This window comes from Paenibacillus sp. FSL R7-0340 (assembly GCF_038002205.1).
Lineage (GTDB): Bacteria > Bacillota > Bacilli > Paenibacillales > Paenibacillaceae > Paenibacillus > Paenibacillus polymyxa_B.
The window spans coordinates 4793259-4908601 of the sequence record NZ_JBBOBY010000001.1 but is presented as its reverse complement, the minus strand read 5'-3'; the positions used below and the strand labels follow the sequence as shown (position 1 = coordinate 4908601).

General features: G+C 47.8%; 93 protein-coding genes and 1 riboswitch (2 of these 94 cut by a window edge). Of the genes, 80 read left to right on the top strand and 13 right to left on the bottom strand.

Annotated elements, in window-relative coordinates:
• From MKX59_RS21915 to MKX59_RS21870, 10 genes are all read left to right on the top strand, one after another.
• Window positions 1-2484, top strand: the 3' portion of a protein-coding gene (locus MKX59_RS21915) for an amino acid adenylation domain-containing protein (protein ID WP_340858930.1). It extends 4650 nt beyond the left edge of the window; only the last 2484 of its 7134 coding nucleotides appear in the window; the start codon falls outside the window, past its left edge; it ends in the stop codon at window positions 2482-2484.
• A gap of 13 nt (window positions 2485-2497) precedes the next feature.
• Window positions 2498-3745, top strand: coding sequence for an ACP S-malonyltransferase (gene fabD, locus MKX59_RS21910; protein ID WP_340858929.1), 1248 nt, complete (start codon window positions 2498-2500; stop codon window positions 3743-3745).
• Window positions 3746-3778: 33 nt separating this feature from the next.
• The gene (locus tag MKX59_RS21905; RefSeq protein ID WP_340858928.1) at window positions 3779-15094 is read left to right on the top strand and encodes an amino acid adenylation domain-containing protein; all 11316 of its coding nucleotides are present in this window, start codon (window positions 3779-3781) and stop codon (window positions 15092-15094) included.
• 4 nt (window positions 15095-15098) lie between these two features.
• A complete protein-coding gene (locus MKX59_RS21900; protein ID WP_023987404.1) occupies window positions 15099-18968 on the top strand; it encodes a non-ribosomal peptide synthetase in 3870 nt (1289 codons plus the stop codon).
• A gap of 452 nt (window positions 18969-19420) precedes the next feature.
• Window positions 19421-21076, top strand: coding sequence for an ABC transporter substrate-binding protein (locus MKX59_RS21895; RefSeq protein ID WP_023987405.1), 1656 nt, complete (start codon window positions 19421-19423; stop codon window positions 21074-21076).
• Between the two features lie 29 nt (window positions 21077-21105).
• Window positions 21106-22110, top strand: coding sequence for an ABC transporter permease (locus MKX59_RS21890; RefSeq protein WP_023987406.1), 1005 nt, complete (start codon window positions 21106-21108; stop codon window positions 22108-22110).
• A gap of 35 nt (window positions 22111-22145) precedes the next feature.
• Window positions 22146-23057, top strand: a complete 912-nt coding sequence (nikC, locus tag MKX59_RS21885) for a nickel transporter permease (RefSeq protein WP_023987407.1) — start codon at window positions 22146-22148, stop codon at window positions 23055-23057.
• A 242-nt stretch (window positions 23058-23299) separates the two neighbouring features.
• On the top strand, window positions 23300-24715 hold the full coding sequence (locus MKX59_RS21880) for a deoxyguanosinetriphosphate triphosphohydrolase family protein (RefSeq protein ID WP_023987408.1): 1416 nt from the start codon (window positions 23300-23302) through the stop codon (window positions 24713-24715).
• A 69-nt stretch (window positions 24716-24784) separates the two neighbouring features.
• On the top strand, window positions 24785-25729 hold the full coding sequence (locus MKX59_RS21875; protein ID WP_023987409.1) for an MsnO8 family LLM class oxidoreductase: 945 nt from the start codon (window positions 24785-24787) through the stop codon (window positions 25727-25729).
• Between the two features lie 13 nt (window positions 25730-25742).
• Complete coding sequence (locus MKX59_RS21870) at window positions 25743-26729, top strand: TRM11 family SAM-dependent methyltransferase (protein ID WP_023987410.1); 987 nt, start codon at window positions 25743-25745, stop codon at window positions 26727-26729.
• A 4-nt stretch (window positions 26730-26733) separates the two neighbouring features.
• On the opposite strand, the gene MKX59_RS21865 is transcribed toward MKX59_RS21870, so the two are convergent.
• On the bottom strand, window positions 26734-27690 hold the full coding sequence (locus MKX59_RS21865; protein WP_076157882.1) for a D-2-hydroxyacid dehydrogenase: 957 nt from the start codon (window positions 27688-27690) through the stop codon (window positions 26734-26736).
• 227 nt (window positions 27691-27917) lie between these two features.
• On the opposite strand from MKX59_RS21865, the gene thpR reads away from it, so the two are divergent.
• The 25 genes from thpR (at window position 27918) to MKX59_RS21740 (ending at window position 59536) form a co-directional block, all read left to right on the top strand.
• Window positions 27918-28484 (top strand): RNA 2',3'-cyclic phosphodiesterase, encoded by a 567-nt coding sequence (gene thpR / locus MKX59_RS21860; protein ID WP_340858927.1) that lies wholly within the window; start codon window positions 27918-27920, stop codon window positions 28482-28484.
• Between the two features lie 111 nt (window positions 28485-28595).
• A complete protein-coding gene (locus tag MKX59_RS21855) occupies window positions 28596-29408 on the top strand; it encodes a cell wall hydrolase (RefSeq protein WP_023987413.1) in 813 nt (270 codons plus the stop codon).
• Between the two features lie 135 nt (window positions 29409-29543).
• Window positions 29544-30227, top strand: coding sequence for a metal-dependent hydrolase (locus tag MKX59_RS21850; protein ID WP_340858926.1), 684 nt, complete (start codon window positions 29544-29546; stop codon window positions 30225-30227).
• 463 nt (window positions 30228-30690) lie between these two features.
• A complete protein-coding gene (gene gltB / locus MKX59_RS21845; RefSeq protein WP_076264390.1) occupies window positions 30691-35289 on the top strand; it encodes a glutamate synthase large subunit in 4599 nt (1532 codons plus the stop codon).
• Window positions 35290-35610: 321 nt separating this feature from the next.
• Complete coding sequence (locus MKX59_RS21840; protein WP_028543112.1) at window positions 35611-37248, top strand: sensor histidine kinase; 1638 nt, start codon at window positions 35611-35613, stop codon at window positions 37246-37248.
• 116 nt (window positions 37249-37364) lie between these two features.
• Entirely contained in the window at window positions 37365-38003 is a 639-nt protein-coding gene (locus MKX59_RS21835) for a response regulator (protein ID WP_013309148.1), read from the top strand.
• A 281-nt stretch (window positions 38004-38284) separates the two neighbouring features.
• A complete protein-coding gene (locus tag MKX59_RS21830) occupies window positions 38285-39028 on the top strand; it encodes a YveK family protein (protein WP_023987416.1) in 744 nt (247 codons plus the stop codon).
• Complete coding sequence (locus tag MKX59_RS21825; RefSeq protein WP_028543111.1) at window positions 39012-39650, top strand: CpsD/CapB family tyrosine-protein kinase; 639 nt, start codon at window positions 39012-39014, stop codon at window positions 39648-39650. The genes MKX59_RS21830 and MKX59_RS21825 overlap by 17 nt, the downstream gene beginning before the upstream one ends.
• A gap of 39 nt (window positions 39651-39689) precedes the next feature.
• The gene (gene galU / locus MKX59_RS21820) at window positions 39690-40583 is read left to right on the top strand and encodes a UTP--glucose-1-phosphate uridylyltransferase GalU (RefSeq protein WP_013309151.1); all 894 of its coding nucleotides are present in this window, start codon (window positions 39690-39692) and stop codon (window positions 40581-40583) included.
• 16 nt (window positions 40584-40599) lie between these two features.
• Window positions 40600-41298 (top strand): sugar transferase, encoded by a 699-nt coding sequence (locus MKX59_RS21815; protein ID WP_013309152.1) that lies wholly within the window; start codon window positions 40600-40602, stop codon window positions 41296-41298.
• A complete protein-coding gene (locus MKX59_RS21810; protein WP_013309153.1) occupies window positions 41298-42233 on the top strand; it encodes a glycosyltransferase in 936 nt (311 codons plus the stop codon). The genes MKX59_RS21815 and MKX59_RS21810 overlap by 1 nt, the downstream gene beginning before the upstream one ends.
• A 10-nt stretch (window positions 42234-42243) precedes the next feature.
• The gene (locus MKX59_RS21805) at window positions 42244-43581 is read left to right on the top strand and encodes an O-antigen ligase family protein (protein ID WP_068938670.1); all 1338 of its coding nucleotides are present in this window, start codon (window positions 42244-42246) and stop codon (window positions 43579-43581) included.
• Between the two features lie 4 nt (window positions 43582-43585).
• Window positions 43586-44356 (top strand): WecB/TagA/CpsF family glycosyltransferase, encoded by a 771-nt coding sequence (locus MKX59_RS21800; RefSeq protein WP_028543109.1) that lies wholly within the window; start codon window positions 43586-43588, stop codon window positions 44354-44356.
• 5 nt (window positions 44357-44361) lie between these two features.
• Window positions 44362-45804: an O-antigen ligase family protein gene (locus MKX59_RS21795; protein WP_071559047.1), complete on the top strand. Its 1443-nt coding sequence runs from the start codon at window positions 44362-44364 to the stop codon at window positions 45802-45804.
• 5 nt (window positions 45805-45809) lie between these two features.
• Window positions 45810-47189 (top strand): lipopolysaccharide biosynthesis protein, encoded by a 1380-nt coding sequence (locus tag MKX59_RS21790; RefSeq protein ID WP_013309157.1) that lies wholly within the window; start codon window positions 45810-45812, stop codon window positions 47187-47189.
• A gap of 22 nt (window positions 47190-47211) precedes the next feature.
• Window positions 47212-48051: a glycosyltransferase family 2 protein gene (locus MKX59_RS21785; protein ID WP_023987421.1), complete on the top strand. Its 840-nt coding sequence runs from the start codon at window positions 47212-47214 to the stop codon at window positions 48049-48051.
• Entirely contained in the window at window positions 48038-49225 is a 1188-nt protein-coding gene (locus MKX59_RS21780) for a glycosyltransferase family 4 protein (RefSeq protein WP_340858925.1), read from the top strand. The genes MKX59_RS21785 and MKX59_RS21780 overlap by 14 nt, the downstream gene beginning before the upstream one ends.
• Window positions 49222-50370, top strand: a complete 1149-nt coding sequence (locus MKX59_RS21775) for a glycosyltransferase family 4 protein (protein WP_028543108.1) — start codon at window positions 49222-49224, stop codon at window positions 50368-50370. The genes MKX59_RS21780 and MKX59_RS21775 overlap by 4 nt, the downstream gene beginning before the upstream one ends.
• Before the next feature lie 28 nt (window positions 50371-50398).
• Window positions 50399-51499 carry a glycosyltransferase gene (locus MKX59_RS21770; protein ID WP_023987424.1) on the top strand — a complete coding sequence of 367 codons (1101 nt, stop codon included), beginning with the start codon at window positions 50399-50401 and terminating at the stop codon, window positions 51497-51499.
• A gap of 5 nt (window positions 51500-51504) precedes the next feature.
• A complete protein-coding gene (locus tag MKX59_RS21765; protein ID WP_028543107.1) occupies window positions 51505-52833 on the top strand; it encodes a UDP-glucose dehydrogenase family protein in 1329 nt (442 codons plus the stop codon).
• A 263-nt stretch (window positions 52834-53096) separates the two neighbouring features.
• On the top strand, window positions 53097-53243 hold the full coding sequence (locus tag MKX59_RS21760) for a hypothetical protein (protein ID WP_155613653.1): 147 nt from the start codon (window positions 53097-53099) through the stop codon (window positions 53241-53243).
• A gap of 255 nt (window positions 53244-53498) precedes the next feature.
• Window positions 53499-54875: a sugar phosphate nucleotidyltransferase gene (locus MKX59_RS21755; protein WP_013309163.1), complete on the top strand. Its 1377-nt coding sequence runs from the start codon at window positions 53499-53501 to the stop codon at window positions 54873-54875.
• Window positions 54876-55030: 155 nt separating this feature from the next.
• Window positions 55031-55111, top strand: a riboswitch (cyclic di-GMP riboswitch).
• A gap of 13 nt (window positions 55112-55124) precedes the next feature.
• Window positions 55125-56699, top strand: coding sequence for a glycosyl hydrolase (locus MKX59_RS21750; RefSeq protein ID WP_071559045.1), 1575 nt, complete (start codon window positions 55125-55127; stop codon window positions 56697-56699).
• 48 nt (window positions 56700-56747) lie between these two features.
• A complete protein-coding gene (locus MKX59_RS21745) occupies window positions 56748-59042 on the top strand; it encodes a hypothetical protein (RefSeq protein ID WP_209941260.1) in 2295 nt (764 codons plus the stop codon).
• 311 nt (window positions 59043-59353) lie between these two features.
• The gene (locus tag MKX59_RS21740) at window positions 59354-59536 is read left to right on the top strand and encodes a hypothetical protein (RefSeq protein WP_025720481.1); all 183 of its coding nucleotides are present in this window, start codon (window positions 59354-59356) and stop codon (window positions 59534-59536) included.
• A gap of 53 nt (window positions 59537-59589) precedes the next feature.
• Here MKX59_RS21740 and MKX59_RS21735 read toward each other — a convergent pair whose 3' ends face one another.
• Window positions 59590-59958 carry a helix-turn-helix domain-containing protein gene (locus MKX59_RS21735; RefSeq protein WP_023987431.1) on the bottom strand — a complete coding sequence of 123 codons (369 nt, stop codon included), beginning with the start codon at window positions 59956-59958 and terminating at the stop codon, window positions 59590-59592.
• A 327-nt stretch (window positions 59959-60285) separates the two neighbouring features.
• Here MKX59_RS21735 and MKX59_RS21730 point away from each other — a divergent pair, with 327 nt between their 5' ends.
• The 16 genes from MKX59_RS21730 (at window position 60286) to MKX59_RS21655 (ending at window position 77290) form a co-directional block, all read left to right on the top strand.
• The gene (locus MKX59_RS21730; protein ID WP_023987432.1) at window positions 60286-61035 is read left to right on the top strand and encodes a YveK family protein; all 750 of its coding nucleotides are present in this window, start codon (window positions 60286-60288) and stop codon (window positions 61033-61035) included.
• A complete protein-coding gene (locus tag MKX59_RS21725; RefSeq protein WP_023987433.1) occupies window positions 61016-61702 on the top strand; it encodes a CpsD/CapB family tyrosine-protein kinase in 687 nt (228 codons plus the stop codon). The genes MKX59_RS21730 and MKX59_RS21725 overlap by 20 nt, the downstream gene beginning before the upstream one ends.
• 85 nt (window positions 61703-61787) lie before the next feature.
• Window positions 61788-62486: a sugar transferase gene (locus MKX59_RS21720; protein ID WP_023987434.1), complete on the top strand. Its 699-nt coding sequence runs from the start codon at window positions 61788-61790 to the stop codon at window positions 62484-62486.
• A 36-nt stretch (window positions 62487-62522) separates the two neighbouring features.
• Window positions 62523-63461 carry a GDP-L-fucose synthase gene (fcl, locus tag MKX59_RS21715; protein WP_023987435.1) on the top strand — a complete coding sequence of 313 codons (939 nt, stop codon included), beginning with the start codon at window positions 62523-62525 and terminating at the stop codon, window positions 63459-63461.
• A gap of 21 nt (window positions 63462-63482) precedes the next feature.
• On the top strand, window positions 63483-64472 hold the full coding sequence (gmd, locus tag MKX59_RS21710) for a GDP-mannose 4,6-dehydratase (protein WP_023987436.1): 990 nt from the start codon (window positions 63483-63485) through the stop codon (window positions 64470-64472).
• A gap of 77 nt (window positions 64473-64549) precedes the next feature.
• The gene (locus MKX59_RS21705) at window positions 64550-65893 is read left to right on the top strand and encodes a flippase (RefSeq protein WP_028543103.1); all 1344 of its coding nucleotides are present in this window, start codon (window positions 64550-64552) and stop codon (window positions 65891-65893) included.
• Window positions 65880-67142, top strand: a complete 1263-nt coding sequence (locus tag MKX59_RS21700; protein WP_340858924.1) for a hypothetical protein — start codon at window positions 65880-65882, stop codon at window positions 67140-67142. Before MKX59_RS21705 ends, MKX59_RS21700 begins: the two co-directional genes overlap by 14 nt.
• Before the next feature lie 748 nt (window positions 67143-67890).
• Window positions 67891-69123, top strand: coding sequence for a glycosyltransferase family 4 protein (locus tag MKX59_RS21695; protein WP_053324856.1), 1233 nt, complete (start codon window positions 67891-67893; stop codon window positions 69121-69123).
• Entirely contained in the window at window positions 69120-70361 is a 1242-nt protein-coding gene (locus tag MKX59_RS21690; RefSeq protein WP_071559038.1) for a glycosyltransferase family 4 protein, read from the top strand. Before MKX59_RS21695 ends, MKX59_RS21690 begins: the two co-directional genes overlap by 4 nt.
• Window positions 70339-71148: a WecB/TagA/CpsF family glycosyltransferase gene (locus tag MKX59_RS21685; RefSeq protein ID WP_340858923.1), complete on the top strand. Its 810-nt coding sequence runs from the start codon at window positions 70339-70341 to the stop codon at window positions 71146-71148. The genes MKX59_RS21690 and MKX59_RS21685 overlap by 23 nt, the downstream gene beginning before the upstream one ends.
• A 51-nt stretch (window positions 71149-71199) precedes the next feature.
• The gene (locus MKX59_RS21680; protein WP_340858922.1) at window positions 71200-72540 is read left to right on the top strand and encodes a UDP-glucose dehydrogenase family protein; all 1341 of its coding nucleotides are present in this window, start codon (window positions 71200-71202) and stop codon (window positions 72538-72540) included.
• Window positions 72541-72554: 14 nt separating this feature from the next.
• Window positions 72555-73532 (top strand): LCP family glycopolymer transferase, encoded by a 978-nt coding sequence (locus MKX59_RS21675; protein ID WP_340858921.1) that lies wholly within the window; start codon window positions 72555-72557, stop codon window positions 73530-73532.
• A gap of 131 nt (window positions 73533-73663) precedes the next feature.
• On the top strand, window positions 73664-74155 hold the full coding sequence (locus MKX59_RS21670) for a hypothetical protein (protein ID WP_023987444.1): 492 nt from the start codon (window positions 73664-73666) through the stop codon (window positions 74153-74155).
• Window positions 74156-74264: 109 nt separating this feature from the next.
• Window positions 74265-75185, top strand: coding sequence for an ABC transporter ATP-binding protein (locus tag MKX59_RS21665; RefSeq protein WP_023987445.1), 921 nt, complete (start codon window positions 74265-74267; stop codon window positions 75183-75185).
• On the top strand, window positions 75178-75960 hold the full coding sequence (locus MKX59_RS21660) for an ABC transporter permease (RefSeq protein ID WP_340858920.1): 783 nt from the start codon (window positions 75178-75180) through the stop codon (window positions 75958-75960). The genes MKX59_RS21665 and MKX59_RS21660 overlap by 8 nt, the downstream gene beginning before the upstream one ends.
• A 244-nt stretch (window positions 75961-76204) precedes the next feature.
• Window positions 76205-77290, top strand: coding sequence for an AI-2E family transporter (locus MKX59_RS21655; RefSeq protein ID WP_209941272.1), 1086 nt, complete (start codon window positions 76205-76207; stop codon window positions 77288-77290).
• 39 nt (window positions 77291-77329) lie between these two features.
• Here MKX59_RS21655 and MKX59_RS21650 read toward each other — a convergent pair whose 3' ends face one another.
• Together MKX59_RS21650 and MKX59_RS21645 are read right to left on the bottom strand one after the other, a co-directional pair.
• Window positions 77330-77791: a bactofilin family protein gene (locus MKX59_RS21650; RefSeq protein ID WP_340858919.1), complete on the bottom strand. Its 462-nt coding sequence runs from the start codon at window positions 77789-77791 to the stop codon at window positions 77330-77332.
• A gap of 45 nt (window positions 77792-77836) precedes the next feature.
• Window positions 77837-78868, bottom strand: coding sequence for a M23 family metallopeptidase (locus tag MKX59_RS21645; RefSeq protein ID WP_023987449.1), 1032 nt, complete (start codon window positions 78866-78868; stop codon window positions 77837-77839).
• 146 nt (window positions 78869-79014) lie between these two features.
• Between MKX59_RS21645 and cls the strand changes: the two genes are divergently transcribed.
• Together cls and MKX59_RS21635 are read left to right on the top strand one after the other, a co-directional pair.
• Window positions 79015-80445 (top strand): cardiolipin synthase, encoded by a 1431-nt coding sequence (gene cls, locus MKX59_RS21640; protein ID WP_053324864.1) that lies wholly within the window; start codon window positions 79015-79017, stop codon window positions 80443-80445.
• 195 nt (window positions 80446-80640) lie between these two features.
• On the top strand, window positions 80641-81585 hold the full coding sequence (locus tag MKX59_RS21635) for a YitT family protein (RefSeq protein WP_013309188.1): 945 nt from the start codon (window positions 80641-80643) through the stop codon (window positions 81583-81585).
• Between the two features lie 69 nt (window positions 81586-81654).
• Here MKX59_RS21635 and ligD read toward each other — a convergent pair whose 3' ends face one another.
• Window positions 81655-82557, bottom strand: coding sequence for a non-homologous end-joining DNA ligase (gene ligD / locus MKX59_RS21630; RefSeq protein ID WP_013309189.1), 903 nt, complete (start codon window positions 82555-82557; stop codon window positions 81655-81657).
• A 214-nt stretch (window positions 82558-82771) separates the two neighbouring features.
• On the opposite strand from ligD, the gene MKX59_RS21625 reads away from it, so the two are divergent.
• The 8 genes from MKX59_RS21625 to MKX59_RS21590 all read left to right on the top strand — a co-directional run bounded on the left by MKX59_RS21625 (window position 82772) and on the right by MKX59_RS21590 (window position 91506).
• The gene (locus MKX59_RS21625) at window positions 82772-84040 is read left to right on the top strand and encodes a sulfotransferase family protein (RefSeq protein WP_141697513.1); all 1269 of its coding nucleotides are present in this window, start codon (window positions 82772-82774) and stop codon (window positions 84038-84040) included.
• The gene (locus MKX59_RS21620; RefSeq protein WP_069080882.1) at window positions 84037-85962 is read left to right on the top strand and encodes an asparagine synthase-related protein; all 1926 of its coding nucleotides are present in this window, start codon (window positions 84037-84039) and stop codon (window positions 85960-85962) included. The genes MKX59_RS21625 and MKX59_RS21620 overlap by 4 nt, the downstream gene beginning before the upstream one ends.
• 52 nt (window positions 85963-86014) lie before the next feature.
• The gene (locus MKX59_RS21615) at window positions 86015-86143 is read left to right on the top strand and encodes a paeninodin family lasso peptide (RefSeq protein WP_023987454.1); all 129 of its coding nucleotides are present in this window, start codon (window positions 86015-86017) and stop codon (window positions 86141-86143) included.
• A 189-nt stretch (window positions 86144-86332) separates the two neighbouring features.
• A complete protein-coding gene (locus MKX59_RS21610; protein WP_076264377.1) occupies window positions 86333-87376 on the top strand; it encodes a dephospho-CoA kinase in 1044 nt (347 codons plus the stop codon).
• Entirely contained in the window at window positions 87363-87665 is a 303-nt protein-coding gene (locus MKX59_RS21605; protein ID WP_025720436.1) for a lasso peptide biosynthesis PqqD family chaperone, read from the top strand. Before MKX59_RS21610 ends, MKX59_RS21605 begins: the two co-directional genes overlap by 14 nt.
• 1 nt (window position 87666) lies before the next feature.
• On the top strand, window positions 87667-88134 hold the full coding sequence (locus tag MKX59_RS21600; protein WP_076264376.1) for a lasso peptide biosynthesis B2 protein: 468 nt from the start codon (window positions 87667-87669) through the stop codon (window positions 88132-88134).
• Window positions 88135-88181: 47 nt separating this feature from the next.
• Window positions 88182-89678, top strand: coding sequence for a nucleotidyltransferase domain-containing protein (locus MKX59_RS21595; protein ID WP_340858918.1), 1497 nt, complete (start codon window positions 88182-88184; stop codon window positions 89676-89678).
• A gap of 22 nt (window positions 89679-89700) precedes the next feature.
• Window positions 89701-91506 (top strand): ABC transporter ATP-binding protein, encoded by a 1806-nt coding sequence (locus MKX59_RS21590; RefSeq protein WP_069081005.1) that lies wholly within the window; start codon window positions 89701-89703, stop codon window positions 91504-91506.
• Window positions 91507-91528: 22 nt separating this feature from the next.
• On the opposite strand, the gene ku is transcribed toward MKX59_RS21590, so the two are convergent.
• Window positions 91529-92443: a non-homologous end joining protein Ku gene (gene ku, locus MKX59_RS21585; RefSeq protein ID WP_013309197.1), complete on the bottom strand. Its 915-nt coding sequence runs from the start codon at window positions 92441-92443 to the stop codon at window positions 91529-91531.
• Between the two features lie 828 nt (window positions 92444-93271).
• Between ku and MKX59_RS21580 the strand changes: the two genes are divergently transcribed.
• Window positions 93272-93511 (top strand): hypothetical protein, encoded by a 240-nt coding sequence (locus MKX59_RS21580; RefSeq protein ID WP_023987461.1) that lies wholly within the window; start codon window positions 93272-93274, stop codon window positions 93509-93511.
• A gap of 56 nt (window positions 93512-93567) precedes the next feature.
• Window positions 93568-93747, top strand: coding sequence for an H-type small acid-soluble spore protein (locus tag MKX59_RS21575; RefSeq protein ID WP_023987462.1), 180 nt, complete (start codon window positions 93568-93570; stop codon window positions 93745-93747).
• 240 nt (window positions 93748-93987) lie between these two features.
• Here the strand turns inward: MKX59_RS21575 and MKX59_RS21570 are convergent, their stop codons facing one another.
• The 5 genes from MKX59_RS21570 to MKX59_RS21550 form a co-directional block, all read right to left on the bottom strand.
• Window positions 93988-94644: a 3-oxoacid CoA-transferase subunit B gene (locus tag MKX59_RS21570; protein ID WP_023987463.1), complete on the bottom strand. Its 657-nt coding sequence runs from the start codon at window positions 94642-94644 to the stop codon at window positions 93988-93990.
• Entirely contained in the window at window positions 94641-95306 is a 666-nt protein-coding gene (locus MKX59_RS21565) for a CoA transferase subunit A (RefSeq protein WP_023987464.1), read from the bottom strand. The genes MKX59_RS21570 and MKX59_RS21565 overlap by 4 nt, the downstream gene beginning before the upstream one ends.
• 40 nt (window positions 95307-95346) lie before the next feature.
• A complete protein-coding gene (locus MKX59_RS21560) occupies window positions 95347-96087 on the bottom strand; it encodes an acetoacetate decarboxylase (protein WP_023987465.1) in 741 nt (246 codons plus the stop codon).
• A 55-nt stretch (window positions 96088-96142) separates the two neighbouring features.
• Complete coding sequence (locus MKX59_RS21555) at window positions 96143-97327, bottom strand: acetyl-CoA C-acetyltransferase (protein ID WP_028543085.1); 1185 nt, start codon at window positions 97325-97327, stop codon at window positions 96143-96145.
• Window positions 97328-97939: 612 nt separating this feature from the next.
• Window positions 97940-98470 (bottom strand): cysteine hydrolase family protein, encoded by a 531-nt coding sequence (locus tag MKX59_RS21550; protein WP_076264374.1) that lies wholly within the window; start codon window positions 98468-98470, stop codon window positions 97940-97942.
• 134 nt (window positions 98471-98604) lie between these two features.
• On the opposite strand from MKX59_RS21550, the gene tsaE reads away from it, so the two are divergent.
• Genes tsaE through tsaD form a run of 4 tightly spaced genes read left to right on the top strand, consistent with a single transcriptional unit; the run spans window position 98605 to window position 101518 of the window.
• The gene (gene tsaE / locus MKX59_RS21545) at window positions 98605-99084 is read left to right on the top strand and encodes a tRNA (adenosine(37)-N6)-threonylcarbamoyltransferase complex ATPase subunit type 1 TsaE (protein WP_023987468.1); all 480 of its coding nucleotides are present in this window, start codon (window positions 98605-98607) and stop codon (window positions 99082-99084) included.
• Window positions 99085-99087: 3 nt separating this feature from the next.
• Window positions 99088-99924: a tRNA (adenosine(37)-N6)-threonylcarbamoyltransferase complex dimerization subunit type 1 TsaB gene (gene tsaB / locus MKX59_RS21540; RefSeq protein ID WP_076264373.1), complete on the top strand. Its 837-nt coding sequence runs from the start codon at window positions 99088-99090 to the stop codon at window positions 99922-99924.
• 17 nt (window positions 99925-99941) lie between these two features.
• A complete protein-coding gene (gene rimI / locus MKX59_RS21535) occupies window positions 99942-100457 on the top strand; it encodes a ribosomal protein S18-alanine N-acetyltransferase (RefSeq protein ID WP_023987470.1) in 516 nt (171 codons plus the stop codon).
• Window positions 100454-101518, top strand: coding sequence for a tRNA (adenosine(37)-N6)-threonylcarbamoyltransferase complex transferase subunit TsaD (gene tsaD / locus MKX59_RS21530; RefSeq protein WP_076264372.1), 1065 nt, complete (start codon window positions 100454-100456; stop codon window positions 101516-101518). The genes rimI and tsaD overlap by 4 nt, the downstream gene beginning before the upstream one ends.
• A 547-nt stretch (window positions 101519-102065) precedes the next feature.
• On the opposite strand, the gene MKX59_RS21525 is transcribed toward tsaD, so the two are convergent.
• Window positions 102066-104030, bottom strand: a complete 1965-nt coding sequence (locus MKX59_RS21525) for an ABC-F family ATP-binding cassette domain-containing protein (protein ID WP_069081003.1) — start codon at window positions 104028-104030, stop codon at window positions 102066-102068.
• Window positions 104031-104300: 270 nt separating this feature from the next.
• Here MKX59_RS21525 and MKX59_RS21520 point away from each other — a divergent pair, with 270 nt between their 5' ends.
• From MKX59_RS21520 to groL, 7 genes are all read left to right on the top strand, one after another.
• Window positions 104301-104954 carry a 5-formyltetrahydrofolate cyclo-ligase gene (locus tag MKX59_RS21520; RefSeq protein ID WP_076264371.1) on the top strand — a complete coding sequence of 218 codons (654 nt, stop codon included), beginning with the start codon at window positions 104301-104303 and terminating at the stop codon, window positions 104952-104954.
• A 38-nt stretch (window positions 104955-104992) separates the two neighbouring features.
• Window positions 104993-105481 (top strand): cyclic pyranopterin monophosphate synthase MoaC, encoded by a 489-nt coding sequence (gene moaC, locus MKX59_RS21515; protein WP_013309211.1) that lies wholly within the window; start codon window positions 104993-104995, stop codon window positions 105479-105481.
• 113 nt (window positions 105482-105594) lie between these two features.
• Window positions 105595-106077, top strand: a complete 483-nt coding sequence (locus MKX59_RS21510; protein WP_013309212.1) for a MogA/MoaB family molybdenum cofactor biosynthesis protein — start codon at window positions 105595-105597, stop codon at window positions 106075-106077.
• 103 nt (window positions 106078-106180) lie between these two features.
• Window positions 106181-106432, top strand: a complete 252-nt coding sequence (locus tag MKX59_RS21505) for a twin-arginine translocase TatA/TatE family subunit (protein ID WP_013309213.1) — start codon at window positions 106181-106183, stop codon at window positions 106430-106432.
• Window positions 106433-106543: 111 nt separating this feature from the next.
• Window positions 106544-107311: a twin-arginine translocase subunit TatC gene (gene tatC, locus MKX59_RS21500; RefSeq protein WP_023987474.1), complete on the top strand. Its 768-nt coding sequence runs from the start codon at window positions 106544-106546 to the stop codon at window positions 107309-107311.
• 360 nt (window positions 107312-107671) lie between these two features.
• Complete coding sequence (groES, locus tag MKX59_RS21495) at window positions 107672-107953, top strand: co-chaperone GroES (protein ID WP_007429271.1); 282 nt, start codon at window positions 107672-107674, stop codon at window positions 107951-107953.
• Between the two features lie 73 nt (window positions 107954-108026).
• Window positions 108027-109655 carry a chaperonin GroEL gene (gene groL / locus MKX59_RS21490; protein WP_013309215.1) on the top strand — a complete coding sequence of 543 codons (1629 nt, stop codon included), beginning with the start codon at window positions 108027-108029 and terminating at the stop codon, window positions 109653-109655.
• Between the two features lie 99 nt (window positions 109656-109754).
• Here the strand turns inward: groL and MKX59_RS21485 are convergent, their stop codons facing one another.
• A complete protein-coding gene (locus tag MKX59_RS21485) occupies window positions 109755-110477 on the bottom strand; it encodes a site-specific integrase (RefSeq protein ID WP_049828514.1) in 723 nt (240 codons plus the stop codon).
• Window positions 110478-111135: 658 nt separating this feature from the next.
• On the opposite strand from MKX59_RS21485, the gene MKX59_RS21480 reads away from it, so the two are divergent.
• From MKX59_RS21480 to MKX59_RS21455, 6 genes are all read left to right on the top strand, one after another.
• Entirely contained in the window at window positions 111136-111903 is a 768-nt protein-coding gene (locus tag MKX59_RS21480; protein ID WP_340858909.1) for a phage tail protein, read from the top strand.
• Window positions 111904-111917: 14 nt separating this feature from the next.
• Window positions 111918-112565, top strand: a complete 648-nt coding sequence (locus MKX59_RS21475; RefSeq protein WP_069080999.1) for a CD1375 family protein — start codon at window positions 111918-111920, stop codon at window positions 112563-112565.
• Between the two features lie 77 nt (window positions 112566-112642).
• Window positions 112643-113134, top strand: a complete 492-nt coding sequence (locus tag MKX59_RS21470; RefSeq protein ID WP_254347724.1) for a phage holin family protein — start codon at window positions 112643-112645, stop codon at window positions 113132-113134.
• Complete coding sequence (locus tag MKX59_RS21465) at window positions 113088-113867, top strand: M15 family metallopeptidase (protein WP_069080998.1); 780 nt, start codon at window positions 113088-113090, stop codon at window positions 113865-113867. Before MKX59_RS21470 ends, MKX59_RS21465 begins: the two co-directional genes overlap by 47 nt.
• Window positions 113867-114058 (top strand): hypothetical protein, encoded by a 192-nt coding sequence (locus tag MKX59_RS21460; protein ID WP_226887785.1) that lies wholly within the window; start codon window positions 113867-113869, stop codon window positions 114056-114058. The genes MKX59_RS21465 and MKX59_RS21460 overlap by 1 nt, the downstream gene beginning before the upstream one ends.
• A 218-nt stretch (window positions 114059-114276) precedes the next feature.
• Window positions 114277-115343, top strand: partial view of a helix-turn-helix transcriptional regulator gene (locus MKX59_RS21455; RefSeq protein ID WP_068939830.1) — the 5' portion only. It continues 349 nt past the right edge of the window; 1067 of the gene's 1416 nt are visible here — the first part of the coding sequence; it begins with the start codon at window positions 114277-114279; its stop codon lies off the right edge, out of view.

The window sequence follows — 115343 nt, the reverse complement described above, 5'->3', positions numbered from 1 at the left end:
GCGTTTCCGGCTGACAAGCTGATGCACCACCTGTTCGAAGAACAGGCTGCACGGATGCCGGACGCCATAGCGGTAGAATGTGGGAGCCAGTGTTTGACCTATGGCGAGCTGGATGTCCTGTCCAATCGGGTGGCGAGAACATTGCGCAGCAAAGGAGCGGACGTGAATACGGTGGTTGCCTTGCTGCTGGAACGGTCGGTAGATTTGCTGACGGCGATGCTCGGCATTTTAAAGGCAGGTGCTGCCTATTTGCCGATCGACCCCGACTATCCTGCGGCGCGTATTTCCTACATGCTGGAAGAGAGTGAAGCGCAATGGCTGATTAGTCGGGACACACTGCTGGATGGACTGGATTTTAGAGGCGAAGTCATTTCGTTGAATGACGAGAGTATATACCTTCAGGATGGAAAAAGGCTGGAGATCACACAGCCGGGACCCCATGATTTGGCGTATATGATTTTCACCTCAGGCTCGACCGGACGTCCGAAAGGCGTGATGATCCGTCAGGAAGCCATCGTTAACCTGATCTACGGGATTACCGAGCGAATACCGTTTCCTGAAGGTCAAACCTTCTTCTCAGTAACTACTGCCGCATTTGATATTTTTGTATTGGAAACGCTACTGCCTTTGGCGAAGGGGCTACGGGTAGTGTTATCTACGGGAGAAGAGCAGGCGAATGCTGAACTGCTGTTGGAAGCCATTCGCCGAACAGGTCCGCACTTGCTGCAAATAACTCCTTCGCGGCTTCAGCTTTTGCTTATGCACCCGGAAGCAAAAGAGAGTATGCGCACGTTGCAGGTCGTAATGGTGGGAGGCGAGGCTTTACCAGAGTCATTGCTTCGTCAGACGCAGGACGTGACCACTGCGCGCATTTTTAACATGTACGGCCCAACCGAAACTACAGTCTGGTCAACTGTGCAGGAGCTTACCCAGCATGAGCGGGTGAGAGTGGGTACGCCGATAGCGAATACACAAGTATATATTCTGGATGGGCAGCTCCAGCCTGTACCGGATCTTGTAGCGGGTGATCTCTGGATTGGAGGCAAGGGACTTGCATCCGGTTATGACAAGCGCCCTGAGCTAACAGCGGAGAAGTTCAAAGCCAATCCGTTCCGGTCCGGTGAGCGAATGTTTAAGACCGGAGATTTGGCACGGTGGCTGCATAACGGCGAGATTGAAGTGTTGGGCCGGATGGATGATCAGATCAAGGTCCGTGGCTATCGGGTGGAGCTGGGGGAAATTGAACAGGCGCTGCTGGCTCATCCTGCCATTCGGGAAGCTGTGGTGGTACAGGATCGACCAGCTGAACAGGAGAACCACTCCCTTTGTGCCTATTGGGTAGGCCAGCAGACTTTATCGGTGAGTGAGCTACGTAATCATTTGCTTGCCCGACTGCCAGAATATATGATTCCGTCGCATTTTATTACCTTGTCGGAGATGCCCTTAACGCCGAACGGAAAAATAAACCGTCGAATGCTGCCCAAGCCGGATCATAGCCGTCCTCTTCTTGGAGTGGAGTATACAGCACCTGCTACAGAGGTGGAAATGCAGGTCAGCCAAATTTGGGAAGAGGTATTGCACAGAAGTGAGCTTGGCATTCACGATAATTTCTTTGAGCTGGGGGGCAATTCGGTTCTGCTCATTCAAATGAATGTTCGTCTTCAGCAAATCTATCCAGGGAAAATCAGCGTTGCAGACTGCTTTGCCTATCCGACGATTGCGAGACTTTCCGGTTTTCTGGAGCAGCAGCAAGGAGAACAAGCATGGACGGATGCGGAACAGGAACGATATGAGCGTCAGGAGCAATACTGGCGTCTTTACTTGGCTGAATCGTTATCTTTTATTCCGTGGAATGAGGCGATGCGGACAGGTGGAGGAGCCGAAGGGCAGGCTACGTTCACCTTTACCTTACCTGCGGACCTGCTGACCACGTTACAGAAAGCAGTTTGGAGTCAGGATTTTGCCCTAACAGACTTGTTACTAGCCGTTTATACGTATGTTTTGTCACAAATGACAGGTCAGTCCGAACTGGTATTGCTCATCGGTGAAGGACACCTATTACCATATAAACAGTTCATACACCATGGACAGTCCTCTTTCCTCGCATCACAACTGACAGGGGAGAGCTTGTATCCGCTGCGTGTACGATTGACGGAAAATGATGATTTTAGCGCCCTGTGCATAGAGGTTGCTGGTCATCGTCAAAAAGCGAAAGAGACCGACCTTTACCCGATCCCAGTTATGTTGCCAAATGGGACAGGAAACGCCAATCCGTCTGCTTTTCTCCCTTGTGTGTTTCTGAATCATACGCCGGCGGGACATGAGGTGACCCGACAATTTGACTGGGTGCTTCATATGGATGTGCGCGCGGAGCAGGTACGGTTCCTATGCGAATATCAAGCTGGAAAACTGAAGAAGACTTGGGCGGAACAGATGATGAAGGCCTATGTCCACGTACTGCACAAGATTGCAGACCTACTATAAGGAGGATGGAACGATGAAAAAATTAGGATTTTTATTCCCGGGGCAAGGCTCTCAATATGTAGGCATGGGTCAAAGCTTATACGATGAATATTCAGTAGCAAGAGAAACCTTTGAAGAGGCCGAGGATGCGCTAGGGTTTGATCTAAAGACGCTTTGTTTCACAGGTTCCATGGATGAGCTGACTCTGACCGCTAATGCCCAGCCTGCCATTTTGACCGTGAGCATCGCAGCTTTTCGTGTACTGATGCAGGAATTGAAGCTTGCTCCATCTCTGGTAGCGGGTCACAGTCTGGGAGAATTCTCGGCATTGGTCAGTACAGGGGCGCTTGCTTTTTCGGATGCGGTGAAAATAGTACGTCAGCGGGGCATTCTGATGCAGGAAGCTGTTGCTCCCGGTACAGGAGCGATGCTGGCGGTAGTCGGGAGTCATGAGCGTGAGGTGGATGAGGTGTGCCAGAAAGCCTCGACAGCCGGTGTATCGGTCGGCATTGCGAATTATAATTCCTCTGAGCAGCTCGTCATTTCGGGTCATACTCCTGCACTGGAGAAGGCAGAAGAGGAACTGAACCGTAGAGGAATCAAAACGATTCGCCTCAAGGTGGGCTTTCCGTTCCATACGAATTTAATGCGGAGCGCTGCGGGCAAATTTCGGGAGGAGCTGGAGAGATATGATTATGGCTGTTTTCAATGGCCTGTGCTCTCTAATGTTACAGCGACACCCTATGCGGATCGTCGTTATATCCTATCTAACCTGACGTCCCAGATGGCACGGCCTGTGCAATGGCACAGAAGCGTTCAATACATGCTGAATCAGGGTGTGAATCATTTTATAGAAATCGGCCCCAAAACCGTATTGAGAAATTTAATGGCTGGTATCACCTCTACGGCTCATTCCTTTGCTTTTGAGCATCCCTCCACTCTGGAATTGCTGCGGAATGCTGATATCGAGAGCAAACCAGATGGTTTGGGTCTGGTGACCTCCTGTATTGCGATTGCGGTTTCAACCCAGAACCGGAACTGGAATAACGATGAGTATGAGCAGGGTGTAGTCGTTCCATACAAAGAATTGCAAAACCTGCGCGAACAATTGATCACAACCGGAACAGAACCAACGTTGGAACAAATGCAGCAAGCTCTGGACAAGCTAAAGTCCATTTTTGCAACCAAATTAACACCAACGGAACTACGGGCTGAACGGTTTGAGCAGATTTTCAGCAATACGCATACACGCGAATTATTTCCCGCGTTTCAGGTCAGCTAATCGCAGCGAACACGAGGAACGGAAGGGAGTACGATGATGACAAAAACAGGATTCAATCTGGCGGCTCTTCAATTCAATGAACAGGATTTTCAGGACGCGGGTCCGATCGCGGTTAATGAGCTGCGAGATTCGGATATTGCAGTCATCGGGATTAGCTGTGAAATTGCCGAAAGTGAAAATGCGGCTCAGTTTTGGGATCTTCTGCGGGCGGGGCAGGACGCTATACGCCCTTTTCCTGCCCGACGAAAAAGGGAGCTGGAGAGCCTCTTCCAAGCCGGGCTGTTGAATGAACAAACGGCATTAAATGAAGGTGGATTTCTAGAAGAAATTGATAAGTTCGACTATCCCTTTTTTCAACTTTCTCCGGCTGAAGCGCGATTGATGGACCCAAACCAGCGACTGTTTTTGGAGTCTGCCTGGGCGGCAGTTGAGGATGCGGGGTACGGTGGTAAAAAGCTTTCCGGTAGTCGGACAGGAGTCTATGTCGGCTACAGCAGTGATTTTGGTGAGGAGTACAAGCGGTTTATAGCAGAAATGGCTCCTTCATCAGCTTCTTCGGCGATTCCAGGTAATATTCATTCCATGATTGCCAGTCGGATCGCCTATCTGCTGGATTTAAAAGGGCCCAGTCTGTTGGTGGATACCGCATGTTCTTCATCTTTGGTGGCCATTCACCTGGCCTGCCGGGATTTGCGGCACGGCGATTGCGATACGGCGATTGCCGGCGGGGTAAAGGTCACACTCGTACCTATAAAAGAGGGAAAGGGCGGGGGGCTGGGTGTAGGCTCCTCGGATGACCGGACGAGAACGTTCGATAGCGTTTCAGATGGCACAGGTGGAGGAGAAGGTGTAGCCGCTGTTCTGCTCAAACCCTTGAAGCGGGCCATTCAGGATCAGGACCATATTTATGCTGTCATTAAAGGCAGTGCTGTGAACAATGACGGGACTTCAGCCGGGATTACGGCTCCCAATTCGCTGGCAGGAGAGGATGTCATTGTACGGGCCTGGAAGGATGCTGGGATTGACCCGGATACCATTACATATATTGAAGCTCATGGGACAGGCACCAAGCTGGGTGATCCAGTGGAGATTGATGGTATACGGAGAGCCTTTCGGCAGTATACCGACCGGAATCAATTTTGTGCCATAGGCTCGGTCAAAACCAATGTAGGTCACCTGGATAACAGTGCGGGAATCACGGGCTTTTTAAAGGCAGTGCTCGCTTTGGAGCATGCAGAAATTCCGGCGAGCCTACATTTTACCTGCCCAAACCCGGATATTAGCTTTATTGATTCGCCTGTATATGTGAATGACAAGCTGCAGCCTTGGCCCAAGGAGGATTTTCCGCGACGCTGCGGAGTCAGTTCCTTCGGGCTCAGCGGTACGAACTGCCATGTCGTTCTGGAAGAGGCCCCGGTGTGGGCTGAAATGCAGGATGGTGGCCAGTTGGAGCAGGAAACACCGGAAACGGTTCAGCTTTTTACGTTATCTGCTAAAAATGAAACAGTGCTTGCAGCCTATGTGAAGCAATATCAGCAATATGTCATGGAACCCAAAACCTATCCGTTACGCGATCTTTGTTATACCGCCAATACCGGACGAGGGCAGTACGGCTTTCGTCTAGCGATTCTGTGCCGGGATTGGGATGATCTAGGAGCAAAGCTGACTCAAATTCAGACCTCAGGCTTCAGCGGACAAGCGAAACAAGAAGAGTTCATACCGGGTGTGTATTTTGGACGTCATAAGGTTGTATCTGCACAGAAGGAAAAAGAAGCAGGGGAGCTTACGCTGGAGGAATCCAGAAGACTGACAGCATCAGCCAAAGAGAAACTGACCCAGTCTTCATTCGAGTTCGATACGCTGGATTCTCTGTGCCGTATGTATGTTGAGGGAGCAGATGTGGAATGGGAGAGCTTGTATGAAGGCAAAGCGTGCCGCAGACGAAGCCTTCCCACCTATCCTTTTGAGCCTAAGCGATGCTGGGTGGAGGTAGAGGAGAAGGCAGTCGTTTCTCAGGCTTCCCATGTTCGAAAATTCACAGAGATGGAAACAACACATCCGCTTTTGGACTATTGTTTGGCAGAAACCGAGGATCAGGATATTTACCTGACCCGTTTCTCTGTTGGGCGTCATTGGGTACTAAACGAGCATAAGATTATGGAAAACTGTATTGTACCAGGAACCACTTATCTGGAAATGGTTAGGGCAGGATTGGAAAAATACAAGCGTCCAGGCAAGGTGCTGGAGCTATATGATATCCAGTTTATTTCTCCGCTCATCGTGGATGCAGAGGAAGAAAGAGAAGTACACACCGTTTTGCAACGGGAGGGTGAGACGTTTTCGTTTAAGGTATTAAGCCGGACGGGACCCTCAGTTCAGCCGTGGGAGCAGAATTGGGTAAGGCATGCACAGGGGCGCGCCGTATTTGTAAAGGCAGCCCATCCTGTTATGAGTCTGGGCGATATTCGGACTGAGTGCAACGATCAGGAAGTAGTAGTCGGTGAGAATCATGCCGAAGCTGCTCCTGCATTTTCATTCGGGCCGCGGTGGGAGACGCTGCGGACGATTGCAATTGGAACAGATCAAGTGTTGGCTAAGCTGGAGCTGCCCGTAGCCTATCAAATGGATGTAAGTCAATACGTGCTGCATCCCGCTTTGTTGGATGTGGCCGTCGGGGTAGCAAGCCAGAGTTTGGGAAATGGCCTGTTCCTGCCATTTTCATATCACAAGCTGCGCATTTACGACTCCCTCCCACGGCTTTGCTACAGCTATCTGCGCAAAAAAAACAAGGTCAGGGAAAGTGGAGAAATTTTAACGGTAGATGTGCTCATTCTGGGTGCCGAAGGTCAGGTACTGGTAGAAATTGAAGATTATGCAGTCAAACGTGTACACGAGGCGGATCTTAAACGAACCCGCTATACAGAACATCATAAATATCATCAGATTGTATGGAAAAAGCAAGAACAAGCACCCTCCGAGTATGAAGAAGATACAGTAACCCGGACCGCAAATGATTCAGTGTTATCCACACCGCTGGAAACAGTTTTATTATTCACAGATAACCGTCCGATCGGTGTAACGCTGCGTGGATTGTTAGCGCACGAAGGGTATGATGTGGTTGAAGTGAAGCGGGGAGTCACCTTTACTAAAATGTCAGACCATGCTTACTTCTCTACGGGTTCCGAGGAAGATCATATACGCTTGTTAACAGAGATGCGATGTCAGAATGCTAAGAAACTGATATACCTCTGGAACGGGCAGTCTATGGTTCAGCTATTTCATCTGGCTAAGGCAATCGCAGAGACCAAGTCAGCTGTTAAGGAACTGACGGTGATCGCTGAGCAGGCTTATAAAGTGAATGAATTGGAAAATGAATTAAAACCAGAACATGCGGGCTTGTTTGGGCTGGCCCGTGTCATCGGTCAGGAATACCCTGATCTGAGCTGCCGTTGCCTCGATATAGATACAAGCACCCAGCCTTCAGAACTCATTCATTCCCTACGGCACGATGATGATACATTTCTGGTCGCTTGGCGTAACGGCGAACGTTATGTAGAGCAGATTGAACCTGTGGATCTGACGGAAAGCGAAGTTGACCCGATTACGATCAGACCGCAGGGAACCTATGTCATAACTGGGGGTACTGGCGGGCTGGGATTGGCAATCGGTAAATGGCTTGCTTCTAAAGGTCAGGTCACACTGGGATTGATAGGTCGCAAGCCTTTGCCACCCAAGGAGCAATGGGAGGCCATTGCAAACGCCGATTCCAACGGGAGCCCAAAAAACATAAGACAGAACTCAAATCCAGACATGAATACAAGGATGCAGAATACGGTTACCGCCTTACTGGAATTGGAGCAGCAGGGAGCGCAGGTAGAATATTATGCTGTCGATGTAGCTGACGAGACCGCTATGAAGCAAGCCTTGAATGAACTTCGCCACAAGTATGGGGCTATTCACGGTATCATCCATGCTGCGGGTGTGGCTGGAGACGGTTTTATGGCTCTCAAGAGCCAGGACCGCTTTACCGAGGTACTGGCTCCGAAGGTAACAGGCGCACATGTGCTTGACCGAATCACCACTGCGGATACACTGGACTTTTTTATTCTTTTTTCATCTGTGACTTCACTGATGGGTGGACCAGGCCAAAGCGACTACACGGCAGCCAACGCCTATCTGGATGCCTTTGCCGAGTGGCGGAATCACTCCGGCCGACGTACGCTTGCCATCAACTGGGCTCCTTGGCAGGAAGTTGGGATGGCTTTTGAGCATGAGGTTGATTTCCAAGAGAGCTTATTTCAGGCTCTGTCCACACAAGAGGGACTGGCCGCTCTTGAACAATTATTGCTTCATCCCGTTCCGCGTGTCATTGTGGGTGGCTTGAATTACGCTCAGGTGGCCGCGCTGGATTCCGCTGCCATTCCTTTCGGATTTTCTCATGAAATGCGGGCTATTCTGGACCGTCATCGTCGGCTTCTGCATGACCATGCGGTCACGTCATCTGCTGCCGTGCGCCGTCCTGTGCAGTTGCGTGGTCGGGCAACAGAACAATATAGCTCATCTGAAAAGGTGATCGCAAGCATATGGGCGGAAGTGCTGGGGCTTGATGAGCTGAACATCTATGACAGTTTTTATGAGCTGGGAGGAGACTCCCTGATTGCTAGTAAAATGGTGGGGCAGATGAATCAAAGCTTGTCCAAAAAAGTAGATATGAGCGATATCTTCAACTATATGACGGTCAGCGAATTAGCCCTGTATACGGATGGAGAAGCGAAGCAACCTCTTCTGACGGAAACGGAGCTGCCTGCACCCCAATCAGCTGACAAAAATCTGATCATTCATCCGGTGGAACAACGTGAGGTGTACCCAGCTTCCTCGACGCAGCGTCGATTTTATATGATGCGTCAAATGGCAGGATATAGCACCTTGAACAATCTATGCAGTGCGATGACCATCACTGGTAATCTGGATCATCATCGGTTGGAGAAAGCCATATATGCGGTAATTCGTCGTCATAGCTCGCTGCGCACCGCTTTTGAGTTGCGGGATAACGAACTGGTACAGAGAGTGTACCCGGAGGTAGATTTTTCGCTGGAATATAGCGAAGGGGACGGGCGCGAGCTGGAAGCGTATGTGGATGAATTTATCCGTCCTTTTGACCTGAATTGTGCGCCGCTGTTAAAGGCGAAGCTGATCCGGCTGAAGGACGATTCCCACCTCTTTCTGTGCGATGTTGACCATATTGCAGCCGATGGAGCCTCGATTGGTATTTTATTAAGTGAAATGATACAGGGCTATTCTGGACAGGATCTACCGCAACTGCGTATGCAATATACCGATTTTACATTGTGGCAAAATCAGCGTTTGGACAGTGCCGAAATGAAAAAGCAGGAGGCATACTGGCTGGACGTATTTAAGGGGACGCTGCCTGTACTTGATTTGCCTACAGATGAGCCGCGGGCAGCGCAAATGAGCAATGCCGGGGATGTCTATACATTTGATCTGAATGAGGAATTAACAGCTTTGGCTAAAAAAACAGCGGTACAGCATGGGGTTACGCTCTTTATGCTTCTGTACGCTGTCTATAGTACTTTATTGGCCAAATATGCGAATCAGGAAGAGATCATTATTGGCATTCCAAGCGCAGGTCGCCAGTCGGAAGAGGTCCAGCACATGATTGGACTGTTCATCAATACGCTGGCCCTACGAACTGGGCCAGCTGAAGATAAGCCTTTCGCAGCATATTTGCAGGAGGTTAAGAAGCACGCGCTTGAAGCCTATAAGCATGAGGATTATCCCTTTGAAATGCTGCTGAATCAGCTTGACGTACCGAGAGACCGGAGCCGGAACCCACTTTTTGATGTTCAGTTTATTTCCCAGAACTTTAGGGGGGAGACGATGAGCCTCAACGGGCTTCGCTTTACTCCGTTGGAAGCTAAGATGGAGGCTGTCCAAGTCGATCTGACAGTCATATGGGTTGAAAATGAAGGCAAGCTGCGTTTTCACTTTGAGTATGCGACCCAACTGTTCAAGGGAGAGACCATACGTCGGCTTGCGAGCTATTACAAGAATCTTTTACAAGAAGTTTGTGCTGATGCTTCGCGGCCGATTGGCCTCATTTCCATGAATCAGGCGGAAGAACAGCAGCGAACCCTGTACGAGTGGAATGAAACCCGGGTGAATTACCCACAGGAAAAGCTGGTTCACCAGTGGTTTGAAGAGCAGGCCGAACAGCATCCTGAACGGATTGCTGCCGTCTACGGAGAGCATTCGCTGACTTACAGCCAATTGAATATCAGAGCTAATCAGCTTGCCCGGCACTTGCTAACTTATCATTTGGTACCGGACCAAGCTGTCGGCATCCTGGTCCCCCGTTCGCTAGATATGCTGACCAGCATGCTTGCCGTACTCAAAGTAGGAGCAGCCTATGTCCCTATGGACCCGGAACATCCGACGGAGCGGGTGGCCTACATGCTGGAGGACAGCGGCGTGTCTCTGCTCCTAACTTCTACGGACACCGTCAGCATCGACACGCTTCGTTTTACAGGGTCCGTCATGGATGTAAGTGATCCGGCCTTGTACAGCGTAGATGCTGATAATCTAGCTTTTGCATTTGCAGGCAAGGAGTCTCTGGCATCTCACCATTTGGCTTATATTTTGTACACGTCAGGATCATCCGGTAAGCCCAAAGGAGTCATGGTTGAGCATAGAAATGTAACGAATTACATCACGGCTTTCCAGCATAAATTCCACTTAACGGCTGAGGACGTAGTGCTCCAGCAGGCAGCCATTACCTTTGATGCATCCGTGGAGGAAATATACCCTACATTGGCAGCAGGGGGAACGCTGGCTATGGTTTCACGGGATGAACTGAAGGACATCCAATGGCTGAACCAATTCATTCGCCAGCAGCAAGTGACCGTGGTCAGCGCCTCGCCGTTTATTTTAAATGAGCTAAATCAACTGCCCCCTTTCCCGCATATTCGCACTTACATTAGCGGGGGGGATGTGCTGAAAAGCGAATATGTCACCCAGTTGTTGCGTTCCGCAAAGGTCTACAATACGTACGGACCGACAGAAGCGACTGTCTGTGCTACCTATTATTGTGTGCCGGATATTCCAGCTGTCCATCCATTGCCTGTCGGACGGCCTGTAGCCAATGCTGAGGTATACATCATGAATCGCAGGGGTACGGATGTTATGCCTATCGGGGTACCCGGTGAAATATGCATTTCAGGCTGGGGTGTTGCACGCGGCTATATGAACCGCCCCGAACTGACGCAGCAGCAGTTTGTAGCAAATCCGTGGATACCGGGCGAGCGGATGTACAAAACGGGTGATCTGGGCAGATATCTTGAAGATGGGCAAATTCAATTTTTAGGAAGAGTCGATCAGCAGGTTAAAGTGCGGGGTTACCGCATTGAGCCGGGCGAGGTTGAAAAATCGTTGCTCCAGCACCCGCGTATACAGGATGGAGTGGTGTTGGTTCAGGAAGTCCAGCCTGGTATGCATGAGCTATGCGCCTATATCGTTACAGATCAGGAATTGTCGGTGGCAGAACTGAAGACCCATCTGTCGGTAACCTTGCCTGAATATATGATTCCGTCTTACTTTGTTCGAGTCGATGAGATCCCGTTAACACATCACGGAAAAATTGACCGTCATGCTTTACCGCAGGTTAATGAAAGTATCAAGGTCGGTACGGCCTATGTACATCCAGCTTCACCCATGGAAGAACGCCTGGTTGAGCTTTGGTCGGAAATCCTGCACCGGGAGCAGATTGGCACACAGGATGACTTCTTCCTGCTGGGCGGGCAATCCTTGCTGGCAACCAAGCTGGTCTACCTTATTAACAAGGAATGGAATGTAAATCTGACACTGCGCGACTTCTTCCGGGCAGGTACGGTTCAGGGGTTAGCGACATGGATAGAAGAAATTCAATCGGGCCGTGAACGTGGAATATTAGTGGAACAGGATGGATTAATCAAGCCCTTTAATCTCCGGCAAAATCCATTGTTCCGCGTTCAGGTTATTCATCAGCCTGCCAACCGTCATTTGCTGTTCATTGATATGCATCATATTATTACGGACGGTCTTTCCCAAGAGATAATCGTCGAGGAATTTGCTCGTTTATACGGGGGCATGAACTTACCGGAATTGACGATCCAGTATAAAGACTATGCCGTGTGGCAACGTGAGTTTTTGAACAGTGTGGAATTCCGTCAGCAGGAGCAGTTTTGGCTGGAGCTTTTTCAAGGGGAAATTACAGAGCTGGAATTGCCTACGGATTATGCACGTCCCGATGTGAGAAGAGGTGAAGGGCAAGCCGTTCATTTTGAGCTGGATCAGGAATGGACGTGGAAGTTAAAACGCTTTGCCCTGCAACAAAATGTCACGGTATTTATGGTTCTACTGGCGGCCTATAACCTATTGCTGGCCAAAGCCAGTGGGCAGGAAGATATTATCGTCGGCATTCCGGTATCCGGCAGAACTCATGCGAGCCTGAGTCCTCTTGTCGGCATGTTCGTCAATACGTTGGCCCTTCGCAACACGCCGAAGAAGGACATGACAGTGCACGAATTTTTAATGCAGGTAAAGGAACGCTCTCTCCAGGCTTTTGAGCATCAGGACTATCCGTTTGAGCAACTGATTGAGAAGTTGAATTTGGCTGGCAAAACAAGCCGCAATCCGCTGTTCGATACCATGTTTGCATTATTGAACGAGTCTTCCCGTACCATCGTAGAATTACCCGGCCTGAAACTGACTCCATGTGATGAAGCGGAGTATACAGGAGCACAATTCGATTTAACATTTACTGCAGCCATGACCGACGAGCATATCGAATGTATCCTTCAATACGATGTAGATCTCTTTACCGGGGAGACGGTGGAACGCTTGGGCCGGGAATACCTTCAAATCTTACACACTGTCCTTGTCAATTCACAGCAAAAGATTGGAGAGCTTCGGATAGAAAAGGTGGCAGTTGACCCGAATCAGCGGGACAGAGAGGAAGTACTTGAGTCAGCAAGCGTCCACAAGGAAGAGGACTGGGTGAGTGAGCTTGCTATAGCAGCTTCGGAATCGGTGAACGAGGCGGAATGGAAGACACTCGTTCATGATTTCAATCAAACAGACATGAACCCGGGGTCCGTAAAGCTGTTACATCAATATTTCGAGGATCAAGCAAGCCGAAACCCTGAGCAGATTGCTCTCATTTCCGGTCAACAGGAGATCAGCTACGGAGAAGTGAATCGACGGGCGAATCTGGTCGCACATAGCCTATTGGACTCCGGTACCCGGCTGGAGCAAATAGTAGCTATTGTCATGGAGCGCTCACCGGAAATGATTGTTGCTTTATTGGGCGTGTTAAAAGCAGGGGCGGCGTACCTCCCCATTCATCCAGCCGATCCAAAGGAACGGATTCGCTACATCCTGACAGACGCTGGTGCCGAATGGATTCTGACCCATCAGCAATGCCATGCCAACTGGATAGATGAAGGAATCCAGCAGGTCATCGACGTTGACTTACTGTGTCAGGATCAGCAAGAACGAGGTAATCCAGAGCTTGTCATCCAGCCTGATCATCTAGCTTATGTCATCTTCACCTCCGGCTCAACGGGGCAGCCCAAAGGGGTGATGGTGGAGCATCACGCCTTTAGTGCGCGAGTGGTATGGCTGGCACAACAGCTTGGTTTAAGGGAGCAGGACACGGTGCTGCAAAAAGCATCCTATACCTTTGATGGTTCCATCGTCGAGCTTTTCAGCTGGTTCATGGGCGGAGGACGATTGGTGTTATTGGAGGCAGGTGCAGAAACGGATACCCGTCAAATGCTGGATACCATTCACAGGCATCAGGTTACAGTGGCTTTCTTCATTCCTACTGTGCTGCAAATGTTTTTGTCAGAGCTTTCAGTCGAGGATACAATCCAAGCAGCCACTTTGCGTTGGGTCATGTCGGGTGGCGAACAGATAGGCCAGGAGCAGGTGCGAAGTTTTAATCTGAAGTTCCCGGAAGCGAGATTACTTAATCTGTATGGGCCTACGGAAGCCAGTGTGTTTGCAACAGCCTATACGTGTACGTCTGTATCTTCCGAAGGTCCGATTCCGATCGGACGGCCTGTGGGCAACACCCGGGCGTATATTTTAAATCAGGAGCTGGCGTTGGTTGGTTTGGGGCAGGTAGGAGAGCTTTGTCTGGGAGGGTGCCATCTGGCACGCGGGTATGTACATCTGGATGGACTTACGGCAGAGCGTTTTATCCCCAATCCTTTTGTACCAGGTGAGCGAATCTATCGGACAGGCGATCTTGCCCGGATGCTGCCTAGCGGCGAGATTGTTTACATGGGACGGTCGGATCAAATGGTGAAAATCGGAGGCTACCGGATTGAGACAGGTGAAATTGAAACAGCCCTCTTGCAAAATAACGACATTCAGCAGGCGGCTGTACTTGATTTGACAGATGAGCAGGGCAACAAGTATTTGTGTGCTTATCTGGTTGTGCAAATCGACTGTACAGTTCGAGAACTGCGGGCATTTTTGCTGGAACGATTGCCGGAATATATGATTCCTTTACGTTTTATGAAGGTGGAAACGATGCCTCTTGGTTCAAGCGGAAAGCTGGACCGTAAGGCGTTAAATACCTTGGGGGTAGAGTTGCCTTCCGGCAAAGAGCATACACAGCCCCGCAACGAAATGGAACAGCAACTGCTCCTGTTGTGGGCGGACATTTTCAAAACAGGCGCAGTAGGTATAGATGATCATTTCTTTGAGTTTGGCGGAGATTCGTTGCTCGCTTACCAGTTCATTTTGCGTGTGCGTCAAATGTTGGCCATCGAGATTACTTTAAAGGAACTTTTTGCAGCTCCGACTATTCGACAACTTTCAGATCACATAAGCTCCAGAAGAGTTGAGTGTCATCACGAGGATGAAGCGACAGTCCGTTCCTTGATCCCTGCTGCGACTCCAAGCGCCCATTATCCGGCCTCGTCTGCTCAAATGCGTCTTTTTATGATGCACGAGCTGAATCCAGAGGATCTAAGCTATAATCTACCGGGCGCCATGATGCTGGAAGGAGAACTGGACCTGGCCAGACTTGAGGGAGCCTTCCAAGCGCTTATTCAGCGTCACGAAGCTTTTAGGACCACATTTGATGTGATCAACGGCGAGATTGTTCAGCTTATTCATGAATCTGTTCCGTTTGCCATTGAGTTTTTCAGAACAGAGGAAACCGAGATTAGCAACATACTTCGGGGCGATGGAAAGCTTATGAGAGAAGTCATCCCAGTTCAGCAGCATGCACTGTCATCAGTAAAAGTAGAGAAAAAAGAACGCCGACGGAGGGAGATTTAGCATCATGCATTATGAAGGATATGAAACATCTTCGGCGCAAAAACGGCTATATCTGATTCATGATCTTCTCGGACCTAACATCATCTATAATATGCCCAGCATTCGAATCATCAAAGGAGCGCTGGAGCCAGAGCGGCTGTACAGAGCATGGTGTAGGCTGACAGAACGTCATGAGGGCTTGCGAACGTCCTTTATTCAAAAGGACGGCGAGGTTTTACAACTCGTCCATGAATCCATCGATGTATCGATTCCCTATAGAGAACGTTCGGATCAGAGTACGGATAAGCTTGTTAACGAGTTTATCCGTCCGTTCAATCTGAACGAGGCCCCTCTATGGCGGGCTGAGCTTGTACCTTTGGTTGATGGGGAGATTCTGTTCCTGTTTGATATCCACCATATCATCGCGGATGCGGTAACCATCAACATTATATTTGAAGAGCTGATGGCTCTATATCAGGGACAGGAGCTTGCTCCATTAGAGTTTCAGTATGTCGATTATACGATCTGGCAAAACGATCAATTAAGCGATATTCATATTCAGAAACAGGGTGAATTTTGGCTGAACCAATTTACAGAGGATGTTCCTCTGCTGTCGTTGCCTACGGATGAAAAAGGCTTAAGGTCTGATTACAGCGGTGGGATCGTATCGTACTCGATTGAAGCTAACACGGCTCACTCCTTGCGTGCATTATGCTTGCAGCACAATGTTACGTTGTATATGGTTCTACTCGCCGCGTACAGCATCCTTCTGTCCAAATATGCCGGACAGGAGGATCTGGTCATCGGAACACCTGTCGCCGGAAGGACTCATTCCGAGTTTGAAGGGATTGTGGGCATGTTCGTGAACACGCTCGCCTTGCGTCAGAAACCGCAGAGAACCAAGCGGTTCTCTGATTTTCTGGAAGAAGTGGCAGACCGAACTTTTGCTGCGTTTGAGCATCAGGACTACCCCTTTGATATGCTGGTGGAGCAGGTCAATCCTGAACGAATCAGTGGTCGTAATCCCTTATTTGATGCTTGCTTTGTATTGGAAAATGTACCGCAGCCTGTCGTGCAGGCAACAGAGGTCACGTTTTCTCCTTATACTTTTGAACATAAAATCGCTAAATTTGATATCACCTTGTATGCATACGAAATGCAGGAGGGTATCGGGCTGGAACTGGAATATCGCAAAGCGTTGTTTACGGAGGAAAGCGCCCGCCGGATGCTACGACATTTTGCCAGAATTGTCGAAATCATTGGCGAACAACCCGATATTCGGATTGAAGACATTGATATGGTTACAGAAGAAGAGCGCACCGTTTTACTTCATACTTTTAATCAGACCCACAGCAAAAATGCATACGAAAAAAATTCGCATGGGGTAACCATCCATCGACTGTTCGAACAGCAAGTGATACGGACGCCTGACCATCCAGCCGTGAGGTGGAAAGAAAAGCAACTAACGTATGATGAATTAAATGAACGTGCCAATCAATTGGCGCGGGTTTTACGGCAAAAGGGAGTTCAGGCAGAAGATGTCGTCGGTATTTTAGCTACGCCTGCGTTGGAGATGATTGTTGGTATTTTAGCTATTTTGAAGGCCGGGGCCGCTTATTTACCGATTGATCCGCTCTACCCAGATGAACGGATTCAATATCTATTACAGGATAGTCAGGCGAAAATATGCCTTCTACCGACTGCCAGCACTAGACGCTTTCCTGGGGTGGACATGTTACTGCTCACAGACCATAGTCTCTATACGGGAGAACCCCGTAATCTGGAGGACAGCAATCAGGCGCACAATGTGATGTACATTATTTATACTTCAGGGTCTACAGGACAACCAAAGGGTGTAATGATTGAGCATCAATCCTTTGCTCGCCTAGTGTTAGAGCCAGGGCCGTTGGCTATTACGCAAGAGGATCGAATATTGCAGACGTGTTCCCTGGCCTTTGATGTGTCGGTTTTTGAACTGTGGGGAACACTGCTGAGCGGGGCAACCTTGTATCTCATTGAAAAAGAAGAGCTTTTATCTGCCGACATACTCGGCAAGAGGATGGCACAGTATGGAATCACGATGGCATGGTTCACGGCTCCTTTGCTAAATCAGCTGATTGATGAGAAACCTTCCATCTTTACTGGACTTCGATTGATCATGACCGGGGGAGACGCCTTGTCTCCGCAGCATATGAAGCTCCTTCGCGCCGCCCAGCCGGATTTAACGATTGTCAATGCCTACGGTCCTTCGGAAAATACAATTTTTACGTCGTTCCATACGATTCAGGAGGACTATGACCATAACGTGCCGATTGGCAAGCCTGTCGCCAACACACAGCTTTATATCCTGAGTGCGTCCAATCAACTTCAGCCCATTGGAGTGCCGGGTGAGCTGTGCATTGGAGGTGAAGGATTGGCGCGTGGCTATTTGGCTCGGGAGGAATTAACGGCAGCCAAATTTGTTTCTCATCCCTGGCTCCCAGAAGAGCGTATGTACCGTTCTGGAGATTGTGCCCGATGGCTGGCTGACGGAACGCTTGAATTTTTGGGTCGCATGGATCACCAGGTCAAAATTCGGGGCTTTCGTATTGAAACCGGCGAAGTTGAGGCACGGCTTGCACATATAGAGGGGATTCAGGAAGCAGTCGTGCTTGTTCGTCAGCACAGCGACGGGATCAAATACCTCTGTGCTTACTTTGTTTCCGACGTAGAAATGTCACAGGCAGAAGTCCGGCTGGAGCTGGCTACATATTTACCGGATTATATGATTCCTGCCTGTCTGATCCGACTTCCGCGTTTGCCACTGAATGTGAATGGCAAAATTGATCGGAACGCGTTGCCAGAGCCTGATCTTGAAGCACTGCGGGAAAATGAATATGTCCCTCCTTGCAATGAACTGGAACAGGAACTGGTTCGCATCTGGTCGATGGTTCTGCCCACGAACCTGCCGACGGATCGCATTGGCGTAACGGACAATTTTTTCACCCTGGGAGGAAGCTCGCTCAAGGCTACCAAGCTGGTTTCGCTAGTTTTGCGTGAGTTAGGGATAGACCTACCGCTCACCAAATTATTTACTTTTCCTACCATCCGCCAACTGGCAAGTGCATTGCAGGGAAAGGAAAGAAGTGTGTTTCCAGCCAGAGCAGACACGCTTGTTCTCTTAAAGCCCGGCACAGCGCAGGATAAGCACCTTTTTTTCATCCATGATGGAAGCTTGGATGTCAGTTGCTACATGGAATTGGTCAACGGACTTACAGCTACTTGGAATTATTGGGGCATAAAAATGGATGCTTCGATTCTTGCTGAAAATAAAACAGCCGGGATGAAGGAAGCGGCACACCGATATGTGAATCAATTGAAAAGTATTCAGAAAACAGGCCCGTATTATGTTGCGGGGTGGAGTATGGGGGGAACGCTTGCTTTCGAAATGACCCGACAATTGGAAGAACAAGAAGAACGTGTCGAACTTTTGGCCATTCTGGACACACTGCCACCTTTGAAGTATGGCAAGGAAGATCACTGGGACCACCATATTCAGGAACTGGAGAGGATGGAAGAAACGTTGGATTTTTCGCAGTGGAAGCGAGCATTTCCAGCCAGTGTACTCCCCTTGCTACCGGAATTTAATGAGTTGGGACGGAGTGAATTACTAGAACGCTTTAAAAGTGTGAATCATTGGGTGAAAATGCAGCATGTCTACCAGCCCGATCGAGCTGTAAAGGCCCCTGTATGTTTGTTTATTTCAGAACATACCTGGGAATTAGGATATAAAGGATGGGAATTGTATTGTAAGGGGGAAATGTTCACGCATAAAGTGCCTGGCGATCATTTCTCTATCGTAAAAGGAGCCCAAGCCGTGTCTGTAGGTTTGGTGCTGAATACATTTTTGAGGTAAGATTATGCTCCTGCTTGGAGGTTGAAGACCCCAAGCAGGAGTATTTATTTGATATGATCGTGTAAGTTGGTTTGTAATATTAATTGACATGATGTATAAAAACATATCGTAATGTATGAAAAACCCCCTTGTATGCTTCCAGATTTTATAGTAAAGTATCCAATAATCAACTTTGTTTGAACATAATATTCACTGTTTGTGAGTATATATCACACTTTCACCACGACCTCACATACTCCTCTTTCTATTTATTACATCACATCTATTCATTACCCTACAGCATCTCTTACACCACTAGATTATGAACACTTCTGTCCTACTACACCTATTTGATGAACTCGGAATTTGGGACCACAGCTTGAGGACAAGCTTGTCATGTCAATCCAAAGGAATTGGCATTCATCCGGTATCAACGAATTAACAATATATAAGGTGTGAAAGGGGTTTGCTGCATGAGCAAAAAGTATGCAAAACACAAAATCTGGACCGTTCTGCTGGTGCTTGCGCTAGGAGCTGTTTTGGCGCTTTCCGGTTGTGGGGGATCAGGTGAAGGAGCAAAGCCAGAGGCAGGGAAAACACCAAGCGGAGCAGGAGAGGGCGTGCAGGACACACTCATTTATGGACGCGGCGGAGATTCCGTGGCGCTAGATCCTGCCATTGTGACTGAAAGCGAGTCGCTAAAAATCGGAATGCAAGTGTTCGACACACTGCTGGAATATAAGCAAAACACAACGGAGATCCAACCGGGGCTTGCAGAGAGCTGGGAAGTATCACCAGATGGACTGGTCTATACGTTCAAGCTGCGTCAGGGTGTAAAATTCCATGACGGAAGTGATTTTAACGCAGAAGCGGTTGTGTTTAACTTTGACCGCTGGGCTGATCCGAAAAGTCCATACAAATTTGAAGGTGACTCGTTTGACTATTATGATTCTATGTTCGGTCCTGAAGGAAGTAGGGTGATTAAGGAGGTTAAAGCGGTAGATGCGAACAGCGTCCAGTTTACACTAAACAAGCCGCAGGCGCCGTTTTTACAAAATATCGCTATGCCATCCTTTAGTATTTCAAGTCCCAAGGCTATTCAGGAGAAAAAGGCTGATTTCAAGAGTAATCCGGTCGGCACGGGTCCTTTTGTATTTAAGGAATGGAAACGGAACGATACCATCACGCTGGAGAAGAATCCAAACTATTGGAAAGAGGGGCAGCCGAAGCTGGCTAAGATCATTGTTCGTTCCATACCCGACAATACCGCGAGATTTAATGCTCTGCAAAACGGGGAAATTGACCTGATGGAGGATTTGAACCCGGATGATGCAAAGCAGTTAGACGGTAATAGCGAGTTGGTGAAAATTGAACGTCCCTCCTTTAATGTGGCGTACATTGGCTTTAATTTAAAGAAAAAAACCTTCAATAATCCCAAGGTGCGGCAGGCACTGAATCACGCAGTGAACAAGCAGGCCATTATTGATGCATTGTTTGCAGGGCAGGCTAAGCCTGCGGTCAATCCGATGCCACCTACGTTATGGGGGTACAACGATAGTATTCAGGACTACGCCTATGATCTGGATAAGGCTAAATCTTTGCTAGCGGAAGCGGGCTTTCCTAACGGGCTTCCCGAGCCGTTAACCTTCTATGCAATGCCCGTATCTCGTCCTTATATGCCTGACGGCAAAAAGGTGGCAGAGGCCATTCAAGCCGATTTTGAAAAAATAGGCGTCAAAGTAAACATCCAATCCCCGGAATGGGCTACGTATCTGGATGATGTTAAGGCGGGGGAAAAGGATGATCTGTATATGCTGGGATGGAACGGGGACAATGGTGACCCGGATAATTTTCTTTATACATTGCTGGACAAGGATACGATTCCAGGCAATAACCGCAGTTTTTATGTGAATGAGGAACTTCATAAAATATTGGTGAAGGCTCAGGTTGAGGTCGACCAGAACAAGCGTGGGGAACTGTATAAACAAGCACAAGTGATTATTAAACAGGATGCGCCGTGGATTCCATTGGTTCATAGCACACCGCTGATGGCAGGTAAAGCGAACCTCAAGGGTTTTGTACCTTCTCCGGCAGGTATTGAAGCGTACGGAAATATTTATTTTGAATAGCCCAAACGCAAGCAGGCGGTGAATAGGATATGAACTCATATATTGTAAAAAGACTGGCTATATTGATTCCTGTATTACTGGGCATGACGCTCATCGTTTTTTCCATTATTCATGCCATTCCGGGAGATCCGGCGGAAACCATACTGGGAGATAAGGCTACGGAACAGTCCAAGCAGGCGCTACGTGAGCAATTGGGGCTGGATAAGCCGTGGTTACAGCAATATGGGACCTATTTAGGTGAGCTGGCACAAGGGGACTTGGGCGATTCCATTCGCACCAGGCAGCCGATTGCCCGGGAAATGCTTCCTTATCTGGCGGCTACGCTGGAGTTGACAGTAGCAAGCATGTTTTTTGCTGTAGTAGTCGGAATGAACGCCGGCATCGTGAGTGCCTGGAAGCGAAATTCCTGGTTTGACTATGTCAGTATGGTCATTGCCCTGGTCGGAGTATCGATGCCGATTTTTTGGCTGGGCTTGATGGAGCAATGGATCTTTGCAAATAAACTGCATTGGCTTCCTTCCATCGGACGCATGAATTCTCGTGATCCGGTGGAAGCTGTGACACATTTAGCCGTGATTGATGCGATCATAGGTGGACGTATGGATCAGGTGTGGACCGTCATCAAGCATTTGATCCTGCCCAGTATCGCACTGGGAACGATTCCAATGGCGGTCATTGCGCGCATTACCCGTTCCAGCATGCTGGAGGTTATGGATGCGGACTATATCCGTACAGCTCGGGCGAAGGGGCTGGCATCTTTTCAAGTCGTATACAAACATGCGCTTAAAAATGCTGCGATCCCCGTACTTACTGTCATCGGTCTTCAGACTGGCTCACTACTGGGAGGCGCGGTACTGACAGAAACCATTTTTGCCTGGCCTGGCATCGGACGGTACATTTTTGAAGCGATCAGCTCGCGTGACTATCCGGTTATTCAAAGCGGAATTCTGATCATTGCGTTCCTGTTCGTCATCATTAATCTGATTGTCGATTTGCTGTACGCGGTGCTCGACCGGCGTATCCGTTATCAGTAATCAAGTCGCCAATTGTTCAAGGGGGAGCTTGTCCGATGTCACAATTTTCAATGGAACCCAACAACATACCGACGACACGCAGCACATTGGCTCATTTGCCTGTCGTGACTGGCCCTTGGAGAGACGCATGGAGGGCTTTTCGTCACAATAAAATGGCGTTCGTCGGCCTGAGCATTATTATCTTCTTTGTCATCATTGCTTTGATCGCGCCGTGGATTGCTCCTTTTGACTATAAAGAGCAAAATTTGGTGAGCCGTTTGCAGCCTCCTTCTGCGGAGCATTGGTTCGGTACGGATGATCTCGGTCGAGATTTACTGACTCGCACGCTGTATGGAGCCAGAATCTCGTTGTGGGTCGGTTTCTTGTCTGTAATTGGTTCAATGATTGTAGGAACAGCCTTAGGTTTAATCGCAGGATTTTACGGAAAATGGGCAGATATGGTCATCTCGCGGCTATTCGACATTTTACTGGCATTTCCGGGGATTTTGCTGGCCATTGCCATTGTGGCCATTCTAGGACCTTCATTGGAAAATGCGTTGTATGCCATTGCCATTGTCAATGTGCCAACATATGGACGGTTGGTTCGATCTAAGGTGCTGAGTGTCAAAACGGAGGAGTATATCACTTCTGCCAGAGCGCTTGGAGCCAATAATACACGAATCATCCTCCGTTATATTTTGCCTAACAGCCTGACACCGATCATCGTACAGGGAACGTTGGGGATCGGAACGGCCATTATTGAAGCGGCAGCGCTTGGATTTCTGGGCTTGGGTGCACAACCTCCTGAGCCAGAGTGGGGTAAAATGTTGTCCGATTCGCGGCAATATATCCAGAACGCGCCGTGGACAGTTATTTTTCCGGGGGTATCTATCATGCTGACCGTATTGGGCTTTAACCTAATGGGGGACGGCCTGCGGGATGTGCTTGACCCGAGGGCGAAGCGTTAGAGCAAAAGTGGTGAGGTATATAAAGTTGAGTAAAGGGGTGTTCTCTGGCCTGAATCAAATGGCTGGGGAACACCTTTTTTATATGACATTAAGAGCTTTCCGTAGGATACTCGCTTCGAAAGCACAATCCGACTGCGCAGTGACGCTAAAAGTAACTTTTACAGCTGAAAGTCATGTGAACTTTCCTGAGGCGCAAAAAAAATGTATAATCACTCCAATTGAGTACGTAGGGAGTGGGCTTTATGACATGGCAGGACAAGAGAGAGCATCGGCAATTTGCGGAACAGACACGAAGCGACGCTTCACGGGCCGCATATGAACGGGACTACTCCCGTTTAATCCATTCACCGACTTTCCGTCGGTTGCAGGGTAAATCACAGGTGTTTGGCGCAGGCACGGGCGATTATTACCGCACACGACTGACGCATTCTTTGGAGGTAGCGCAAATTGCGCGTGAAGCATCACGAAGCTTGCTGCGCCGCCATCCCGAAGTAGAGCTGGAACAAGCAGATAACGCAGGACTGATCATTGACCCTGAGGTGGTAGAATGTGCTTCCATTGCACATGACTTTGGGCATCCCCCGTTCGGACACAAGGGAGAAGAGGTGCTGGACGGGATTTTGGATCAACTGATTGAAACAAAGGTAGAAAAGATATCCTCTGCCGGAGGCTTCACACCGGAGTCCAAGCGTGGACAGGAGGCCTATGCGCGTGAGCGACAAATTTATGAGCATTTTGAAGGGAACGCGCACAATTTCCGGCTGATTATGTTTTTGGAGAAGCGTGAGAACGTGGATGGTTTGAATTTGTCGGACGCTGTGTTACTGGGGATCAACAAATACCCGTACCCGGGGATTCTGAACAAAAAAGGGTTGTACCTGCATGAGTGGGAATACATACGTTCCATCCGCGAGGATTGGGGTATCCCTGATGGTAAAAAAACGTTGGAAGCCCAGCTTATGGACCTGTGCGACGATATCGCTTATTCTGCGCATGATCTGGAGGACGGGATTAAGGCTGGGAAAATCGAGGTACATGAGCACTTCTTATATGATCCGTATTTAATTCGTCTGATTACGGAGAAAATCACCACGTTGGAGGATAGCTTCTGGCAAGGCTGGCAACTGGCTCATATTGAGCAGAAGGTAGCGGCTGTGCTGAGCGAATTTTTGAAGGTGTGGAACGGCAAGATGCCGATGTGTGAACACGATTATTCCCGTACCCGCCGTGAAGTGAAGGCATACTGGGTCAGCCTGTTTGTCAGCAGCTTGGGTGTAATTGAGGATGGAAATTGGAAAAAGGTGACCTTCGTACGGGATGGAAGCGAAGATTTGGATATGCTGCGCACTGTGAGTGTGTTGAAAAGCTTTGCTTGGGTTACGATGATCCGCGATCTGCGCGTACAGCGACTGCAAAAACGGAGTGAGTGGATGCTCAGACGGCTGTGGTTAGCTTTTCTAGACCCGGAAACGTCCAAATCTATTATTCCAAGCGACTGGCTCCAGCGCTATGAGCGCGACCAAGCCAAGGCGAAACCGATCTGGACATGGGAGCATATGGTCATAGACTATATTGCAGGCATGACCGATGCTTTTGCTGAAAAAATCTATAATGAGTTATACGGCCTGAAGGTGGGTTCGATTTATGATCTGGATTGACCTTTAAATTACCCCTATATAGTAGAAGGAACTGGTTTGTAATGGATAGCAGGAGGGAGGAATGTGTCTATGCAATCTCAGTCTTTATCTACGAAAAGGTTGAATCTCGGTGTGCTCGATATGGTGCCGTTGCTGCCCGGTAACCGTCCGGAGCAGGCGGTTCAACGAGCTGGTGAACTAGCGAGACAGGCAGAAGCATGGGGATATACACGCTACTGGACCTCGGAGCACCATGATATGGAGGGGCTGGCTTCCTCCAGCCCGGAAGTTCTGCTGTCTCATATCGGGGCGGTGACGAAGACAATCAAACTGGGTGCGGGTGCTATTTTGCTCCCGCATTATAGTCCAGTCAAGGTCGCGGAATGGTTTCATTTGCTGGCTGCTCTATATCCTGGCAGAGTCGAATTGGGCCTGGGGAGAGCACCTGGTGGTGGACCTCATGCTTCAATGGCACTGAGCGGTAATTTTCTTCAACATGTGACGGAGCTGCCACAGACGATGGAAGCTCTATTGGCTTTGCTGGAAGGTACTTACGAATATGAACAGGTGCCTGTGTTTGCCCGGCCGATGCCTGAACAGCCGCCAGCAGTGTGGATGCTGGGTACAAACCGAAAAAGTGCCGAATATGCCGCCCAGTATTCAACAGGCTATGTATTCGGTCAGTTTATGAGTGAACAGCAAACGGAAGAAATGCTAAGCATTTACCGCTCCAGCTTTCAGCCATCCAACCGGATGGACAAGCCACGTACCATGGTTGCTGTAGGAGCAGTATGTGCCTTGACGAATGAACTGGCGCAGCAATGGGCTGGTCAGATTTCATTGGGCGACCCGGCAATGCGAGCCAGCTGGCTGGTGGGAACGCCGTCGGATATTGCCGAACGGTTACGCGGCTTGCAGATTAAATATGATAATGATGAGTTTCTGTTGGTCACACCGATTCCCGATTATGAGCAGCGGCTTCACTCCTACCGTCTAATAGCGGAGGCTGTAAATTCTAACCTTGATTCCAAATGAAAAGAGATATGACATGAATAAACAGAAAACGAATATCGAAGAAATGAAACCAAGCTACATATATACCTATGCGTGTCATGAAACAGAGCGTGAGTTGTGTTTTTTGGAATTAAAATGCTTGTTCGGTCAGCCGCCCGTGCAGGACTCCATCCTATTGTCCCATCGGCGTCTGGAGCCGGGGACGAGCCCGTTTATTCATCTTAGGCTGGATGTAATGACAGATGCGGGAACGCTGGAAGAGCTATGCGAAGCAGCTTCTATGTTACAACTTGAGGAAGGAAAGACTTTCAAGGTGTTGTGCCTTAAAGAAGGTGACCATGAGGCTGACTATGACGAGCGGCGCGGGATCGAACGCCGAATGGGTGCACGCATTCATGGGCAGGCGCAAATGAAGACACCGGATATCACCCTTGGTGTTATTCGGATAGGAGAACGGTGGCTACTGGGCACGTGTCAGTATAGCGACAGATCGTGGCAGGAGCGTCGTCAGAAGCCGCAAAATTATTCTACTGGACTACCCGTTCTGGTAGCTAGGGCACTTGTGAATTTGGCAGCAACTGATCTAACAGCAGCAAAGGGAGAGCCAGGCTCATTGAAACTGCTAGACCCGTGTTGTGGTATGGGCAATGTAATGATTGAGGCATTGAGTATGGGAAAGGATATTCGCGGTTGTGATATCAACCCGTTGGCGGTGCGTGGGGCACGAGTGAATTTGCGTCATTTTGGATATGAAGAAGATCTAGTGAAGCTGGGGGATATGAATATGCTCGAAGGCACATACGATGCGGCCATATTGGATATGCCCTATAACCTGTGCTCCGTGCTCCCGGCTGATGAACAAAAGAAGATGCTGCGCAGTCTGAGACGCTTGGCCGCGCGGGCAGTGGTCGTGAGCACGGAGCCGATGGAAACATTGTTATCCGACTCAGGTTGGACCCTTACGGAGCAATGCCGCATACATAAGACAGGTATGAGTCGGGAAATCTGGATCTGTAAGTAGTGTGTTAATACTGAGTTTTGTAGTTAACCACATTCAGCGGCAGTTCCTGATCAGCGGCATAGGCATTCAAATTAGTAAGAAAAATATCTACCGCCCGTTCGGCATATCGGTCCGTATCGCCTGCAATATGCGGTGTGATCAAGACATGGTCCAGACTCCATAGCGGATGTGAAGCAGGTAGCGGTTCTTCCTCGAATACATCCAGTCCGGCAAAGGCAATATGCTTTTGCTCCAAAGAGCGTACAAGCGCATCCGTATGAACGGTGCCACCGCGGCCTACATTAATGAAGAAGGCTCCCTTACGCATAGCTGCAAATGCTTTTTCGTCAAAGAAGTGATGGGTTTCCTTGGTGAATGGCAATATATTTACCACGATATCCGCTGCTCCCAATGCTTCGTGTAGTTGTTCGTTAGTATACATATGCTCTACATGGGGAGCTTCCTTGCCAGAACGACGGACTCCGATCACCCGCATGCCAAAGGCTTCTGCAATCCGCGCTGTTTCACGGCCAATTTCGCCAACGCCTGTAATCAATAGCGTTTTGCCACGTAATTCCGTCAGTTGGCCTTTCGGTGGCTGCCATGTTTTCTGACGTTGCAAGAGAGCTGCTTGCTGTAAATAACGTGTATGCGATAGCAGCATGCCAAAGATCTGCTCTGTAATTGGAATTGCATGCACACCACTTGTATTCGTTAGTAAAATGTTACGCTTCTCCAATTCGGTAAGCGGTAGCTTGTCAATTCCAGCCGACCAGGTTTGTATCCACTTCAGTTTGCTGTCTGGGTGTAACGCCTCTTCGGCAATATGCTTTGACCAGCCTAGAATAACCTCGGCCTCCCGGATTTGTTTAGACTCCAATTCTTGAGCTTTGCCAATAATCAACTCGTAGCCCGGAGCTGTTGCACGAACTTGTTTTTTTTGCTCTTCCGTAAGTTGATGTAAGCTTAAAATGTTTCCCATAGTTCATAGCCTCCTCGATTTTTGATTCCTTGGAGTTTCCAATATATTCTGGCGAACCATCCTTTCAAGAATAACAGATTGCCGAAAAAATTGCATAATTAGGGTAAAAACGAGCTCGCGGTGTCACTATATATAACAACAAATGGCTTTACCCTGATTAGGGACAATCCAAACAGCTACTTTTTGAGATATCCACAAATATCTATTAGGAAAGGAGGTATAGATTGATGAAAAATGAATCGCAAAGACTTTTTACAGCTATTGCTCTCCCAAATGAGCATAAGAAGAAATTACATGATTGGGTGGAGCAGGATTTAAAAGACCTGACTTTTCGCAAATGGAGTGATTTCAGAGATTACCACGTGACACTTCAGTTTTTGGGTGATGTGGAGACCTCGGTTATACCGAAACTTGAGCAGGTTTTAGTTCAAGCTGCAGCTGAGCATGGCCCGTTCACACTCGGCATTGGAGAAGCAGGTTTTTTTGGCCGTGAAGAATTTCCGCGTGTACTGTGGAGGGGAGTGACCGGGCAGCGTGAGTCACTGGATCAATTGTACCAGTCCATACTCCAGGCTACGGAACCGCTGGGTTTTAAACCCGAGGAACGACCTTATCGACCTCATATCACCCTAGCACGCTCGTACACAGGAGAACAGCCTATTCCACCGTCTATTTGGCAGCCAAATGACCGATGCAGCGAGCCGTGGGAAGTGGGAGAATTTGTTTTATATGCAACCAGAATGGGTCAAAAACCAATGTACCAAATAATTCGAAAATTACCATTAATGAGGTGAAACCCTTGATCTATCAGCGAATTTAGTGATATAGTGTTTCAGCGTTATTCAAAAGGCGCATTTTGGGTTACATATCTGAGGAATGTGCTTAAAGTTAACGGGAGGAACATTATGGAAATCGTTAAAGAACATCGTTGGTTTGCACCTCTTTTGAGTGTGCTGCTTGTTTGTATATTGGGGATAGGCCTCTACGCTGAGGTTCAGCAAACACAGAAAAATCATAAAAATACACCTATGCAATCTCTGAGCTGGTCAGGGAACTCTTCGGCTCCTTCATATGGCGACAGGATGGGGACCCATAACGGGTCAAACAGGACAAGCCCCATCTTTGTCGCTGCTCATGGGCAGCCAAGCTGGAAAGAAATCATGCCGACACCGTTACCCGCTTCCCAGATGAAGCAGGCGGAACAAGCTCGGAATAACGTTGCTACAGGCAAGAAAAAGCTTGAGGTCCAGCATAGCAAGTCCGCAATCCTAACCCCTCCTACAACCATCTACTTTACGAAGACAAAAATGCTCACTCAGGATGACAAGGCGTTGTCTACCTGGAGCTATCCTGTCTCCGCTAAAGAACTGCTCCTGCTGCAAAAAATAGTGATGGCAGAAGCAGAAGGCGAACCGTACGAAGGCAAAGTGGCAGTTGCCAACGTTGTCTTAAACCGGCTGCGGTCAGCCCCATTTCCCGATACGATTCAGGCAGTGATTTATCAAAAAGCGCAATTTAGTCCGGTCGCGAACGGGCGTCTTCGTCGTGTTCAGCCCAACCAGGACAGCATCCGTGCGGTTACTGCTGCTTTGAACGGCCATAAAGCCGTGCCTGATAACACCTGTTTTTTCCTGTCGCTTACGTTAGCCCAGGACCTTACGGTTCATCATTCGCGTACCAAGGTGAAAACTATCGGTCATCATACTTTCTACAAATAACAGCCCTTTCTAAACAATAGGGTTCAGCTTTGTGAACGGATTTTGTGGTACAGGTGAAGCCAGTATGCAAAAGAGTTATAATAGGTAAAGGAAAGTAACCAAAATAATGAAAGTGACAAAGGAGGCGTAGATGATATGAAAATCACATATTATGGACATTCAGTTGTACTGGTAGAGGCAGAGGGGAAACGGATTATTATTGATCCTTTTTTGACGGGAAATCCTAAAGCAACCGTACAAGCCGAGGATATTCAGGTGGATGCCGTACTGTTGACACACGGTCATGCCGATCATTTTGGAGATGCTGTTGAAATTGCCAAGCGCAATGATTGTCCAGTGATCGCGGTCGCGGAACTGGCCGAATATTGTTCATCCTTGGGGGCCAAAGCTCACGGTATGAATCTGGGTGGGGGGCACCACTTTGACGGTTTCCATGTGAAATTCACGCTTGCGTTCCACAGCTCATCTTTGACGGTGGACGGACAAACCGTTTACATGGGAGAGCCGGCGGGGATTTTATTGACCATGGGAGGCCAAACCTTTTTCCATGCAGGGGATACTGGCCTGTTTGGCGACATGCGTCTCATTGGGGAAACTAACTCCATCGATGCTGCGGTATTGCCGATCGGAGATGGTTATACGATGGGACCGGAGGATGCACTGCTGGCAGCAAAATGGCTGCGTGCAAGCCGCGTAATACCGGTGCATTACAATACGTTCCCGGGTATTGAGCAGGACGGAGACGGCTTCTGTGATCGTCTACACAAAGAAGGCATTGAAGGGAAAGCATTGAAGCCCGGCGAAAGTCTCGAATTTTAATACGGATATCTGATTTGCGGGAATACACTTGATGGTCTATAAACTCATCAAATCTCCTTTGTCAGCCTTTTCTGTTCCTTAGAGGAATAGGAAAGGCTGTTTTTTAAAAGTGAATATTTATACATAAAAATGAGATATTTTTGCATTGATACGTTGAAGCTGTAATGTAAAAGATTTATTATCACAATCATAAAAACTTTGAATTGCTAACATGATAGGTCAATGATAAAATGATAGAACTAATTAGATTCATCAGTGGAATCGACGTATTTTTCAAGTCAAGCCATTGCATAATTATTGAAAAACATACGCATTCAGCGGACCGTACCGCCTTGAATACGTCACATGTTTTGTCCCCCATTCCTCGTAGTTGTTCTTTGAGTTACCTCTTGTTGCCACTGTCTTCTATTCGGCCGCCTGTATTTCAGGCCAGCATGACTTTATAACAGAAAGGTTGCGTTCCATGAGACAGACAGGTTTACCACCCAAACAGGGACTATATGATCCCCAATTCGAAAAAGACGCCTGCGGCATGGGCTTTGTTGCCCACATCAAGGGAAAACCATCGCACGATATTGTAAGTCAGGCTTTGACCATGCTCGTGAATATGGAGCATCGGGGCGGTCAGGGAAGTGAACCAAACTCCGGTGACGGAGCAGGGATTATGATTCAGGTCCCTCATCTGTTTTTTCAAGAGGAAGCGGAGCGATTGGGTTTCAAATTGCCAAAGGCCGGACATTATGGCGTTGGTATGCTTTTTGTATCCAATGATCCCAAAGTTCGTGAGGTACATGAGCAGAAGCTAAGAGATATCATCGTGGACGAAGGTCAAAATTGTTTGGGTTTTCGCGATGTTCCAACTTATGACGAAATGCTGGGGAAATCGGCAAAAGCAGCTAAACCGGGCGTGCGTCAGGTATTCATCGGTCGCAGTAGCGATCTGAAGGAAGAGCTGGACTTCGAACGGAAACTGTATGTCATTCGCAAACGTGCAGAGCTTGCTATTCGCTATAACCAAGAGGATGAGAACGGTGAGTCGTTCTATATTCCAAGTTTGTCATGTCGCAAGGTTGTATACAAAGGAATGCTGACAACCGAGCAGGTAGGCAAATTTTATCTGGATTTGCAGGATGAGCGGGTGACATCGGCGATCGCGCTGGTCCATTCCCGTTTTAGCACAAATACGTTCCCGAGCTGGGACCGTGCGCATCCTTATCGTTTTATGATTCACAACGGTGAAATCAATACTATGCGCGGCAACGTGAACTGGATGCATGCTCGCCAGGCGCAGTTTGAAAGCGAAGCGTTTGGTGGAGATATCAAGAAGGTAAAACCAGTCATTAACCCAGATGGCTCCGATACAGCCATGTTTGATAATACGCTGGAGTTTCTGTATCTGAGCGGACGTTCCCTTCCTCATGTAGCCATGATGATGGTGCCGGAGCCTTGGAACAAGCATGAAACCATGGACCCGAAGAAGCGAGCATTTTATGAATATCACAGCACCATGATGGAACCGTGGGACGGACCTGCTGCGATGGCGTTTACAGACGGTATCCAAATCGGAGCCATTCTCGACCGCAACGGTCTGCGTCCTGCACGTTACTATGTGACCAAGGACGATCTGATCGCACTGTCTTCAGAGGCGGGTGTATTGGATATTGCTCCTGAAAATGTGCTCTATAAGGATCGTCTCCGTCCGGGTCGTATGCTGTTGGTTGATACCCAAGAAGGCCGTATCGTTTCTGACGAAGAGTTAAAGGAACGTATCGCTTCCGAGGAACCTTATCAGCAATGGCTGGATGAGCACTTGGTTGATCTGGATGAGCTGCCGGAAGCACTAGAACAGCCGGAGCCTAAACATGAAAATGTAAATCAGCTTCAGCTCGCTTTTGGATATACGTTTGAAGAACTGCGCAAAATTCTGGAGCCGATGGCACTTACAGGTGCAGAACCGATTGGCTCAATGGGGTACGACGCACCATTGGCGGTGCTGTCTGATCGTCCGCAACGTTTGTACAATTACTTTAAACAAATGTTTGCCCAAGTCACGAACCCGCCGATTGACGCCATTCGTGAAGAGATTGTAACGTCAACCGCAACTACGATTGGGCCAGAGCGCAATTTACTGCATCCAGAACCGGAAAGCTGTCGTCAGATTCGTTTGGATTCGCCGGTGTTGTCGAATGAGGAGTTTGCCAAAATTCGCCACGTACACCGTCCGGGCTTCAAATCAATGACAATTCCGATCTTCTTTGAAGCGAAGGAAGGTGCTGAGGGCTTACGCAAGGCGCTGGAAGGATTGTTTGAGGCGGCTGACCGTGTCATTGACAAAGGTCATAACATCCTGATTTTGTCCGACCGTGGAGTGGATGCGGAAAATGCGGCCATTCCGGCGTTGCTAGCTGTTTCCAGCCTGCATCACCATCTGATTAAGCAGGGTACACGTACACGTGTGAGCATTTTGCTGGAGTCCGGGGAGCCAAGGGATATTCACCATTATGCGGTGCTGCTTGGATACGGTGTGAGCGCGGTTAATCCTTATCTGGCTTTTGAAACGCTGGATGTCATGATTCAGCAGGGCTTGCTGCGCGGCATCTCGCACGAAAAGGCAGTTAAAAATTATATTAAAGCGACAACAAAGGGTGTCGTTAAAATATTGTCCAAAATGGGTATTTCCACGATTCAGTCGTACCGTGGAGCACAAATTTTTGAGGCTGTAGGTCTGAAACAGGACTTTGTTGACCGTTATTTCACCTGGACACCTTCCCGCATTGGCGGTATCGGTCTGGAGGAAGTGACTACGGAAGCGCTCGTTCATCATAACCGTGCTTTCACCGACAAGGACGGCAACGACAAAGTGCTGGATTCGGGCGGCGACTATCAATGGCGTAACGACGGGGAAGAGCATTTGTTTAACCCGCAAACGGTGCATTTGCTCCAGCAGTCGGTTCGCTCTGGAGACTACAAGTTATACAAGAAATACGCCAAGCTGGTGCAGGGCGAAACGGAACAGCATTTAACGATCCGCTCGATGCTTCAGTTGAAGCCTACGGGTGAGCCTGTGCCGCTGGAAGAAGTGGAATCCGCTGCATCCATTATGCGTCGCTTCAAGACAGGAGCCATGTCCTTTGGCTCGATCAGTCAGGAAGCGCATGAAGATATGGCGATTGCGATGAATCGGATCGGTGGCAAGAGCAATACGGGTGAAGGTGGGGAGAACCCTGCACGTTTCATTCCGGATGCCAATGGCGATTCTCGTCGCAGTTCGATTAAACAGGTAGCGTCAGGCCGATTCGGTGTAACATCGAATTACTTGGTGAATGCCGACGAAATTCAGATCAAAATGGCGCAAGGCGCGAAGCCGGGTGAAGGTGGACAACTGCCAGGACGTAAGGTATACCCTTGGGTTGCTGAGGTACGTGGTTCTACGCCAGGAGTAGGTTTGATTTCACCACCGCCGCATCACGATATTTATTCTATCGAGGATTTGGCAGAGCTCATCTATGATCTCAAAAACGCCAATCCGCGTGCTGACATTAACGTGAAACTGGTGTCAGAAGTAGGCGTAGGCACGATTGCTACAGGGGTAGCAAAAGGCCGTGCTGACATTATTCTGGTCAGCGGTTACGACGGTGGTACAGGCGCTTCCCCGCAAGGCTCCATTCGCCATGCAGGTATGCCTTGGGAGCTGGGTCTGGCGGAGACGCATCAGACGCTGATGTTGAACAACCTGCGCGACCGCGTGGTATTGGAGACAGACGGCAAGATGCTGTCTGGCCGCGATTTGGTAGTAGCTGCCCTGTTGGGCGCGGAAGAATACGGCTTCTCTACAGCGCCGCTCGTGGCGTTGGGCTGTATTATGATGCGGGTATGCCAAATGGATACATGTCCGGTTGGTGTGGCTACGCAGAATCCGGAGCTGCGCAAAAATTATATGGGCGATCCTGCCCATGTGGTGAATTTTATGCGTTTCATCGCAGAAGATGTCCGTGAAATTATGGCGGAATTGGGCTTCCGTACAATTCAGGAAATGATTGGACGTACGGATTGTCTGGATACCGTGAACGCCGATTCGCATTGGAAGAAGAAGGGCGTAGACCTGAGCTTGCTGTTGCATGTTCCTGAGTTGGAAGAAGGTAGTGTACGTTACCGCGTACAACGCCAAAATCACGGTCTGGAAGAAACACTCGACATGCAGCAGCTCGTACCGATGGCTGCGGAAGCGCTGGAGAACGGAACGCCTGTTGAGGGTACCTTACCTATTACAAACGTGAATCGGGCGGTAGGAACGATTCTGGGCAGCGAGGTCACCCGTAAGTATGGAGCGGCGGGTCTGCCAGAGGATACGATTCGCTTTAACTTTATTGGATCGGCAGGTCAGAGCTTCGGGGCATTTATTCCGAAAGGCATCACGCTGAGCGTGGAAGGCGATAGCAATGACTATGTCGGTAAAGGGCTATCTGGCGGTAAGGTTATAGTGAAAAAGTCTCACAAAGCAACCTTTAAGGCAGAAGAGAACATTATTATCGGAAATACAGCCTTGTATGGAGCGACCAGCGGTGAAGCTTACATTAGCGGAATCGCAGGCGAGCGCTTTGCCGTTCGGAACTCCGGCGCACGTATTGTAGTTGAGGGCGTTGGGGATCATGGTTGCGAATATATGACGGGCGGACGTGTAGCGGTATTGGGTGGAACCGGACGGAATTTTGGAGCCGGAATGTCCGGAGGTATTGCATATGTCTATGACCCTGAGGGGACGTTCCTGAGCCGTTGTAATCTGGAAATGGTGTTGCTGGAAGGTGTGGAAGAACCTGCAGAAGCAGCAGATTTGCGCGGCTTGATTCAACGCCATGTCACTTACACGGGTAGTGAAGCGGGACAACGTATTTTGGATGATTGGCAGACTGCGATTCAGCAGTTTGTACGGGTGATTCCAAAGGATTACAAGCGTATGGTTGAACAGATCCAAAAAGAAGAGGCAACTGGTTTGAGCGGAGATGAAGCTCTGTTGGCAGCATTTGAAGCCAATATGCGTGAATTGGCGCGTGCCGGGGGCTAAAATGTAGACTACCAAATTTACTAAAAAAGGACTCGCTGAATACCGCTGTTATAATCACGGTGGTACCAGCAAGTCTTTTTTAGGTTGCTAAAAATGTGATTCATTTCCTTGACAAACGTCATAAATTCTGACATTACCCCCAAAATGTTTTCCTGAAACGGTAAATATGTTATAAAAAGTACCAAATTTTTTGGAATGTAACCGTTTACGTAAGAGTTTATGTCTTGTTATTTATTTTTGGATTGGTTATGATTTTTTTAGAGTACACAAACAAACCTAATATGCCCATCGTCCCTTCAAAACACAGAATAGGGTGACAGGATGAAGTTGAGGAAGTCAGCAGAAGACAAAATGATTTTTTTATACCGTTATGTATCACTATCTCTAACGTCACTTGTTTTTCTGTTCGAATCATCTAGGTTAATCGTGTGGCAGAAGCTATTACTGATTGGTTTTCTATTTTTATCCGTTACAGCATTTACTTGGATTTACCGTAAATACAGACTTCATGATATGGTATTGAAATGCAGCATTGCACTAGAAACAGCAGGGATCATTTTGTTGTTATTCCCAACCGGAGGGATGGATAGCCCGTTCAAATGGTATGTGATTACCCCCATGCTGGTGGCTTGTGCTCATCTGTCTATGAGATACAGTTGGACACTCCTCCTTTCTTATATCGGCTTGGTGCTTACATTTTGTTATATCTTTTTTACACCAGGTCAATATTTTTTGTGGGATCTTATATTGCAGAATATCAATTTGTTTCTGGTACTGATCGTAACTACGATGGCAATGCAGGTTATCGGCGTCATGAAGGACGAACTGAAGGTGGCTAAAGAACAAGCCAATGAGACGATGGATCATATCAAGTCGATTTACCACATCATGGAGACGACCAGCCACAATGAGGCTTTAAATCTCGGCCAGGTCATCTCAGACTATACTGTCAAGCTAACAAAGCAGAGCCGTGCATTTTTCTGGCTGGATAGTCAGGAGGAGGATGCACCGGAAAGTAGCCAGACAGGCTGGACGGTAGAGGAGGAGGAGCAGCTATTTGAGGAGCTGGGGAATTATCGGGAGGAATTCAGGGAAGAGCGTGAACCATTTTTCAGACATCTGCCAGAATGGGGCGATTTCCTCATGATCACAGTACCGATGACGACCCGTTTTGTAGCGACGATTGGCCTCAAGCTGGGCCCGGATCAAAGTCTGACAGGAAGACGCTGGCTCGTGCAACAACTGATATTCTTGGCTGAGCTGAGCGCTGTGTTCTTGGAGCGCTATGAGCTGGAGCGTATTGAAAATCAGCTGATTGTGACGAATGAGCAGAACCGAATTGCAAATGAAATGCATGACAATGTTTCTCAAAGTCTTTTTGGTATTGTGTACGCAACGCATTCTCTCCGGCAAACCTGGTGTCATCAGCCAAAGGAGCAGGTGGAGGAGCAAATTGATCTAATTCAGCAATCTGCTAACCAAGCGGTTAGAGAGCTGAAAGGGGCGATTCATAGTCTAAGCTCGAAAAAAAGCGGAGGCTCAACTTGGTTAGGGACGGTGAAAAGTCATCTCCATACACTCTCCAAGCTGAACCATGTACAAATTGATTTTGACATTCATGGTGATCATTATTCACTTCCGTATTTGTACCAAAAAGCTTTGTTCCGCATCATTTCCGAAGCGGCGGGGAACGCAATCCGTCATGGATTGGCCAAGCGAATTGATGTGAAGTTAAAATTGACGCCCCAAGTGATTAGACTGTCTATTCATGACGACGGAGTAGGGTTTGAGACGGCGAGAATGGTAGCAGGAGGTGAGGCGGTCAGTGCAGGCGGGGGCCTGGGCATGATGAATATGGAATATTTAGCTCAATCGATGGGAGGCGAATTTGATATTTCAAGTCGAATCGGAGAGGGAACACAGATCCGATTGTCCATTCCGGTAAATGCTTATGAATGAGGATTTTGCAAAATCCTCGAATAAAATGCGTGAACATTCTGCAATACAAAATCTGCGGTAACAATCGGATACATAGGGATTATGCAAATCCTGAACTGTAGACAGGAGGCCGAATCATGAAAATTGTCATTGTCGATGATCATCCTTTAGTACGGAAAGGACTCGCTGCGGTTATATCCATGCAGCCCAATGTTCAGTTTGCGGGAGAGGCCCAGAATCAACAGGAAGCACTTGTGGTGATCGAGGAAACAGATCCGGATCTGGTGCTGCTGGATTTGAAACTAGCTGATGAATCGGGGCTGGATATTATCAAGATAGCGCGCGGACGTGGTTTCAGAAGCAAATTTATTTTGCTGACCTCTTCCGCAACACGTGAAGATTTTCTGAAAGCAGAGGAAGCTTCCGTGGATGGTTATGTGCTTAAGGAAGCATTGCCTGAGGAATTAATTTACGCGATTCATCTTGTCAACAAAGGACGCAAATATTATGATCCGGCTATTCTCGAAAACAAGCTGCGTGAAGATGCGGGCAATCTGTCGGACGACCTGACGCCAAAGGAAAAGGAAGTGCTGGTCGAGCTGGGACAAGGAGCCTGCAATCGTGAAATTGCATCGCGGTTATTTATCAGTGAGTTCACAGTCAAAAAGCATGTCAGTCAGATCTTGGCCAAGCTGCGGCTGGCGGATCGTACGCAGGCAGCATTGTATGCCAATGCCATTGGTCTGGCGAAGTACGAGCCAACAAACATGGTATGATGCGCTGACTCTATAAGCTGCGCTGCACTTTTATATGCGAGTGGAAAGAAAAGCCTCAAAATCACCAAGCTTTGTGATTTTGAGGCTTTTTTCGATTTCTTTTTCCATAATCGACAAAGCATGGTACAAAAGTATACCATGCCGTATCCGAAAGTATACATTTCCCTCCCCCCATAGTGAGGGAGAAAGTGCCATTCGGTTCCATGTCGTTCACAGAGCCAATTGTTACAATAAAGTCATACTTAAATATGAAGAGAAATTGTATAGGAGGGAGGATTTTTGTGGAGAAAACCATTTTGGATTATCTAGTCCTGATCAAAAGAAGATTGTGGCTGATCGCAATTTTTGTCATTCTCTCATGTGTAACAACATACTTTGTGAGCGACAATGTTGTGAAGCCAGTCTATTCCGCTTCAAGCCAACTGCTGGTTAATCATATTTCCGCCAAGCAGGGGAGTAACAATCTGAACGACGTCAACACAAGTCTTAATTTGGTGGAAAGCTACAAGCAAATTCTCACTTCACCTAAAATTATGGACGCTGTTGTAGCGGCTCATCCCGAGTTCGGTTTGACGCAGCAGAAGTTGGCAGAGAAGCTGCAGATTAAATCCTCGGATAAAAGTCAGGTTATCGGTTTGACGTTTGAGGCAGGGAGCTATCCACAGGCCGCAGCGGTAGTAAACGCGGTAACCCAGAAATTCGTACAGACAGTTCCGGGATTGATGGAATTGAATAATGTGAAAATTTTAAATGAAGCGGACCCTCAGGCCAATCCTGACCCGATTAATGGGAACCCGCTCATGAATATTGCGATTAGTTTTCTCGTATCGCTGATGATTGCATTGGGCACGATTGTGTTCCTGGAAAGCATTAACGGCACGCTGCGCTCGGAGAAAGAAGCGGACGCGGACATCGGTATTCCGGTAATCGCATCGATTCCAGTCATTCGCAAGAAAGACGTCGATGGAGCAGCCGGAAATTCCAAAGAACGGGTAGGGGAGCGTAAATATGCTGCGATTGAATGACATGTTGATTACAGAAAGTAATCCATCATCGTATATCTCGGAATCATTTCGATCCCTCCGTACATACATCCGGCAGCAGGTGATTGGGCAAAAGGACCGTGGCACGGTTCTATTGTTGACCTCGCCGGAAAGCGGAGCGGGTAAAACTACACTGCTCGCCAACATCGGAGTTTCCTTTGCACAAGAAGGCAAGAAGGTGGCTCTGGTGGATTGCAATCTGCATAAACCAGCGCTGCACGAAATATTCGGAATGGAGAATACCGCAGGTCTATCGGCTTATTTGCGCGGTGGGGCTTCTTCCAAGTCTATCGTTAGGCATGGTGGGCTGGAGCTATCGGTTGTTCCCGGTGGAGACACCCTGTACAACGCAGCAGATCTGCTCGGTAGCGAACGTATGGCTGAGCTGCTGGAAGAGCTCAAACGTGAATATGACATCATCTTGCTTGATTCGGCTCCGGCGTTGAATTATACGGATGCTCGCTTGATTGCAGGCTTGACGGATGGTGTGATTCTCGTTGCTAGACATGGTCGTACCAAACGGGAAGATCTACGCAAAACAAAGCAACTCATGGAGCAGGCCAGTGCGACGCTGGTTGGAATTGTGATGAATCAGGTGAAGTAAGCAACACCAAAATTCGATGAAGCAAGGAGAATGAGTGCGATGACGAAAAGAGTGAAAAAGGCCATTATTCCAGCAGCAGGGTTAGGTACGCGCTTCCTCCCTGCCACAAAAGCGATGCCTAAGGAAATGCTTCCAATTATCAATAAGCCTACGATTCAATATATCGTGGAAGAAGCGATTGCTTCGGGTATTGAGGACATTATTATCGTTACGGGTAAAGGCAAACGTGCCATTGAGGACCACTTTGACAACGCATTTGAGCTGGAATCCAAACTGCTCGAGGACGGTAAGCTGAAACTTCTGGAGGAAGTACAGCGTTCTTCGGGAGTGGAAATTCACTACATTCGCCAAAAAGAACCCAAAGGTCTTGGACATGCGGTATGGTGCGCAAGACGCTTTATCGGGGACGAGCCGTTTGGTGTGCTGCTGGGCGATGATATCGTAACAGGTCAAAAACCTTGCCTGCGCCAGCTGATGGATCAGTATGAGGAAACTCAAAATTCGGTTATCGGTGTGCAGCGGGTACCGCAGGAATTTACGAACCGGTACGGCATCATTGAACCGGATCAGCAGGACGGACGCTTGTACCGAGTGAATAATTTTATAGAAAAACCGGCTCCAGGCACAGCGCCATCTGATTTGGCTATTATGGGTCGCTACGTGTTCTCGCCGAAAATTTTCAAATATCTTGATCTTCAGGAAAAAGGAGCTGGCGGCGAAATTCAGTTGACGGATGCGATCCAAAAGCTGAATCAGAGTGAGCGTGTGTACGCCTATGATTTTGAAGGCACTCGTTATGACGTGGGTGAGCGTCTTGGATATATTTTAACCACACTTGAATTTGCACTTGCCAGCGATGATTTGAAGTATCCGGTTATGGAGGCCATGAATGAATGGTTGAAAAAGACCGAGAAAGCAACCACGGCAGGTTGAGAGGGGGTACGTCAGCATGAGCATGGAAAATTTACCGGAGGACGGCGAGGCTGTCATGTCAGGTAAAGCGTTTTACATGCCATACGGAAATACACAAATTCAGGATAAAACGTCCTACCTGGTCACAAAACGCCTCCTTGATATGCTGCTGTCGTTCGTGGGCTTGATCGTCTTGCTTCCGCTTTTTGTAGTGGTAGGCGTTTTGATTAAGCTCGAAGACCCAAAGGGAAGCGTGTTTTTCAAGCAAACTCGGGTGGGCAAGAATGAGAAGTTATTCGATATGTATAAATTCCGTTCAATGGTGTCCAATGCAGAGGAACTGAAAAAGGACTTGATGGAGCTGAATGAAGTGAGCGGCGCCATGTTTAAAATTAAAAACGATCCTCGGATCACGAAAATTGGCAGTTTTCTGCGCAAGACGAGTATTGATGAGATTCCGCAGCTGTGGAACGTGTTGGTCGGCGACATGACTTTAGTCGGTCCGCGTCCGCCGTTGCCCAGCGAGGTCGAGCAATATTCTGATTATGATAAGCAACGCCTGATTGTAACACCGGGATGTACGGGTTACTGGCAGGTGAGCGCACGTAACAGTGTAGGCTTCGAAGAAATGGTGCAAATGGATTTGAAGTATATTCATGTTCGCAATACGTGGCTCGATTTGAAAATCATCATGAAAACAGGCGTTAAAATGCTGTTCTCCAAGGATGCTTACTGATGGATGCATTCAAGCGATGTCCCGCAGTGTCCGTCGTTATTTGCACCTATAACCGGGCGGACCTGCTGGAGAAAACGTTAATGTCCCTGCTGGAGCTGGAAGACCTTGCACTGGCTGAGATCATTGTGGTCGATAACCGATCCACCGATCATACAGCAGCGACGATCAAAAGGTTCACCGTCGCCCATGGTCAGAATATCCATCTCCGATATCATTATGAGCGCGAACAAGGACTGTCTGCTGCTCGCAATGCAGGCATTACGTTATCAAGAGCGGAAGTCATTGCTTTTCTCGATGATGATGCAATTCCGTGTGTTACATGGTTGCAAACGATTATGTCAGCATTCGGGAACAATCCTGAGCTGACGGCTATGGGTGGGAAAATTGACCCTATGTTTGAGACGGAACGACCGGGTTGGCTAACAGGCCCGCTTGAACTGCCTTACACGATTATTGATCTGGGCAAAGCCGTTCGTGAATATCCGTCTGGACTGAATCCATTTGGAGCGAATATGGCGATGCGCAAAACGGCTTTTGCCGCCGTTATGTTCCCGCTTCATCTAGGCAGAAAGGGAGATATCCTTCTATCAGGTGAAGAATCGTGGGTATTCGAGCAAATCCGTAAAAATGGTGGAACGATTATGTATCATCCACACATGTCTGTGGAACATTTTGTGCCGGCTTCACGGTTAACGAAAGAATGGATCATGAACCGCTACTATTGTCAGGGCATGTCTAACGCTGCTCAGGCCGTAGGTCTGCGCGGCAACGCGATGCTGATGGCGAAGACGGCAGCCAAAGTGTTATACATCACTTTGGATTCCCTGCTGGCACGTAGTGAGGGCAGGAAGCTGTTGAACCGGTGCAGGCTTGAAAGTATCCGTGGGACACTGGATACACTGCGCAACCGGAAAAGCGAGTCAGCTGCGGGGTGAAAGATGGAACATGAGTAACTATCCTTGGACTACTAGAATAAACACCATACAGCATGTTTTTATTTTTCTACTGGGCGCTCTTGCTGTAGGAATTGCGGCTACCTATCAGCCGGTGGTCAGTATTGCGGCGGTATGTTTACTGCTCTTGCTGGCTGTTTCTATCCATCATCCAGAGCGCATCAGCTACGCTGTTTTGCTAAGTACAGCAGTCTCAGTCGATTCTCTGTATCAGGGTGGCGTGTTCGGTATTGAGATTTTGTCATTGTACAAATTGGGCATTTTGGCTCTGCTGGTGCCGTGCATGCTCGTGTATGGCATACGTCTCAAGTTCAGCTATCCGGTCTGGGCATTGGTGATCATGCTGGGGATCACATTTGGATTTTCAGCATGGCTGCCTTTGTTAACGACCTCGATTGCCGTTAAGGCGTTCGTCGGTTTATCACTCCCTTTCTTTTTTTTACTGATCCAGTGGAAAAAGGATGTAGCAGAAAAGCATATCCGACTGATCAGTCTGTTGCCAATTATTAGTGTGGTCATTGGATTGGGTTTGCAGGTTCTAGGGCTGCATTCGTTTACGGATGTAGAATTTACGGGCGCAGTCAGAGTACAAGGAGCGAATATACCGCCGCATCTGGCAATGCTCTCCTTTCTCGGAATTGCCGTCTCTCTAATTGAGGTCAAGCGCAGACCCAAGCAAGCCGCTTTTTATTACACTGTGTTGGCACTGAACTTTCTGATTCTGATCGCTACCGGTACACGTGGACCGATTCTGGCTTTGTTATTAATGTTTGCTGTATATCTGTTTGATATTGCCCGTCAGTACCTCAAGGGGAAAGTCAATTATTTGCTACCGCTGGCCGGATCGTTTTTGGTTGCTCTGGGGGCGGTGGCCCTGCAATGGAACAATTTAAAAAAACGCTCCTTCGAACGGGAGACCGATACAGGCATTGACCTGTCGGGACGCTCGGAGGCATGGGAATATTTTTTGAACAGAGTACATGATTACCCTTGGTCAGGGAGAGGTCTTGGCGCGGTAACGGTCGCGAACGATGGGACATTATTCAATGGCTTTGTTGTACCGCATAACGAGTATATACGCTTTTATTTTGACACGGGATATATCGGTTGCGGGCTATTAATGCTTTCATTGCTGATCGTGTTCGCTCTCATTTACCGGTCGCTTGCCAAGTCTATCAAACCTTATTTTGTAAGCTTAATTGCAGGCTTTCTGATCTACTCGTTTTCAGATAATACGTTGTCGACGGTTCAGATGATTATTCCATTTTGCTGGTATTTGAACGCGTTATACCAGACATCTACTCAAACCGATTTTCGCAAAGAGAAGTGATACGATGAGCAGAGTGAACATGTTCGATGTCAACTTTGATAATTACGATTTTAATGATCTACTCGAATTTATAGATACTTCTATTGAACATCAGCGTCATTCCTACATTTTGACCTGTAATGTCGATCATGTGATCAAGCTTCGCAAGGATGATGAATTCCGCAAGGTGTATTCGGATGCCGGAGCTGTAGTGGCCGATGGGATGCCTATCATATGGGCGTCCAAGTTACTGAAAAAACCCCTCAAACAAAAGGTGTCCGGGTCAGATTTGTTCACTCGGCTGGGAGAGGCTTTTGAGGATCGAGGCTATCGTTTATTTTTTCTGGGTGCAGCTGACGGTATTCCTGAGAAGGCTATGCTCAATCTCCAGGAATCTTATCCGAACATGAATGTGGTGGGCTGTTACTCTCCTTCTTATGGTTTTGAGAAAAACGAGGAGGAGAATAGGCACATTATCCAACTGCTTCAAGAGGCTCGCCCGGACATCGTTTTTGTAGGTGTAGGCGCCCCTAAACAGGAAAAATGGATCTACAGATATTACGAGACTTACCGCGCTCCGATTTCGATTGGGGTGGGAGCGACCTTTGATTTCCTGTCGGGAAATGTGAAAAGAGCACCGGAGCTGATGCAGAAGACGGGATTTGAATGGTTCTGGAGGTTGTCTCAGGAGCCTAAACGATTGTGGAAAAGATATTTGATTGAGGATTCCCAATTTCTCGTTCTGCTGTTTAAGGAGATGTTCAAGCGGAAGCGGATGAAGGGAGGTCAGGGGTGAGAAACATGAGTCGGTTGGCAGATCAGCAGATTTCCGTTTGGCTAGGAAATCGGCGTGGAATCAGCATGATCGGCATGGGGTTGATGGCTTGTATGTTGCCACTCGCCATCGGATTTGTCAGCGCCAAGATGAATCCCACCATGAGCCAGCAGGGAGCCATATTGCTGGCGCTCGTTTTTCCGGCCTTCCTGCTGGCGATCTTGCAATCGCGGCTACTGATTCCTTACACACTGGCAGTGTGGGCAGTAGGCCCGGAAATCCGCCGCATTGCGGATTGGATGGAGGGAACATATCACTCGGTTTCCTTGTTGAGCGTGGCACCGCTGCTGGTAAGCAGTATGTTGATTATTCCTGTGTTGCGGGGCATTCATCAGGCCGAAAAACCCTTGACCCGAATTGCTGTATTTTTCGGCATAGAATTGGCCTACGGAAGTGTGGTCGGGTTATTCAAAAATGGTATTGTTTTTGCTTATGATTTAGCCAATTATGTGGTTCCTTTGATCCTGTTGCCTTATCTTGCGATTAAGCCCATGAAGGCGAAGGAGCTGGACCGACTGCTGTATTCATATGCCAACATTGCTGTTCTTGTGGCAATTTACGGCATTATCCAGTACTTGACGGTGCCTCCGTGGGATGCATTTTGGATGAATCATGTAGAAATGAATTCCATTGGTGTTCCAGAACCACTTCAAATCAGAGTATTTTCTTCCATGAACTCGCCTGGTCCCTGCGCTATTTTCCTGGCGATGGCACTTGTACCCATGCTAATGGAAAAACGTTGGCGTGGCACTTTGGGATGGATCGGAATCCTGCTGACGGTCGTTTGTCTCTTAATCACGCTGGTACGTTCAGCCTGGCTAATTGCATTCGTCATGTTACTGGCTTACATTCTCAGTTCATCTTCCAAGGGAAAGTGGAAAACCTTGTTTCAACTAGCTATAGTTGGCCTTCTTCTCTACATCATTGTTCCAAAACTTCCAGGGGCAGAAGGTTTGGTGGCTCGCATGCAGACGCTGACGGATATTCAGCAGGATCATTCGTACAATGAACGTTTGGATTTACTGCATACGATGCTTCCGGCGATTGCTGGCAATCCGGTCGGGCAGGGGATTGGGAGTGTAGGAATCGGAACCAAGCTTGATAACGGCGGCGATCTCGGCGAACTTGGGATTATGGATAATGGATATATCGCCATTTTCCTCACCTTCGGTATTTTCGGGGCATTCTTTTTCTTCGGTGGTCTCTTCGTTATCATCAAGCGCCTTCTCGCCCGTATTGCCGCACGAGATGCCAGTCAGCCTTATATCAGACTGGCGTTGGCTACGTGGGCCGGAGCTGTAGCCAGTCTCATATCAGATAATGGTTTCCCCGGTATGCGCGGCTATCTGATCTGGATGATGATCGGGATAGGACTATGGGCAAAAGATGTCATCGCGGAAAGAAGGTAAAGGCTGTGCAAAACTTACAAGCATTATCCGCACCTGTCCGGACACTATGGTCCACGGTGATTCGGTTTGCCAAAAGCAAGGATAACAGCTCTGCAGCAGTAAAAACGATGATATTCAGTATGCTGATTCTCGTCGTGAATATGCTGACTGGTGTGCTAACGGCACGATTCCTGGGTCCTACTGGACGCGGGGAACAGACAGCGATGGTGAACTGGTCCCAATTTCTCGCCTTCTGCATGAGCTTCGGTGTCCCATCTGCATTAATTTACAATGCGAAAAGGAAACCGGAGGAAACGGGCAAGCTGTATGGTCTGGCCTTGCTGCTGGCTACCATGTTCGGGGGCTTGGCGACACTCGTCGGAGTTTTTCTAATTCCTTATTGGCTGCGCTCTTTTTCTTCATCGGTCATACTTTTCGCGCAGTGCTCCATGATGATGTGTCCGCTCATAGCGATTTCACAGATCAATAATGCATTGCTTCAAGTTCGCTCGGAATATAAGCAGTACAATTTATTCCGGTATCTGGTACCGCTAAGTACACTGCTGGGTCTGGCGATTCTGATCTTAACCGGAAATATGAATCCGTACACCTCGGCATTGGCCTATTTACTGCCGGGCTTGCCGATTTATATTGGTGTCACGATACGAATGATTCGGCTGTACAAACCAAAGGTAAAGAACAGCTGGACGCAATTTAAAAATCTCTTTACCTACGGTATGGGTTCATACGGAAATGATCTCATGGGGCAGGTTTCCACTTATATTGATCAGATTTTGATTGCGGGTCTGCTCAGACCCGCTGATCTCGGTTTATATGCAGTAGCGGTCAGCTTGGCCAGGATGGTGAATGTATTTTCTACCTCGATCATTGTCGTGCTGTTTCCCAAAGCCTCCGGTCTGAATAAGGAAGAGGCGGTGGCCATAACATTTCGGGCATTTCGAGTGACATCAACGGCAACCTTTCTGGCTGCGGTGATGCTGATGCTGATTGCTCCGTTCGTATTTACATTGTTATATGGTCAAGAGTTTAAACAAGCGCTTACGGTATTCCGGTTCCTGGTGCTTGAGGTTGCTATCAGTGGGGGAACCATGGTGCTGGCACAACAATTTATGGCGTTGGGTAAGCCCAAACTGGTTACCATTCTACAGGGTGTCGGATTGGCGCTCGTCATTCCATTGCTGTCCATACTCGTACCGAAATATGGATTGACGGGTGCAGGGATAGCAATGCTGTCTTCGGGGATTCTACGGTTCATTTTCATTTTATGTAATGTTAAATTCGTTCTAAAAATGAAGATTCCAAGACTGCTTATTTCCAAACAAGATTTTCAATGGCTCCGATCAACGATGTCACACTACATCCGGAAAAAGCCAGTTAACGGTTAGATAAAGAAGGAGGCACCCGCTAATGAACCACATGTCTAGCGTTCCCGCGGACAACCGGATATCCGTAGTTATTATCGCTCAGGATGATGGCACTCGAATCACAGCCGCCATTAAATCCTGCAAGCCCTTTGCGGACGATATCGTCGTCATTGACGGAGGGAGCAAGGACAATACGATTCAGGTAGCTGAATCCTTGGGCTGTCGGGTGTTTTCCAACCCGTGGCCCGGTTATGCCAAACAGCGCATGTTTGGTGTTGAAAAAGCGGAATTTGATTGGATATTCCTGATTGATACGGACGAAGTAGTGGATGCAGAGTTGCTTGGAGACTTGTTGAAAGTAAAGGAAACGCTCCACGATCCGGCCAAAGCATATTCCGTATTCCGGATTGGAGATTTTCTCGGCAAATGGATGAACAAAGGCGAATACCTGGTTCGTTTGTACAATCGGCGTATTTATGGCATTACGAATAGTCTTGTTCATGAAATGCCGGATGTAGCCTCTTCCCAGATTGTCAATCTGGAGGGCGTGTTATGGCACTACGGCTTCCGCAGCATCAGTGATCATATGACCCGTTTTAACAAATATACAGATCTGGAAGCAGAGACGGCATTTAACAAAGGAAGATCCTTTCGGATTACCAGACTGTTGTGGCGGCCTCCTGCCCGCTTTGTGCAGAAGTATTTTGTCCAAGGCTTATACCGCAAGGGATTGGCGGGTTTTGCCGTAGCAGTATTCTGGGTGATGTATGAGTTTCTCGTCTGCTTCAAGCATTATGAGCTAACCAAGCGGCGAAAAAAGATAGAAATCGTGGATGACGGACATACCGAGCAGAAAGGAGAAACCAGCTATGTCGTACAATAACGGATTTCGTATTGCGGCAACGGGGCTTAGCTGGCCGTCCTTGCAGCCAGGAGGCCTCAACACATATTTCAAATCCATCTGTGAGCAGCTTACGTTAGAGCGCAATACGCTGGATGCTCTAATCTGTAGTGACGAGCAGCCGCAGGCGCCCGACCGTATTCGGATTCATTCGATTGGCAGCAAGCAGCAATCCATGTGGAAGCGTCGAGAGCTAATGCAAAAATATGCAGCAGAGCTGTTTGACAAGCAACCGACGGATGTACTGTATTCCCATTTTGCTCCCTATGGTGTCGGACCGGCGCTGGAGGCGAAAAAAAGAGGAATTCCGGTAGTTACCACCTTTCACGGACCGTGGACGGAGGAAATGAAGATTGAAGGACAGGGCATCAAGCATTTGCTAAAAACGACGTTGGCTAAATCCATTGAAATGAAGGCCTACGGATTGGCGGATAAATTTATAGTGCTAAGCGAAACCTTTCGGGATATTTTGCATGAGCACTATAAGGTTCCACTCAGCAAAATTCATGTTATTCCTGGTGCGGCGAATGTAGAAAGGTTCCACCCGGCAGAGGATCAAGAAGCGGTGCGGAAGTGCCTGAATTTGCCGCAAAATGCGACGATTGTGCTCACCGTTCGTCGTCTTGTTAATCGAATGGGACTGCTACAGCTACTGGAAGCATGGCGACGAGTAACCGAGCGTCATCCTGATCATGTGTTGCTGATTGGAGGGAAGGGCCCCTTGATGGAGGAATTGGCTTCCAAGGTGGCGGAATACAATCTTCATAACCATGTAAGGCTGCTCGGTTATGTGTCAGATGAGGAGCTTCCACTGTACCACCAAGCATCGAATTTGTTCGTTGTACCTACACAGGCACTGGAAGGTTTCGGTCTGATCACAGTGGAGGCGATGGCCTCGGGACTGCCGGTGCTGGCGACTCCTGTGGGTGGCAATAAGGAGATTTTAAGAGGATTCCGTCCCGAGCTTTTGTTCAAGGGAACGGATAGTGAAGCCATTGCTGAAGGGTTGCTGCGTGTGCTGGATCATCGTGAACTTCTACCGAATGCAAGGGAATGCCGGGACCATGTCCTGAGCAGATATACATGGGGACATGTAGCGGAGCAGGTGGAAGAGGTGTTCCGACAGGTCCTTGATAGAAAGGCGGCGGCGAAATGATGAGAGTAGCTTATATTGACCATACGGCAAGATGGAGCGGCGGCGAAGTCGCTTTGTATAACATACTGACGAATATCGGGGAACATATCGACCCGCTCGTTATTTTGGCAGAGGAGGGCGATTTAGCAGATCGGCTTCGGCAGCGTGATATTGATGTGCGCATCGTTCCATTGGACGATTCGATTCGCAATCGGGGACGGAATGCCGTGAATCTAGGTGCGCCTGCAGCAGCTTTTCGTTTGCTGGCTTACGGTAGAAAACTTGCGCCCTTGCTGCGTGAGGAAAAGGTCGTGTGCGTTCACACGAACTCGCTCAAGTCTGCACTGTATGGTACAGTAGCCGCCAAATCGGCGAAGCTGCCCTTGATCTGGCATATCCGTGACCACATCGGTCCGCCGTATCTGAAGCCGATTGTGGCCAAAGGGATTCGGCTGATGTCCCGCTTTTTGCCCAACGGAGTGATTGCAAATTCCAAATCCACGCTGAGTGCGTTGGAGTTACCCCCGGACAAAAAGACGCTCGTCGTTTACTCTGCTTTTGCCAAAGCAATTACAGCACGTGACACGGCTGCGGATTCACGTGGTGATGACTCGTTTAACGTCGTATTGGTCGGCAGATTGGCGGAATGGAAGGGACAGCATATTTTACTGGAAGCGGCACGCTCCTTTTTACCGGATCAGCGCGTGAAATTCTGGCTGGCTGGAGATGCGTTGTTCGGAGAAGAGGAATACAAGCAACGATTAGAGTCCACGATGCGCGAATACGGGTTGGCTAACGTCAATCTGCTGGGACACGTCGATGACATTCAAGGCCTGATGCAGCGTTGTGATTTGCTGATTCATACCTCTATTACACCAGAACCATTCGGTCAGGTCATTATTGAAGGCATGGCTGCGGGTCTCCCAGTGATTGCTTCCAATGAGGGTGGACCCAAGGAAACGGTGGTACCCCATGAAACCGGGCTGCTTATTGAACCGGGTGATCCGGCTAAGCTGGAAGAAGCCATCCGCTGGATGTTGGAGCATCCACAAGAACGTCAGCAGATGGGTGAGAGAGGGATGGAACGGGTCAAAAAGCATTTTGTCATCGAGAACACAGTTAAGGATATAGTTCATTACTATAAGGGTTTGTTGGCAGGAGTCTGACCGACATTCGCGTTAAAGGATGATTCAGATGAAAATAGCGATAGCACACGATTACTTAATCCAAATGGGCGGAGCGGAAAGGGTAGTAGAGGTATTCCACGATATGTATCCGGAGGCTCCTATCTTCACAACGGTGTTCAGCGACGACCGCCTGTCGCGTAACTTGAAGGATGCGGATATTAGAGCCACTTGGCTACAAAAAGTCCCAGGGGTGAAGGACAACTTCAAAGGAGTGCTGCCGCTGTATCCCATTGCTATCCGTGATTTTGATTTTAGGGATTTCGACATTGTTTTAAGCTCCAGTAGTGCATTTATGAAAAGCATCCAGGTACCCAAACATACGTTTCACATTTGTTATTGTCACACACCGATGCGGTTTGCCTGGGATTACGATACATATATGGCCCGGCAGTCCAAATCCAACCTGCTCAAAAACATGCTCAAGCTGTACATGAACCGGTTGAAAACATGGGATGCCAAAACTTCTCGCAACGTAGACCAGTTTGTTGCCAACTCTTCGGTTGTTAAACGAAGAATTTTGCACTATTACCAAAGGGATTCGGATGTGATTTTCCCACCTATTAATACATCCCGTTTTAAACGCGCTACAAACATCGGTGACTATTACCTGATCGTATCCCGATTGGTGTCCTACAAGCGCATCGATCTCGCGATCGAAGCATTCAAACGTAACGGTCTCAAGCTGCGCATTGTGGGTGAAGGACCGGACCGTAAACGACTCGAAGGTATGGCTGCTCCGAACATTGAGTTCCTCGGCAGGCTTGAGGATGAAGAGGTTAACAAGCTGATGGCAGAATGCCGAGCGCTCGTTTTTCCTGGTGAAGAGGACTTCGGTATTACGCCTTTGGAGGCGAATGCGGCCGGACGGCCTGTCATCGCTTTTCAGGGTGGGGGAGCGCTGGATACGATTGTTCCTCATGTGAACGGCGTATTTTTCCGCAAGCATCAAGTAGAGGATGTGCTGGAGGCCGTCGAAAAGGTTGAGCAACATGCATGGAATGTGGACGATATCATTACCCATGCCCGCAAATTTGATGAAGAAAACTTCAAGGATCAATTAAAAAAGTATGTAGAACAAGCCTATGTGAACTTTCTAAAAGGAGGATGAACGGAATGAAGCTGGCTGTAATCGGTACTGGATACGTTGGGCTCGTCTCGGGTGTATGTTTTGCGCAAAAAGGTAATGAGGTGATTTGTGTCGATCTGGAGCAGCACAAAATCGACATGTTGAACCGGGCAGAATCTCCGATTTATGAACCGGGTATTGAGGAATTGATCGCGTTGAATCTGGAAGCGGGCCGGTTGGAGTTCACCTCGGATTTGGCCGATGCGGTACGCCGCTCGGATATCGTAATTTTGGCGGTAGGTACGCCTTCTCTGGCTAACGGCGAGGCGAATTTGTCGTACATTGAACAGGCGGCCGCTGATGTTGGGAAAGCCATGAACGGGTATAAGATTATTATGACCAAGAGTACTGTACCTGTCGGAACGAACGAAAAGATTAAGGACGTATTGGCTCGCCACACGAGCTTGTCTTTCGATATCGTCTCCGCGCCGGAGTTTCTGAGAGAAGGCTCAGCCATCAATGATACGCTTCATCCGGATCGCATCATTATTGGTTTGGACAATACAGGATTGCGTGAAACCATGGTCACTCTGCATCAGGTCTTCACGGATAAAATCTATGTGACGGATATCCGTAGTGCTGAAATGATCAAATACGCGTCCAATGCGTTTCTGGCAACTAAAATTTCGTTCATTAACGAAATCGCTAATATTTGCGAAAAGGTTGGCGCCGATGTAACCTGTGTGGCTGACGGTATGGGTATGGACAAACGGATTGGCTCCTCTTTCCTACAAGCAGGGATCGGGTATGGTGGCTCTTGCTTTCCAAAAGACACAAATGCGCTTATCCAAATTGCAGGTAATGTAGACTATGAATTTAAGTTGTTGAAATCGGTGGTCGAGGTGAATACCGACCAGCGCTTTATGATTGTATCCAAGCTGCGCGAATCGCTGGGTCAACTGAACGGTGTGTCCATTGGCATTTGGGGCCTCGCCTTCAAGCCCAATACAGATGACATCCGCGAAGCTCCAGCACTGGAAATCGTAGAAACGCTCATTCAGGCAGGCGCTATTGTCAAGCTGTATGATCCTATTGCGATGGATAAATTCAAGGAGCGCGTGGATCACCCGAATATTGTATGGTGCTTGTCCCCACAGCAAGCCGCTGAAGGTAGCGACGCTGTGTGCCTGTTGACCGATTGGGAAGAGTTCAAAAAAGTTGATCTCGTACAACTGGCCTCCATTCTGCACAAACCGGTTCTCATTGACGGTCGTAACGTATTCGGTGAGGAACAGATCCAAGGCTCCGGGCTGGAATACTACTCCGTGGGTCGTCCGCGGATGAGTGGGTGGAATCGGGATAAGGTAGAGGTTTAAAAGTGACAGATTAAAAAGTGACTGTGGCGGTGTTGGAGGCGCTGAAGGCGCTGCGCGTGCAGATTGTTCTTCCGATTGCTGTTACCCCCGGATTTTCTGGATTATATAAAACATTCAAAGGTTAAAATCCGGGGATAAAGGCAAACGCTGACGCTTCTTCAGAACAATTCTGCCCGCTCCGCTGCTTTTCGCCGTGGAGTCACAATTTTTAAACTCCCACCTTATGGGGGGAGTAGAAGGGCAGATCAGAAGGAGCGGCGCGGTTGATGCCGCTCCTTCCGATCAAGCGGCGCTGCGCCGCCCCTGTGGAGCAAGCACTACCATGCGGATACGCTATGCTGCTCCTGCGACGCAAAGACGCCATTGCTGTTGCCGAAGGCGTGAGATTTTTACAGGCTGACCGGACTTAATAATGTCCGGTCGTGCCTTTTGCACCACAAGGTATGATCGATATGATGCATTTTTTGAGTAGCGAAGGGTTGGATTTGAATCTGGAGAAGCGATAGTGTTCGCCTTTGGACCGGGATTCAAACCTTTATACGATTTTATACAATCGAATGAATCCCGGTCCAACAGCGATCGTAAGATCAAATCCAGCCTGTAGCGGACTACTCAACCCTGCCCCATCCGATCATCCAACCAATATAGAGAGGAAGTGGAGAGTTATGAAGCTCGTACTTTTGTCTGGTGGTTCCGGTAAAAGATTATGGCCTTTGTCCAACGATTCCCGTTCCAAACAATTTTTGAAGGTACTGGAGAGCCCGGAGGGGATTTCGGAATCCATGGTACAGCGGGTATGGAGACAATTGGGAGACAACGGATTATCAGAATCTTCGTTTATTGCGACAGGGAGAGCACAGGTCGAAATGATCCAGAGTCAGGTCGGGCCGAATACGCGCATTATTGTTGAGCCGGAACGCAGAGACACCTTTCCTGCGATTGCGCTGACAGCGACTTATCTATATTCCATTGCAGGTGTTTCACCTGATGAAATTATAGCAATATTGCCTGTAGATCCTTATGTTGAGGATGCTTTCTTCGCTTCCGTAGCCCAGCTGGAACATACGCTTCAGGAGAGTGAAGGCAAGCTTGCTTTAATCGGGGTTGTCCCTTCCTATCCTTCAGAGAAATATGGTTACATTATTCCGAAAAACGATGCCACTCAAGGTAGCACAGGCTACCGTGAAGTGAGCCATTTTCAAGAGAAACCCGACCGGGAGCAGGCGGAGCGTCTGATTGAACGCAATGCTCTATGGAACTGCGGGGTTTTTGCATTCAAATTAAGTTATTTGCTGGATATCTTGGCATCCAAGGGGTTGCCGCTTAATTATGAAGAAATGCAAAAGCAATACGCATCTCTGGAAAAAATCAGCTTTGACTATGAAGTAGTCGAGAAGGAAAAGGACATCGTAGTTCTTCCGTATGATGGTTTTTGGAAGGATTTGGGTACCTGGAATACGCTCACAGAAGAAATGTCTAATCAACAAGTGGGCAGAGGTGTAGTAACGGAGGATTGCGTCAATACGAGCCTTATTAACGAGTTAGACATTCCTGTGGCGATCATTGGAACGAATGATCTGATCGTAGCCGCTAGCCCGGATGGCATTCTTGTGACCAATAAGGCAGAAAGTCCTCGTATTAAGGAAGTGCTCAAGGCTCATGATCAGCGTCCAATGTATGAAGAACGTCGTTGGGGACAGTATCGGGTTGTGGATTATGTCAAGTATGACGAGGGTAACGAGGTATTGACCAAACGAATCCGCGTACGGAAAGGCAAAAATATCAGCTACCAGCTTCATTTCAAACGAAGTGAAATCTGGACCATTATTAGCGGTGAAGCGGAAATTATTTTGAATGAGAAGCTGCACAAAGTGAAGGCTGGTGACGTAGTACGTATCCCTGAAGGGACGAAGCATAGCATTTTGGCAGTGACCGATGTGGATTTTATTGAGGTGCAGACTGGCTCTGAGTTGGTTGAAGAGGATATTGTCCGCTTTTGTATGGATTGGAATGAAATTTCCCGTCACCAATTTATCTCCTAATTATTTTCGTAAAAACGAAAAAAAGACGAATTCATGAAAATTCATAGCCTAAACTGTCGAAATTGGGCGAAAACCTGTAAATTCATGAACATGACCTATTAAATTTTGGTAAAAAAAAGTCGATACTTAGGGTAAGAAGGAATCCAAACTCCTTCCAACGATAAACGCAGCCCTGTCGAAAGGCAGGTACGCAAAGCTAAAGGGCCTTCCACAAGGATGGCAGCCTGGCTACCGAAAGGAAGAGCGAAAGTGAGATTCAATTTTATTCCTCTGTATCGACTGATACGTCATGTACTCCCCGTTGTTATGCTTTTTTCATTGTTGCCCGTCGGTTTTGGAGATTCTCTGTCGGTGGCGAATGCCGCTTCATTACAACCTGTTAATTCGGACGCTTCTACTCAGGCCCGTGAACTATACAATTATTTACTCAACATCTCAGGGAAAAAAATAGTCACCGGTCAGCATGATTATTTGGAAAGTCCAGATGAATTAAGTAACAAGGTCCAAAAAATCAGTCAGGCATATGTTGGTGTACACGGCTATGAGATGGGAGCTATCTCTGGTCAATCTGACGCTACGGAAGCAGCACAACGTAAAAATGTCGTCGATAGTGCTATCCGTTGGGACAGATCCGGTGGTATTGTGACGATGACTTTTCATGAAGCGCTACCAGGTAGGCCACTGACTTGGGCCAATGTACAGGCGAAAGTAAGTCAGGCAGAGTTCAACAAATACGTGACTCCAGGTACTGCGCAGTATAACCTCCTCATTGCCGATCTGGATAAGGTCGCTGTATCGTTAAAGCAGCTTCGTGATGCAGGGGTTCCGGTTTTGTGGAGACCTTACCACGAAATGAATGGTGACTGGTTCTGGTGGGGAAACAAAAATAATTTCAATCAGCTATGGAATATCATGTACGACCGTTTTACAAACACACATCAATTGAACAATCTGCTGTGGGTATGGAGTCCGAATGCTCCCAATTCGTATACCGTCCCATATACCCCGAAATACCCGGGGGATGACAAAGTGGACATTTTGGCAGTAGACATTTACAACAATGATTTTAAGCAAAGTCATTACGAAGGTCTGCTCGGGTTGGCACGGAATAAGCCGATTGCCATTGGGGAGCACGGTGAGATGCCTAGTTCTGAGGTATTGCAGGCTCAACCTAAATGGGTATATTCCATGACTTGGGGCAAGATGCTGACTGAGAATAACACAACAAATCAAATTCAGGATTATATGAATGATTCGAAGAGTTTGACGCGGGATGATGTGAAAAATGGGCTGGCAGCAATCGAACAACCTGGGACAGACGTACCGACCTTACCGGACGAGGGACAAAGTGAGCCTATCCCGGCTCCGACTCCTCCTTCCGTTCCTGATGTGGTATATGTGAACGGGCTGCAGGGCGAATATTTTAACAATATGAATTTGAGCGGAAGTCCTGCTTTGATCCGTACAGATAGCAAGCTGGACTACAACTGGCGTGCCAATGCAGCTGATCCAAAGGTGAATGCCGATCAGTTCTCGGTTCGCTGGACGGGTAAAATCAAACCGCAATATAGCGAGACCTATACGTTCACAACGATATCTGATGACGGTATCCGTGTATGGGTAGATGGCAAGTTGGTTATTGACAGCTGGTTCAAACAAAGCTGGACAGAGCGTAAAGGCAGTATTACTTTGGAAGCAGGCAAAATGGTAGATTTAAAAGTGGAATACTATGATGAAAAAGGCGACGCGATGGCACGTCTAATGTGGGAAAGTCAGCATGAAGCGAAAGCGGTGATTCCCGGAAACGCTTTGTTTCTTCCTTGATTGATACTCTTTCCCGGTCAAAAAATTTGAGGAGAGAGGGTGGATCATATGATAAAAAAATGGTTATCCCATAGGTATTCAGTAGTTTTATCTGGACTACTAGCGGTCGTAGCTATAGCGATGATCGCTTGGTTTATATACACGCCTTCAAGAAGCGCAGAATTGCAGACGGATAAAGTAGCGGCTGCCAGTCCAGTATGGAAGCTGGGTCAGAGGGATGACTCTTCAGCGGAATTCAAAGGTGTGGTCGGTAGGGATAATATCGATATTTCTACAGCAGCTGCCTCTACCGAATCGTCTGCTAAAGGATCATTGTCAGCATTGTCGGAAGCAGAGAGTACAACAGTTCCGGTATTGCTCAGCAGTGGAGATATTCCTCCCGGTTTGAATGCGTCCACGAACCCTGAACTGACACTCCAGTATAAGCTGAATCAGATTCCTCCCAATGGTATGATATTCCGTGTTCGGATTTTGGATGCGGGCAAAGCAGTCCCGCAAATGGCTGTATTTTCAAATCATCAGCTGTCCGGTATTATTCAGATTGCCGGGGTTTCCGGTACTGGGAGTGCTTATAATTTCAAAAACAACTACGAGCTGTATATACCCAAAGAGCAATTGCAAAGCGGTGTTAACGTACTCAAGCTAAAGACAGCGCGCTGCCTATACTGCTCCTCTGCAGAAGATAAAAATGTGTGGTGGACTTGGGATGACTTGAGCTTGGAGACGTTAGCTTCACCTGCGACCGAACCGGTACACGGTAAATATATACTGACCGGAACAAATGTGAACAATAAAGAATTTTATTATGATCAGGGTGCAGTTAAGCATTTACCATACGTTCTCAAGTGGCTGGGCATTGCTTATAGTGGCAACGTCATGAGGGTCACCTGTGCCAGTAATGTGGGCAAGGCCTGTACAGACGTGGATGATTACTATCAAACGTTAAAGCAGTATAATATGCAATCGTCTGCTTTGTATTTATATACAGGTGATATTAAGCTGCAAAAAGATGGTTCTCTACCAGAGACGGCCAAGCAAAAGTTGCGCGATTATGTAAAAAAATACGGTTCTTATCTTCAATATTATGAAGTAGATAATGAACCTGGATTATTTAATCGCTCCAAGGCGGTAAACCTGGCTGTGGCCAAGTGGTTGAATACAGAAGGCAAGCAATTGGCACCGCATCTCAAAACCGTAGCACCGGGCTGGGCCTACTGGCCAACGTACTCTACCAAAGCATGCAAAAATCAAACCAGTGGTACGCAAAAATGCGGTGACCCAGATGGATGGGAACGGGACCCGGCGCAACGTAAACAGCTGGAGGAAGTCACCGACCTGACCAATGGACACGCCTATGGTGAATCGTATAATGAAGAGGGCGGGGGCAGCTTCGTCCAAAATTTGAAAACCTTCGGCGGTTCGAGCAATGGACTGGCGAAAAAGATGCTGAACACAGAGTTCGGTACCAATGATACGCATCGAGACAATCCAGATTACGGGGCTAGTCAGCCACAAGCAGCTGCATTCGACCGGATTATGCGTTCGCAAATTGGGTTTGCCGATATGTTTATCCAGCACGCTGCTTTTTATAAAGATTATACGCTGTTTAAAACAGGCTTCGATCTGCAAAGTCATAACCCGGCCAACACAGAAATTTATCCGTTCGGGCAAGGACAGGACACCCGCGTTAAGATCATGAGACGCTTGAGCTTAGCCTATGCCACCCATGGAAAACCTCTGACTTATACAGTGCTGAATCCAGAGGATACCAAGGATAAGATGGTGTATGTTCGTGCGGTGGATACGTCCAAGCTTAAACCGCTGGCAGGTAGCGGCGCTACTTCAGACAAATTGCTGGTGAATCTAGTGAATTTCGAAGCTACCACGCAGACAGTTCGTGTACGCGTAACGATGCCGAAAGCCGGTTTGTACACGGGTGAACGTTTTGGAGCGGGTTCTACTTACAGTCAGGCACAACGTTCCATATCAGGGCTCAAGGCTTCTCCTGCTCTTGATTTTGAAGAAAAGCTGGGTCCTGGCGAAGCGGTACAATATATTTTGGAATTAAAAAGTACAGATCAAACCGCAGCTTCAGCTCCAACAGGGGTGAAGGCTGCCTCTGTTCAGGATGGGGCAGTAAAGATTAATTGGCTTCAGGCAGAAGGCGTATCTTCCTATGATGTGCTGCGTGCTGACGGGACCGACGGGGCCTATCAGGTGATCGCCTCGCAAGTAGCGGGAAGCACGTATACAGACCGCACAGTAAAAGCCGGAGGCCATTATGTCTACAAAGTTCGGGCGACCGGAGGCACTCAGGTTTCCCAGGCAGCCGAGGTCGCTTAATATTAGATCGGAATGTATATAGGACCTTAGATAACGAATACCTAACATCATTTCGAATTAAAACAAAAAAGAACCTATCAGGAGAAAATAGGACCTGACAGGTTCTTTTTTGTTGGAAAATCGTTCTGATTTGCCAATACTTTACGTATAATGAAGAAAAAAATAAGAAAATCCTTTTATATTCTCGTCATAAGACGACAACATTGCAGGTATGTATTCATATATAATAGTTTTGTTCATGACTATACATACATGGTTTGTGGGAAATCTCTTTCCGGTGACCAAGAATAATAAAGCGAGGTTAGTGCTGAATGAACAAGGAGACAGAATTAGGGGTGAACAACCCTCTTTTTCGAAACAACGTACAGAAAGCAGACAAAGCTGCCATCCACTTGGACATCCGGGACATCTTGCTCCAATGTGGTATCACGATACCAGAATGGCTAGAAAGCGACGCTGATGGAACCACATACCGGAAGGACAAGCGCGTGTAAATTCCAACGGCTGGTCTTACTTGAGCGAGACGTAAGGCAGTCGGCCGCGTTCTTTATTCCATCATTCGTTCCATTCGGACAAATGCAATAAAACGTTTGGCTTCTTCCTCAGACAAGGTGCGTCCGTCAATGGTCAGGTTGAAACGTCGCAGAATATCCTCGTCGGACAGTTCAAGCTGGTCCACAAATTCCCTCACATCTGAATCCAATATTGCCGCCGGATGGCTCGTACGTCCCACCAAGTAGTCAATCGTTACCCCAAAAATATCAGCGAGCTTGGTCAGGATCTCAAAATCTGGCTTGCGCCTATTTTTTTCATAGTGAGAAAGAGCTGCCCGCGTAATTCCGAGGGATTGCGCTAGTTCCTCTTGTTTTAATCCCTTATGTTCTCGTAATTCAGCGATGCGGGTGCCATAATTCATCTGTTTTTCCTCCTGAAGGCAAGGTTAAGAAAGGTAAAAAAGCAATTTTACGCTTGACAAGATACGTTTTGTATCATAAATTAGTTATGTAAGTTACATAACGTATCTTTATTTCATAGTTTTCACTTATGTCTTCGTTTATATACCCTAAGAGGCCACCGATGATTGAGCATTTTGTGCTTATTCGCTGGCTGGACCTTCTATGCGCTATTATACAACATTTTACTATAGATTAGAGGGTCATGCATCGTTCTTTTCCCCGTTATGCAGAGGATCAGTACAAGCGTTATTGCATCGAAAACAAGTCAATCAGGGAGGACTGGTCTTGTGCAGTTGAAAGAGTACATCCGTTTGATCCGTAAAAGAATGTGGTTGATTGGTAGCATCGTATTGCTGGTATGTACTGTAGTGGGCATAAAAAATGTATATTTTACCCCGCAGATTTACGAAGCTACCGCAAAGCTCATTATCAACCAGACGCCACGACCGGATCGTGCAGGTGTCGTTGATTACAGTGTAGTTCAAACGAATATAGCCTTAACGAACTCCTATAAGCAAATTATGATCTCCTCGGCGATTATGGATCAGGTGGTCGCCAGCTTCCCCGACCTTAAGGTCACTCCGTCAGCTTTGGCGTCAAAATTAAGAGTGAACACCGCAGGTGATTCACAGGTCATGGATGTAACAATCCGCGATTTATCGTATACGAAGGCTGTGAAAACCGTCAATGCGGTAGCCAAAGTATTCAAACGGCAAATCCCCTCTATCATGAAAATGGACAATGTCACCATCCTAAGCGAAGCCAGTCTGAATGATCCAGCAGTTCCCGTGAACAGTAATCCCGCTATACAGATATTTATTGCTTTTGCCACCTCTTTATTGTTGGGAATAGGCTTGGCGTTTTTGCTGGAGGTACTGGATGATACATTTAAGAATGAAGAGGATATTGAAAAAGAACTCGGTCTGCCCACCCTATCCCTGATTACGAAAATGAAAAAAGAAGATAAACGCTCCGACAGCTCCACTACAACTCCTAAACAGGTAGGTGAAGGGCAATATGCCGCGATTAATCAATAATCAGCTCGTTACATCCCTACATGCTCAGTCTTCCGTTTCGGAGGAGTACCGCATGCTTCGTACTAACATCCAGTTTTCTTCTATAGACGAGCCGATTGAGGTTATGATGGTGGCGTCCGCTCAGGCGGGTGAAGGTAGAACGGTCACGATTAGCAATTTGGCTGTAACCTATGCGCAAGAGGGGAAAAAGGTGCTGATTATGGATATGGATCTGCGTCGTTCCTCTTTGCACCATATGTTTGGTTTGCGTAATCACACGGGGCTGACACGGGTGCTTGCCAATCAACAGGCATGGCAGGATGTGGTTCAGGAAACCGGGATTGACCATCTGCATGCAATTACAGCCGGACCGAACCCGCCCAATCCGTCCGAGATGCTCAGTTCCCGCAGAATGAATGCTCTGCTGGTTGACCTAAAAGAACATTATGACGTGATCTTAATGGATACGCCGCCGTTGCTGTCCTTTCCGGATGGCTTAATTATAAGCGCTATGTGTGACGGAGTCATTCTGGTGGTGCAGGCAGGGAAAGTCAAAAAGGATATCGTCAAGAAAGCAAAAGCGAATTTGGAAAGAGTAAAGGCGCGCATTCTGGGTGTAGTACTTAATAATGTGAAGCGTTCGAATACCCGCGCCGAGCGGGGGATGGAGGAACGCAATCTGACATGAATAAAAAGGAGGAAAATGATAGTACATAAAATTCTTTTAACAATGTATAAATAATACTTATCAATAAGGAGCGAGGTGATGAGACGTGTCTTCTTCCCGCTCGAACGAGGCCGAAGTGCTGGGCGCGTCAGTGGATGTTTATTCGGTTGCTCATGGGCTTGAACGGCGGCAAGGATGGAACGTATACCCGTTCGTGAAGCGAAGCATGGATATTATATTGTCTTTCATTGGAATCATCGTGCTATGCCCAGTATTTCTGCTTGTCATTTTGCTGATTAAGCTGGAGGACCCAAAAGGCAGTGCAATATTTTATCAAGTACGTATTGGAAAAAACGAGCGGCCGTTTCGCATGATCAAATTTCGTTCTATGGTGTCTGATGCCGAAGCCAGATTGTCTGCACTGCTGGTGGAAAATGAAATTGAGGGTGCGATGTTTAAAATGCGGGACGATCCCCGAATTACCCGTGTGGGTCGCTTTCTTCGCAGAACGAGCATCGACGAGCTGCCACAACTGTTCAATGTACTACGTGGGCAGATGAGTCTGGTAGGACCCAGACCCCCATTGCCAAGAGAAGTCCATGATTACACAGTGAGAGATAAGCTGCGTCTGACGGTTACACCGGGCTGCACTGGTCTATGGCAGATCAGCGGTCGTAATCATCTAAGCTTTAACCAGATGGTAGAACTGGATTTGGAGTACATATCCAGACGCAGTTTCCGCACAGATATGATCATTATGCTGAAAACATTTCGTGTGCTGCTAGGCTCCAAGGATGCGTATTAAAGTCTTTCATTTTCACGAAGAAGGTAGGGGGTAAGTATGGATCTTCATTCCAACATATATGTAGCAGGGCATAACGGACTGGTGGGTTCCGCTATTGTCCGAGCGCTTCAGGATGCGGGTTACCGTCATATTATTACTCGCACAAGCCGTGAGCTGGATCTACGCAATAAAGAGGCAGTAGATCATTTTTTTGAAACAGAGCCTGTGGATTATGTATTTCTGGCAGCGGCCAAGGTTGGTGGGATTTTGGCGAATAACGAATATCCGGCTGATTTTATCCGTGACAATCTGCTTATACAAACGAATGTGATTGATGCGGCATACCGGGCGAATGTAGGCAAGCTGTTATTCCTCGGCTCTACTTGTATCTATCCTAAATTTGCTCCGCAGCCGTTGCGGGAAGAATATCTGCTTACAGGTGAACTGGAGCCTACTAATGAGGCCTATGCAATTGCTAAAATTGCCGGGATTAAAATGTGTCAGTCTTACAACCGTCAGTATGGAACCCGGTTTATTTCTGTGATGCCGACGAATTTATACGGTCCGGGCGACAACTTTGATCTCCAGACCTCTCATGTGCTGCCTGCGCTCATCCGCAAGTTTCATGAAGCCAAGCTGAATCAATCTCCGACTGTCGAAGTATGGGGCTCAGGTACGCCGCGGCGAGAATTTCTTCATTCTGATGATTTGGCTGAAGCCTGTCTGTTCCTGATGAACAATTATGAGGGAAATGAAATTGTAAATATCGGCGTAGGTGAGGATATCTCTATTCGTGAGCTGGCTGAACGAGTGAAGAATGTAGTCGACTATGAGGGAGAAATTACCTTTAACACCTCCGCTCCTGATGGAACGCCGCGTAAGTTGGTAGATGTATCCCGAATTTCCGAGCTGGGTTGGTCGGCGCGTATTTCACTAGAAGAGGGATTAAAGTCTGTGTATCAGGCATTTCAAGGTCTGGATCTGGTTGAACAATAAAAAAACGGTGGGGGAATGGGAATGAAAAAAGCGCTGATCACAGGGATTACCGGACAAGACGGGTCCTATCTGGCTGAGTTGCTGCTGTCCAAGGATTATGAGGTGTACGGGGTGCGCAGACGAACCAGCACACCGAACTTTGAAAATGTAGCGCATATCCAGAATGACATCCACTGGCTTTCCGGTGATATGACCGATCTGGCTTCATTGATCGAAGCCGTCCGTCAGTCCGACCCGGATGAGGTCTACAACTTGGCTGCTCAATCCTTCGTAGCGGCCTCATGGCCGCAGCCGTTGGCTACAGGTCAGATTACAGCGCTGTCTGTCACCAATATGCTGGAGGCGGTTCGAATTGCCAAACCGGAAGCGCGCTTTTATCAGGCGTCAAGCAGCGAGATGTTCGGTAAGGTGCTGGAGACACCGCAGACAGAAACGACTCCGTTTTACCCACGTAGTCCCTACGGTGTCGCCAAAGTATACGGCCATTGGATTACAGTGAACTATCGCGAAAGCTTTAATATGTTTGCTTGCTCTGGCATTTTGTTCAATCACGAATCCCCACGCCGAGGACTGGAATTTGTAACGCGTAAGGTGTCGGATGCGGTAGCTCGCATCAAGTTGGGGTTGCAGCAGGAGCTGCGCATGGGAAATTTGGATTCACTGCGAGACTGGGGTTTTGCAGGGGATTATGTAAAGGCGATGTGGCTGATGCTTCAGCAGGATCAACCGGATGATTACGTCATTTCCACGGGAGAAATGCATTCTGTGCGTGAACTGCTGCAAATTGCCTTTTCCCATGTAGGCCTAAATTATGAGGATTACGTCGTGATCGATCCTCAATTTGTCCGTCCGGCAGAGGTAGATCTATTGCTCGGCGATTGTGCCAAGGCGAAAGAAAAGCTGGGCTGGCGATTGGAAGTAGGCTTCGAGCAGCTCATTCATATGATGGTGGATACAGACTTGGAGCGGGTAAAAAGGCAGGCTGCAGTTGAAGCTTCTGTCGTCGTGTAAGAGATGGAGAGGCCATCCGCCTGGGCGGGGGTCTCTTCGCTGTACGCAAGGTCATTTTTCAAGATGGAGTAAAACCTATGACATTAGTCGAAAAACGCGCCAAACCGCGCAGAAGTTTGCTGGTGAATACATCATGGCTGTTCGGTGACAAAATGATTCGCATGGTGTTCGGCCTGGCAGTCAGCATCATCATGGCGAGAGTGTTGGGACCAGAGGAACTGGGAAAGTGGAATTATGCGGAATCCTTTTTCGGGATGTTTCTGATTTTCACGACCCTTGGCTTTGATTCTATATTAGTACGCGATCTTGTCAAAGACCCTAAGGATGAGCATGAGCTATTGGGTACGGCGGTTCTGCTGAAATTGGTAGGTACTTTGATGGCCATTGTACTGTCCTATTCTTTCATTTCACTGCTCAGACCGGAAGACAGTTCGGTGCGGTTGATCAATCTGATCTTGGCTACGGCCTCGGTATTTCAATTGTTTGATATCATCGACTACTGGTTTCGTGCGCAGATGCTGTCCAAATACACGGTCGTTGCCAAGAATACCGCCTTTGTTCTCGGCTCCACCATCAAAATCATTCTGTTGTTGTCCGGTGTTCCGATATGGGTGGTGGCGTTGTGTGCTCATGGAGAGTTTCTATTGGGGAGCCTGCTGCTGCTGTATTTCTTCCGTAAGGAAGGACGACGTGTGAAGCGATGGACGTTCCGCTTAGCCACAGCTCGGCGAATCATGAATCACAGCTGGCCGCTTATACTGTCATCTTCCGCTGTATATGTACAGGCACGGATCGATCAAGTCATTATCGGTGAACTGCTGGGGAACGCTGCGGTTGGGCAATACTCCGTTGCACTCCGACTCATCGAAGTGCTGGGCTTCATTCCGGTTGTTCTGACAACGGCCTATGCTCCAGTAGTAACCCGCTCCAAGCAGAAAGGAAGCGACGAATACAGACAGACATTGTCTACGGTGTATCGCCTGATGTTTATATGCTTTCTTGTGACCTCGGTACCTTTATTTTTTCTATCCCAATGGGTAGTGGTTGTGCTGTATGGGAAAGAATTTACCGAAGCAGGTTCGCTGTTGTCTCTGTTTGCGATTCGTCTGTTTTTCACTAACTTCAGTGTTGCTAAAAGCTTGTTTATTACCAATGAAAATTTGTTCAGATACACGCTGCTGACCTCGGTGGTGGGTGCGGTTACGAATATCGCTTTCAATTACGCGCTAATCCCGTTGCTTGGTGTCCGAGGGTCGTTAGTGGCGACGATCTTGTCCTTTACGATATCTGTATTTCTATTAGATTTGCTATTTAAGGAAGTTAAATCTAATTTGGGTTGGATGATGAAGTCCATCCTGACCTTCTGGCGTGTTCATATTACAGTACCGAAAGTTGGAGAGAACAATCATGATACCCATTAAACCGTTTGTTCGGCATGAGGAACAGTGCCCGCATTGTGGAAGTAAGGTACGTGGTGGAGAGGTGCTGTGGCAGGGAATCCATGTATGTGTCAGCACTGCGTGTGAGGGGTGCGGACGCGAATATCTCGAGGACATGAGGGTCGGTCATGCCACGTATTCACCTTATCGTGTAGAAATGCCTGACTATATTCTGACAGGTGATGCGAAGTCGAGAAAATGGCTCGGAGAGCCTTTGCGGCAATCGTTGATGAATCCTTCCTATGACTTAGCAGTCGGCATGACTGTGCATAAAATGAAAGCTTCTACACGTGTGATTATCATCAACACAATGGATTATTTGTATGGCCATGCTTTGCTCAAGCTGCTCAATGTGCAACGCGAATACGAGCAATCGCCGGACCTGGGCATCATCGTCATTGTGCAAAAGTCGCTGGAATGGATGGTGCCAGCATATGTGTCTGAAATTTGGACGGTTGATGTGCCGTTCAGCAGGGCACGAAACTTTTATCCTGTGCTACATCATCGGATGATTGAGGAACTGATGCGTTTTGATGAGGTGTATGTCAGCCCGGCATATTCACATCCCAATCAGTTTGATATTGAGCAGTTTACAGGTGTCTCCCGCTATGACGAGAGGCGTGAGTCGGAGCCACGCATTACCTTCGTATGGAGGGAAGATCGCTTGTGGAGCGGCAGCCATCATATCGCAAGAGCGGTACAGAAATTTCCGCAGCTCAAACGTGGGCTAAAACCGCTAATTTATCATCAGCGCAGTAAAATCATACGACTGTTCCGCAGGCTGAGAGAAAGCTTCCCAGATCATCGTTTTACAGTCGCTGGACTTGGGCGTACCGGGAGCTTCCCGGCATGGATTTCTGATGAGCGTGTCACACGCTTTGACCGGGAAAGTGAGCTGCGGGTCTGCGAGGTATACGCAGCCAGCCGATTAGTGATCGGCATCCACGGCTCTAATATGCTGCTGCCCTCTGCGCATGCTGGCATGACCATTGATTTGATGCCCAAGGACCGATGGGGGAATTACGCTCAGGATATTTTATTTCACGAAACTGATCATCGGCTTACGGCCTACAAATACCGCTTTGTGCCGATGGAATCGAGTGTGACTTTAGTGGCGGATATGGCAGCTGCTCAGCTCAAAGGGGCAGACCATTTTAATATGCAGATGATGGAGGAAAGGCAGCGTGAACATTCAAGTTGGAGGGGAAAGGCCGCTTCGGGGCGGGTTTGATCCTGGAGCAACTATTGTGGATGGAAGGCCGCTTCGGGACGGGTTTGATCTTCCGATCGCTGTTGACGTGGGATTCCTTTGTTTGAATAAAGCCCTACAGAGGGCGGAATCCCTCGTCAAAGGCGACCGCTTCGCTTCTTCAGATTCAAACCCTTACCCTCCGCTACCCACCGCAGCCAAAAAGAATTTCCCCCAGCCCATAAGGTGGGGAAGGTAAAAGCCGCCTGGCGATAGCTTCGCCCTATCGCCTCGAACATCACGCCGGGCATGCATGCCGGCGAAATTAATGCTCTGTACCGTTCTCTGTCAGGGTGACAGTGTTTGGTGGATAACACTCACGGCAAGCAACAATCAAGCCTAGCTAAGGTCTCGTGGTCAGCCCTGCGGTAGTAGCTCTATGCTGTTCAATCGTTTATCGCTAATGTGATCGGTATACAAGGTAGCGCGCGGTCAACGGCTGCATGCATTCGCTCGCGTATATCTGCGCAGCGGGGGCACTTCATGCCAGCATTCCCTTTTTTTAAAATGGGGTGACTTTATGGACCCGGCGGTCAGCAGCGGAGCGGTCCATTTGAATCTGAAGAAGCGCTAGCGTTCGCCTTTGCAGTGGGATTCTTACCTCGGAATGTTTTATATATCCAGGAATCCCACTGCAACAGCGATCGGAAGATCAAATGGAACGCGCAGCGTTCTCTGAACCCTCCGTGCTCCATAACTCACCCAATATGAAATGGCAGGAGCCCTGATGATGATTCAAAAAATATTGTATCTCCGCAATTTTGCTAGCAAGGTGAACGGGGACTCATACAATTTACAGGAAGTCGGTTTGGGCAAAGCACTCGTTCGAAAAGGCTATGATTGCGATATTGTTTACTACAACGATCGTAAAGAAACCCATCTGGAACAGGTCTACCGTCACGAAGGATGCACCTTGCGTATTATCTGGCTCCACGGGTTTAAGTTCTTAAGCAACAGCATCTACAGAGATGTTCTCAAAGATTCTTTTCTGGATGCTTATGGTCTGGTCATTACTACAGAATACAACCAGATCATGACCTATCTGCTTTCTCGCAAATGTCCTGATAAGCTGGCGTTGTATCACGGCCCATACCGAGATAACACGCACGCGCTGATCCGCAAACTGTACGATATTATGCTGCTGCCGAAGGTAGCAAAATCTCTACGCCGTACCTATGTCAAATCCGATCTTGCCAAGTGCTATTTGGAGAATAAAGGTTTTGACAACGTGGTTACGATTGGAGTCGGACTGGATCGCAGTAAAGTAGAGAGAGCATTCAACAGTGAAACCAGTAACAACAGTGAAGACATAAGCGGAGAACGTGAGGAAAACCGTGAGGTCGCGAATGAGCTGCGTCGAATCGGAGATCGTCCGGTGCTACTGTATGTTGGTGTACTGGAGGAACGGAGAAATATACGTTTTATGCTGAGTACGTTCAAAAGGGTACTCCAAAAGCATCCTAGCTGCCTTTTGTTAATGGTCGGGAATGGACGGAAGACGGACACAGACCGCTATTGGACATATGCTCATGAGCTGGGAATAACGGACAGTATTATACATTTTTCAAGAGTGGAGCAACGTCATCTGTGGCAGGTTTATGGAGCGGCGGATGTGATGCTGTTTCCGACCCAATACGATATTTTTGGTATGGTGCTGCTGGAAAGCATGCTGTTTCGCGTCCCGATTATCTCTTCGGTAAACGGGGGCTCGGTTACCTTGATTGAGGACGGAGTGAGCGGAGTGATGCTGAGAAGCTTTTCAGAAGAGGAATGGTCTGGTCGGATAGGCGCTTTGCTGGATAATGCTGAGCTGAGACGAAGTATGGCGGAGAAGGCCTTCCTTACGGTCGAGCGTATGTCGTGGGATCGCATTGCGGATGAAATAGTAAGCCATCAAGGGATCAAGCCCGGGAATTCTAACCACGTTATGCAATCAACGCAGGAAAGAGGGGCAGCAACGTGAGCCAACAGGTCAGCAGACAGATGAACCCTCCTGTAAGCAAGGTGCTGATCATCCATAACTTTTATCAGCAAAGCGGGGGAGAAGACAAGGTTGTCGAGCAAGAATCGGCTATGCTGCGTTCCAGAGGAATAGAGACAGAGCATTACTATGTGCACAACGACAGTATTCAAAGCAGAGGGCTAGCGAACATGGCAAAGCTGGCAGTAGAGGCGGCATGGTCCCTGCCGGAATTCAAAAGAATCAAGAAGCTGCTTTTACAGGTGAAGCCGGATGTGGTGCATGTGCATAATTTTTTCCCGGTTATATCCCCTTCGGTCTATCATGCTTGTGAACGGCTGGGGATTCCGGTTGTCCAGACACTGCATAATTACAGGCTGATTTGTCCGGCGGCAACCTTTATGCGAGGGAATAAGGTTTGTGAAAAATGCCTGCACGGCACGCTGCTGCACTCCATCCGTCATGGATGCTATCGAGGTTCACAGCTTCAGACGATTCCGGTGGCGGCGATGATTAAGTTCAACGATCTGATCGGCACATGGCAGCACAAGGTAAGTCGCTATATTGCGCTGACGGAGTTTGCACGGGACAAATTTGCCGAAAGCGGTATTCCGCTGGATCGTATCGCGGTAAAGCCGAATTTTATCCATCATAAAACAGTGAAAACCCAGTATGACCCGAATGATCGTTATTTGTTGTTCGTGGGGCGGATTTCTGCTGAAAAAGGGGTTCGCAATCTGCTGCAAGCCTGGTCACAGTTGGAAGATCGGGGGGGATTTAGACTGGTCATCATTGGGGATGGTCCGGAAAAGGCTGAATTGGCCGCTGCTTATCCGCAGGAAGATGTTCGGTTTCTCGGTAAGCAGGATGGAGACACGGTACTGGATTGCATGAGCCGGGCCATGTATGTCATGGTGCCTTCCATTTGGTATGAAGGATTTCCCATGACCATTGTAGAGTCTTTTTCTGTTGGAACTCCGGTATTATGCAGCCGGCTCGGTGCACTGGAGGAAGTCGTGGAGGACGGGGTGACGGGTTTCCATTTTCAACATGATGATTTGGAAAATATAAAGACTGTGATTCGCTGTGCAGTAGCCTATGAAAACTATGCAGCTATGAGACAGAAGGTGTCGGAAAATTATGCTGCACGCTATACGGAAGAAGTGAATGTAAAGCAGCTGATGGCGATATATAGCGAGGCGATGGAGGAGCGTGATTATGAAACAGCTGCCCCAATATAGAGTCGGAAGGATTGCGGATGCAGATATTGCAGCACTTACGTTTCAGGAGACGGTACACATGCTGGAACAATGGGCAGTCGAACGAAAGGACGGCTATGTATGTATTTGCAACACGCATTCCATTGTCACAGCCGGGAATCATTCCGAGTTCCACAAAGCGCTCACTCAAGCCGATTTGTGTACTCCGGACGGTATGCCGTTGGTATGGGCGCTTAAGCTGTACGGATTTGAGCGTCAGGATCGGGTAGATGGTCCCAGTCTGATGCTCAAGTTGTGCGAACGTGCGCCACAGACGAAGGTGAGTATATATTTTTACGGCAGTACGCCGGATACGCTGGATAGCTTAAAAGAAAGAGTAGAACAGGATTACCCCGGAATCCGCATCGCGGGCAGCTTTTCACCACCATTTCGTGAGCTTCACCCAGATGAGGAGGAGCGGATCATTGATGAAATCAATGCGTCCGGCGCGCATATCATATTCGTCAGCTTAGGCTGCCCGAAGCAGGAAATATGGATGCATCGAAACAAAGACCGCATTCATGGCGTGATGATTGGAGTAGGGGCGGCCTTTGACTATATCACTGGAAAGGTTCGTAGACCGCCGCTAGCGATACAAAAGCTGGGGCTGGAGTGGCTGTATCGTCTGGTCTGCGAACCGAAGCGATTATGGAAGAGGTATGCCTATAACAATCCGATGTATGTATACCGTTTTCTAAAATCTTATCGGCAAAACAAACGGCTTACGCTTTATCATAATCGGCTTGCAGGAAGAGATATAGAGAAGTGAAGTCGGTAAAAGCAGGATGCAATGAGACAGCATGTAAGAGGGGGAGTTGCTTTGAAGCTATGTGTAATGGGTGCAGGGTATGTCGGGCTGGTGTCGGGGGTCTGTTTTGCCGCACTCGGGAATACCGTCGTCTGTGTAGATCAGAATGAGGACAAAATTCATCAGCTGCGTGCAGGTGGGGTGCCGATTTATGAACCGGGATTAAAGGCTCTAATTAAAGATAATGTAGAACAAGGCCGACTAAGCTTTACAACAGATACGGCTGCTTCGGTGGAGGCAGCCGAAATTGTTATTTTGGCGGTCGGTACGCCTTCGCTGCCAGGCGGAGAAGCGAACCTGTCCTATATTGAAGAAGCCGCCTGCGAGGTGGCAGACGCCATGAATGGCTACAAAATAATTGTCACCAAAAGCACGGTGCCTGTCGGAACGAACGAACGTATTCAAAATTGGATTGCGAGCCGCACAAATTATCCGTTTGGTGTGGCTTCGGTTCCCGAATTTTTACGTGAAGGTTCAGCAGTCATAGACACCCTACAGCCAGATCGAATCATCATCGGAGCTTCCGATCCGCATGTGTCCACTGTGCTGACTACACTGCACGAACCGTTGACGACAAATATCGTAACCACGGATATCCGTTCGGCGGAGATGATCAAGTACGCGTCGAATGCTTTTTTGGCGACCAAAATTTCGTTTATTAATGAGATTGCAAATATTTGTGAAAAGGTGGGCGCAGACGTTACACGCGTGGCACACGGTATGGGGCTGGATCAGCGGATCGGTTCCTCCTTTTTGTCTGCTGGTATCGGCTATGGGGGTTCCTGTTTTCCCAAGGATACACAAGCTCTGATCCAAATTGCTGGCAACGTGGACTATGAATTCAAGCTGCTGAAATCTGTGGTGGAAGTGAATCAGGGGCAACGTTTTAACGTGATTCGTAAGCTAAAAGAGGCGCTGGGTGATCTGGAAGGAGCCACGATTGGCATATGGGGGCTGGCCTTTAAACCGAATACAGATGATGTAAGAGATGCCCCGGCGCTGGATATTATGCAGTCGCTGCTGGAGGCAGGGGCGCAAATTCGTGCATATGACCCGATCGCTACCGCTAACTTCCGCCGACTGCTGGACAGCTCGGAAGTAACGTGGGCAGATAGCGCACGAGAAGCGGCAGAGGGATGTGACGCACTGTGTCTATTGACGGAATGGGAAGAGTTTGGTGATATCGGGCTGGGTGAGCTGAATGAGCTTATGAAATATCCTATTATGATCGACGGACGCAATGTGTACAGCGAGGAGCAAATCAGACAATCCCCCTTTGCATACTATTCTGTCGGTAGGCCACAGATGAACAATCTGGATGTAGATCGTTATCAGTCTGTAGTAAATCCGTAAAGGGGAGGCTGCATATGAAACGATGGCTGAAGATGACATTGGGGGCTGCGGCGTTATTGGTCGTAGGGGCTACTGCCTACACCGCTTATGTGTATCATTCCTTTAAAACAGCGGCGAATGCGATGTATCATCCGCGCAGCATCGTGCAGCCTGGGTCGGTTTCTACCCTTGCAACGGGCGGAGCAGGGCGATCCGTAGATACAGACTCTGGATCAAGTACACCCAATCCGGCAGCCATCTCCCAGTTCAAGCCGTTCACCGTGCTGGTACTGGGCGTAGATCGGCGGTCTCACGATCCAGGACGATCGGATACGATGATCGTCTTGTCTGTTAACCCTGCCGAAGGCTCTATGTTGATGTTCAACATCCCACGTGATACGCGAACAGAGTTGATCGGCAGGGGGCGTGAGGACAAAATCAATCACGCTTTTGCTTTTGGGGGCGTGGATATGTCGATCCGTACGGTAGAGCATTTTTTGAACCATCCGATAGATTACTATGTACAGATGAACATGGAAGGGTTTGCGAAAATGGTGGACCTTGTGGGGGGAGTCGAGGTTCATAACCCACTTGATTTTCAATATGAGGGCCATCATTTTGCGCAGGGTAATTTGAACTTGAACGGGGCTGAGGCGTTGGCCTACGCCCGTATGCGTTTTGATGATCCACGTGGGGATCTCGGAAGAAATGCTCGCCAGCGGGAGCTACTCAAGCAAATTCTTGCCCAGTCCATCAGCAAGGAAGGGCTGTTGAGGGTAAAACCGATACTGGAGGCAGCGGGGGAGCAGATTCGCACAGACATTACCTTTGACGATATGACCACCTTCCTGACCCGGATCGGTCCGTCCCTCAAGCAGACGGATACCGTTGAGCTGAAGGGACATGGGCGTAAAATCAACGGCGTGTATTATTACATTGTGGATGAGCAGGAACGCCAGCGTATCCATGGAGTGCTGGAGAAGCACATGCTTACCGAGGCCATATCGCCTTAGGTAAGCCTTATGTAGACGGGTGCCCTATTGGGAGGTCACCCGTTATTTTCTTATAAAGTCTTCTAAAAAAGGCATGTCCCACATACATCTGTAGAGAATTCGGTATAGTCCAACAGAGGGAGGGGCAATGTGTGCTGTTTAGAAGGAGAGCGGCTTCGGCGTTCGTCCGTAAGCTATTATATTTTGCAATCATATGTGGATTGTTATGGTTGCTGTGGCTGGGTCTGCATGGGGTGATGTCTACAGGCGAGGGCGATCAAGCGGTAGAAGCACTGAACGAGTTCTACACTATGGAGCAATCGGGAAATTTCGGAGGCTCATGGGAGCTTTTTCATTCGCAAATGAAAAAGAAATTCGAGAAGTCCACGTATGTACAGCAGCGTGCGCACGTTTTTATGCAGGATATGGGGACGGATACGTTCACGTTTGAACTGGGGGAGCCGCAGGCTGAATATGACATTCGTACCGATCAGAATGGAGAAGAGTTAGGGAAAGTTTACCGTATTACGGTCACTCAGCATTACAAGACCCGATTCGGCAACTTTGATATCGTACAGCCTTGTTATGTGACGCAGGAAGATGAGAAATGGCGGGTGCTTTGGATATATAAGGACAAGGAATAGAGGTTGCGTGGTGTTTCTAAAAGGTTAAATATGGTACAATACTTCCAAAACCGGAAATGTACAGTAAAATGGATCACAGCTTCACTCCGGATGGAAGGAGTTTCAAAGCATGCAGCAAGCGACAGGACAGGTTCCCGTCATACGTATGGAGGGTGTGAGTAAAATCATTTCCTCAAAAGCGATCGTGGATGATCTGACGCTGGAGGTTCCGGCGGGGCAGGTATTTGGTTTCCTTGGACCCAATGGTGCGGGAAAAACGACCACCATCCGTATGATGGTTGGCCTGATTTCGATCAGCAAGGGCGATATTCATATTTGTGGAGACAGCATTAATACCGATTTTGAAAAGGCCGTTGCCCATGTCGGCGCGATTGTTGAGAACCCGGAGATGTACAAGTTTTTGACAGGCTATCAAAATTTGCAGCATTTTGCGCGAATGTCTCCTGGCGTGACCCAAGAGCGCGTGGAAGAAGCGATTCGTCTGGTGGGACTCGGAAATCGGATTCACGATAAAGTAAAAACCTACTCGCTCGGGATGCGGCAGCGACTTGGGGTAGCTCAGGCGATTTTGCATCGACCGAAGCTGCTTGTGCTGGACGAGCCGACCAATGGCTTGGACCCGCAGGGTATTCGTGAACTGCGGGATTATTTGCGTCAATTGACCCGTACGGAAGGAATTACTGTATTCGTATCAAGCCATTTGTTGTCCGAGATGGAGCTGATGTGCGACCGTGTAGCTATTATTCAGAGCGGACGGCTGGTTGATATCAAGCAACTGAAGAATACAGGGGAGGAAGTGCAGAAGGCGGAAATTGCTTTTGAGGTAAATGATGCCGAACAAGCTTATGCGCTTGCTGGAGCAGGGCGCGTCGAAGGTAATCAACTGCTGCTTCACCTGGAGCGGGAACAGATTGCAGAGATGAACAGCCTGCTGGCTGCAAATGGCATTAAAGTATATGCGATTCGCCCGGTTGCCCGTACGCTGGAAGATCAATTTTTGGAAGTGACGGGAGGCGGGGTCATTGGGTGATTTCTTCAAGCTGGTACATAACGAAAATCTGAAAATTTACCTGCGTATGCGCACATGGATTATGCTGGGATTGCTGGCGGTCATCACTGCTGTGATTCCGATGCTGATTTCCCTGGTTTCCGATCAGGTCAGTGTGTGGGATGGGATTGCGTTGACGACGTTGTTTACATTTTTCCTCAATACGACGTTTACGGTCATTGTAGCCGCTGATTCGGTGGCTGGTGAATTTACTTGGGGAACGATTAAGCTGCTGCTCATCCGACCTTGGACTCGCAGCAAAATATTGTTGTCCAAGTATTTATCCGTGATTTTGTTCAGTTTGCTCGGAACGATCATTTTGATCTTGATGGTTACGCTGTCCTCATGGCTGATGTTGTCCAAGGATGCACCAGCGGGTTCTGTTCCACTGTTCAGTGATCCGATATCTTATGTAACGCTGAACTTTTTGTATAGCTATATCGCCTTATTCGTGACGATGGCCTTTGCTTTTATGCTGTCCGCTGTTTTCCGTTCCAGTGCCTTGGCGATTGGGCTGTCACTGTTCATGATGTTCACCAAAACAGTTTATAACACGATTGGCTTGTTCAGCACAGATCGTTTTGAATGGACCAAATACGTTCTATTTACGCATATGGATCTGAAAAAATATTTAGATATGCCGCCGGGTACGGTAAGTTCCAGTCTAACCTTTTCGCTCACCGTGCTGGCCGCCTATTATGTGATTTTTATCGCCATTGCCTGGGTGGTTTTCGTAAAACGGGATGTTTCGACCTAAATCGAAGTGCCATAGAGTAACACAAAGGACGTTCAAATGCCTAGCATTTGGACGTCCTTTTGTTATTTCAGGAATTTTACAAAATCCTCATTTAAGACTATTTTATGCTGTATCTATGTCATTTTTTACTACACATTCTGCGTGCAGGGGTATATTGTAATCTATTTTCAGCAAGAATCAATCAATAGGGTCATTTTGCGTTTAAAGAGGTAGAGAGAAACAGAATAGAGGGGGGCCGCATGATATGCTGCAAAATAATCGTTTTTTTCGTCTGACTACGGGTATTGTCATGCTATTACTCATCATTTACTTGGGCACCAAAGTAAGCTTTATATTCAGTCCTCTCGTATCTTTGGTCAGCTTGCTGGTTGTACCGTTGATGCTATCTTTTTTCCTCTATTATTTATTGAGGCCGATTGTAGATGTAATGGAACGGAGAAAAATCAAACGATCTATCTCCATCTTGCTGATTTATTTGGTCATTGGAGTGTTATTGTTTGTTTTCTCATGGGGTGTGTGGCCTACGCTGCGTGATCAAGTTACCAATTTATTTGAAAATGCGCCGAAGCTCATTAAAAGTCTGGTTGATCAATTGAGCCAATGGCGGCATAATCAATCCTTGAGACAAGTGCTGCCTCCGGGTGAAGACCCGCTGTCACAACTGTCAGATACGTTGAACGAAGCTTTTTCGACACTGTCTGATTATTCGGTAAAGCTGGTATCGTTCGTGTCCTACTTTTTTATTGTATTGGCTACCTTTCCAATATTGCTCTATTACATGCTGAAGGAAGGGAGCAAGTTTGGCCCTAAAATGCTAAACTTCTTTCCAAAAAAATATCACAAGGACGCATTGGAGGTTATGGATGATATCGATAGTGCACTCAGCAGCTTTATCGTGAGTCGGGTGCTGATTAATGTCGCGTTGGGTGTGATGATGTTTCTTGGATTTTTAATTATTGGTTTGCCTTATGCCTTGCTGCTTGCCGTTATTTCGATTTTTCTTAATTTTATTCCCTATGTGGGGGCAGTGGCTGCTTCTATACCTGTGGTTATTATTGGATTACTCGAATCACCTTCGATGGCACTCTGGTCCCTGGTCGTGGTGATCGCTGCACAGCAAATTCAGGATAATTGGCTGTCACCTATAGTTTTTGGCAAGCAGCTGGATATTCATCCGTTGACTGTCGTTATTTTACTGTTAGTTGGTGGCGACCTGCTCGGGATTCTGGGTATCATTTTGGTGATTCCATTGTATATGTGCGGAAAAATCGTCATACGCAAGGTGTACCAATTATTTTTGGAACGCAGAGTGGAGGATATTATGGAATGAATGGAGAATGCACTGGATTTAAAGGAGTATATACTGACTTTATCCTGCTTCGGATTGCAGAGCGGCTTGGCTATCCTCCTTGTTTTTGCTGAAACTAGATTGGGTTTCGTCGTTTGACTCATCCGTAGAAGATGACAACTCTACATCCTTTGTTCGGTTCATTTGAATTGTGCCGTCCAGTATACCGCCTTCAGAAATGACCAATGCAGTGGTCGCGGTATTTCCGTACAGTTCACCTGTCGGCGTAATGGTCAGTCGTCCTTCTGTAGTAATGCTGCCGAACACCTTACCGGCAAGAATGACGTCTTGTGCGATGATATCCGAACGTACAACAGCAGATTCTCCAATGACGACAGTACGAGTGCTGCGGATATCGCCCTGAAAATGACCGTCAATCCGAATATTGGCCTCTGCCTCAACTGTACCTTCAAAGCTGGTGCCATTAGCGAGCAGTGTATCCATAGCTGGGGCGGAAAGCTTTTTTTTGGATTCCTTGAACATGATGGTTTTCCTCCAATCTTTTATTGTGAATATTTTCAAAAATCCTCATTGTACATACAGTAATGGATCGACAGGTTGGTTATGCTTGACGATCTGAAAATGAAGATGAGGTCCTGTGCTCCTTCCGGTACTTCCCAGCAGACCGATGGTCTGTCCTTTGTGGACACGATCCCCCGGAGCCACCTGCATGCCGCTCAGGTGCATATACCAGCTCTGGAGTCCGTCAGGATGCTGGATGATGATGCACTTGCCGCGGGCTCCGCTAGAAGCAGCCTCCAAGACGGTGCCAGCTCCTGCTGCATAGACAGGATCACCGGTTTGTCCGGCAATGTCCACGCCTGAATGGAAGGCAGATCTGCCCGTAAAAGGGTCGCTGCGATAGCCGAAGCTGGAGGTCATTCGCCGTGAACCTACAGGCCAAACGGAGGGATTCCCTTGCTCGGCAAGAGCCAGTCTACGAGTCTGGAGTAGCTGTGCGGCTTGTTTGCGCTCCAGATTCTGCTGTACGGCATTTGCTTGCTGAATAGAGCGGGGAACCGTACGTTCCACCGTGTCCAACAGAGATTCGATCTCCTGAAAATCATCCATTGCCTGGCGAGTTAGGAGGGCAGTATTTTCATGCACTGCGATCAGCTCGCCCCCGATATGGCCGGAAGCATCCCAGGAGAGCGGCGTCATGGTCTTTTTATGGTTACTTGTGGCAGATGAGTTTCCGTGTTTTCGAATGAATTGCTGCATTTGCTGTTCCAGCTCCGTTACACGCTGGAGGCGTTCACGAATATTGGTGGCTTGATTCGTCAGCTCCATGACTTCCTGCCGTAGTCGCCCAATGGCTGCATCCTTGTCCGCTACCGTGACCTCCATCTGCAAACTCTGGACAGCAAGATTCGTTTCCATTTGGGAGATAATATGGGAAGAACGGATTTGCAGCCCGATCACGAGTGTAGAGATAGACGCGATCACAAGAGTTGGGACGAGAATGACAGCGGCTGTAGAGCATTGTAGCTGCTTGGGCGGTTGCTGTGCATCCCGAATAACAAGCAGGGTCATCCGGCGATTTAGGCTTCCTTTTTTCATAATCGCTCCTTTCCGGACATCGCTCCTATAGTGCTTGGTTACTATCTATTCAGCTTAAGAGGCAAACATGTCAAAAAAATTGGAGCTTAGTATAAAACGTAGATGAGGATTTTGCAAAATCCTGAGATATATAAGGAGGCTTAGACATGCTGTGGTTGCTGTTGGTTTTAATTGTTTTTATTTTTCAGACCGGGACGATCCTGCTCTTTGAATTTCGCAAGCCGTCCAAAGCGGTAGCCTGGCTTTTTATTTTGTTTTGCTTCCCGCTCATTGGCTTTGTCGTGTACTACTTTGTTGCACAGGATTATCAGAAGCGCAAAATGGTTCGAAAAGGGGGATCGCAGCTGTTTCGTGAGTTTCGCGAGCGTCTGTGGGCGCAATCCAAAGTGATTGAACAGGTGGAGCAAATGCATAATCCTCATTTCAAGCATCAGGAGCGACTGTTTAACCAGTTAATTCGTATGTCGGAAAACCCGTTGACTGGATGTAATCGCACACGTGTGCTGACGAACGGTGAAGAAACCTTCGAGGCTATGCTGACAGCGATGGAACATGCACAACATCATATCCATGTGGAGTTTTACATATTTCGGGCCGACGAAATCGGAAGAAAGTTTCAAGAGGTCATGATCCGCAAGGCACGTGAGGGAGTAAAGGTACGATTCGTTGTGGACGGTGTAGGAAGCTACCATTTGCCCTATTCCTTTATTCGTACCTGTAGTGAGGCAGGAGTGGAATTTCATTATTTTCTACCTCCGTTTTTCGCCACGTTGGACCGCCGGATTAACTATCGCAATCACAGGAAAATCGTGGTAGTGGACGGCATGATCGGATTTGTGGGGGGGATTAATGTAGGCGACGATTATCTCGGAAAATACCCCAAAGTGGGATTTTGGAGGGATACGCATTTGCAGATTGAAGGAGATAGCGTCTATTTTCTGCAAAATGCATTTCTTAGCGACTGGAAGCTGGCCTCAGGGGAAAGGCTGATGGATGTGAATTTATTTCCTCCACATACCTGCACCGGGGATGAGGAAGTACAGATTTTGAGCAGCGGTCCCGATCAGGTTTGGGATACGATTCAGGAAATGTGTTTTGGAGCGCTCACAGTTGCCAAAAAGCGGATTTGGATTACGACGCCGTATTTTATTCCCGATCTGGGGATTTATGAGGCGCTCAAGCTGGCAGCAGTCAGTGGTGTAGATGTGAAAATTATTATTCCCTACCAATCCGATTCGAAGCTGGTTCATCTGGCGTCTTTATCCTATGTGCAAGAACTGCTGGAGGCAGGGGTGGAGTTCTACCAATATCGAAAAGGATTTATTCACGCCAAAGTGGTGATTGTCGATGATTTACTCGGCTCGGTCGGGACCGCCAATATGGACATGCGCAGCTTTTTCTATAATTTTGAGTTGACCGCTATAGTTTTTGCTAATTCAGCACTGGAGCGGCTTTCGGAAGATTTTGTAGAGGACATTTCCAACTCCTCACGCATAGATTTAAACGTGTTCCGCAGACGGCCTCGATCTCAGAAAATAGCTGAAATTCTAACTCGCATGCTCTCTCCACTCCTTTAAAGGCGGTTTTCGCCGTTTTTATCGATATAATCCCGCTTTATTGTGATTTATGTGCTCTTTGCTAACTTTTTTGCGCAAAATCACAGTTTTATGGTATACTATTCATATAACACAAGCGCGGTAAAGGAGAGGGGACTGCGAATAGCAGCCCCTTTTTCGGTCCAATATACCATACTGTAACGGGGGGATTTATATATGAGTGTAGTGAGCAAGGAAGTTCAAAATCTGTCTGAAATCACAGATGTAACCGGAGAGTTGACCAAGATCAGCAAAATTCCAGCTAATCCGAAGAACAAAGCAAAACGCCTGTTTCAGCGTGCGGCCATGATTATTTTCGGTGCGGCGCTTATGGCAGTGGGCCTCGAAATATTTCTGGTTCCTAACGGCGTTATCGACGGAGGCGTCACAGGTATTTCCATTATGGCCTCCAAGATTACTGGCTATCCACTCGGTATTTTCCTGACCCTGTTGAACCTTCCATTTTTACTTATCGGATACAAACAAATCGGTAAAACCTTCGCTTTATCCACATTATTCGGCATTATCGTGATGTCCATCGGTACCGCGTTACTTCACAATGTAAGTGCATTGACTCCTGGCGAACCACTATTGGGTGCTATCTTTGGGGGCGTCATTCTCGGCGTTGGGGTGGGTCTTGTGATTCGGTCCGGCGGCTCGCTGGATGGAACAGAGATCGTAGCTATTCTCGTCAGTGAAAAAACTCCTTTTTCGGTCGGTGAGATCGTACTGTTCGTTAATATCTTCATTCTGGGAAGTGCAGGTTTTGTGTTCGGTTGGCCGAATGCCCTGTATTCCATGATTGCTTATTATATCGCCATGAAAATGATTGATATTACAATTGAGGGTCTGGATCAGTCCAAATCGGTCTGGATTATTAGTGAAAAATACCGTGATATCGGGGATGCCCTGACAGACCGTCTTGGACGGGGCGTAACTTATCTGGAAGGTGAAGGCGGCTTTACGGGCGAAAGCAAGAAAGTGATTTTCGTCGTCATTACCCGACTGGAGGAAGCGAAGCTGAAGAGCATCGTTGAAGATTGGGACCCGCACGCTTTCGTTGCGATCGGTAACATTCACGATGTGAAGGGCGGACGCTTTAAGAAAAAAGGAATACACTAGCGCAAGGGGACAATTTCTCAGCCTAATGGCTGCGGGGTTCGTCCCCTTTTTTGTTCTTCCAAGCATGGATCAGGTTCGGTGTGCCTTGGTGCGCATATGCTTGAGGACGTCTTCTACGGGCTGGGGAGGAACCTTGTCGATCAAGTCACCTACCTGGTTTAGGCGTTCCTCAATATTCAGCAAATGGTAGTCAAGTGGTGATACATCTTGCCGTACCTCTTCCCATGTTAGCGGAGTGGAGACCGTAGCGCCGGGGCGTGCCCGCGGGGTATAAGGAGCGGCCAGAGTTTTCCCCTGATAATGCTGCAAATAATCAAAATAGATGGCTGTTCCCCGATCCTTCTTTAACCGTTCGAGTGTGAACAGATGCGGGTGCTTTTCTGTCACAAACTGTCCAACTAATAGCCCGATGCTGCGAAGTTCGTCGAAGGTTATGCCTGTACGGATCGGAACGATAATTTGTACACCTGTGGCCCCGGATGTTTTGGGGACGGAATCCAAACCAAGCGAAGCCAGTACTTCACCGACAATAGAGGCTGCCTCCATAATACGTGGCTCCACCTCTCTGGATGGATCAAGGTCAATCATCCATTCACAGGGCAGCTTGCTTCCCGCTTCATGCAGAGAGGGGTGGAATTCCAACGCAGCTTGATTACCAAGCCAGAGAAGTTGTGGCAATTTGCCGAGCACGATATATTCAATACCATCATGCAGAGCGGTTTCAATATAGTCCGGCCGAGGACGTGGGGCATTTTTCTGATAAAAAAAATCACCGTGAATCCCATGTGGCCAGCGGATGACGGTCAGCAGACGATGATGGCAATATTTGAGCAGGAAGGGAGCCAATACCGCGAGCTTGCGAAGATATAGCGCCTTAGTCACGCCTGCTTCAGGCCACAGTGGTTTATCCGGGTTGGTGATAGGAATTTCCTGACCTTCAATGGTAATAGTACCTTTAACAGCTTGTCCCATAATGCTATCCTCCTTGGGCTAACATGCAGCAAAATCTTTATTTACAGGCTGATTGTTGCACTTATAGATCTACATATGGTTTAACATGAACGTGAAGTGCTGAATTTATCCATCAAAGGGATTGACAAGATACATTATGTATCATAAATTTATAATAAAAAATACGATATGTATCTATTAAAGTGTCTTGAGCAGAGGTAGAGGAGGAGTTTGCTTGATTGAAAAGCAAGGCGGAGGGCTGGTATTCCTGTTAAGTGTCCCTCGGAGTGGAAGCTCGCTGCTTACCGCCATTTTGCAAAACCATTCCCGCCTGTTTGCCACACAGGAAATGTGGTTTCTGCTCAGTTTATATGATCTTCCTCAGTCACATGCACGGCCATATGGAGGAACAGGGATACTTCGGCAATTTTTTAAAGGTATGGTTTCCTCCGATGTACTGGAGCAGGCCTCCCGTTCGTATGCACTTGAAATATATAATGGTCTGCTTCAAGGAACTACAGCAGATATGCTTATCGACAAATCCCCGCGTTACTATACGGTGCTGGAATTTATAGACCGTTTATTCCCTGATGCCCGCAGGCTGTGGCTTATCCGGAATCCTTTAGCCATTGTGGCCTCATTCAAAAAGGTCAATCAGCTACGGAATGGACGTTTTCAACTGCTGGAGGAACTGGGGAGTCCGCATTTTAATATGAAAATGACGGATATTACGGTTGGTTTGTTCCGTTATGCTCATTATTTTGCTACACCTCATCCACTTGCATACCCGCTTAGGTATGAACAACTCGTATCCAATCCAACGATGGAGATCGAGAAGCTGTGCGGTTTTCTGGGGATCAAGTATGAGCCGGGGATGGAAAAGTACGGAGACTTTGCGGATACGCCCAAATCCAGTCTTTTTTATAGTATGGGAGCGGGTGATCCATTCTTAGGAGAGCATGAGCAGGCGCATCAGGATTCGGTACATAGCTGGAAACATTTGTTGAGTAAAACGGAAATTGAGCTATATTGCAGAAGCATTGGGTCCCGCATGTTTAGGCAGCTTGGTTACGCGGAAGCGTTGGAACAGGCTGAGCAGATGACTGGAGTCCGCTTTGAAGATGAGCCGGATATAGAGCTGTTGAGTCAACGTACACAACAATTTCTCCAACAAAGCGGCTTTGAATGGAAGGCAGCTTATCGGATGCTGAAAGACCAGGATGCAGATAACAGAGAACTTGTGATAAATGCAACCCGTCATACTGTACCTCAAGATCTGGCAAGGATGCAGGTGGACCAGATCGTGAGCGATCGGCGGATCCAATCACTGGAAAACAGGTTGGCACATAGCTATGAGGAGCGGAACCGTCTTATCGCTCAGCTCCAAAGCTATCAACGCCCAAATCAAGGTCTCCGATCTCGCAGCCTCTTTGCCCGTAAGCTCGGGCGCTTGGCGTCTGTAGCGTTATCAAGCATAGGAAAAGAAAAAGGGGGAAGAACGTGAGTGCGATTGCCGGAATCTATAGCTTTGGACATGAGTCCGTAAGCACCGAAGAAGGCGGGGAAATGATGCAAGCCCTGCGAAAATATCCCGCTGACCGCGTATGCGCTTGGTGCGAAGGCTCAATATTTTTGGGTTGTCATGCCCAGCATGTGACCCCGGAATCTGTTCATGAGCGTCTTCCCTTCTATGATGAGCTAAGAGATTTGGCAATCACGGCGGATGCGATTATTGACAATCGTTCCGATCTGTTTGAACGGCTGGGAGTTGAGCAGGAACGGCGGCAAGATATCACGGACAGCGAGCTGATTTTGCTGGCATATGACAAATGGGGAGTGGAAGCAGCCAGTTATCTGATAGGTGATTTTGCCTTTGTCATTTGGGATGCCAAGGAACATCGATTATATGGTGCTCGAGATGTGACAGGAAATCGTACGCTGTACATCTACCAACATGACCGAGGATTCGCGTTTAGCACGGTGGTCGCTCCACTTTTGTCCCTGCCCTCTCTGCGAAAAGAACTGCATGAACCGTGGCTGGCCGAATTTTTGTCCATCCGTGCCATGCAGGAATCCGTTGATATCGGAACGACCGCATACAAGCATATAAACCAGCTTCCTCCTGCACATTGGTTCACTATGGAGGAGGGGAAGCGAACCCTTCATAAATATGCATGTCTGGATAAGGTAGAGCCACTGCGGCTCAAAACAGGGGGCGAGTACATAGAAGCTTTCCGCGAGGTGTTCACACAGGCGGTCACTGCCCGACTACGGACGCATCGCGCTGTAGGGGCTGCCTTGAGCGGAGGGCTGGATTCCGGAGCGGTTGCCAGCTTTGCCGCACCATCGCTGCACTTGCAACAAAAGCCGCTGCATGCCTACAGCTATGTGCCTGTTCAAGATTTTACAGACTGGACACCGCCTACATTGCTGGCGAACGAACGAAGCTATATTCAGTCTACGGCTCGCTATGTAGGCAACATTCACGAGAATTATATGGATTTTGAGGGTAAAAGTCCGTTTTCTGAAATTGATATTTGGCTGGAACTCATGGAAGCACCCTACAAATATTTTGAAAACTCCTTCTGGATCAGAGGTTTTTATGAAAAAGCACAGGAGCACAATGTCGGTGTACTGTTGACAGGGGCACGAGGCAATTTTACCGTATCGTGGGGCCCTGCACTTGATTATTATGCCCGGCAGTTTCGTCGTTTGCACTGGTTGCAATCCTTTCAGGGATTGTGGCGGTACAGCAAGCTTACGGGCAGGCGTATGTCTCATCTACTCCCTGTGATGTTGAAAAAAGCGACTTCGCTTGAATCTCGTTCATGGCTGCGGCGTAGCAATCGAAGTCCCGTTCCTTCACTGATCCACCCGGAGTTTGCCAAACGGATGCATGTAGAAGATATTCCTGTATTGAGCGGAACAGGCTGGATGAAAAACGCCGATCAGACGAGAAAAGAGAAATTTTCGAATTTGGCGATTGCTAACAAAAATGGTGTGGTCGCGACCAAACTTTCACTACGGTATGGCCTGTGGGAACGTGATCCGACCGGAGACAGCCGAGTGATTCGCTTTTGCTTATCGGTGCCTTTTGAACAGTATGTGCAAAACGGTCGGGACCGTGCCCTCATTCGTACGGCCATGCGTGATCATCTACCTGATGATGTTCGGTTGAACCAGCGGGTACGCGGTGTACAGCCTGCAGATTGGCTACATCGAATGCTTCCTTGCTGGGATACGTTTATGGGAGAGCTTCAACTGATGTGTCATGATTTACGAGCCGCCGAATATCTCAATATTGAGTTTATTAAGACGGCTATGGCGAAACTTCACCACCCCCGCCCTGAGCAGGCGTCTGATCCGAATATACGACTACTAATGCATAGCCTGATCGTGTACCGTTTTCTCTGTAGATTGAACTGATCGAACCTATCCGGTCAGACAGTTCGCCATTCGTTGGAGGGGAGGTGATGAGATGAGTAAAAAAGAATGGCAGGAACCGACGATAGAGGTGCTGGATATTAACCAGACTATGGCGGGTAAAGGCTGGAAACAGATTGACTGGGTGTCTGACCACGATGCCGATCTTCATAATCCAAGCTAACACATGGTTATACATGCAGCCGATGTTGGGCTGGAAGCAAAAAACTGGTCCGATAACGACTGAATGAACGAGAATAGCATAATCCATTGGACTCGTATTCAATACAAAGCCGTCTTTATTTCTTCGGGTTAGAGGTACTGCCCAAGAAATAAAGACGGGATTTTTAAGGACAGAGGAGTGAGTCCTATCGTGCATGACAGGAGTGCAAATGTCAGTTGGACGAAATATATAGCCTTTGGACTCAGAATTGCCAGTGAGCTGAATCTGCCTGAGCTGATCCTGGCAGCACCGGAAGCAGTAGAGGATGTAGTCATTCGACAGGCTGATTTAACTGCATGGAGTGGTCAGCTGGAGCAGGCCAATTTTGTGATGCTAGATGAGCGATTTATATTCCAAATACCAGGCACGGCCATTTATGCCGTCAGGGAAGGCAAGGAGATCGAGGTAAGCATATTCTCCGGGGCCGATCCTGACACCGTGCGGCTGTTTGTGCTGGGTACATGCATGGGTGTTCTGCTGATGCAAAGACGAATATTACCTATTCACGGAAGTGCGGTCGTCATCGGGGAGAGGGCCTATGCATTTGTGGGTGAATCGGGTACGGGCAAATCGACACTGGCTGCTGCTTTTAGGCAGGCAGGTTATCAGATGGTTAGTGATGACGTGATTGCTGTAAAAGCTACGGCTTCCTCAGCCATCGTGTATCCAGCTTATCCGCAGCAAAAGCTGGGGTTGGATAGCTTGCTCCAACTGGAGGCTTTACGGGAGAACAAGCATGCACGCAAAAGAAATAACATACGGTCCCTAACTGATGGCAATTCTGTAATGCCACAATACAGTGATCTGCGTATGCTTGCAGGTGAACTGAATAAATATGCCGTACCCGCCGTAGATGAATTTTTTAACGATCCGCTGCCCTTAGGGGGCGTATTCGAGCTTGTGGCAGATTCTCCAATCCGTGCGTTGATGCGCGAAGGGGAGCTAATGGCGGTTACGGAACAGCCCTTGAACGTTCTGGAGTGCTTGCATACATTACTACAACATACATATCGTAGGGTGATTATTCCGCGAATGGGTTTGAGTGAATGGTCGTTTGATACAGCGGCTAGGATGGCTCGTAAAGTAGAGTGCTGGCGGCTGCTGAGGGATAGTTCTGTCTTTACTGCGTCCGAGGTTGTACAACGGGTACTTGATATCATTCGTAAGGAGGAAAAGAGTTATGGCAGCCACTAATCCAGCTAAAGACCATTATCGCGTCATTTACGGTGAAGAGGTCTATGTCAGTGATATGGACGGAGAAAAAGTGATGATGAGCATTAACACTGGTAAATATTATAACTTGGGCTTCACAGGAGGACGAATCTGGGAACTGGCAGAATCCGGTCCTTCCCTTGGCGATATCGTAACTGTCCTGACGAATGAATATGAGGTGGACGAGGAACAGTGCAGACAACAGGTACATACCTTTGTGGCTGAGTTGGAGCGGGAAGGACTGTTGAAGCTTCTACGGGAGTCGGTATAACATGCGGATACAACGGCTTCTTCTCCTGTCTCCAGAGGTTAGGAGATTGTTGCCGGAAGCCTGGCTGGAGCTGGGATGGGCGAGGTTGCGCCAGCGTCGTTCTTTTGGGGATTACTCAAGGGTTTGGGGCATATGTATGGAAGAAACTCCATGGAAGTGTGATGTCAGGCAGGAGAAGTGCATTCAGCAGATTTCGCACGCTGTGGAGCTGGCAAGCCGTTATACTCCTTGGCGCAGTAGTTGTCTTGTACAAGCCGCTGCGGCGATGACGTTGCTGGGGCGCAGAAAACTGGACTGCACGCTGTATCTGGGCACAGCCAAAAATGCCGCTGGACGCTTGGCCGCACATGCATGGGTACGTAGCGGACCGATTTATGTTACGGGGAAACGGGAAATGGAAGCATTTACGGTGGTGGGGATATTCGGGAGACGTGCTGTGATGGCTACAAATACAAAAAATGAAAGATAAAGGCGGTTCTTTGCTTTAATGCGATGAGACAAGAAGGAGAAGAATGCATGCCCACCAAGTCTGTTTTGGAACTTGCGAATTGGAATGAGGATCAAGAATTAACGTTGTTACTCTCTCTATTGGGGAAAGACGTTTCTCATTGGCAGGATAAGACTGCTGCTACCCAGCTGCGAGAGATGGATTGGGTCCGCTTTTTACGTCTGACCGAGCACCATCGAGTGGTACCTACGGTGTATCTCCAACTGAAAACATTGAATCATCCGTTCGTTCCCGCAGAATTGTTGCGAAACCTTCAGGCGCAGTATCATCGAAACACGCTTCGCATGCTCCATCTTCAAGCAGAAGCCGAGCGTCTGACCAGGCTCTTCATAGCTCATGGAATTCGTGTACTTATGTTGAAGGGTCCTGCTCTGGCGCAGCAATTGTACGGGGATGTTTCTCTGCGTACCTCCAAGGATATAGATTTACTCATTGCCCCTGACGATATGGATGAGGCTGAGCATTGGATGAAGGAAGCCGGATATGCGTCCAAGAGCGGAGAAGTGCGTGTCCTTGGTAGTTGGAAATGGAAGGACCATCATGCATCCTACCTCCATCCGCAAAAACGGGTAGAGATTGAGTTGCATTGGCGGCTTCACCCGGATGGGGGTGGGGAACCCTCTTTTGACGAGCTGTGGAACTGCCGGAAAATGGGCAAAGCTGCAGGAGCCAGTCGGCAGGTACCATTGGGATCTGCCGACAACAGGACTGTGATGACGTCCTGTATGTATACGCTGGGCAGCGAGCATCAATTTCTGTACTTGAGCGCGCATGGTGCGCGTCACGGCTGGTTCAGGCTACGCTGGCTGGTTGACATCGACAGGCTTGCGGTATGTGCTGTCGATTGGGAGGCGCTACTGCCGATGATGCGCCGCTACGGGGGCCTGCCTGCTGGGGGGCAGGCTTGGGCACTCGCCGCTGCGCTGTTGGGTACGCCGATACCGGAGCCGATGCGTCCGGCATCGGCTACCCGGCAGGCGCACAGGCTCGCGCTGAGCGCGCTGGCCTTCATGCAGGCCAGCGTTCCCGCACCGTACCCGATTGCCCACGGGCCGAGTACAGGTAGGCTTGCTCCATCAGAGCTGCTACATAGCAGAGCTTTGGCGGAGCAAGCGGAGGCCGCCCCTCCGGATGGCGGTGTTTCAGTATGCGGTACCTGTGGCGAAGCAGCCATGCTTGCCACCAGTGGCGTTACTAGCATCACGGAAGATGCCAGTAACGACGACCATAGCCCGATGAGCAATGCTACCCGTTGTGCCCCCATTACTCCAGCTGTCGCCTCCAGCCAAGTCATGACCAGAAACACGGCGGCTGCCCATCAGCCGGTCAGCCGCACTTACTTGCTTTCCTTAAAAGAGCCAAGACACAGACTATGGTACCTCATCAGCCGTTTGTTTCCTTCTACGGGGGATTCGGCCGTTTTTCCACTGCCTCGCCAGCTGCATTTTTTGTATATCCCTTTACGTCCATTTCTTTGGCTGAAGCGGCGATTTTCAAAGCACTGACTCTCGATAAGGAGTGTGCATTATGGTTCACCTGCGATTATATATGACAAAGCTGTATAGCGTGAACGGCGGTGCGTTATTTCTCAATATTGGATGTATGATCATTGTCAGCCTGCTGGAGGGTTTTGGCATTTATATGCTTGTTCCTATGCTGGCGGCTATCGGCGTATTTGTTGGTCATTCAGGGATGCCATTTCTGTCTGGTGGATTGGAACATTTTTTGCCGTTCATTCCTAAAAGCTGGCTGTTGCCGGGGATGTTGATGGTTTTTATAGTGCTGCTTACAGGGCAGGCTTTGCTTCAGCGTTACCAATCCATCCTGAATTCGCGGATTCAGCAGCGTTTTATGCGCTCTTTGCGAATAGACGTGTACACTTCCTTTATGAAGGCGCAGTGGGCATTTTATTTGCGTCAGCGTAAATCTGATTTTAGCCATGTGATGACGACCGAGCTGGCGCGTGTCAGTCAGGGAACGAATTTGCTTCTTCAACTGACTACTGCTGTCATGTTTACGATGATCCAGATTGCGTTGGCTTTTTGGTTATCCCCCTCTTTAACCGGGCTGGTATTTCTGAGTGGATTGGGGCTGTTTGTCGTGTTCCGCCGCTCCATTCGAAATGCCAAACAATTAGGTGATCGTACCACTGAGCTGTCGCAGGTTTATTTTGCTGGGATTACGGATCACATGAACGGCATGAAAGATATTAAAAGCAATCTGTTGGAAGCGGCGAATATCCATTGGTTTCGCTCCCTGACACAACGCATGGAGGATAATACGACCCAATTTGTCCGGCAAAATGCGACCACACAGTTTTTTCATCGTACAGCGGCAGCTGTTTTTGTCGCTTGTGTCATATTTACATCGCTGCAGTGGCTGCATGTTACTCCTGAAAAACTGATTGTGCTGATTCTTATATTTTCACGCTTATGGCCCCGATTTGCTCTTATTCAAGCGAGTCTGGAATACATCATGTCTATGATCTCCGCTTTTGAGAGTGTCACCAAGGTGCAACAGGAGTGCGAAGCTTTCACAGATCCGTCATTGATTGTATCTGCATCTGTACGGCAACCCCTGTCCCTTCGTCATGGGATCGAATGCAGCCATCTGGATTATCGCTACGATGGTGCAGCAGAGTCTGCGCTGCGTCATATTAACTTGTTCATACCCGCTCGGGGAATGACAGCCATTGTAGGGAAATCGGGAGCAGGTAAAAGTACAATGGTCGATGTCCTGATGGGTTTTTTACGTCCAACTGGGGGGCAGATTACAATAGACGGGCTTGTTCTGGACGACGAATTGTTGCTCCAGTGGCGGCAGTCGTTTGGCTACGTGTCACAAGACCCATTTTTATTTCACGCGACTGTCCGCGAAAATTTGATGCTGGCAGATAAGGATGCTAGTGAGCAGCAGCTATGGGAGGCGTTACATTTTGCCGCCGCAGACAACTTTGTATCCAGATTGCCCGAAGGGCTGGACACAGTAATTGGAGATCGCGGGATTCGTCTGTCTGGAGGAGAACGTCAACGGCTAGTATTAGCACGGGCTGTCTTGCATCATCCTTCGGTACTTATACTAGATGAAGCGACAAGTGCGCTGGATGGTGAGCATGAAGCCGCAATTCAGGCAGCACTGGAACGGATGAAAGGTCAAATGACGTTGATCGTCATTGCTCACCGCCTGTCAACCATCAGACATGCGGATCAAATTGTCGTACTGGATCAAGGCGAGGTCATACAGCAGGGGAACTACCACCAACTGGAACAAGAGGAGCGGGGGGCGTTCAGTCAGCTACTATCGTATCAAAGCAGTGTCACCGCCACCCCTTAACCAGACTTTTCTGTAACTCAGCTTAAGTTTCTTTACGTTTGGCAGTGCTTCTTTTCTTTTTGACTGGAGTCGGAGAGATGTTCTCGCCTGCAACAGCCTGCTGTGCTGTTGGGGCCGCTGGTTTACGCGCAGGGCGTTTTTTCGCAGCAGGGCCGGGATCGGTAACGACAGGTTGCACTGCCTCGATGCTGGCCTGAAGGGCGGCCATTAAATCTACTACATTGGTCTGAGGCTGTGTTGGGGCGATTCGCACCTCTTCACCAGCCACTTTATGTTGAATGAGATCCAGCAGACGCTCGCGGTACTGATCCGTATACTTTGCTGCATCAAAAGGTGTAGATAGCTGCTCGATTAGCATTTTTGCCATGGTCAGCTCCTTCTCTTTAACCTCCTCCTGCCCCGGTAAGTTAGGCACTTGAGCAATGGGGCGAATTTCATCGGGGTAAAACATCGTCTCCACCGCCAAACATTCATCCAACACCCGAATAGCCGCCAGGCTGCTTTTAGAGCGGATGGAGATTTGGGCAATCCCGATTTTCCCGGTATCCTTCATCGCATTCATGAGCAGCTTATACGCATTGGAGCCAGCTTGATCCGGGGACAGATAATACGTTTTCTGAAAGTAAATCGGATCAATTTCCTGCAAATCCACAAAATCTAAAATAACAATATTTTTATCCGCTTGTCCGCTAACTTGCTCCAGTTCCTCCTTGTCGAACATGACAAATTTTCCTTTTTCATATTCGTATCCTTTTCCAATTTCCTCCCATTCGACCTCCTTGTCACAAACGGGACACTTTCGTACATAGCTAAGTGGGCTTCCACACTCCTTGTGAATATAACGCATGGAAATGTCCTTATCCTCAGTCGCAGAAAACATTTTAACGGGCACATGAACCAGCCCAAAACTGATCGCGCCTTTCCAGACCGTATGCATACCGCCGCTCCTCCTTTTCTTTAATCCGCATTTTGTATCCTTCGATTCCAACGCTCGGCTGTGAGCATATCCATTTTTCACTTAGATTTTTCACTTAGTATGCTTCGGAGAAAGGAATGTATGAGGTGTAAAGAAAAGAGCAAGCCAACTAATCTGCATTCTGAGGTATGACTACATCGCATAACACAATGATATGAAGTTGTTAAGTTACATTAGTTATATTAAGATAAGGGATAACCAACGATTTTGACATTTTATAAGAAAGGAGTGTTCATGTCATGAAGAAAAGATCATTAAACTTTATATCTTTTGGATATGGATACTCTACTGCTGTTTTTTTCTAAAATCATTTTTATTGGTGGAGTCTGCCTAAAAATGGTTAGAAGAAACGGTAGAAAAATTTAAAAATGACGAGGTCGATTTCGGCTACCTTACTGCTCTAGGATTGCCTGAAATAAAAATTGAAATTGAAATTTGGGCAGCTAAAGCATAAAAATAATACGCACCTCATTTATGGGATGGAATCATAGATAGCCCCGGTCTTCGTGAGAAGCTGGGGCTGTTTTATGTTTAAATTCACGAAAAATGTACATCCGTCGTCGCAAGCAAACGCACTAAACGATTACCGAGCATCGCATAGTGATGAGCTATCCGCATCTGCATCCTTCGATTCCAACGCCTTGGCTGTGAGCAAATCATTTTTATGCTTCGTACAAAGGATTTGTATGAGTTGTGAATGAAGACTGCGAATTGCTCCCGCATGCGCATGGTTACAGCAATTTTGGTACATAGTAAGGCATATCCGATTCAAAAGGGGGTACACAATTTATGTCCGGAAAATCCTATCCTCAGCAAATCAGGCATCGTGTGGGTCAAAGCCAAATCGCCTTTCGGGGCCCGGCTGGAGGCGAACAGGATGCATTGCCGCCCGAGTTCGCTCTTTCACATGGAATCCGTCCGCCTTTTCCCGTAGCTGTGGCTCATGTGGATTTGGAGGCTGTAGTTTCAACTTCGCCTTCTCATAGCATCCCTTCATTAGACGTTGAACGGATTATAGATGAAGACTAGGTGAACTATATTTCTGAATGAATGCACACAACAACAAACAGGAGGGGAAGAATAACATGAACGTGGAACGAGCAAAAGCTATTTATGATTCATCCGAAAATATTGCCGTACAATTGGATGGTAAACCGATCTGGATTGAGCATGTAGACCAAGCAAACGGTATGGCAACGGTACAGATAGGTAGCAGACCCGGCAATACCCAAACCGTCCGTGTGGATCGTCTGGAAGAACAATAGAAGAGGGGCACCAAACCAGATTTTTCCCATAGTATGGGGTATAGCTTTAGAAAGATCTTGGACAGCTGTAGGCTTTCATCGTAGAATGCTGCTTGAATGATCCCGCTTCAACCCTAAAAGGCTCGCAATTGCTCAATGAGCAATTAGCGAACCTTATTTGTAATAATGAATACAGTCGAGGGAACAAGTTAAACGCCAGACAAGTTAATTTGAAGGTGGAGTTGGTTCCTTTACATGACTTTATACTGCAATGGCCTTTAAATGTGGTGAAATCATCAGTTTAGCCTCAGTTGCCAATTGAACGTCTTCCACCGATAAACCCGGCGCAATTTCCTTCAGCATCAGCCCACTACCTGGAATAACATCGATGACAGCCTTTTCGGTTACGATGGTCTTTACAACATTTACAGCGGTCAGGGGTAGTTTACATTGTTCCAGTATTTTCGGCGCTCCATTTTTGTTCACATGCTCCATGGCTACAATCACTCTCTTGGCTCCGACCACCAAATCCATGGCTCCCCCCATGCCCGGAACCTTTTTCCCTGGGATCATCCAGCTTGCAAGGTTGCCTTTCTCATCGACCTCCAGGGCGCCCAACACGGTGATATCTACATGCCCTCCACGGATGATAGAAAATGAAAGCGAACTGTCGAAAAAGCAAGCTCCTTCCATAGTTGTAACATAGTTTCCGCCTGAATCGATACAATCGAGTCTTTCTTTCCCCTGAGTCGCTTTTGGGCCTACACCGAGGATTCCGTTCTCAGCCTGCAGCATAATATGAATGTTTTCGGGGATATAGTCTACCACCATTGTAGGCATTCCAACACCAAGGTTGACAACTTCGCCATTTTTAAATTCCTGGGCTATTCTTCGAGCAATGAATTCTCTGTTATTCATGCGTTTTCACCCACCTTTACAATTGCGTCGACAAATATTCCGGGAACGTTGACATGATTGGGGTCAATTTCTCCCGTCTTTACGTATTCGTCTGTCTGAGCAACTACATACTCTGCCGCTGTAGCCATTACCAAATTGAAGTTACGTGAAGAGCCGTTGATGACAAGATTTCCCGCTTCATCAGCCTTATGAGCTCTGATTAGCGCCACATCCGCTTTGAGCGGCAGTTCGAGCAAATATTCTCTCCCGTCAATTTGGATTTTCTTTTTTCCTTCCTCTACAATGGTGCCTACACCTACAGGCGTTAAAACACCGCCCAAGCCTGCTCCTCCTGCACGTATTTTTTCAGCGAGCGTACCTTGCGGGAAGAGTTGAACCTCCGCTTCTTTCGTCATCAGGAGCCTTCCCGTTTCCGGATTAGAGCCAATATAGGATGCAAAAATCCGCTTTACTCTGCCGCTTTTTACAAGCTTATAGATAGATAATTCCGGTGTGCCTGTATCATTGGATATAATCGTAAGATTGCTGGCGGGATTGGTGTCGACAAGCGCACGTACAAGTTCCTCCGGAAAGCCTCCTGCCAGAAAACCTCCGACCATCACCGTGTCTCCGTCTTTGATCTGCTTAACTGCTTCTTCAGCGGAGATTACTTTGTTATTCATGGTTCCTTCTCCTTATATATATATTTTTAGGAAAGCAACTTTATTGGAGATAATCATAGAGGACTCTTCCATATGGAAGCGTTAAATCGGCAATAAAATGTTTTCCGCCAATATAAGCTTTTACCGGCAAATCTGCCACAGGAGCGTTGACATGGGGAATCAAGCTTAACCTCGCAGGCCCTGACCAGGCGCCTTTAACCGTAATGTTTTCGAGATTATACGCTACCAACTGAGCAATTTTAGGGGTACCGTCAACATCAGGAATTAATTTCAAATTAACTTGCGTTTTTGCGATGGCTTTAGCCGTTTCCTTTTCATCAAGAATGTTATATTTGAAAGGCATGGTTCCCGTGGCCACCAGGACGTTGTTGTAATGCAATGTACCCGTCAGCGTTTCCGTCTCCTCAACGATCAAGCGAGGCTTCGCCCATTTTTTCGGAAATCCCCAGATTTCACGTCCTCCCAGAATAGCAGGCGCGTTATCCAAATACATTTGGGCAACAAAATTACAGGGTTCTCCATGAAAAGTACACGGAATGACAATACCGCTTTCCTCATAGCTTCCTAACCCGGATGAATCGGGCATCTTGATCCATTCATAGGAAACGGTATTGCTTCCATCCGGCTGAAGAGGTTCCGGGACCGCCTGTCTAATCGCAGCGGGATCGGATTCATAGGTAATGATGAAAAATTCCCGGTTGATGAAGCGACATGGCGGGCGCCCATAACTGCCGCTGGCCGCAGGCATGGATTGGAGTGAAAGTACATCTTTTTGATTCATAGCGATCTCCCTTCCTTTTAAGAGATAGTTCTAAAAGTCATCCTGAACTCGCACTTTAAATGAGTGCATTTTCAACTAGCATCGCTATTCCCATTCCCGTTCCGATGCATAGCGAGGCGATGCCGTAACGTGAAGATCTTCGCACCATTTCATGAACCAGCGTAACCAATACCCTAGCACCGCTTGCACCGACAGGATGCCCGATCGCGATCGCGCCGCCATTGACATTCACCTTCTCAGGATTGATTCCAAGCTCTTTCAATACCGCTAGTGCTTGTGCGGCGAACGCTTCATTAATTTCAAAAAGATCGATGTCATCAATAGACATTCCCTGTTGCTTCAGAAGTGACGAAATGGCCTTCACCGGTCCCATTCCCATATATGCAGGGTCAACGCCAACAAGTGAATAACCCTTGATATATGCCAACGGCTTTAACGCATGTTCCTTACATTTGTCTTCCGACACTACAAGCATAGCCGCCGCGCCATCATTGATTCCTGAAGCATTTCCGGCGGTAACTGTTCCGTTCTCCTTAAAGGCAGGTTTTAATTGAGAAAGTTTTTCTTTCGTTGTATTTCCTCTTATGTGTTCGTCCTCCGTGAAAGAAATAGTTTCTTTTTTGTTTTTAATCATGACTGGAACAATCTGCTCTTCAAAAAGCTTCTTGTTTTTAGCTTCTACGGCCTTTATCTGGCTTTGATAGGAAAATTCATCCTGCTCAAGTCTTGAAATTCCATATTTCTCGGCAACATTTTCTGCGGTAATTCCCATATGGTAATGGTTGATCGGGCACGTAAGACCGTCGGCCACCAGGGAGTCTACCAACTCACCGTTGCCAAGTTTGTAGCCGTTTCTTGCATTCCTTAGCAGGTAAGGGGCATTCGACATGCTCTCCATGCCTCCGGCCAAGACGATGTTGCCTTGTTCCGCCAATATTGAATTGTAGGCTAAAGCAACGGCATGGAGTCCTGAACCGCAAACCGTGTTTATCGTTGTTTCGGGTACATCAATAGGGATACCGGCTTTTAGTGCCGCCTGTCTGGCAGGATTTTGGCCATTGCCCGCCTGAAGAACATTTCCCAAATAAATTTGATCAATCAAAGAAGGCTCTAATTTACTTTGCTGAAGGCATGCTGTCATCACAGTTGCTCCCAGTTCAGGAGCGCTTAGAGGCGCAAGGGTTTTGTTAAAAGAGCCGACCGCTGTTCTCAACGGGCTTACTAAAGCTACTTTTTTCATTAAAAACTCACATTCCTTTCGTTGTGTTCAAGACACAATACATCCATGATTGCACTTCAATTCGTAATTTCCGTTCTTAACCTACGAGATGTAGCGACTGCAAGATACATTTGCTTGCGGGCATATCATGGTGCCTAAGACAGTGAGTGTGAGGGTTCGATCGCCTTCTCTCGTTGGAAATTAAAACCAGTTTCATCATAGTTCTAATGCAGATTTTGCTCAATGTTCAAAAATATACACATATCTATGTACAGATGTTTATAGAGCCATATAGGCCACAATAATTAGGCCATTCTAACGTTTTCTGTTAATTTCTTAATTTTTCTGAAAATCATGATCATAAATTGAATTTTCTGTTAAAAATGAAAGTTACAATCCATACGTGAAAAAGTTTTCCTCGCAAATATCATCTAACTCATCGCTGGGAAATAAAAAAAGCCTCCAGAATGTTCTGAAGACGGATTTGCCTTTCAATATTCATAATCTTCGTTATATTGTGCCAGCTTGCTTCTTGTTAACGGTGTCACTTGAAAGGGCGGTTTTTTCGTATGAACAATAAAAGAAGCCGACTTGCTTGAAAGCAATCGGCTTGGAACATAAAACTTCAACAACTCACGAAAAATGTACATCCGCTGTCGCGAGTAAACGCACAAAACGATTGCCAAGCATCCCATTATGATGCGCTACAATTTGTTCACTGCTCAGCACCTTGCTATTAAATGTACTATGCGCATCTAATACGAGCACGTTGTTATGGTATCCCAGACTATAGGCGCTTCGGCAAGTCGTGTCGAGGCAAAACTCGGTCTGCATCCCCGCGATTACGAGTTGATCGGCCCCCAGTTCCTTTAGCACATGGCCCAATTCAGTTTGGTAGAAGCTGTCCCAAGATGATTTACGGACAATTCGTTCATGAGGAAGAGGACGCACCACGTCGGCGATGGCCCAGCCTACACTGTTTTCCCGAAAATCCTCATCCGCTTCATCGGTATGCTGTACAAAAATCACCGGTGTACCTGTAGCTCTGGCTTTGTCCAAAAGCTGCTGCAAATGTGCTACAACTTCCTGTTCACGATACAGCTTCTCATCATACATGAACATAGCCTGCTGAACATCAATCATGAGTAAAACGGTTTGCCCCATCGTTTCAATCCCTCCCTGTGTGTATCATCTAACTTACAATAGCATGTCTTCATGCCTTGCGGCGACATAAGGTGAACTATATAATAAAGAACAAGTTGGAACGGTCCGATTCGGACGAAAGGTGATTAAAATATATGACAATTTCGCAGGAGCAGTTTACGTTCCGTTCTGTCTCAGAGGCACAGACCGGGTCATTGGCAGGTTTTTTGGCAGCCAAAGCGGTTCCCGGAACGGTAATTGTGCTGGATGGAGATCTGGGAGCGGGCAAAACTGCTTTTTCCAAGGCTTTTGCCGGCCATTTAGGTGTGCCGGGCATCGTAAATAGTCCAACCTTTACCCTTATTAAGGAGTACGAGGGCCGATTGCCTTTGTATCATATGGATGTGTACCGGATTTCCCAGGACGAGGCGGAGGATCTCGGGCTGGACGAATATTTTTACGGGACAGGAGTATGTCTGGTGGAATGGGGTAGTATTATACCGGATATATTGCCGGAGCAGCGGCTTCACATGTATATAGAAACAACGGATGTCGGGGAGCGCTTGATTCACCTGACCGGGTACGGCGAGCCTTATGAACAATGGTGCCGCAGTTTGCGGGAGAATGGAGTTTGAACCATGCAAAGAGAGCATACAGATGTGAATGTAAAGCCGCGTGAGCGGTTTTTGACGTTAGATACAGCGACGACCGTGATGGCGGCCGCTCTGATGAACGGAAGAGAATTGCTGGGAGAAAGCAACGTCTATGGCGAACGTAATCATTCCGTGCATGTGATTACCGAGCTGGAACGACTGCTGAATGAAGAAGGGCTGACACGAGATGATGTAGACGGTATTGCAGTTGGTGTTGGACCGGGGTCTTATACCGGTATCCGGATTGCGGTGACCGCAGCCAAAACACTCGCTTGGGCCTGGGGTATCCCGGTGACGTCCATATCCACTTTGCATGCTTTGGCGTGGGGTGGTTGGAATCGCGGCATCGAGATGAAGGGACAAGAAGATAAAAATGAGTCTGTGAATAACGGTTCGTCCGGAGCACAGGCAGCAGACTGGATTGTGCCCGTACTGGATGCGCGCCGTGGTCAGGTTTACACGGGGCTGTTCGCCGTGAGTACAGTTGACGACGTCGAGAGTCCGCAACGGCTGGAGCCAGATGCAATCCGGTTGATGACTGCTTGGACCGATGACCTGCTGCAACGGCTGGAGTCTTTGCCCTCTGAAGAGCGTCCTCCAGTCATTTGGCTAGTCGGTGAAACGGCGGTTCACGCCGAAACAGCCGAGCGCCTGCGTGCTTGGAGCGAGCTTCGTAGCGTACCTTATGAGCTGGAAGGAAGATGGGTTGGCCGCCTTGGGGCGGATAAGCTGCTTCGTCAAGAACATGACGAGCTACATACGCTGGTTCCTAATTATACCCAGCTGGCGGAGGCGGAAGCCAATCTGCTTCGCCAGCGCTGAAGAGAGCGGTGAACAACATGGCAAAGAACATACAGCGGGAAGAGAAACTTGAGTTTCGCTTGATGCAACTGAATGATATTCCCGATGTGCTGGAGATTGAGCATGAAGCGTTCACGCTACCGTGGACAGAGGAAGCATTCCGCAATGAGCTGACGATGAATCATTTCGCTAAATATATGATTATGGAACTAGACGGACAAGCCATTGGTTACGCAGGCATGTGGACGATTATGGATGAGGCCCATATTACGAATATTGCGATTCGTGAGGCTTATCGCGGACGTAAGCTTGGAGACAAGCTGTTGGATGAGCTGATGCAGACCGCCTCTTATTTAGGGATGGAACGTATGACGCTGGAGGTGCGGGTAACGAACCAGATCGCTCAAGGCTTGTATGAGAAAAAAGGCTTTAAGCCCGCAGGTGTGCGCAAAGGCTATTACTCGGATAATAACGAGGATGCTGTGATCATGTGGGCGGATCTTCCCGCGCATGGGGCATCCGGTGAACAGGAAGGAAGCGTGCAGAAGCAATGATGCAAGAGGAAAAAGTAGGTACAGGCTCCGCCTCCGGCGAGCCTTGCTATATACTGGCAGTGGAAACGAGTTGTGATGAGACGGCTGTTTCTGTCGTGAAAAATGGCACAGAGGTGCTCTCGAATCTGATTTCCAGTCAGATTGAAACACACAAAGCCTTTGGTGGTGTTGTGCCAGAGGTGGCTTCACGCAAACATGTGGAGAGCATCACCTACATGCTGGACGAGGCCATGCAAACATCAGGAATTACCCCACGCGAGATTTCGGCGGTTGCCGTGACACAAGGACCAGGACTGGTTGGTGCATTGCTGGTTGGTATTGTCGCCGCTAAGAGCGCTGCTTTGGCGTTCGGCAAGCCGTTAATCGGGACGCATCATATCGCGGGACATATTTATGCCAATCAGCTGGAGCATGATATCGTATATCCGTGCATTGCTCTAGTTGTGTCAGGAGGACATACAGAGCTGGTGCTGATGGAGTCCGAGGGTCATTTTCAACTCATTGGTCGTACAAGGGATGATGCGGTTGGAGAAGCCTACGACAAAGTAGCGAGAGCCATTGGATTTCCGTATCCCGGCGGTCCGCATGTGGATCGTATAGCTCATGAATCGGAGGAAGTGGTTACTTTGCCGCGTGCATGGTTGGAGCCGGATTCTTATGATTTTAGCTTTAGCGGTTTGAAATCTGCAGTGCTGAATGTAATTAACCAGACGAAAATGCGCGGAGAAACTGTTCATGTCGGAGCGATCGCAAGAGGCTTTCAAGAGTCGGTCGTCGAGGTGCTGGTGGAAAAGGCGATTCGTGCCATGCGTGAATACGGTGCGAAGCAGCTCCTGCTTTGTGGCGGTGTGGCTGCTAATCGCGGACTGCGTACAGCATTGCGGGAGCGCTGTGAGCGCGAAGAAATTGAGCTGCTTGTACCATCGATGAAATATTGCACAGATAATGCAGCGATGATCGGTGCTGCGGCCTACGCCAAATGGAAGCGCGGAGAATTTACCTCATTGGATATGAAGGCTGATCCAGGACTGTCTCTGGAAGAATGGTCTGTCCAAACTTAATTGAAGAAGAATGAGCAAGACACGGCACAGTTGAGTCGTGTCTTTTTTGTCCTGCTCCATAATTATCATAAAAATATAAATTCAAGAGGATAAAATACAGGAGTTTGAGCAAATGAATGGCAGTATCTCATTCCCTCACATTATTCGTCACAATTGTTCACGATTTTTCATGATTCATCAAAAAAATCTGGAATTTTGATACTGCCCGAATAATGATGTGATTTGTCAAGTTGTGAACAAAGTTATCCACATATACCGCTTCGAATGTGGATAACCGAGCCCGAAGCAAGCAGGATAAGACTTTTTGGAGATAGCAAGTTGGGGGATATGTAACACCTTTAGTTCTTGTGAAATCTGTGGATAATGTGGATAAAAGGGTGGATAAATTTGGTTTTCATTTGAAAACGGCTTTTTATCAATAAAAAAATGGCCCAAAAGGCCATTTTTCAATCTCATTCATACACATAAGCTGTGGATAATCTTGTGTACAAAAATACAAAAGAGGAAAATGTGAATTTTTTAAGGCTAAGATTTTATGCAGTAGTGTTTATTCTTCTAACAGCTCTTCCCAAGCGGTATAGGTTTCAGTCAATTCCTGTTTATGGGTGTCGAGTTGTGCCTGAATATTCTGAAGCGCTGTGTAATCCTGATAAATCTCAGGCAGGGTCATTTGTTCCTCCAGCCCTAAAATTTGTTCTTCCAGCGTTTTAATCTGGTTTTCCAATGCCTCCAGCTTGCGTTGACGGCTGCGTTCCTCGCTTTTGGCTTGTTTGTCCGCCGCATAGGTGGCGGCGCGTGATTTGGACGTGGTCTCGTCTGTCACGGATGCAGAGGCAGCCGATGTTTTGCCGCGTGTGGCCTGATTTGCCTCCAGAGCTTCCAACGCAATTTCCTCTAACTCCTGCTTTTTGGCTACATAGTCATCATAATTCCCCAGGAAATGTTCTATCCCTTCAGGATGCAGCTCGATGACACGTTCCGCCATTTTGTTCAGGAAATAACGGTCATGGGAAATGAACAACAGTGTACCGTCATAGTCCATCAAAGCTGCTTCCAGCACTTCCTTGCTAAACAAATCCAGATGGTTGGTAGGCTCATCTAGAATTAATACGTTGGCTTCGCGCAGCATGAGCTTGGCCAGAGAAACGCGGGCTTTTTCCCCTCCGCTTAATGCAGCTACTTTTTTCAGTACATCGTCACCGCTAAACAGGAAATTACCCAGCACTGTACGAATACGTGCTTCTTCCATATGAGGGTATTCGCTCCACAACTCCTCCAGTACGGTATTGGCGGGGTTCAGGTTCGTCTGCTCCTGGTCATACAGGCCGATTTTGATTTTTGTGCCCCAGTGGATGGAGCCAGCAGCAGGTTTAAGTGATCCGGTCAGACATTTGAGCAACGTCGATTTTCCGATCCCGTTCGGACCAATCAGTGCCACGGTATCTCCACGTTTTAAGTCGAACGATGCGTGCTGGAATAAAGGCTTTTTACCTTCATACCCCACAGAGAGGTCACGTACCTCCAGCACTTCCTTACCTGACATATGGGCTGTTTCAAAGGAAAAATGAGCCTTTTTCAAGTCTCCCATGGGCCGATCCATACGCTCCATTTTATCTAACTGCTTGCGCCGACTTTGAGCGCGTTTGGTCGTGGAAGCCCGTACGATATTACGTTGTACGAATGCTTCTAAACGGGCAATTTCTCCTTGCTGCTTTTCGTAATGTTTCAGGTTCGTTTCGTACTCGGCAGCCTTCAACTCCATGTAGCGGCTGTAGTTGCCTGTATATCGGGTAGAACGATGGCGTTCGATTTCAATAATCGTCGTTACCAGTCGGTCCAGAAAATAACGGTCATGTGATACAACCAGCAGAGAACCGGAGTAGCCGCGCAAATAGTCCTCCAACCAGGTCAGTGTTTGAATATCCAGATAGTTGGTAGGCTCATCGAGCATAAGGACATCTGGGGCGAGCAGTAGGATGCGTGCTAGCGCAAGCCGGGTTTTCTGTCCTCCGCTCAGAGTAGCTACAGGCGTCTCAGGTGCAAATGAACCAAAGCCCATGCCGTGCAGCACGCTGCGAATACGGGTCTCCATTTCATAACCACCGTGATCCTTGAACCAGTCTGAACGACGTGCATAGCGTTCCAGCAGATCTGCGTAGCGTTTTTCGTTTTGAGCATTGGCCAGGTCAGCGATGTCCTGTTCCATTTGCCGCAGTTCCCGTTCCGCTTCAATCAGGGGAGTGAACACCAGCATCATTTCCCCCCAGATAGAACGATCAGAATTCAAACCGCTGTTTTGCGCCAGATAACCGATGCTGGTCTCCTTCGCCTTGAAAATTTGTCCACTGTCATAGGATATTTCACCAGCAATGATTTTGAGCAGGGTCGATTTGCCTGCACCGTTCACACCTACGAGTCCAATACGTTCACGTTCCAATATTTGAAGGTTAATCCCGTCCAGAACGGGCTCAATTCCATAGGATTTAGTAATTCCGGTTACTTGCAATAGCATAGCGTATCGTTCCTCCATTACATTTTGCACAGTTCTACCTGCTTTCTTCGCAGGTACCTTCCTTCCAGTTTACATGAAATTACCCACTATTGCACTGCTTTCACCCTGTAAACCCTTGAGCCGCGTGTAGTCAATTTGTATAAACAATGATAAACTTAAACGAGAAGTGAAAAAGAATGAAAAAAACTTGCAACGTACAGCACTTACTGACAAATGGGACAATAGCAACGTTTTAAAGATTATCGACGATTGTGCGGGAGGGCGGATGTGATGGATGTCTGTGATGTGAAGAACGCGCTGCGTTTGCAGCAACGGGAAGCGCGTGACTCCATGGACCCGCTGACAAGGCAGAAGGCATCGGCTGTGGCCTGTCGGCATGCAATCGAGGCATGGGAGCAGCTTAGAATAGACAGAAACGGAGATAAGCTAACATTATTTAGTTATCTCTCTTTTGGCAGCGAGATTTCGACGACCCCCCTCATTGAGCATTGCTGGTCACAGGGAGATCGTGTCCTGGCCCCAAGAGTGGATCCGGTAACCCGGACTATGGAGCTGAGGGAGATGGATCAGTACGGAGATATTGTACCCGGTATCTGGAACATCCCTGAGCCTGCTTTGACATGCAAGGAATGGTTGCCTGAAATGTGGGCGGGAATTGACTGGGTTGTTGTGCCTGGCTTGGCCTTTGATCGACGTGGGGGCAGGATTGGTTACGGCGGAGGCTATTATGACCGCTTTACCGTACAGGTAGAGGCAGAGAAGCGTAACAACAGCCACGTAGGTCCGCTTTATGTCTCGCTGCTGCTGCCGGGACAATTGCTGACACAGGTGCCCATGGAGCCAAGTGATTTGCGAGTGGACGTGCTGTTTACTCTGGATGGACGCTTAGATTGTGATTATGCAAAATTGACAAATGATGAATGAAGTAAAGTTGGGTATGTGAAAGGAGCTGTGAGGGAGTCGTGGATTCCTTTACTCATTTTAACGAACAGGGACGGGCTCGGATGGTAGATATTTCGGGTAAAACGTCTACGATTCGTACAGCAGTTGCCGTGACTCAGATTACGATGAATCCGGCTACATTGACGGCTGTAAAAGAAGGAAGAATCGGCAAGGGTGATGTTCTTGCTGTGGCCCAGGTCGCAGGGATTCAAGGTGCGAAAAAAACGTCAGACTGGATACCGATGTGTCATCCACTGGCCCTGACAGGCGTGAACATTACTTTTTCCGATAATGGACATGATGTGCTTCATATTGAAGTTGAAGTGAAGACCGAAGGTAAAACAGGTGTAGAAATGGAAGCTTTGACAGCGGCTTCAGCCGCAGCGTTAACCGTGTATGATATGTGCAAGGCGCTGCAAAAAGATATGATCATCGGCCCTACCATGCTGCAATCCAAAACAGGTGGCAAGCATGGGGATTTTCAAAGGGAGGACCACCGGGAACCTTGACATAGACAACATTGTCGCCGAGAGGGTACTGTGATGTGATGGAGGATGCAGCGTGGCTGTTTCTGATTTTCAGAAGAGAAAGTATTCTTTCATGATAGGAGAAGGGTGATCTTATGGTGTGGAAAACGGCGATCCTAACAGCCAGTGATAAAGGGGCAAGGGGAGAGCGTGAGGATACAAGCGCACAGGTCATCCGGGAACTCATCGAAGAAGAACTGGGCGGAGAGATTGTGGAATACCGGATCGTTCCCGATGAACCGGATGAAATTATTGCAGCTTTAATCGAAATGACCGATTATTTTCATGCAGACCTGGTACTAACTACGGGCGGAACTGAGCTGGCGATCCGTGATGTGACACCCGAGGCGACTAGGCGGGTAGTGGAACGGGAAGTGCCAGGCATGGCGGAAGCCATGAGAATGATCGTGATGCAGAAAAATCCAGCGGCTATGCTATTCCGTGGAATCGTGGGAATACGCGGACGTACACTGATCGTCAATTTGCCAGGAACACCCAAAGGTGTGCATGAAAATTTGGCAGCGATAATGGACCAACTTCCAGAAGCGTTGCTTATGGTGACAGGCCAGTTCCGGTAGAAGGCAGCACATCGTGTGTGGTATGATACCTATAAGAATTTATAAGGCCGTATACGGGCAAAGATTCTTATTTTGTCCGTCAACATAAGGAGGATTACTACACATGCCCAATATTGGAGCACCGGGTTATATTTTGTTGATTATTCTGGCGCTGCTGTTATTTGGTCCGAACAAGCTGCCTGAGCTGGGTCGAGCTGTAGGGCGTACATTCCGTGAGTTTAAAAACGGGGCACGCGATATTTTATCAGAAGATGAACGGACTGAGCGTAAAGACAGCAAAGATAGTGTGGTCAAAGCATCACAAACGACGTCTTCAGAAGTTCAACCTCAGCCTGAGGATAAACGCTTGTCATAGATTTAGTTATAATTCTTGATGCTTGTACAATAAACAAGAGCCTCTTCTTCAGTGAAGGGCTTTATTTTTTAGGAGGCGCTGCTGCGTTCCGTTCAGAAAGGAGGAATGGACTTGACCCCATCAGAGCATGAAATGCCGTTAATGGAACATCTGGGAGAGCTTCGCCGCAGAATTATTTATGTGCTAATTGTATTTGTATTGGCACTGGCTGGTGGTCTGTTCGCGGCGGGTTCTGTCTATGACTGGCTTATTCGCTCCGGTTCGGCGCAAGCTTTTCAGTTAAACGCGTTTTCCTTTTGGGACGGGATTGGTATCTACATGAAGATCGCCATGATCATCGGGATTGCGGTGGCGCTACCGTTTGCCTGCTACCAACTGTGGAAGTTTGTCAGCCCGGGCTTAAGACCGCAAGAACGGAGTGCGACTTTGCGGTATGTGCCTTATGTGCTGCTTTTGTTCATCATTGGGGCAGCTTTTGCTTATTTCATTATTTTCCCAATGGCGATTCAGTTTACATCGTCTGTCACCAAAAGTATGGGATTACAGGAAACGTACGGGATCGCACAATATTTCACCTTTATGTTTAATATTGTACTGCCTGTAGCGCTGTTGTTTGAGCTCCCACTGCTTATCATGTTTCTGACGGGGATTCATGTTATAACACCAATGCGGCTTCGCAAATGGCGGAAGATTTCTTATTTTCTGCTTGTGTTCGTCGCGGTTGTCATTACTCCGCCGGACTTTATTTCCGATTTTTTGGTGGCGATTCCGTTGCTGGTGCTATATGAAGTGAGCGTGTATTTGTCTTCGGTCGTGTACCGCAGGCAGCTGCGTGCGCAGGAGGAACGTGAGGCCCAGTTGCGTGTAGCTTCGGAATAATAAGGCAGGACCTGAATGGCTCAGTAAACAATTTATTCGGGTCCGCGCTACATGACAACTTGCAGATAATGAATAGCATTTGTATATCATAACTATTTACAGAGTATGAACAGCAGCAGCTTAGCTGCCTTAAAAGTAACCATTAGCCTTGGGTTAACGGTTATTTTTCAGATAGATGGATATAATCGGGAAGGGCTGTCCATAAAAATTCCCATAAAAAATACATTAGGGACTTGAAATTCAATCTCAAGTTGAGTATCATAAAGTTGGTTGTTAGCACTGACGACTGTCGAGTGCTAATACATACAACATAACAACCAAATTACAGGATAAAACACTTAATAAGGAGGCTATTTTTTCATGATCAAACCTTTGGGTGAACGCGTATTGGTGGAAGCAATTGAGCAAGAGACAACGACTTCCTTCGGGATCGTACTTCCTGACTCTGCCAAGGAAAAGCCGCAAGAAGGCAAAATTATCGCGGTTGGCGCAGGCGCATTGAAAGACGGTGCCCGTATTCCTCTGGAAGTAAAAGAAGGCGACCGTGTCATTTTCTCTAAATACGCTGGAACGGAAATCAAATATGAAGGTAAAGAATATTTGATTATGAAAGAAAGCGATATCCACGCGATCATCGGTTAACCGGAACCCGGACAAGACCTGAATATAGGAATTGAAACAAATCATTCATAATCCATAGGGAGGTTTATCACAAATGGCTAAAGATATTAAATTTAGTGAAGACGCTCGTCGCTCTATGCTGCGCGGGGTTGACGCATTGGCTAACGCTGTTAAAGTAACACTCGGACCGAAAGGCCGTAACGTTGTACTGGAGAAAAAATTCGGTAGCCCGCTCATCACCAATGACGGTGTAACGATTGCAAAAGAAATCGAGCTGGAAGATGCGTTCGAAAACATGGGCGCTCAACTGGTTAAAGAAGTAGCAACCAAAACGAACGATGTAGCTGGTGATGGTACGACTACTGCTACTGTTTTGGCTCAAGCCCTCATCACAGAAGGTCTGAAAAACGTAACTGCTGGCGCAAGCCCAATCGGTATCCGTAAAGGGATCGACAAAGCGGTTAAAGCAGCTGTTGCTGAACTGCAAGCCATCTCCAAACCAATCGAAAGCAAACAATCCATTGCTCAAGTAGCTGGTATTTCCGCTGCTGATGATGAAGTAGGCGAACTGATCGCTGAAGCTATGGAAAAAGTGGGCAAAGACGGTGTAATCACTGTTGAAGAATCCCGCGGTTTTGCAACAGAGCTGGAAGTCGTTGAAGGTATGCAATTTGACCGTGGCTACATTTCCCCGTACATGATTACAGATACGGACAAAATGGAAGCTGTACTGGACAATCCGTATATCCTGATCACAGACAAAAAAATCACAAACACACAAGAAATCCTGCCATTGCTTGAAAAAATCGTACAACAAGGCAAGCCACTCGTTCTGATCGCTGAAGACATCGAAGGCGAAGCGCTGGCTATGCTCGTTGTCAACAAACTGCGTGGTACATTCAACGCTGTAGCTGTTAAAGCTCCAGGCTTTGGTGACCGTCGTAAAGCAATGCTGCAAGATATCGCTGCCCTGACAGGCGGTCAAGTGATCACGGAAGAACTGGGTCTGGACCTGAAAACAGCTTCCGTAGACCAACTGGGTACAGCACGTCAAGTGCGTATCACAAAAGAAAATACGATTGTGGTTGACGGTGCTGGAAACAAAGCCGACATCGACGCTCGTGTTAGTCAAATCCGTACGCAACTGGAAGAAACCACTTCCGAGTTCGACAAAGAGAAACTGCAAGAGCGTCTGGCTAAATTGTCCGGCGGCGTAGCAGTCATCAAAGTCGGTGCGGCAACTGAAACAGAATTGAAAGAACGCAAACTGCGCATCGAAGATGCCCTGAACGCAACCCGTGCTGCGGTTGAAGAAGGTATCGTATCCGGTGGTGGTGTAGCGCTCCTGAACGTATACAAAGCAGTTGCAGCTGTTGAACTGCAAGGCGACGAGCAAACAGGCGTGAACATCGTGTTGCGCGCTCTGGAAGCTCCAATCCGCACCATCGCTGCTAATGCAGGTGAAGAAGGCTCTGTAATCGTTGAGCGTCTGAAACGCGAAGAAGTTGGCGTAGGCTTTAACGCAGCTACTGGCGACTGGGTAAACATGATCGACGCTGGTATCGTTGACCCTGCAAAAGTAACTCGCTATGCATTGCAAAACGCTGCTTCCGTAGCAGCAATGTTCCTGACTACCGAAGCGGTTATCGCTGACAAGCCAGAACCAGAAAAGGCTGCAATGCCTGACATGGGCGGAATGGGTGGAATGGGCGGCATGATGTAACAAAGGGTATCAAAACCCTGTAATACCGCTATTTAAAAGGCTCCCGAGAGGGAGCCCTTTTCTATAAAATCACATAAAAATCACATTCTCTGCACGGAGTCAGATTTGAAGGATGTCGGAAAAGTGATTTTTAATCTTTTCATTGGCATCTTTCTTCATTTTTTCTGTGACGTGTGTGTAGATTTTAAGTGTAGTTTTTGCGTCATCATGGCCAACTCTCTTCATGATTGTTTTGAGATCGACTTCAGCTTCAGTCAGCATTGATATATGGGTGTGCCGAAAAATGTGAGGAGTTGCTTTCTTTGTAATGGAGGTCTTCTTGAGAATGCGTTCCATTCGGATTAATATATTTTTCTGAATGAGCGGGTAGCCATTCTTGTGAGCAAAAACAAAGTTGTTTTCATGATAGTCAGTAAATAATTTTTTGTATTCAAGTCTGAGCGTTCGCTGTTTAACAATGTGTTCTTGAAGCAAATTCATAACAATATCAATTACATTAAATTTACGAATAGATCCTGTAGATTTGGGTGGAGTTAGAGTGTATTTACGCATGTTATTATCAGGATTGTAAAGTGTTTTGGTTATTCGTAACTCATTTAACTCAAAGTTAAAATCCGTATCTTTTAAAGCACAGAGTTCCCCAGATCGCATCCCTGAAAAGGCAAGCAAGTGAAAGATTTCAATGTCACAAGGTAAACCGTGTTCTTTCACTGCATTTAAAAATTCAGCCAGCTCATGTTTTTCTAAGTAACCATCCTCGATTGTACTATTTTCAATGCCTCTACCGTCAGCATTTTCGCCGGAATAATTGCACCCGAACATGGATTATCCAATCTCATTTTGTTTTTTATTGCATATTTCATGATCATATTCGCAGTTACGTGAACGCCCTCAATGGTTGTCCTGGCATACTCTTGATCATCTAAATCGTTTAAGATGTGCTGATGCTGTTTATGTGTAACCTTGTCTATTATGACCTTTGGAATATACCTCAATAGGATTTTAATTTCTTTTTCTCTAACTCTAACGGTACTTTTTTTCACCTTGCCTTTTGAATAGGTCTTCAGCCAGTCCCAAGGTTGAAAATCATGTGCTGTTTTGGGACGAACATATGAATGTGTTCCAGATCAACAAACATTATGATATGTGGGCTGTAGATGTACGCTTTACGAAAACGATCAGGCTTTGGACGAGGCTATTAAAAATATAGGTAGACGAAGCCACCACTACAGTTAAGGGTATCGTCCGACTTAGCGCAGATTATAAATCAATTTCTCCTTTGACTGTACCGACCAGCAAAGCTCTTTCCGATCTTTACAGCATATCTTTCGTAGACAGAGGCAAACCGTTTTCGGTCGACTGGAATTTTATCATTCTGCCCGGAACGCACAGGATTGACGTCGCTTCTTTAAACCCAGCTTCGGATCACAGTCTGCCGGGGGCTAACCCTAAAGGCGTTCTTTTTGTAGGATCTGTCACAGTGGAAGAAGGCATGACACTCGTCCACCTTTATATTGATGAAACTGGCGGGGTATACAAACGGGTTAGAACAGTCGCTGGAGTGTGGCTGCCTTGGGACGGATTAGCCAGCAAGAATCATACACATTCTGCGTCCGATCTGCCTTCCGCTACTACGCAAGCACGTGGCGTTACAATACTCGATACTTCAGTAACCAGTGATGCTAAAGATCGGGCGTCTACACCAAGCGCTACTAAACAGGCGTATGACCGAGCGAATGAAGCATACAGCCTGGCAGACCAAGCTTTTACGCAAGCCGTTGATCTTAAAAATAAAATTGTGGGCGCGATCAACGGCAAGTTTGGAGGCGCCAGTCCCGACATGAACAGCGATCAGATAGCGGCAGTAATCACAAATGCATCTGTAAAACGATTCGCAAGAGGCTCATTTAACGGTCAATCGGCAGGGGCGCCCAATTATAGTAGTGGAGCTACTATGAGTCTTTCCGTTAATAATATGGGTTTTTCTCCAAGTCGTATATCCGTTCGCTTTAAACTGAAAGACAACGGAAACGTTTTGTATTTGGAATGTTTTTCAACCGCATCCGTACCACAATCAGACGGAACATGGGCTCTATACGGACGTTTTAACAACTATATTAGTATGTATAATTTAACGAAACAGCCATGCGGTTTTACTGCTACGGTAGAAACTAGCAACATACGAGAATACGCTGGGGGTTCACCAATAGCATACATTGAGGCTCATGAATGGTTTGCATACGAATAAATGGAGGGATAATAATGGCTGAAATTGGTTCAAAAGTATTCTGGTGCAAGGCCTCTGGCGAAGTGATTTTTGTAACACCGGAGTCGGCAGGCGATGTAGTTGTAACAACTGCGGAAGATGATGCAGCTTTCTATCCGCAGTTGCGCGATTACGATTTCGATAAGCTAGGCGTGATCCAACTCGGGTATCAACAGCACAAACAAGACTTCGAACAGGCCATATCTTATTGGGTCAATCCCGCTACTCAAAAGTTAGAGTTTAAATACAAAGATAGTGCTACCACAGAACCGATTTTTCAAAAGCCCTTAACGGAGCGGGTAGCAGAACTTAAACTGGCTGATTTGGACAACAAAGAAGCCATAGCCGGGCTTATCTTATCCAGCTCGTTATGGAACAAAGCAATGTTACCTAGAATCCGGGATCGGGTTCTATTTTTTATTCTCATGCAGCTCATGAAGGGAGGTGATAGCATGAATGAGCAGATTAAAAAAGCTTTTGCGACCACACTTGTACATCTTATCCTCGCTGGCCGTCGTACAATCGAGGACGTACCAGCCGGATTGCAGGATCAGGTTAAAGCAGACTTGGGCATTACTGAGCCTGCGCATGTGACTCCAGCAGCTACACAGGCGGCAGAACAATCAACAGAACTAGAAGCGTAAGGGGCGTATCCAATCGGATGCGCTATTTCTTTGCCCTCGGAGTGGTCGGGGGCTTTATTTTTAAGGGGGAAAAGGTAGTGAGCCAAATTAAAATGTTTGGCAGCACCGTATGGACCGCAATGGTCGGGGCATCGGAAAAGGAAGCGGCGGCAGGGGGAGTGACTGCGCTGACTGGTCTGATTGTTACATTTTTGGGTGGGTGGGACAAGCCGTTTCAGGTGCTGCTTACGATGATGGTATTGGATTATATTTTTGGAGTAGCCGCAGCTATTAGAAACAAAAAAATGGACAGCGATGTGATGTTTTGGGGAGGCATTCGAAAGGCTACGGTTTTGACGGTGGTGGGATTGTCTGCACAATTGGACAATTGGCTACAACCAGGCGCACCGATCTTCCGGACGGCGGCTATTTACTTCTACGCTGGCCGTGAAGGACTTTCCTTGGCCGAGAACTGGGGAGCAATGGGAATTCCATTGCCGTTCAAGCTTAAAAATTTCTTGCAACAGTTGAAAGAGAAAGGAGATGACAAAGGTGCTGACGATGGAACAGATACAAAAAAAGTCTCTTAATCGACTTGTCGGGCTGAATCCAGTTTTTAAAATTGTAATGGAAAAATTAATTGAGCGCTGCTATGCCCGTGGTGTTTGGATAGTAATTACTCAAGGATTCCGCACGTATGCGGAACAGGACGAACTCTATGCCCAAGGACGGAATGGAGATAAGCGTCCCAAAGTAACAAAAGCCAGGGGCGGATATAGCAATCATAACTTTGGGTTTGCAGCCGATTTCGCTCTGCTGTTACGAGATGGCCGCACAGTTTCCTGGGACACGCTGAAGGATGATGATAAGGATTCCCTTCCAGACTGGTCGGAAGTGGTTGAGGAAGTGAAGAAACTAGGGCTTGAGTGGGGAGGAGACTGGCGCAGCTTTAAGGACATGCCCCACCTGCAGATGGTCTTTGGAATCACGACGGCTCAATTTCGGGCGGGCAAGCACCCAACTCAAGCGCAGCTTAATGCAGCTTTAGCTAAGTTTAATAAATTGGAGGATGAACCTATGACAGCAGAAGAAAAAGCAGCGTTTAAAGCGTTGCAAAACACTGTACAGAAGCAAGCTGACCGTATCAAGACGTTAGAGACAACAGCTAAACAGCCTAAAGTACCTGCATGGGCAGAGCAAGCCTGTATCAACGCCAAGGCCGTAGGGGTACTGGACACGGCGAATGACGGTAGCTACGACTTTTATCGCATGGTCACGCTGCTTGACCGAGCTGGAGTATTCAAAAGGGGAGGTGTCGCATAATGACAGATTGGAAACGTAAATTGTCCAGTCGTAAGTTTTGGGCGTTGCTGGCCGCACTGCTCACGAGCTTGCTCACTGCTTTTGGTGCAAACAATGACACGGTTATTCAAGTAACCCGGCGTTATCGGTGCATTCGGCGCAGTGATTGCTTACATTCTGGCGGAGGCTTATGTAGATGGCAAGTCGACTGACAGTCCAACTAATGAGGAATAATTACAGGCGTTTGGGAATACGAAACACCCTGCTGGCTTAATGCCGGCGGGGTGTTTTTTTGTTTGTAGGAGTGCTCTTATGACAAACGTGGCTTTCCACATGATTCGCAAAAAAAGATTGACAACTGTTAAATGCTGGACAAAAATAGTAAATGATTATAAAATACTGGAATTTTTATGCGAGGGGTTGCTATGATATGAAGCATACACCTACGATTCGAGCAGAATTAGACAGATACCTACAACAAGAAGGATTGAGTTTAACACAATTTGGTCATATTGCGGATATGAATAGGGGAGCAGTAAGTGCTATCGTGACAGGAAACAAGCCTTTGTCTGTTAACCAACTGGATCGAATTACTGAGGCTATGGGTTTACCGGAAGGTCACTTTTATGACTTGTTCATAGAAAACTACATCATCGACCATCCTCCGAATATGAGGCGAATCGAGCCATTTTTGTATCGCTGTGCGGAATTGGACAAGCTGGGTGTGATCCGTAGAGTGGTGGGAGCTATCATGGACAATCTACTGTATTCGCCCAAACTATTTGAAATTGCAGAAGAATTGTTGTCGCAGGAACGACATGCGGCTGCATTGCTGCTCTATGAGGGGGTAGCTGAAGCGGAAAAATATCAACATTCAGAACGATTGGCAGTCTGTCAGTATCGTATATTTACGATTCAAGTTGGAGACGATCAAAGCCGTAATCTCAAGGCAGCAACGCTATTTGAACCCTTCGTGGAACGTCTGGATGAAATAGAACAGCTTGACGCACTGAAGGATTTAGCTAACGTGTACAGGTCTTTGCGTAAATGGGACAAGGTTGAGGAAGTAGCAAGAATAATGAGAGTTAAAGCGGAAATTCAATATACTTTGAAGCATGAACAGAAGAGTCGAGAGCGTAATGAATCTACTAAGAAACTAACTCGTCCCTTGTTTGTATACATTTCCTATTCTGACCTGCTGTGTGCAAGTGTCTATGAAGCCCAAGGCGATTATCAACAAGCTCTACAATATACATACGCCTATGCTAATTTAGATTGGGTCAAAGAGACAGATGAGAACACCCAACATTGGGTCAAGTTGTTTCAACACTGGGTGCAAGCTAACGTTATTGTGAATAAGCTTTTATCTGGAGATATAAAAGTGTTACAAGATTATGTTGAATATATTGATGCGGCGGAGGATACAACTCAAGAAGATAGGGTTATTCAACTGCTGAATATTATGATAGCGGCGAACCGATATAAGATCAACGTTAA

Bases quoted from the DNA above. Each gene is read 5' to 3' on its own strand.
- MKX59_RS21800 (WP_028543109.1), top strand. From the start codon at position 43,586: ATGAGCAGAGTGAACATGTTCGATGTCAACTTTGATAATTACGATTTT.
- MKX59_RS21780 (WP_340858925.1), top strand. From the start codon at position 48,038: ATGTCGTACAATAACGGATTTCGTATTGCGGCAACGGGGCTTAGCTGG.
- fabD (WP_340858929.1), top strand. From the start codon at position 2,498: ATGAAAAAATTAGGATTTTTATTCCCGGGGCAAGGCTCTCAATATGTA.
- MKX59_RS21890 (WP_023987406.1), top strand. From the start codon at position 21,106: ATGAACTCATATATTGTAAAAAGACTGGCTATATTGATTCCTGTATTA.
- MKX59_RS21580 (WP_023987461.1), top strand. From the start codon at position 93,272: ATGTCCGGAAAATCCTATCCTCAGCAAATCAGGCATCGTGTGGGTCAA.
- ku (WP_013309197.1), bottom strand. From the start codon at position 92,443: ATGCATACGGTCTGGAAAGGCGCGATCAGTTTTGGGCTGGTTCATGTG.
- galU (WP_013309151.1), top strand. From the start codon at position 39,690: ATGACGAAAAGAGTGAAAAAGGCCATTATTCCAGCAGCAGGGTTAGGT.
- MKX59_RS21805 (WP_068938670.1), top strand. From the start codon at position 42,244: ATGAGTAACTATCCTTGGACTACTAGAATAAACACCATACAGCATGTT.
- MKX59_RS21865 (WP_076157882.1), bottom strand. From the start codon at position 27,690: ATGGGAAACATTTTAAGCTTACATCAACTTACGGAAGAGCAAAAAAAA.
- MKX59_RS21485 (WP_049828514.1), bottom strand. From the start codon at position 110,477: ATGTTCGGGTGCAATTATTCCGGCGAAAATGCTGACGGTAGAGGCATT.
- MKX59_RS21560 (WP_023987465.1), bottom strand. From the start codon at position 96,087: ATGAATCAAAAAGATGTACTTTCACTCCAATCCATGCCTGCGGCCAGC.
- MKX59_RS21725 (WP_023987433.1), top strand. From the start codon at position 61,016: ATGCCGCGATTAATCAATAATCAGCTCGTTACATCCCTACATGCTCAG.
- MKX59_RS21815 (WP_013309152.1), top strand. From the start codon at position 40,600: ATGAGCATGGAAAATTTACCGGAGGACGGCGAGGCTGTCATGTCAGGT.
- MKX59_RS21705 (WP_028543103.1), top strand. From the start codon at position 64,550: ATGACATTAGTCGAAAAACGCGCCAAACCGCGCAGAAGTTTGCTGGTG.
- MKX59_RS21650 (WP_340858919.1), bottom strand. From the start codon at position 77,791: ATGTTCAAGGAATCCAAAAAAAAGCTTTCCGCCCCAGCTATGGATACA.
- MKX59_RS21645 (WP_023987449.1), bottom strand. From the start codon at position 78,868: ATGAAAAAAGGAAGCCTAAATCGCCGGATGACCCTGCTTGTTATTCGG.
- MKX59_RS21700 (WP_340858924.1), top strand. From the start codon at position 65,880: ATGATACCCATTAAACCGTTTGTTCGGCATGAGGAACAGTGCCCGCAT.
- MKX59_RS21510 (WP_013309212.1), top strand. From the start codon at position 105,595: ATGGTGTGGAAAACGGCGATCCTAACAGCCAGTGATAAAGGGGCAAGG.
- MKX59_RS21795 (WP_071559047.1), top strand. From the start codon at position 44,362: ATGAGTCGGTTGGCAGATCAGCAGATTTCCGTTTGGCTAGGAAATCGG.
- MKX59_RS21595 (WP_340858918.1), top strand. From the start codon at position 88,182: ATGCCCACCAAGTCTGTTTTGGAACTTGCGAATTGGAATGAGGATCAA.
- MKX59_RS21855 (WP_023987413.1), top strand. From the start codon at position 28,596: ATGGAAATCGTTAAAGAACATCGTTGGTTTGCACCTCTTTTGAGTGTG.
- MKX59_RS21685 (WP_340858923.1), top strand. From the start codon at position 70,339: ATGAAACAGCTGCCCCAATATAGAGTCGGAAGGATTGCGGATGCAGAT.
- fcl (WP_023987435.1), top strand. From the start codon at position 62,523: ATGGATCTTCATTCCAACATATATGTAGCAGGGCATAACGGACTGGTG.
- MKX59_RS21900 (WP_023987404.1), top strand. From the start codon at position 15,099: ATGCATTATGAAGGATATGAAACATCTTCGGCGCAAAAACGGCTATAT.
- tsaD (WP_076264372.1), top strand. From the start codon at position 100,454: ATGATGCAAGAGGAAAAAGTAGGTACAGGCTCCGCCTCCGGCGAGCCT.
- MKX59_RS21520 (WP_076264371.1), top strand. From the start codon at position 104,301: ATGGATGTCTGTGATGTGAAGAACGCGCTGCGTTTGCAGCAACGGGAA.
- MKX59_RS21905 (WP_340858928.1), top strand. From the start codon at position 3,779: ATGATGACAAAAACAGGATTCAATCTGGCGGCTCTTCAATTCAATGAA.
- MKX59_RS21465 (WP_069080998.1), top strand. From the start codon at position 113,088: ATGACAAAGGTGCTGACGATGGAACAGATACAAAAAAAGTCTCTTAAT.
- MKX59_RS21655 (WP_209941272.1), top strand. From the start codon at position 76,205: ATGCTGCAAAATAATCGTTTTTTTCGTCTGACTACGGGTATTGTCATG.
- MKX59_RS21635 (WP_013309188.1), top strand. From the start codon at position 80,641: ATGAGTGTAGTGAGCAAGGAAGTTCAAAATCTGTCTGAAATCACAGAT.
- rimI (WP_023987470.1), top strand. From the start codon at position 99,942: ATGGCAAAGAACATACAGCGGGAAGAGAAACTTGAGTTTCGCTTGATG.
- MKX59_RS21475 (WP_069080999.1), top strand. From the start codon at position 111,918: ATGGCTGAAATTGGTTCAAAAGTATTCTGGTGCAAGGCCTCTGGCGAA.
- MKX59_RS21735 (WP_023987431.1), bottom strand. From the start codon at position 59,958: ATGAATTATGGCACCCGCATCGCTGAATTACGAGAACATAAGGGATTA.
- MKX59_RS21600 (WP_076264376.1), top strand. From the start codon at position 87,667: ATGCGGATACAACGGCTTCTTCTCCTGTCTCCAGAGGTTAGGAGATTG.
- MKX59_RS21505 (WP_013309213.1), top strand. From the start codon at position 106,181: ATGCCCAATATTGGAGCACCGGGTTATATTTTGTTGATTATTCTGGCG.
- gltB (WP_076264390.1), top strand. From the start codon at position 30,691: ATGAGACAGACAGGTTTACCACCCAAACAGGGACTATATGATCCCCAA.
- MKX59_RS21775 (WP_028543108.1), top strand. From the start codon at position 49,222: ATGATGAGAGTAGCTTATATTGACCATACGGCAAGATGGAGCGGCGGC.
- MKX59_RS21460 (WP_226887785.1), top strand. From the start codon at position 113,867: ATGACAGATTGGAAACGTAAATTGTCCAGTCGTAAGTTTTGGGCGTTG.
- MKX59_RS21840 (WP_028543112.1), top strand. From the start codon at position 35,611: ATGAAGTTGAGGAAGTCAGCAGAAGACAAAATGATTTTTTTATACCGT.
- gmd (WP_023987436.1), top strand. From the start codon at position 63,483: ATGAAAAAAGCGCTGATCACAGGGATTACCGGACAAGACGGGTCCTAT.
- groL (WP_013309215.1), top strand. From the start codon at position 108,027: ATGGCTAAAGATATTAAATTTAGTGAAGACGCTCGTCGCTCTATGCTG.
- MKX59_RS21590 (WP_069081005.1), top strand. From the start codon at position 89,701: ATGGTTCACCTGCGATTATATATGACAAAGCTGTATAGCGTGAACGGC.
- MKX59_RS21745 (WP_209941260.1), top strand. From the start codon at position 56,748: ATGATAAAAAAATGGTTATCCCATAGGTATTCAGTAGTTTTATCTGGA.
- MKX59_RS21870 (WP_023987410.1), top strand. From the start codon at position 25,743: ATGAATAAACAGAAAACGAATATCGAAGAAATGAAACCAAGCTACATA.
- MKX59_RS21785 (WP_023987421.1), top strand. From the start codon at position 47,212: ATGAACCACATGTCTAGCGTTCCCGCGGACAACCGGATATCCGTAGTT.
- MKX59_RS21895 (WP_023987405.1), top strand. From the start codon at position 19,421: ATGAGCAAAAAGTATGCAAAACACAAAATCTGGACCGTTCTGCTGGTG.
- MKX59_RS21765 (WP_028543107.1), top strand. From the start codon at position 51,505: ATGAAGCTGGCTGTAATCGGTACTGGATACGTTGGGCTCGTCTCGGGT.
- tsaB (WP_076264373.1), top strand. From the start codon at position 99,088: ATGCAAAGAGAGCATACAGATGTGAATGTAAAGCCGCGTGAGCGGTTT.
- MKX59_RS21615 (WP_023987454.1), top strand. From the start codon at position 86,015: ATGAGTAAAAAAGAATGGCAGGAACCGACGATAGAGGTGCTGGATATT.
- nikC (WP_023987407.1), top strand. From the start codon at position 22,146: ATGTCACAATTTTCAATGGAACCCAACAACATACCGACGACACGCAGC.
- MKX59_RS21575 (WP_023987462.1), top strand. From the start codon at position 93,568: ATGAACGTGGAACGAGCAAAAGCTATTTATGATTCATCCGAAAATATT.
- ligD (WP_013309189.1), bottom strand. From the start codon at position 82,557: ATGGGACAAGCTGTTAAAGGTACTATTACCATTGAAGGTCAGGAAATT.
- cls (WP_053324864.1), top strand. From the start codon at position 79,015: ATGCTGTGGTTGCTGTTGGTTTTAATTGTTTTTATTTTTCAGACCGGG.
- MKX59_RS21665 (WP_023987445.1), top strand. From the start codon at position 74,265: ATGCAGCAAGCGACAGGACAGGTTCCCGTCATACGTATGGAGGGTGTG.
- MKX59_RS21770 (WP_023987424.1), top strand. From the start codon at position 50,399: ATGAAAATAGCGATAGCACACGATTACTTAATCCAAATGGGCGGAGCG.
- tsaE (WP_023987468.1), top strand. From the start codon at position 98,605: ATGACAATTTCGCAGGAGCAGTTTACGTTCCGTTCTGTCTCAGAGGCA.
- groES (WP_007429271.1), top strand. From the start codon at position 107,672: ATGATCAAACCTTTGGGTGAACGCGTATTGGTGGAAGCAATTGAGCAA.
- MKX59_RS21880 (WP_023987408.1), top strand. From the start codon at position 23,300: ATGACATGGCAGGACAAGAGAGAGCATCGGCAATTTGCGGAACAGACA.
- MKX59_RS21810 (WP_013309153.1), top strand. From the start codon at position 41,298: ATGGATGCATTCAAGCGATGTCCCGCAGTGTCCGTCGTTATTTGCACC.
- MKX59_RS21850 (WP_340858926.1), top strand. From the start codon at position 29,544: ATGAAAATCACATATTATGGACATTCAGTTGTACTGGTAGAGGCAGAG.
- MKX59_RS21675 (WP_340858921.1), top strand. From the start codon at position 72,555: ATGAAACGATGGCTGAAGATGACATTGGGGGCTGCGGCGTTATTGGTC.
- MKX59_RS21755 (WP_013309163.1), top strand. From the start codon at position 53,499: ATGAAGCTCGTACTTTTGTCTGGTGGTTCCGGTAAAAGATTATGGCCT.
- MKX59_RS21565 (WP_023987464.1), bottom strand. From the start codon at position 95,306: ATGAATAACAAAGTAATCTCCGCTGAAGAAGCAGTTAAGCAGATCAAA.
- MKX59_RS21875 (WP_023987409.1), top strand. From the start codon at position 24,785: ATGCAATCTCAGTCTTTATCTACGAAAAGGTTGAATCTCGGTGTGCTC.
- MKX59_RS21835 (WP_013309148.1), top strand. From the start codon at position 37,365: ATGAAAATTGTCATTGTCGATGATCATCCTTTAGTACGGAAAGGACTC.
- MKX59_RS21570 (WP_023987463.1), bottom strand. From the start codon at position 94,644: ATGAATAACAGAGAATTCATTGCTCGAAGAATAGCCCAGGAATTTAAA.
- MKX59_RS21740 (WP_025720481.1), top strand. From the start codon at position 59,354: ATGAACAAGGAGACAGAATTAGGGGTGAACAACCCTCTTTTTCGAAAC.
- MKX59_RS21525 (WP_069081003.1), bottom strand. From the start codon at position 104,030: ATGCTATTGCAAGTAACCGGAATTACTAAATCCTATGGAATTGAGCCC.
- MKX59_RS21605 (WP_025720436.1), top strand. From the start codon at position 87,363: ATGGCAGCCACTAATCCAGCTAAAGACCATTATCGCGTCATTTACGGT.
- MKX59_RS21825 (WP_028543111.1), top strand. From the start codon at position 39,012: ATGCTGCGATTGAATGACATGTTGATTACAGAAAGTAATCCATCATCG.
- MKX59_RS21695 (WP_053324856.1), top strand. From the start codon at position 67,891: ATGATTCAAAAAATATTGTATCTCCGCAATTTTGCTAGCAAGGTGAAC.
- MKX59_RS21555 (WP_028543085.1), bottom strand. From the start codon at position 97,327: ATGAAAAAAGTAGCTTTAGTAAGCCCGTTGAGAACAGCGGTCGGCTCT.
- thpR (WP_340858927.1), top strand. From the start codon at position 27,918: ATGAAAAATGAATCGCAAAGACTTTTTACAGCTATTGCTCTCCCAAAT.
- MKX59_RS21550 (WP_076264374.1), bottom strand. From the start codon at position 98,470: ATGGGGCAAACCGTTTTACTCATGATTGATGTTCAGCAGGCTATGTTC.